Source organism: Streptomyces sp. NBC_00483, assembly GCF_036013745.1.
GTDB lineage: Bacteria > Actinomycetota > Actinomycetes > Streptomycetales > Streptomycetaceae > Streptomyces.
The window spans coordinates 6,083,213-6,197,359 of the sequence record NZ_CP107880.1; the positions used below are offsets into that span (position 1 = coordinate 6,083,213).

The window sequence follows — 114,147 nt, forward strand, 5'->3', positions numbered from 1 at the left end:
CAGGAGGACACCGTCCGCACCAGCTGTTCGTCGGAGAACGGGAGCAGGTCCTCCACGCTGCCGCCGCCGCGCGCCACGATGATCACGTCGACGCCGTCGAGCGCGTCCAATTCCTTGACGGCCTGGACCACTTGCGGCACCGCGTGCACCCCCTGCACCGGTACGTTGCGCACCTCGAAGCGGACGGCGGGCCAGCGGTGCCGCGCGTTCTCCAGCACGTCGCGCTCCGCGGCCGAGGCGCGGCCGCAGACCAGGCCGATGAGCTGCGGCAGGAACGGCAGCGGCTTCTTGCGGTCGTCCGCGAACAGGCCCTCCGCGCCCAGCGCCTTCTTCAACTGCTCCAGGCGCGCGAGCAGTTCACCGACGCCGACCGGGCGGATCTCGGCGGCCCGCAGCGAGAGCTGCCCGCGCGGTGCGTACCACTCCGGCTTCGCGTGCACGACGACGCGGGAACCCTCGCGCACCACGTCCGCCACCGCGTCGAACACCTGCCGGTAGCAGGTCACCGCCACGGAGATCTCGTGCGACGTGTCGCGCAGCGTCAGGAACACGACGCCCGCGCCCGGTCTGCGGGACAGCTGCGTGATCTGTCCCTCGACCCACACGGCGCCGAGCCGGTCGATCCATCCCCCGATGAGCCGCGACACCTGCCCGACGGGCAGCGGGGCGTCCGCGGACGTGTTGACAGCCATGCCGTGAGCGTAGTCGCAGGCACCGACATCGCAGGTGGTCCCGGGTGCCGGTGCCCCGCCCCGCGCGGCCGCCGGCGGGCTCAGCCCGCCGTGTCGCCGTCCGCCGACGGCACGGCAGGCTCCCGGCCCCGCTGCACCGCGAGCACCACGAGCCCGATGACCAGCCAGATCGCGCCCACCACCTGCGCCGTCCTCGACGCCTCCACGATCACCGCGACGGTGATCGCCGCGCCGACGACCGGAATCAGGATGTGGCGCCACCAGCTCACCTCGCCGCCACGGCGACGTACCGCGAAATACCCCACCACGCTCGCGTGCAGCAGCGTGAAGGCCGTCAGGGCGCCGATGTCGACGACCGAGACCAGGTGGTCCATGCCGTCGTCCCGGCTGGCCGCCCAGACCGCCGCGACGAGCGTGATCACCGCGGCGAGCAGCAGCGCCACCCGCGGCACCCCGGCGTACGTCCGCGAGAGCGCCTTCGGCAGCCGCCGGTCGCGGGCCATCGCGAAGAGCAGCCGCCCGGCCGCCGCCTGCCCGGCGAGCGCCGCGAACGCCGCGCCGATCGCCTTGCTCACCGCCACCAGGTCGTGCAGCCACGAGCCCACGGACGCGTCCACGGCGTCGTAGAAGGCGCTGCCCTGCTTACCGGGGTCGGCGGCGAGCTGCGCCGACGTGGTGGGTTCGAGCAGGGCGACCAAGTAGGTCTGCGCGACGAACAGCACACCGGTGAAGACGAGGCAGAACAGCACCGCCCGCGCGACCTTTGCCGAGCCCCCGGTGACCTCCTCCGCGAACGACGCGATGGCGTCGAAGCCCAGGTACGACAGGACCGCCACGGACACCGCCCCGATCACCGCCGACAGCGCGAACGCGCCCTGCGTGCCGTCGCCCGTCAGCGGGGACAGCCAGTCGCGCTGCGGCCCGTCCGTGGCCAGGACCACGACCGCCGAGACCATGAAGACCAGCAGGACCACGATCTCCAGCGCCAGGACCGCGAACCCGACCCGCGCCGCGGCCCGCACACCCCACAGGTTGAGCAGCGTCGTGATCACCACCGCGAGCGCCGTCCACACCCACTGGGAGACCGAGGGGACGAGCGAGTTCATCGCGATGCCGGCGAAGAGATACGCGACCGCGGGGATCAGTACGTAGTCGAGCATCGCCATCCAGCCCGCGATGAACCCGGGGCCCTTTCCGAGACCCGCGCGCGCGTAGGCGAAGACCGAGCCCGCCTGCGGGGCCACCTGCACCATCTGCGCGTAACTGAATGCGGTGAACGCCATCGCGATCGTCGCGACGATGTAGACGAGGGCGACCGCACCGTGCGATTTCGCGTCCAGGGTGCCGAAGACGCCGACGGGCGCCATGGGGGCGATGAAGAGGAGCCCGTAGACCACGAGGTCCCGGAAGCCGAGACTGCGCCGCAGGGCGGTCTCTTCTTGGATGGTGTCGGCGGACATCGTGCCTCCGTAGATCTCGTACACCGCGCAGACACCCAGTCTCCCCACCGGGACGATCTTTGGCCCCCTGGGGTGGCCCTTACGATGGGGGCATGACTGCAACTCCCGGCCCGCCGCCCGCCACCACCCCAAGCGGAGACGCTCCGCGTCGCAGTGACAACCGCCGCGTCCTGCTCGCCGCCCCCCGGGGTTACTGCGCCGGTGTGGACCGTGCCGTGATCGCCGTCGAGAAGGCCCTCGAGCAGTTCGGGGCGCCCATCTATGTCCGCCACGAGATCGTGCACAACAAGTACGTCGTGCAGACCCTGGAGAGGAAGGGCGCCATCTTCGTCGAGCAGACGGAGGAGGTCCCCGAGGGCTCCATCGTGATGTTCTCGGCGCACGGTGTCGCACCGACCGTCCACGAAGAGGCCGAGCGCGGCAAGCTCGCCACCATCGACGCCACCTGCCCCCTGGTGACCAAGGTCCACAAGGAGGCGATCCGCTACGCCAAGGACGACTTCGACATCCTCCTGATCGGACACGAGGGCCACGAAGAGGTCGTCGGCACGTCCGGCGAGGCCCCCGAGCACATCACGCTCGTCGACGGCCCCGAGGACGTCGCCAAGGTCGAGGTCCGCGACCCGGAGAAGGTCGTCTGGCTCTCCCAGACCACGCTCTCCGTCGACGAGACGATGGAGACCGTCGACGCCCTCAAGGGCAAGTTCCCCGGACTGATCTCGCCGCCCAGCGACGACATCTGCTACGCCACCCAGAACCGTCAGCTCGCCGTGAAGCAGATGGGCGCCGAGTCCGACCTCGTCATCGTCGTCGGCTCGCGCAACTCCTCGAACTCCGTGCGTCTCGTCGAGGTCGCCAAGCTGGCCGGCGCCCGCGACGCCCACCTCGTGGACTACGCCTCCGAGATCGACGAGTCCTGGCTGGACGGCGTCACGACCGTCGGCGTCACCTCCGGTGCCTCGGTCCCGGACGTCCTCGTCGAGGAGGTCCTGGAGTACCTGTCGAAGCGCGACTACGCGGACGTGGAGATCGTGAAGGCGGCCGAGGAGTCGATCACGTTCTCGCTGCCCAAGGAGCTCCGCCGCGACCTGCGTGCGGAGGCCCAGTCGCTGGTCGGCGAAGCCGGAGAGTCCGCTTCCAAGGAGTGACTGTCGGTCTCCCGTCGTAACGTGGAGTCATGCAGATCTTCGGTGTGGACATCGGCGGATCCGGGATCAAGGGCGCCCCGGTCGACCTGGAGCGCGGCGATCTCGCCCAGGAGCGCCACAAGGTGCTGACCCCGCACCCGGCCACGCCCGAGGGCGTGGCCGACGGGGTCAAGCAGGTCATCGACCACTTCGCCGACGTGCGGCCCGACCGGGTCGGCATCACGTTCCCCGGCGTCGTCACCGGCGGCGCCACGGTGCGCACGGCGGCGAACGTCGACAAGAGCTGGGTCGACGTGGACGCGCGGGCCCTGCTGAGCAAGAAGCTCGGCGGGCTCCCGGTCACGGTGCTCAACGACGCGGACGCCGCGGGCGTCGCCGAGATGAACTTCGGCGCGGGCCGCGGCCGCAAGGGCACCGTGCTGCTGCTCACCTTCGGTACGGGCATCGGGAGCGCCCTGTTCACCGACGGCGTCCTCGTGCCGAACACGGAACTGGGCCACCTGGAGCTGAACGGGCACGACGCGGAGAAGCACGCCTCCACGAAGGCGCGCGAGGACCACGACCTCAGCTGGGAGCACTGGGCGCACCGCGTGCAGAAGTACCTGGCGCACGTGGAGATGCTCTGCTCGCCCGAGCTGTTCATCATCGGCGGCGGGGTCAGCCGCAAGGCGCACAAGTTCCTGCCGCTGATCAAGGGCATCAAGGCCGAGATCGTCCCGGCCGAGCTGCAGAACAACGCGGGGATCGTGGGAGCGGCGATGACGGCATCGCGCGCGTAGCGCCCGCCTCGCTCTTCGGAAGTCGACTGCGCGCAGTCGAACTACGTGGGGTCGGCTACGCGCAGTCGACTACGCAGTACGGCGCCGCGGTCCCGGCGCCTGGGAAGAGGACTGGGACGAGGGCTGCGCGGCGGACGGCTGCCGGCCACCGGCCCGGCGCACCGCGGCCCGCCGGGCCATGAGCCGCACCTTCCGTACGGTCACGAGCACACCGGTGATGAGCGTCCCGCCGTACAGCCAGATCGCGCTCATGGCGAGCGTCGTCGCGACCCCCATGACCTGCTGCCCGAAGCCGCCCGTGCCCTCGGAGATCGGCACGATGCCGACGGCGAACGCGATCGGCACCACGACCGGCGCCGTCACCAGGTCCGCGCCCCGCACCCACACCGCCGTAAGCCCGCTGACGAGCAGGAACAGCACTCCGTAGACGGCCGGGGAGCCCCCGAACAGCAGCTGGTCGAGGGACCCGAAGACCAGCATCGCGGCGATGCAGAACAGTCCGCTGCCCCGCCCCGTGAGCCGTGGGTTCGGGAAGCGGAGGGGGCGGCGCCCGGGAGCCGGACCCCCACCGGCGGCGCGGTACACGGTGGCGGACTCACCGGACGGCACGGCGCCGTCCTGGCCGCCCTGCGCCTGCGGCGGCAGCGGGGCCGTGCGGCGGGGCCTGGCCTGCGGGGGACGCGTCCTGGGTTGCTCCACAAGCCCAAGATAGATGCGCTTATGTGCCCAATAGGCCAAGGGACACGCACTTTGGCCGAGCTTGACCGCGCTTGGCGGAAGTCGGCCGGGTCGGGCGAGGCCGTAGACTGGTGGATCGCCCTGCCCCACACCACCACATGACGTACGGGAAGTCGCAACGTGTCGCTCACGATCGGAATCGTCGGTCTGCCGAATGTCGGCAAGTCGACCCTGTTCAACGCCCTGACCAAGAACGACGTGCTCGCGGCCAACTACCCGTTCGCCACGATCGAGCCGAACGTCGGCGTGGTCGGTGTCCCCGACGCCCGCCTCACGAAGCTGGCGGAGATCTTCTCCTCCCAGAAGGTGCTCCCGGCCACGGTCGACTTCGTCGACATCGCGGGCATCGTGCGCGGCGCCTCCGAGGGCGAGGGCCTGGGCAACAAGTTCCTGGCGAACATCCGCGAGTCCGACGCGATCTGCCAGGTCATCCGTGCCTTCCAGGACGAGAACGTCGTGCACGTGGACGGCAAGGTCGAGCCGAAGAGCGACATCGAGACGATCAACACCGAGCTGATCCTCGCCGACCTCCAGACCATCGAGAAGGTCCTCCCGCGCCTCCAGAAGGAGTCGCGCATCAAGAAGGACATCGCCCCGAAGGTCAAGGCGGTCGAGGCGGCCAAGGAGATCCTGGAGAAGGGCGAGACGCTGTCCTCCCAGGGCATCGTCCAGGGCTCCGACAACGAGGAGCTCCTCCACGACCTGCACCTCCTCACGACGAAGCCCTTCCTCTACGTCTTCAACGTCGACGAGGACGAGCTGACCGACGAGGCGTTCAAGGACGAGCAGCGCGCGCTCGTCGCCCCGGCCGAGGCGATCTTCCTCAACGCCAAGCTGGAGGCGGACCTCGCCGAGCTCGACGAGGAGGAGGCCCTCGAACTCCTCCAGTCCGTCGGCCAGGAGGAGCCCGGCCTCGCCACGCTCGCCACGGTCGGCTTCAACACCCTCGGCCTCCAGACCTACCTGACGGCAGGCCCCAAGGAGTCCCGCGCCTGGACGATCAAGAAGGGCGCCACGGCCCCCGAGGCGGCCGGTGTCATCCACACCGACTTCCAGAAGGGCTTCATCAAGGCCGAGGTCATCTCCTTCGCCGACCTGGTCGAGACGGGCTCGGTCGCCGACGCCCGCGCGGCCGGCAAGGCGCGCATGGAGGGCAAGGACTACGTGATGCAGGACGGCGACGTGGTGGAATTCCGCTTCAACGTGTAGCGGCTGACGTATCGCCATGTCACTGGTCTGGTAAACAAATCTCGCCGGTCATGGCTCTATGAACTGATACGTCCTCTGGTTACCCTCCGCCGCATGATTCCGACGGTTGTCTGGGGTACCGGAAATGTCGGCCGCGCGGCCATCCGTGCCGTCGCGGCCCACCCGGGGCTGAAGCTCACGGCAGTGCTCGTCCACGCCCCCGACAAGGTCGGCCGCGACGCGGCCGACCTCGCCGGGCTCGAGCAGGATCTGGGGGTCCCGGCGACCGACGACATCGACGCGGTCCTCGGCGCATCGCCGCGGGCCGTGGTGTACGCGGCCTCCGGCGACCTCCGCCCCGACGACGCCCTCGCCGACATCGCCAGGGCGGTCCGGGCCGGCGCCGTGGTCGTCACCCCCGCGCTGTACGCCCTCTACGACCAGCGCAACGCCCCGCCCGAACTGCGGGATCCGGTCCTCGCCGCCATCGCGGACGGCGGCGGCTCGCTGTTCGTGTCCGGTGTCGATCCCGGCTGGGGCAACGACGTACTGCCGCTCCTCGTCAGCGGACTCGGCAGCACCATCGACGCGATCCGCTGCCAGGAGATCTTCGACTACTCCACGTACGACCAGGAGGATTCCGTACGCCACCTGATCGGCATGGGGCACCCCCTGGGCTACGAGCCCCTGATGCTCGCCGAGACCGTACCGACCATGGTGTGGGGCGGTCAGATCCGGCTGATGGCCAGGGCCCTGGGCGTCGAACTCGACGACATCCGCGAGACGTTGGAGCGCCGCGCGCTCGACTCGTCGGTGACCACCCGCACGATGGGCGACTTCGAGGCGGGCACCCAGGGCGCGGTGCGGTTCGAGGTGCAGGGCATCGTCGGCGGCGAACCCCGCATCGTCATCGAGCACGTCACCCGCATCCACCCGTCCTGCGCACCGGACTGGCCGACACCGCCCGACGGCGCGGGTGCCCACCGGGTGATCATCGAGGGCCGCCCGCGCATCGAGGTCACGGTCGAGGCCACCGACGAGGGCGAGAACCGGTCGGCGGGCGGCAACGCCACCGCGGTCGGCCGCCTGGTCGGCGCCATCGACTGGCTCGTGGCCGCGGAACCCGGACTCTACGACGCGCTCGACGTCCCGCTGCGCCCCGCGACCGGAAAGCTCGGAAGGAGCAAGCAATGAGCGCGATGAACATAGACATTCCCGAGGGGCAGGAGCCGATCGGGTACGTGTGGGGTGACATGGTTCCCGGGATCGGCATGGCCGCCGCGAACTTCTCCCTCTCGGTGTACGAGCACACGACCCTGGGCCTGCGGGAGTTCGAGGCCGCGCGGCTGCGCATCGCGCAGATCAACGGGTGCCTCTTCTGCCTCGACTGGCGGACCGAACGCGAGGGACAGAAGGTCGAGGAGGAGTTCGCCGACGCGGTGACCCAGTGGCGCACCACCGACGCCTTCGACGACCGCACACGTCTTGCCGCCGAGTACGCCGAGCGGTACGCCCTGGATCACCACGGCCTCGACGAGGAGTTCTGGACGCGGATGACCGCGCACTACAGCCAGCACGAGATCGTGGAGCTGAGCATGAGCATCGGTTCCTGGCTGGCGTTCGGCCGGCTCAACCATGTGCTCGGCCTCGACGCGGTGTGCGTACTCCCCGGTCATTGAACTCCCCGGTCATTGAGGGGAGTTGCTACAGATCAGTGGCGATGATCTTCTCGATGTTCCGCTCGGCGAGCGCCGTGATGGTGACGAACGGGTTGACGCTCACGTTGCCGGGGATCAGTGAGCCATCGATGACGTACAGGCCCGGATGGCCGTGCAGACGGCCGTAGTTGTCGGTGGCCTTGTTCAGGACGGCGCCGCCGAGCGGGTGGTAGGTGAGGTGGTCGCCCCAGATCTTGTACGTGCCGAACAGATCGGTGCGGTAGATCGTCCCCTCCTTTGAGTTGATCTTGTCGAAGATGGTCTTGGCGGCGTCGATGGACGGCTGCTTCCATGCCGTCTGCCAGTTCAGCTCCACCTTGTTCGCGGCGGCGTTCCAGGTGAACGCGGCACGGTTCGGGTTCTTGGTGATCGAGAGGTAGAACGAGGCGTAGGTCTCGATCCCGGTGGGCAGCGGCGCGACCTCGGCGAACGCTCCACCGGCCGCCCAGTTGTCGATGCCGCCGGTGGGGATGGCCGACTGGACCGAGCCGGTCGCGTCCCACACGTGGTTGGCGCGGCCGCACATGACGTTGCCGTTGTCACCCCAGCCCTTGCCGATCTCCCCGTTCAGCCGGGGCAGTGCGCCGGTGGCCTTCAGCTTGACCAGGAGCTTGCTGGTGCCGACGCTGCCGGCGGCGAAGAACACCCTGTCCGCGGTCACGGTCTTGGTGGCCGTGGTGGTGCCGCCGGTGTCGAGCTGCTCGATGACGACGGTGTAGCCGCCGCCGGACGCGGGGGAGACCGTGGTGACCTTGTGCAGCGGGGAGATGGTGACCCTGCCGGTGGCGGTGGCCTTCGCGATGTAGGTCTTCTGGAGGGACTTCTTGCCGTAGTTGTTGCCGTAGAGGATCTCGCCGGAGACTGCCGACTTGGGGACCGTTCCCGCTGCCTCCTTCTTCATGTAGTCCCAGTCGTAGACGCCGGGCACGAAGACGTACGGGAAGCCGGAGCGCTGGGCGTGTTTACGGCCGACCCGGGAGTACTGGTAGCAGTCGACGCTGTCGAACCAGGCGGGGTCGATGGTGCTGACGCCGAGACCGGCGTTGGCGCGCGGGTAGTACGTCGAGTACATCTCGTCGGCGTCGACCGACGGGAGGACGGCGCCGAAGTTCTCGCGCTTGGGTGTGACCGCCATGCCGCCGTTGACCAGTGAGCCGCCGCCGACGCCTCGGCCCTGGTAGACGATGATCCCGCCCATCTCCTCGGCGTCGAGGATCCCGGTGTAGCGGGGGATGTTCCGGTCGATCGGGAAGCCGAGGAAGTTGCTCAGGGGCTGTTTCGTCTTGGTGCGCAGCCAGTAGGAACGGCCGTCGGGTGAGGTCGTGTGGGCGAAGATCTTGCCGTCGGAGCCGGGGGTGTCCCAGGCCATGCCCATCTCGATCATGTGGACGTCGACGCCCGCCTGCGCGAGGCGCAGGGCGGCGACGGAGCCGCCGTACCCGGTGCCGATCACCAGGACGGGGACACGGGCCCCGTCGCCGATGACGGCGGCCGCCGCGGCTGGGGTGGCGGCCCGCGCCTGGCTCGCGGCGAGCTGACTCGCGAGCGTGGCGACGCCGACGATGGAACCGGTTCCAGCGATGAATCTTCGACGTGTGACGCCCTCCTGGGCGGTAGGGCGCATGGGTGTGCCACTCATATGACGTCCCTCACTCTCGTACGAATGAGAACGAGTTCTACTGCTACTGGCTCATTAAGTCACTGCATACCTAGAAGTAACTTCTGTCCGATCTTGTACCCGTACGGCTCCTGGCTCACGGCCGTCGCTCAGAGCGGCGGGCCGCCGCGAGGCCCGCCGTGCCCACCAGGAGCAGCACCACGATCGTGCCCAGCGTGAACGTTTCGAACGTGGTGCGGGAGACGCCCCAGGTGTCCATGAAGTCGTAGTCGATGCCGAAGACGGACTCCAGGACGCCGGGGAAGAGGGCCGACCAGGAGCCGACGAGGATCCAGGCGTAGACGAGGGCCGCGCAGGCCATGAAGCCCCGGTTGCCGAAGGGGACTTGGTAGGGGCGGGGGACCTCCGGGCGGCGCACGCGCAGGACCACCAGGGCGGGGACGACCAGGAGGTAGGAGAGGAGAAGTGTCGTCACCGCCACCGTCAGGACCACGCCGAAGATCGCGCCCGTGTCGCCCTTCACCAGTTGCATCGCCGCGAGCATGAACACCGTGGCCACCGCTCCGGAGAGCAGGTTCGTGCGGACCGGGGTGCCGAGCTTCGGGTGGAAGGCGCCGAGCGCGCGGCTGAAGAAGCCGCCGTCGGCCGCCGCCATCGCCTGCATGCGGTCGCTGACGATCATCCACGCGCTGCCCTGCGTGAGGAGGGCGAAGACGAACATCACCGCCGTGGTGGTGAGGAGGGGGCCGGCTGCCGGGCCGTAGACGCCGAAGACCAGGCGGACGCCCTCCATGAAGCCGCCGATGCCGGTGACCTTGCTCGCGGGGACGACCGCGAGGAGGGCGAGGACCGGGAGGAGGTAGCAGGCCGCCGCGATCGTCGCCGAGCGGCCCAGCGCCGCGGGGACGTCGTGCTGCGGGTCGTGCATCTCCTCGCCCGCCGCGTTCGGCGCCTCGAACCCCACGTAGGCGAAGAGCAGGATCGGGACGAGGGCGAGGAAGCCGGCTGTCGTCGGGGCGAAGTGGGCGGTCGCCAGGCCCTGGAAGCCGTGTTCCGCCCCGTACAGGATCGCGGTGATCGTGAAGAGTGCGAGCGACAGGACCTTCACCGCCGCGCCCGCCGTCGTGATCCACTTGCCGCGGCTGAGCGAGACGATCGCCGTGAGGATAGCGATCCACACGAAGAGCAGCTTGAACGTGTAGTCGGCGAACGTGCCCGAGCCCAGGTGGAAGACGAAGCCGTCCCAGGTCTCGGCGGCGAGGAAGACCAGCGAACCGCCCAGCCAGATCGGGTTCGTGACCCAGTAGAAGAGTGTGGTGAGGGCCGCTGCCGGGCGGCCGAGGGCCAGCTTCACCCAGACGTACGGGCCGCCCTCCTGCGGGAACGCGGCGCCGGTCTCCGCGAACAGCAGGGCGTAGGGGAGCAGGAAGAACAGGGCGATGACGGCGGTCCAGGTGGCCGCCTCGCCGCCGCCGGTGGCGATCTGGCCGATGGTGTCGAAGGAGATCACCGCGGCCACGGCCATGGCCGTGATGTCGAAGCGCTTCAGACTGCGCTTCAGGTTCGAGTTCGAGTCCGGTGTGGTGTCGTGCGGCTTTTGTGGTGCTGCGGAGGGGCTGTTCGTGGGCACGGGCAGGTCCTAAGGCGGGAGTCGGGGACTGCGAGCTGAGGCGTGCGGGTGTGCGGGGTGCGGGCGTGACCACGTGCGGGCCGGGGCCCGGCGGTACGCACCGCCGGGCCCCGTAGTGTCACGCCTCCCGGATCTCTCCGGAGGCGTCCGTGCGCTCAAGTACGCCGCGCAGGGCCGAAGCCACCTTCTTGGTCTCCGTCTCCGTCATGATCAGCGGCGGGGACAGGACCAGGCTGTGCGCGGAGTCGCGGACGATGACGCCGGTCTCGCGGCGGATCACGTCGTGCGGCATCCGGTCCGGGTTCAAGGGGAGCGGGGCGCGCGTGGCGCGGTCTGCCACCAGTTCCACCGCGAGCATCATGCCCACCGAGCGGATCTCGCCGACGATCGGCAAGTCGCCCAGCTGCGACTGGAGTTCGCCGTGCAGCGTCGCGCCGATCGTCTTCGCCCGCCCCAGCAGGCCCTCCTTCTCGATGACGTCGAGGTTGGCGAGGGCGACGGCGGTCGCGACGGGGTGGCCGTTGTACGTGTAGCCCATCGGGAAACCGTGGTCCCGGAGCAGGACCTCCGCCACCTGGTCCGCGACCATCAGCGCGCCCAGCGGCACGTAGCCGGAGGTGATGCCCTTGGCGGTGACGATGATGTCCGGCGTGACGCCGAAGTACTGGGCGGCGAACCACTCGCCCACGCGTCCGTAGGCCGTCACCACCTCGTCGAAGATGAGCAGGATGCCGTGCCGGTCCAGGACCTCGCGCACGCGCGGCCAGTAGTCGGCCGGCGGGACGAGCATGCCGCCGACGCCCATGATGGGCTCGCCGATCATCGCCGCGATGTTCTTCGCGCCGATCTCCGCGATGCGCTCCTCCAGTTCGCGGATCAGGAAGTCGGTCGGGTCTTCGCCGCCGTACAGGTCGGTGCGGTACGGCCACGGCGGCGTCAGGTGCGAGACGTGCGGCATCATCGGGGCGAAGCCCTCGTGGTACAGCGGGAAGCCGGTGGCCGAGCCGCCGCCGTAGCCGATGCCGTGGTACGCCTTGTCGCGCGCCAGGATCCAGGTGCGGTCGGTGTCGCCGCGGCGGTGGTGGTAGTAGCGGGCCATCTTGATGGCCGCCTCGTTGCCCTCCGAGCCACCGGACGTGAAGTAGACGTGGTTCAGCGGGTCCGGCGCCAACTCGGCGAGTCGCGCGGCGAGTTCGATGGCGCGGTCGTTGGAGAACTCCCAGAAGCTGGTGAAGTACTCGAGCTTCTTCATCTGCTCGTGGGCGACGTCCGCCAGGTCCTCGCGGCCGTGGCCGACCTGGGCCAGCCACAGTCCGCCGGTCGCGTCGAGGTAGCTCCGGCCCTCGGAGTCGGTCAGTCGGCAGCCCGACCCCTCGGTCATCACGACGCGCTCGGTGGCGCTGCCCGGCAGGTAGGGGTGGATGATGTGCGCCCGGTCGAGGGCGGCGAGCTGGTCTGCGGTCTGGTCTGCGGTGCGGCTCATGGTGTGGTCAAGCCCTTTCACTTGTACGCGATCCACGTGGTCTTCAGCCCCGTGTACTTGTCGAAGGAGTGCAGGGAGAGGTCGCGGCCGTGGCCCGACTGCTTGAAGCCGCCGAAGGGGGTGAGCGGGCTGAGCGCGTCGACGGTGTTGACCGAGACGGTGCCCGCGGTCAGGGCGTCGGCGACGCGGTGGGCGCGGCCGATGTCCCGCGTCCACACGGAGGCGGCCAGGCCGTACGCGGAGTCGTTGGCGAGGCGGATCGCCTCCGCCTCGTCGCGGAACGGCAGGACCGCGAGGACAGGGCCGAACAACTCCTCGCGTACGAGCGGGGATTCGGGGGTGAGGCCGGTGACGATGGTCGGGTCCAGGTACGCGCCCTCGCGGTCGGGCCGGGTGCCGCCGCAGGCGAGCGTGCCGCCCGCGGCGCGTACCGCGGCGAGCACCCGCTCCACCTGCGCCTCGTCGACCAGCGGGCCGATCCGCGTCGCGGGGTCGAGCGGGTCGCCGGGAATCCAGGCGCGGGCGTGCTCGGCGACGCGGGCGGTGAACTCCTCGGCGATCGAGGCCTCCACCAGGAGCCGGGTGTTGGAGGAGCAGACCTGCCCGGCGTTGTACGCGAAGCCCCAGGCGGCGCGCTCCGCGGCGGCCTCCAGATCGGCGTCGGCGAAGACCACGTTGGGGCTCTTGCCGCCGGCCTCGGGCCACACCTGCTTCATGTTCGACTCGGCGGAGTAGCCGAGGAACTTCCTGGCCACGGCGGTGGAGCCGGTGAAGACGAGGGTGTCGACGTCGGGGTGCAGGCCGAGCGCGCGGCCCGTCACCTCGCCGGGCCCCGGCACGACGTTCAGGACGCCGTCGGGGAGCCCCGCCTCCGTGGCGAGTTCGGCGAGGCGGAGCGCGGAGAGCGGCGACTGCTCGGCGGGCTTGAGCACGACGCTGTTGCCGGCCGCGAGCGCGGGCGCCAGCTTCCAACTCGCGATGTCCAGCGGGAAGTTCCACGGCACCACCGCGCCGACCACGCCCAGCGGGGCGCGCCGCACCAGGGCGAGATTGCCGGGCGGAGCGGGCGCCACCTCGTCGTACAGCTTGTCGATCGCCTCGGCGTACCAGGCGAAGACGCCGGCGGCGCCGGGCACGTCGGTGCCGTACGACTCGGCGATCGGCTTGCCCATGTCGAGGGTGTCGCAGAGGGCGAGCTCCTCGCCGTTGGCCTCGATCAGGCGGGCCAACTCCAGGAGGACGCGCTTGCGTTCGGCCGGGTCGGCGCGCGACCAGCGGCCGGCCTCGAAGGAGGCGCGGGCGGCGGCCACGGCCCGGTCGACGTCGGCGGCCGAGGCGACCGCCACGTCGGCGACGGGCTTGCCGGTGGCCGGGTTGACGGTGGGGAGCCACTCCCCGTCCGAGGGGTCGGCCCACGCTCCGTCGATGTAGAGGCGGGTGCGGGGTGCGAACTCGGCGGCGCGCTGCCGCCAGTGCGAGTGCGTCGTCATGCGGTGACCTTCGATTGCGTACGGCACGGGGCGTACGGGAGCGGTCTGTGCGAGATCTATGACCTGTGCGGGATCTGCGATCTGTGCGAGATCTGCGACGAGATCTTTGAAGTTGGATTCAAACAATGCGTCAGCGGCCCGTCAATGGGTTCCGCGTGATCGGCTTGATTTCCTTGAACTCGGTAACAGAGAATTAACCGCATGGGTAAACCGGGGAGACCGAAGAACCAGACCGCGCGGCGCGAGGCGCTCGTGGACGCGGCGGGGCGGGCCATCACGGAGCGGGGCCTCGAAGGCCTGCGCATCAAGGACATCGCGGCCGAGGCAGGCATGTCCGCGGGGTCGGTCCTCTACTACTACCCGGAGCTGGACGAGCTGGTCCTGGAGGTGCACCGGGGCGCGGTCGAGCGCTTCCTGGCCGCGCGGCACGAGGTCACCGACGAGGTGGCCGACCCGGTGGCGCGGCTGCGCGCGCTGATCGCCTCCGGTCTGCCGTCCGCCCCCGGCGACGCGACGCACGGGCTCCTCTTCGAGCTGCACCGCAGGGCCGACCGCAGCCCCGGACACGCCGAACTGATGGCGTCACTGTTCGCCAGCGAGGTGGGCCTGTACGTCACGGTGCTCGAAGTGGGCGCCGCGACAGGGGTGTTCACCCTGGCGGGGCCCGTGGGCGACCTGGCCAGGAACCTGGTCGCGCTGGAGGACGGCTACGGTTTGCACATCGTGAGCCGCAACGCCGGTCTGACGCGGGCCGAGGTCCAGCGCCTGATCCGGGTCCACGCGCGGGCGGTCACGGGGTGCGCCGACCTGTGACGCCTTGACGCCTCGACGCCTCACGTGGCGTCGGCGCTGTCCCGCAGTACGTCCATCACCGCGCGGGCCCGCGCGCTCTGCGTCATGCCGCCGAGCGAGGCGATCCTGACCTCCAACGGGCGCCCGGCGTCCCGGAGTTCGAGCTCCGCGATCTCGCCCCCGCCGTAGGTCAGACCGGTGGCGGGGCGCTGGTTGAGCACCGAGTAGCCGAGGCCGCGGGCCACCATGGAGCGCACGGTCTCGTAGCTGCGGGTGCGGTAGCGGACGTCGGGGGCGGTGCCGGTGGCGGCGACGAGGGAGCGGAAGTAGTCGCGGCTGTGCGGGAGGTCGAGGAGGACGAGCGGCTCCGCGGAAAGGTCGGCGAGGGACACGCTGCCCTGGCCGGCGAGGGGGTGGTCGGCCGCGACGATGACGTAGGCGGGGGCGCGGGCGATCGTCTCGCTGCGCAGCTCCGGCTCGGTCGACAGGCCCAGGTCGTACGTGAGGGCGAAGTCGATGCGGCCCGTCGTCAGGGCCTCGACGAGCTCGTCGGCCTCCGCCTCCACGACGTCGATCTCGATGCCCGGGTGGCGGCGCGTGCACTCGCTGAACAGGTGCGGCAAGTAGTACGGCGCGAGCGTCACGAAACAGCCGACCGTCACGGGCCCGGACAGCTCCGCGCCGTCCCCGCGCGCCTCCCGCTCGACCTCGCGTGCGCGGGCGAGGAGGTCACGGCCCTGCGCCCGCAGCCGCTCCCCGGCGGGGGTCAGGGTCAGGCCCCGGCCCCTGCGGCGGATGAACAGCTGCACCTGGAGGTCGCGCTCCAGGTTGTGGATGGCGGCGGACACGGCGGACTGCGCGATGTGCAGCTCCGCGGACGCCTCCGTCATCGAGCCGCGTTCGGCCGCGACCAGGAAGTAGCGCAGCTGAACGAGCGTGAAACCCAACGGAGACGTCATGCGAGACCTCGTGCCAGATGAACCGGGTGCGTGCGCCCGACTCTAAGCCGCGCTCTCCTCCTGTATGGAGGTCGACTCCTGTACGGAGGTCGACTCCCGTACGTCCTCGGGGTGCAGCAGCGCCGACCCGGCCGTCTCCTTCAGGGACACCGCCGCGACGAGCCCGCCCACGGCGAACACCATCAGGTACGGGCCCGGCACCAGCGTGCTCCCGGTCGCCGAGATGAGCAGCGTCATCAGGTACGGCACGGTGCCCGCGAACAGCGCTGCCGTCACGTTGTACGAGATGGAGAGCCCGCTCTGCCGGGTACGCGTGGGGAAGACCTCCGCCGACCACACCGCGTACGTGCCGAGGATCGCCGCCAGGATCGCGCCGAGCGCGAGGCCGCCGATCCAGGTCCCGGCCATCCCGGTCCGCATCAGCCAGAACGCCGGGGTGGAGACGACCAGGAGGGCCGCCGTCGCCCCGATGAACACCGGCTTGCGCCCCACCCGGTCGGACAGCGCGCCGAACAGCGGCACGAGCACCAGGCCGAGCAGGGAGATCACGGTGGACAGCAGGGCCGCGCTGTCGGCGGAGTGGCCGAGGTGGTCGGTCTCGTACGTGACGAGGTAGGTCAGCACCGCGTAGAAGGGGACGTGCATGGCCGTCATCAGGCCTGCCGCTTGCAGCAGTTGGCGCTTGTGGGTGCGCAGCAGCTCGCGGGCCGGGCTGCGCGGGACCGTGTCGTTCTCTTCGAGCGCCCGGTACTCCGGGGTGTCCTCGATCTTGTTGCGGATGACCACGCCGATGATGCCGAGCGGCGCCGCGATCAGGAACGGGATCCGCCAGCCCCAGGAGGTGAGCTGCGCCTCGTCGAGCCCCGAGGACAGCAGCAGGAAGACGAACGAGCCGGCCAGGAAGCCGAGCAGCGAGCCGACCTCCAGCCAGCTCACGCCGAAACCGCGGCGGCGGCGCGGCGCGCTCTCGGCGAGGAAGCTGGCCGCGCTGCCGAACTCGCCGCCCGCCGCGAACCCCTGGATGAGGCGGAGCACCACCAGAAGGATCGGCGCCGCGATGCCGATCGAGTCGTAGCCGGGGAGCAGCCCGATCGCCAGGGTCGCGCCGGACATCATGAAGATGACCAGGGACAGCGTGCGCTTGCGGCCGATCTTGTCGCCGAGCGGCCCGAAGACGAGGGCGCCGATCGGCCGGACGCCGAACGAGACCGCGAAGACGCCGAACACGGCGAGCAGCCCGGTCGTGCTGTCGTCGGCGGGGAAGAACACGGTCGCGACGGTGCCCGCGAGATACGCGTACGCCGCCCAGTCGAACCAGTGCACGAAGACGCCGACGGCCCCGGCCGCGACGCTCCTGCGCAGCGTCGCGACGTCGGTGGGCGCGTCGGCCGCGCTTTCCTGGGGATCGGTGAGGGTCATGTCGTCGCCTCCTCGGATGGTCCGGCGCGGTCCACGCCCGTCCACGCCAGCGCGACCGCGGCGTCGAGCAGCGCCCGCTCGGCGGTGCCACCGACGCAGTACGCGGCGAACTCGTGCTGGTGGTTGATGGCGGGCAGGGAGCCGATGCCGATGTAGGGGTGGATGGCGGGCACCACCTGCGACACGTTGCCCATGTCGGTGGAGGCGCGGTTCATGCGCGCGGCCTGTCCGGGCGGCGCGAACTCCCGCCCGAGGTCGAGGGCGTTGGCGCGGTAGTGCGCGAGCGCGGACTCGTCCGCGCGGAACTCCGCGTACGGCTTGCTCTCCGGTTCGATCTCCAGCTCGCAGCCCGTCGCGAGGGCGCCCGCCTCGAAGGCCCGCATGACGCGCGGCTCCAACTCGGCGAGTTCGGCGAGGGTTTCGGCGCGCACGTACCAGCGGCCCGAGGTGCGCTCCGGGATGGCGTTCGGGGCGTCCCCGGCGTGGGTCACGACGCCGTGCACCCGCGCGGAGGCCGGGAGTTGCTGGCGCAGCAGGCCGATGGCGACCTGGGCCACGGTGAAGGCGTCGGCCGCGTTGATCCCGGCCTCCGGGTAGGCGGCGGCGTGCGCGGACTTCCCGGTGTACGCGACCTTGGAGTGGCTGACCGCGAACGGCTGCGCCTCGGCGACGTCGACCGGCGCCGGGTGCGCCATCATCGCGAGGTCGACCCCGGCGAAGGCGCCCCGGTCGAGCAGCTCGATCTTGCCGCCGCCGCCCTCCTCGGCGGGCGTGCCGTAGACCTCCACGGTGAGCCCCAGGTCGTCGGCGACGGCGGCGAGGCCGAGGGCGGCGCCGACGGACGAGGCCGCGATCAGGTTGTGGCCGCACGCGTGGCCGAGGCCGGGCAGCGCGTCGTACTCGGCGCACAGCGCGATCCGCCGCGGCCCGCTGCCGAAGGAGGCGTGGAACGCGGTGTCCAGGCCCAGATACTTCGACGTGACGTCGAATCCGGCCCGGTCGAGCAGCTCCGGCACGGCGGCGGCCGCCCGGTGTTCCTCCCAGGCGGTCTCCGGGTCGGCGTGCAACTGCTCGGACAGGGCGATCAGTTGGCCTGCGTGCCGGTCGACCTCCTTGCGGGTCGCCTCCTTCAGGGCACTCATCACTGGTCTCCCGGAACGCCGTACGAGGGCGAGCTCGCCGGGTCGAGGCCGCGCGTCACGTAGTCGTCCCGCTGCGGCAGCCATACGTCGAGGAGCTCGCCGAGCCGGTCGATCGGGTCGTCCGCCCAGTCGATCCGCAGGTCGGTGACCCGCCAGCCGACGTCGGCGACGACCGCGAGACCCGCCGAGTGCACGGGCCCCTCCTCGCCGCCCGCGGCGACGGCGGCCTTCATGGCGGCGATCAGCCGCTCCTCCAGCTCGCCGGTGGCTTCCTGGTACGCCTCCAGGAGCACGCCGGGGATGTGCTTGCCGGAGAGCATGTTCCCCGCCGCGACGGCGCCGTCGGCGGTGGCGCTCGCATACGTGCCGAGGGTGTGCGGACCGCTGTACGCGAAGCCGGGCCCTTCCCGCCCGAGGACCGTCAACTGCCGGTAGGCGATGGTCTTTTCGTTGTGTGCGGCGCCGGTGACGTCGGCCAGGGCGCGCTCCGCGTCGCCGTGTTCGGCGAGGGCGTCGAGCAGGCTCGTGCCGAGCGTCGGGTCGGTGATGTTCTGCGAGCTCGCCGCGCCGACGCCGGGCCGCAGATGGGCGATGCGGGCGGCGACCGCGGGGCTCGACGAGCTGCCCGCGATGCCGAACCGCTCACCGTCGCGTACCACCAGGGAGAACGTCATGCCCGCGCCTCCTTCGCGCCCCGAGAGTCCTGCGCGTCCTTCGGGATCACCGCGACCGCGTCGATCTCGCACAGCCACTCAGGGCGGGCGAGCGCGGAGACCACGATGCCGGTGGAGATGGGGTGGACGCCCTTGGTCCAGCGGCCGACCGTGCGGTACACGGCCTCCCGGTAGCGCGGGTCGATCAGGTAGATCGTCAGCTTGACCAGGTGTTCCATCCGGCTGCCCGACTCCTCGAGCAGCATCTTGATGTTGGCCATGGCCTGCTCGGCCTGTGCCTCCGCGTCGCCGACGCCGACGTTCTCACTGGTGTCGAGGTCCTGGCCGATCTGGCCGCGGACGTACACCGTGTCTCCGGCGACGACGGCCTGGCAGAGGTCGTTGTCGAGGTTCTGCTCGGGGTAGGTGTCGCGGGTGTTGAACGGCCGGATCCGGGTGTGCCCGCCGGCCACGATCGGGGCGTTGGCCATGGTGCTCTGCTCCTCAGTCCTGGTGCTGCGGTCGGTGGTACGAGAGGTATCCGCGCCGGGTCGTGATGTGGTCGGCGACGTACTTGGCGTCGTGCCAGACGCCCCAGATGAAGCTGGAGCCGCGCCGGGACAGCCAGGGCAGGCCCAGGAAGTAGACCCCGGGCTCGGTGGAGACCCCGCGGCGCTGGTCGGGGCGGCCGTTCTCGTCGTACGCGTCGACGTCGAGCCAGCTGTAGTCGGCGGCGAAGCCCGTGGCCCAGACGATCGAGGTGACACCGGCTCCGGCCAGGTCGAGCGCGAGGCGCGGGTCCGTCATGCACTCCGGGTCGGGGCCGAGGACGTGGGCCTCGGGCTCCTCGGGGAGGTCGAGCCCGTTGCGCTCGGTGTACGCGTCGGCCGCCCGCAGCAGCTCCAGGTACTTCTCGTCGCCGAGCGCGATGTTCCCGGCGAGGTCGGGCGCGAAGCTCAGTAGCCCGTCCTCGTACGCGGAGGTCATGCCGAGGAGTTCGATGCCGGTGCCGGCCAGCTCGCGGAAGTCCACGGAGCGGCCGCCGCGCGCCCCGCTGACCGCGATGGTCACGTGGGCGGCGCCCTGCGGAGGCGTCGTCAGGTCCCACAGGCCGAGCACCCCGAGCCACCAGCAGAAGTCACGCCCGCGGTACTGCCGCGGCGGACGGTCGTGCGGCCCCACGGACAGGAAGACCTCGCGGCCCGAGCGGCGCAGCTCGTCGGCGATCTGCACGCCCGACGAACCGGCGCCGACCACCAGTACCGCGCCCTCGGGCAGTTGCTCCGGGTTGCGGTAGTCGCTGGAGTGGATCTGCGTACTGACCGCGCCCTCCGGCACGATGGGCGGGATCACGGGCCGCTGGAAGGGCCCGGTCGCGGCCACCACGAATCCCGCGTCGATGGTGCCCTCGGACGTCTCGACCCGGAAGCCGGGGCGCCCCTCGTGCTTGCGCACCTTGGACACCTCGACGCCGCACCGCACCGGGGAGTCGATCTTCTCGGCGTACCGCTCGAAGTACTCCGCGACCTGCTCCTTCGTCGCGAAGGCGTCGGGGCCGACGTCGGGGAACTCCAGGTTCGGGAACCGGTCGTGCCAGGCGGGCCCGTTCGCGACGAGCGAGTCCCAGCGCTGGGTGCGCCATCGCTCGGCGATCCGGTCCCGTTCGAGGACGATGTGCGCGATGCCCAGGTTCCCCAGGTGCTCGCTCATCGCGATACCGGCCTGACCTGCACCTACGACGACAACGTCCGTTTCTTCATTGGGCATTGAAGCCTCCACTCAAGCGGTAATTGGTCCATCGCTGGTTCCGCGGCACCGCACGAGACATCCTTCGCCGCCCCCTCAACCCTGTCCAACAGATGTTTCCGGGGTGAGTGATCTGTTTTTCAGATGTGGGTCAGGGCGGCTCGACTAGGGTCGTTCCGTGACCACCGAGCAGAACCCGACCGCGCGCCCCGCTCCCCTCGACGGGCTCGACCGCCGCATCGTCGCCGCCCTGCAGATCGACGGCCGGGCCTCCTGGCGGCGGATCGCCGATGTGCTGGGGGAGCCGGAGCGGAAGGTGGCGCGGCGCGGGCACCGGCTCGTGGAGAGCGGGGACGTCGCGGTGCGCGGGCTCGTCGTGCGCGGCGAGACCGTGATCCTGCGGATGAACTGCCGGCCGGGATCCGTGCGGGAGGCGGCCCTCGCCACGGCCCGGCGGCCCGACGTCGTCTTCTCGTACGTGCTCGCGGGCGTCGCCGACTGCGTGGCGGAACTGCAGTGCCCGCCAGGGCAGTTGGGCCGTCTGATGCTGGACGAGGTGCCCGCCCTTCCAGGGCTCGTGCAGCAGCAGGTCTCGCCCGTGCTGCGCTACTTCCGCACCGTGCACGAGTGGTCGCCGGGCATCCTCGACGACGCCGAGGTCGAGGCGCTCGGGGGCGCCGAGCGACCGGACGACCGAGTGGGCCTGGACGACGTCGAGCTCGCGCCCGACGAGGAGGCCATCCTGCGGGCCCTCGCCGCGGACGGGCGCTGCACCAACGACGAACTCGCCGCCGTCGCCGGGGTCTCGGTCGCCACGGCCAGGCGCCGGGTCGAGGCGCTGAGCCGAGCCGGGACCGTCAGCATCCGCGCGGTCGTGGAGCCCGCGCTGCTCGGCCTGCCCGTGCAGGCGCTGCTGTGGATCAGGACCCGGCCCGGCGAGGTCGAGGAGGTGGGGCGGCTGCTCGTCGAGTCGCCGCTGGTGCGGTACGCGGCCGTGGTCATGGGAGAGCACCAGCTGCTCGTCGACGTGACGCAGCCGTCGAAGGAGGCGCTGCACGCCTTCCTGACGGAAGCGCCGTGGGTGCGCAGGGCCGAGTCCGTGCAGTCCCACCTCGTGGTCGAGGCGTGGAAGCGCAGCGGGGTGTCCACCGTGCCCACTGTTCGAGGCTCACAGGGCGAGGTTTCAACCGTGTGACCGTAAATGCCAGTTCCGTAAATCTGGCGTCCGAAAAGTTCATCCAGTACGAGCCATTGACTTAAAAGGTCAGATCGCCGCAGTGTGAGGGCGCACACAGTCGCCTCCTGCCCGAGGACGGTCATGTCCGTACGCCCCACCGATTCCGACTCCCTCTGTGGGCTCGACGCCGTCGAGCTCGCCGGCCTTGTCCGCCGCCGCGAACTGTCGGCGCGCGAGCTCGTCTCCGCCCACCTCGACCGCATCGAGCGCGTGAACCCGGCGCTCAACGCCATCGTCACGCTCGATGGGGAAGGCGCACTGGCGGCAGCCGGGCAGGCGGATGAACTGGCGGTATCCGGGGCCGAGTTGGGGCCGCTGCACGGGCTGCCCATCGCCTTCAAGGACACCCACCTCACCCGCGGCATGCGCACCACGCACGGCTCGCCGCTCTTCGCCGAGCACGTGCCCGACGAGGACGAACTCCTCGTCGAGCGCGTCCAGTCGGCCGGAGCGATCCGTATCGGAAAGACCAACGTCCCCGAGTTCGCGGCCGGTTCGCACACCTTCAACCCCGTCTTCGGCGCGACCCGGAACCCGTACGACCGGTCGCGCTCGGCAGGCGGCAGCAGCGGTGGCGCCGCCGCCGCGCTCGCCGCCCGGCTCACCCCGATCGCCGACGGCAGCGACATGGGCGGCTCGCTGCGCAACCCGGCCTCGTTCTGCAACGTCGTCGGCCTGCGCACCACGCCGGGGCGCGTGCCCTCGCTGCCCACGAACGACCTGTGGGAGACGCTCGGCGTCGCAGGACCCATGGGCCGCACCGTCGCCGACGTCGCCCTCCTCCTCTCGGCGATGGCGGGCCCCGACCCGCGCTGCCCGCAGTCCCTGGAGACCCCCGGATCCGTCTTCCGCGCCCCGCTGGAGCGCGACCTGAAGGGGCTGCGTGTCGCGTACGCCCCCGACCTCGGCGGCCGCGTCCACGTCGACCCCGAGGTCCGCGAGCTCGTCGCCCGGCAGGTCAAGGTGTTCGAGGCGGCCGGCGCGCACGTCGTCGAGGACTGCCCGGACCTGGACGGCGCCGAGGACGTCTTCCTCACGCTGCGGGCGCAGGCCTTCCGCACCGGGCTCGGCCTGCTCCTGGAGTCCTCCCGCGAGCAGCTCAAGCCCAGCCTGATCTGGAACATCGAGGAGGGCATCAAGCTCACCTCGGCCGACCTGGCCCGCGCCCGCACCGAGCACACCCGCATCCACCTCGCCGCCGCCGGGTTCTTCGAGCGCTACGACGTGCTGATCGCCCCGGTCAGTCAGGTCCTGCCGTTCGACGTCGACATGGAGTACCCGACCGTCATCGACGGGCAGCCGCAGCACAGCTACCTCGACTGGATGCGCTCGGCGTATCTGCTCACCGTCCTGGGCGCACCCGCCCTCTCCGTGCCCGCCGGCTTCACGGACGCCGGGCTCCCCGTCGGCCTGCAGATCGTGGGCCCGCCGCGCGCCGAACGCGACGTCCTCGAGATCGGCGCCGCCTACGAGGCGGCCACCGGACACGGACGCCGCGCGCCCCACCTCTCATAGCGACTCACAGAGCGTCCTGACGCTCATCTCCCTTCCGCTGGAGCCCCGATGAGATCTCCGCACATGTTGTGGGCCGCCGTGCCCGTTCTGGCTTTTCTCAGCACTCCGTTCCTGCCGTTCGTCAACGGGCCCCACTTGTGGTTCGGCATCCCGTCCGTGCTGGCCTGGTGCCTGCTCTGGACGGTGGGCACCACCGTGGCTCTCGCCGTCGTCGACCGGCTGGTGTTCGCCGGGCGGCCCGAGGAGGAGGACGAGGTGGCGGCCGCATGAACAGCACCATGGTCATCACGGTCCTCGGCATCGTCGCCATCGCGGTGGTCGGCGTCTCCGGCCGCCGCCCGCCCAGCAAGGAGCTGGGCGAGTGGACGGTCGCCAAGCGGGGCTTCTCCACCTTCACCACCTGGTTCCTGCAGGCGGGGGAGGCCTTCACCACCTTCAGTTTCCTGGGCCTCGCCGGCATCGCCTTCGGCGGCGGCGTCGCCGCGTCCTTCGCGGTCTGCTACCTCGCCATCAACTTCGTCCTCCAGTACTTCACCGCACCCCGGATGCGCCAACTCGGGCAGCGCGGCGGGTACTTGACGCAAGCCGACTTCTTCGTCGACCGCTACCGCAGCCCACTGCTCGGCAAGGTCGTCGCCGTCGTCGGCGCCGTGTTCCTGCTGCCGTATCTGCAACTGCAGATCACCGGGCTCGGCATGATCGTGCAGCTGGCGACCGGCAGCCACACCGGCGGCAACCTGAGCATGGTCCTCGCCACCGTCCTGACCGTCGTCTTCGTCCTGTGGTCGGGCATCCGCGGCATCGCGCGGGTCGCCTACCTCAAGGACGCACTGATGATCATCGGGCTCGTGGTGCTCGTCGCGGGCGTCGCCCTGTCGGTCAACGGCGGCATCGGAGGCCTCTTCGACACGATCCGCACCAGCCACCCGCAGCTGCTCACCCTCGACCAGGAGGGCTACGACGGCACGTTCTTCGTCACCGCCGTCATCATCTCCGGCATCGGCGGCGGCCTCGGCACCATGGCCCACCTGTGGCCGCCGGTGCTCGCCGCCCGCAGCGGCCGCGTGCTGCGCTCCAACGCGATCTGGCTGCCCCTCTACCAGGTGGCCCTCGGCATCCCGATCATCATCGGCTTCGCCGGAGTCCTGCTCGCGAAGAAGGGCACCGAGCCCAACGGAGTGGCCCTCACCCTCGCCGGACAGACCCTGCCGGGCTGGCTCGTCGGGCTCGTGGCGGTCGCCGCGGCCTCCGCCGCGATGGTGCCGTCGGCGGCCATCGTCGTCGGCATCTCCAGCCTGCTCTCGCGCAACCTGCTGAGCGCCCGCAACGAGCGCACCCAGCTGCGCACCAACCACCTGTGCGTGGTGGCCGCGGCGGGCCTCGCCCTCGTCCTCGGCCTCACCCGCCCCGGCCTCCTCTCCGACCTGCTGCTGCTCACGTACGGCGGCCTGACCCAGCTCGCCCCGGCGATCGTGATGGGGCTTGCGAAGAAGGTCAGGCTCGGGGCCGTGCCCGCGCTCATCGGCATCCTGACCGGCGTCGCGGTGCTCGCCTGGCTGACGTTCGGCTCCGTCGACGTCGGCACCGTGGACACCGGCCTGATCGCGCTGGCCGTCAACATCGTCGTCACGACCGGTGCCCAACTCGTCGTACGCTCCCGGCCTCAGGAAACCGTCAACTCACCGACGGACTCCGCCGATTCACCGGTCTCGGTGAGCCGCACGTAACGCGCGCTCGCCCCGGCCCCCACCTCGAACGGCGCCCACTCCTTGCCGTCCACCGAGGTCGCCAGCCGGTACGCCTTCGCCCCCTCCACCTTCACCCGGTCCACCGGGCGCACGCCGCCGAGATCCACGGTGAGCGAGGCGCCCGGTGCGGCCGGGTGCCAGGTCGTGGCCGGGTTGCCGTCGACGGCGGCGCCCGCGTACTGGCCCGGGTCCTCCGACGTCGCCTTCGCGGACTTGCAGCGGGCCAGGTCGGTGGTCGGGGTGAGGTCGGGGCGGCGGGTCGGCAGGGTGAGGCCCGCGCCGGTCACGATCCTGCGCCCGTCCGGAGTGTCGACGGCGAACGGCGCGCCGTGCGTGAGCCGGACAGTGGTGGTCCTGGCACCGATCTCGACGTCGTACGTCCGCCCCCGCCACTGAAGTCCCTTGACGTTCACGCCCGTTGAGAGCTGCGGCGGCAGCATCGGATCGAGCCGCACGGCGTCACCGTCCTGCACACGCATGCCCGTCAGGCCATGCGTGAAGACCTGTAGAAAACCGCCCTTCCCGGTCAGGAAGTCCTGCGCCGGCGTGCCCGCGAGCGCGTCCCCCGCGCCCGCCTTCTCGCCCCGCGACTCCGAGAACGTGCCGAACGGCCCCCGGAAGAACGGCCGCGAGGCCCGCTCAAGGAACGTGTACGTCGAGCAGCCCGGCTCACCGATTCCGGCCGCGGCAACGGCGTGCACCGAGTCCGTCATCGCCGGGCCGTCGCGGTCGGTGTGGGCCGCGTAGTAGTCGAGGGTGGCTGCCGCGGCGCCCTTCGGCATCGGCTTCCAGTCCAGCGGATACAGCAGCAGCACGGCGTCCGCCTGCTTGATGTCGGCGCCCTTGTCGATGTCGTAACCGTCGTACTGGAGAAAGACCTTGCGCTTCGCGTCGTACGGGATCCGGAGCCGGTCGGCGATCCGCTTCCAGTCGGCGGGTGCCCGCTCGCCGAGCAGCGCGGCGGCCTTCGTGGCGTCCCGCAGCGAGGTGGCGGCGACGGCGTTCGTGTACACCCCGTCGTCGACACCGTTGCTGTACTCATCGGGCCCGGCGACATCCTTGATGGAGTACGTTCCGTCCTTCTCATTGGGAGTCACCCGTGAACTCCAGTACGTGGCAAGCCCCTTGAGGAGCGGCCAGCCGCGCTCGCGCAGCCAGGTGCGGTCGCCGGTCGCCTGGTAGTACTGCCAGGCCGCGAGCGCGATGTCGCCCTGGAGGTGGTTCTGGGTGACGCAGTGCGGCGGGTTCCAGCTCTGGCACTCCTTCCACAACGACCCCGAACTCGCGCTGGTCCAGGGGTACATGAACCCCTTCTGCGAGGTCTTGAGCGCATTGTCGGCGGCCGCGGCGCGGGTCCTGTACCGGTACTCGAGCACCGGCTTCGCCAGCTCGGGACGGGTGGCGAGCAGCGACGGGTACATCCACGTCTCGGCGTCCCAGAAGACCATGCCCGCGTAGTTGTCGCTGCTCAGACCGGTCGGCCCGATGCTGTTACGGGCGCCGGGGCGCAGCGAGGAGAGCAGCCCGTACTGGGCGGCGCGCAACTGCGACTGGAGCTCGGGGCGGCCGGGCGTCTCGATGTCGGCGGCCCACAACTCCCGCCAGGCGGCGTTGTGCCGGAGGACGAGCGCGTCCCAGCCCGCGGCCGCGGCGCGCTTCGAGGCGCGTACGGCATCGGCCCGTGGACTGCTCGACGTGAGCGCGGTGTCGACGCCCACGTACTTCGTGACGTCGTACGTGGCGCCTTCGGTGGCGTGGAAGTCCGCGGACTGGCTGGTGCCGAGGGAGTTCTTGGCGGGGCGGGCGGTGTGGGTGCGGCCGGGGGAGCGGAGGGTGGTGGCGACGGTTCCGGCGGTCCCGGATCCGTCGGTGCGGAAGCCGACGGCGGCCGTGCGCTTCCCGGCGGGCCCACTGCCGGTGCCGGCGATCCGACGGGCGCCACGCTCATCGATCCGATCGGTGACCTTCACGCTTCCCGACCAGTGAGGTCTCACCCTCAACCGCACCGCGCCGACGTGCGGATCGGCCCGGTCGGCGAGCACTTCGTACGTCAGATCGGTGCGCTTCCCGTCCTTGTGCACCCACGTGACCTCGGTACGGACGACGCCGCAGCGCATGTCGAGGGTCTGCCGGTACCCCGTGGTGCGACTGCCCGGCCCGTACGTCTCGCCGCGCGCCTGGACGTCGAGGGCGGTCCAGGTGGGGAGGGCGGCGATGGCCTCGCGGTGGGCGGTGCTCTTGGGCCCGCGCCCGTACAGCCCGGAGACGAACGCGCCGTCGTACGGGGGCGTGTAGAGCGGCCACCCGGTCTTGTCCCCGTCCTCCCCGGTCCGCGCGTAGCCGGCCCCGACGGGCGGAACCCGCACGCCGAGATACCCGTTGCCCGCGTACGCGTGGTACGGACTCGTGGGCTCGACGGTACGAGTGGCGAGGCTCCAGCCGGGCCCCCCACATCCCGTCACGGACGGCGCGGCCTGCGCGGGCGGAACGAGGGTGGCACCAAGGGTGATGGCGGCAGTGACGACGAAACGTGCTGGCTTCATGGGGAGAGGGTGAGCTGCGAGGAGCGGATGGCCGGGTATGCGCGCCGGGCCGTAGGCGATCTGGGTGGGCAATCAAGCCCCGCTCTTTGGACGAGAGCCCGCGGGGTCCGGGGCGGAGCCCCGAGGCGGGTGGCCCGGAGGCCTAATGTCGCCACATGAGCCCCGCCACCTACTGCCCCGCCGACGGCACCCGCGTCCCCGCCGACTCCCTCACCTGGTGCTGCCCGTCCTGCCAGGGCCCCCTCGACCTGGACTACTCACCCACCCCGAGCCCCCTCAAGTCCCTGACGGGCCGCACCAGTTCGATGTGGCGCTACGCCGAATGCCTCCCGCTCCCACGCCCGGACTGCACCCTCGGCGAAGGGCGGACGCCCCTCGTCCCGCTCACCGCCGACGTGGACGCCAAGCTGGACTTCCTGATGCCCACCCTCTCCTTCAAGGACCGCGGCGCGGTGATGCTCGCCGCACTCGCCACCCGCCTCGGCCCCGAACGCGTCATCGCCGACAGCAGCGGCAACGCCGGAACCGCCATCGCCGCTTACTGCGCCCGCGCCCGCCTCGCCTGCACCGTCTACGTCCCCGAAGGCACGTCCGCCAAGAAGCTGGAGCAGATCCGGGCCCACGGCGCACGCCTGGAAGTGGTCGAGGGGGACCGCGAGGCCACGGCCCGCGCGGCGCGCACGGCCGCCGACGAGGACGGGGTGTTCTACGCCAGCCACGTCTACAACCCGTACTTCCTGCACGGCACCAAGACGTACGTACACGAACTGTGGGAGGACATGGGCGGCCGCCTCCCCGAGGCCCTGGTCCTCCCCGTCGGCAACGGAACGCTGCTGCTCGGCGCCGCCCTCGCCGTCGCCGAACTGCACCACGCCGGGCTGATCGACCGCCGCCCCGCCCTGCACGCCGTGCAGTCCGCCGCGGTCGCCCCGCTGGCGCGCGCATGGCAGGCCGGATCGGACGAGATCGTCGTCGACGAGGCCCCGGCCCCCACCGCCGCCGAGGGCATCGCCATCCCGAACCCGCCGCGCGCCCGCCAGATCCTGCGCGCCGTCCGCGAATCCGGCGGCGCCTTCCACACGGTGACGGAGGACCAGATCCGGCACGCCCAACTCGACCTCGCCTCCCGGGGCCTGTACGTCGAGTCGACCGGCGCGGTCTGCTGGGCCGCGACCCGCGAGGGCGCTCTCGGCAGCCGGAGCGCGGTCGTCCCGCTGTGCGGCGCGGGACTCAAGACGGGGCTCGTCCCCGACCCCGGAAACGTATGAATGCTCGAACCCTGGTCCGATGTGTGAATAATGCACTACCTGGGCAAAGTTGCTGCGTAAAGGCCCCTGACGTCGTCCGACGTCGGAAGTCATCACATCGAGTGATTCTCTGGCCTTTGCTTGCACGCCTCAACCGACGGTTGCCACGCTGTTGCTGTCTGTCAATCTGATGGGGATCTGAGGGGACAACCAGTGACATTCGGTGAGCAGCCGGCGTATCTCCGCGTTGCGGGGGATCTCCGCAAGAAGATCGTCAGTGGCTCGCTGCCGCCGCACACCCGCCTTCCCTCACAGGCCAAGATCCGTGAGGAGTACGGGGTTTCGGACACGGTGGCCCTGGAGGCCCGCAAGGTCCTGATGGCGGAGGGGCTCGTCGAGGGCCGGTCGGGGTCGGGGACCTATGTGCGCGAGCTGCCCGTGCCGCGCCGTGTCTCCCGCTCCGGCTACCGGCCGAGCAGTGGTTCCACACCGTTCCGGCAGGAGCAGGCCGATCCGGACGCGCGGGGGACCTGGGAGTCGCGCAGCGAGCAGATCGAGGCGGTCACCTCCGTCGCGGAGCGGCTCGCGATCCGCGCGGGCGACCGGGTGATGCGCACCAAGTACGTGTACCGGGACGCGGGCGAGGCGATGATGCTCGCGACCTCCTGGGAGCCCCTCGCCGTGACGGGGCGCACGCCCGTGATGCTCCCGGAGGAGGGTCCGCTCGGCGGCTGCGGGGTGGCCGAGCGCATGGCCGCGATCGACGTGATTGTGGACAACGTGACGGAGGAAGTGGCCGCCCGCCCCGGCCTCGCCGAGGAGTTGAGCGCGCTCGGCGGCGTGCCGGGTCATGTCGTGATCGTCATCCACCGGACCTTCTTCGCCTCCGGCCGGCCGGTCGAGACGGCCGATGTCGTCGTCCCCGCGGACCGCTACCGCATCGCGTACCACCTGCCGGTCCGGTAGCCGGCGGCGCCCGATCTCCGGGGTGCCGCGTCCGGGGCGTGTGATCCCGAGTTAACCGTGGCCCAACTCCCGTAACAGGCAGGCAATCGGGCGCTGCCCCGGATTGTCATGTCCGGCTCCTAACTTCCCTCTCCGTACGCAGTTGGTATACCGCTGACGGAGGAACGGGTAGCCGCCATGACCGAGACCGCCGTACCCCACGCAGACCCGGCGTCCGGGTCGCCCGCAGGAGGGCCCGACGGGCGGGCCCCGAAGCGCAGTTACGCCAAGCTGGCCGCCGACGAGTCCCGCGAGGACTACTCGCTGCGCTATGCCCCGCACTCCTACCGGCGCTGGTCCGAGACCACCGTCGCCTCCACCGCGCTCGGCGGCATCGCCTACCTCGCGGACTTCGCGATCGGCGCGTCCATCGTCTTCACGTACGGATTCACCAGCGGGCTCGCCTCGATCCTGTGCGCGGCGACGATCATCTTCACCACCGGCATCCCGATCGCCCGGGCCTGCGCCAAGTACGGCCTGGACATGGATCTGATCACCCGGGGCGCCGGCTTCGGCTACTTCGGCTCGACGCTGACGTCCCTCATCTACGCCTCGTTCACGTTCATCTTCTTCGCGCTCGAAGGCTCGATCATGGCGCAGGCGATGCACGAGGTCTTCGGACTTCCGCTGCCCATCGGGTACTTGCTGACCACGCTGATCGTGATCCCGATCGTGTTCCGCGGGATGGGCGCGCTCGCCAAGGTGCAGGCGTGGACGCAGCCGATCTGGCTGATCGGGCTTGTCCTGCCCTTCGTGATCCTGCTCTTCAACTCGCCGGGTTCCTTCGGTGACTTCACCAGCTTCGGCGGGACCGAGGGCGCGGGCAGCGGCTTCTCCTGGCTCGGCTTTGGGCTCGGCACCGGCGTCGCGCTCTCGCTCATCGCGCAGATCGGCGAGCAGGCCGACTACCTCCGGTTCATGCCGGCCAAGACGGAAGCGAACAAGAAGCGGTGGAATCTGGCCGTTCTGGCGGCGGGACCCGGCTGGGTGATCATCGGCGCCGCCAAGCAGATCGGCGGCGCGCTCCTCGCCTTCGTAGCCCTCGAAGCGGTCGGCAAGACGCACGCGCTCGAACCCATCGCACCGCAGGTCGAGGCGCTCAAGCCGTGGCTCGGCTCGGTCGCGCTGCCCGTCGCCGCGCTCTTCGTGGTGGTCTCCCAGATCAAGATCAACGTCACCAACGCGTACAGCGGTTCGCTGTCCTGGTCGAACTTCTTCTCCCGCGTGACGCACCGGCACCCCGGCCGCGTCTGGTACATCTTCCTCAACCTCGCCATCGCGCTGACGCTGATGGAAATGAACATGTTCGCGGCTCTGAACAAGCTGCTCGGCTTCTACTCGAACGTGGGCATCGCCTGGATCGCGGCCGTCGCCGCCGACCTCGTCATCAACAAGCGGGTGGGCTGGAGCCCCAAGTACATCGAGTTCAAGCGGGCGTACCTGTACGCGGTGAACCCGGCCGGATTCGGCGCCATGGTGATCGCCTCGGTCGTCTCGATCCTGGCGTTCTTCGGACTCTTCGGTGAGTACGCCGAGGCCTTCTCCACCTTCATCGCCGCGGGCCTCGCGCTGATCCTGTGCCCGCTCATCGCCTGGGCCACCAAGGGCAGGTACTACCTGGCGCGGCCGAACCCGGTGAACGGGCCGGACGTCGAGTTCGCAGAGGGCACCGACATCACCGCGACCCACACGTGCACCGTCTGCGAGACCGCGTACGAACTCCCGGACATCGCCGACTGCCCGGCCCACTCGGGCCCGATCTGCTCGCTCTGCTGTTCCCTCGACGCCGACTGCGGCGACCTCTGCACCAAGAAGCCGACGGGCGAACCGGTGCTGATGCCGATGCCGGAGGTACGTACGCGCTGAAGCCGTACCGGAGGTGACTGAGGGGGCGCACCCACGGGGGGTGCGCCCCCTCGGTTCGTCGTCCGTGTGTTCGGCCCGTGGCTTGTTGCGTATCTCTTTGTGCCAATCCGTATCCGGTGCGTGAAGGTCAGGCGTAGGCTCGGGCATATGCGGTTTGCGGTTTCCTCGGGGATGGGAGGCAGGGCGCGATGCGAGTCGAGGCCGGCGTGGCCAGGGAGGGGCGGGGCGCGATGAGCGACAGCACGACCACACTTCCGTGGCAGGTCATCCGCGAGGACGACAACGGGAACCGCTACCGGGTGGGCCGTTACGCCACGAAGGCCGAGGCCCAGCGCATGGCCGACAGTCTCGACGACCGCAGGGGCCACCAGCCGACGTACTGGGTGGAGCGCCTGGGGCAGGGGCGGAACGGTACGGCGCTCTGAGGGAGTCATAGGCTCCGGCGCATGCCCCCTGAATCACCATCACCGACCGTCGTGGTCGCCGCGGCCCTGTACGACACCGATGAGCGGCTGCTCGCCGCGCGGCGCAGTGCGCCCCCGGAACTCGCGGGCCGTTGGGAGCTTCCCGGCGGCAAGGTCGAACCCGGCGAGACGCCGGAGCGGGCGCTCGTCCGCGAGCTGCGCGAGGAACTCGGCATCGACGCCGAACCGCTCGCCCGGGTGCCGGGTGAATGGCCCCTGAAGGCCGGATACGTACTGCGGGTGTGGCGCTGCCACCTGCGCTCCGGCACCCCGAGCCCCCTCCAGGACCACGACGAGCTGCGCTGGCTGACGGCGGACGAGGTGTGGTCCGTGGACTGGCTCGACCAGGACGTCCCCGCGGTGAAAGAGGTCCTGCGGGATCGCCTCTGACGGGGGCTTGTGCCCGCCTCCCACGCGCCTCGCCTACGCCGTCCGTGCCACGGCGCACCCCACTTCGCGATAGCGCGCCGCTCCGTCCGGGTATATCCCGATTAACCCTATGAAACCGGACAGGGTCCTTCGCGGGCCAGGGATGTGATCCGCGTGCTCCACACTGAAGGCGACTGCGTCGAGTGGGCCTTTCCCGCCGACCCGTCGGCCGTCCGAAGGGCGCGCGCCGCGGTGCGCGGACAACTCGTCGAATGGGAGCTCGAAGAGCTCGCCGATATCGCCGCGCTGCTGGTCAGCGAGCTGGTGACCAATTCCCTGCGATATGCGTCCGGGCCCATCGGCGTACGGCTCGCCCGCCCGCCCGAGACCTCCGGAGTCCTCCTGGTGGAGGTCTCCGACCCGCTGCCCGACCCGCCCTGTGCCCGCACCGCGGCCCCCGACGAGGAGGGCGGGCGCGGGCTTCAGCTGGTGACGGAGGTGTCCCGGCGCTGGGGCACACGGCCCGGCGGGGAGCGGTCGGGCGGGAAGACCGGGAAAACGGTGTGGTTCGAGCTGTCGCTGCCGGGTGAGGAGACCCCCGAGGTGAGGAGACGCCCGAGGTGAGGAGGCGCTCAAGGTTAGGAGGCGCCCGAGCGGGACAGACGCGGGTGTGAGGGAGCAGGTGTGAGATGCCGTGTGTGGGCGCACCCGCACCCTGGGTACGGAAACAGACGGTCCCGACGGGCCAAAAAGCGTCGGGACCATGGTGTGATCGTGAACACCGTGTTGCGCGGCTCCGTAGTGCTGGATACTGCGTGCAGCCGCCTCGGTGACCGGTGCCGGACGCGGTGAGCTGGAGGGGACGGTTCGCGTGAGCGAGATACCAGCGAAGGGAAGGGTGTCCGAGGACCCCTCGGGCGCGACCTCGGCGTCGCGCGCGGAGCGGGTGCCTCCGGGCGGTGACGCTCCTGATGCCGCGGGCACGGAGCGCGCGGAACCGATCCCGGAACAGGAAGCGGACGCCTCCTCGGCGCTCCCCGAGGAATCCTTCGGCCGGCCCGACCTCTGGCAGGCGAGCCCGCCGGGTTCGATCTACGACTACATCAAGGTCGCCTCCTTCTCGATCGGCTCCGACGGCGCGATCGACCAGTGGAGCCGGCGGGCCGCCCAGCTCTTCGGGGTCCCGCCCGGGGAGGCCGTGGGCAAGGACCCCATCGAGGCCTTCGTCCCCGCGGACCTGCGTGAGCGCGGCCACCGCAAGATGGCGGAGATCCTGGACGGGCAGGAGTGGACGGGCGTCGTCCCGTTCCGGGTGCCGGCGTCCGGCTCCTCAGAAGCGGCGGAAGCGGAACCGCGAGCGGAGGCGCCGCTCGCGGCCGGCGCGGGAGCGACGGGGCTCGCCGAGATCTATGTGATGCCGACGACCACCGAGTCCGGCGAGCGCGCCGCGGTGTGCATCGTCGTCGACGTACAGACGCTGCGCCACATCGAGACCGACCTCGCGTCCTCGCAGGCCATTTTCGGCCAATCTCCCTTCGGCTTCCTGCTGTTCGGCACCGACCTCAAGGTCCTGCGCACCAACCGCACCCTCACCGCGGTCTTCGGCGGCCACGTCGACGACCACCACGGCCGGACCGTCCACGACTATCTGCCGCGGCACGAGGCCGACCGCGTGCAGGGCGCGCTGCGCCGGGTCCTGGAGACGGGCGACGCGGTCACCGACATGCAACTGGTCGGCCCCGCCCCGGAGTCCACCGAGCGGCGGCACTGGTCGATCAACCTCTACCGCGTGCACAGCGGTACGGGCCGCCCCATCGGCGTCGCCGGCCTCGCCACCGACGTCACCCGCAGGCACGCCGCGGCCCGCGAGGCCGCGCACGCCCGCCGCAACCTGGCGCTCCTGAACGAGGCGGGCTCCCGGATCGGCAACTCGCTCGACCTGGAGACGACCGCCCGCGAGCTCCTCGACGTCGTCGTCCCCGGCTTCTGCGACCTCGCGTCCGTGGACCTGTACCAAGGGCTGCTCGCGGGCGACGAGGCACCGCCGGGCCTCGCCGACGGCAGCGCCGAACTGCGCAGGGTGGCCGCCGCGAGCGCCGTCGCCGACGTGCCGTTCCTCGACCTCGGAGGCGAGGCCCCCGTCAACGTGGGGGCGGTGCACCGCTTCGCGTTCAACTCGCCCTGCGCGCACGCCCTGCGCACCGCGCGTCCGCAGACGCTGCCCACCGAGCAGCGCGGCCTCGTGCAGTCCACGCTCGCCGTGCCGATGGTCGCGCACGACACGGTCGTCGGGCTCGTGCAGTTCTCCCGGACGAAGGGCAGCGAGCCGTTCACCGACCGGGACCGGGCGCTCGCCGTGGAGCTGGCGGCGCGCGCCGCGGTCTGTATCGACAACGCGCGCCTGTACCGCCGCGAGCACGAGCGCGCGCTGATCCTCCAGCGCTCCCTGCTGCCGCCGGACGACCCGGAGGCGGCAGGACTCGACATCGCCTGCCGCTACCGGCCGGGCAACGCCGCGACCGAGGTCGGCGGCGACTGGTTCGACGTCATCGAACTCCCCGGGCACCGCACCGCGTTGGTCGTCGGCGACGTCATGGGGCGCGGACTGCGCGCCGCCGTCGCCATGGGTGAACTGCGCACCGCCGTACGTACGTTGTCCCTGCTCGACCTCGAACCGGCCGAAGTGCTCAGCGCGTTGGACGAGATCGCGCGCGGCCTCGGCGCCCCCGGCGGCGCCCAGCAGGGCACCCGCCCCGCCCGCTCCGCGCGCTCCTTCGGCGGCGAGGACCTCTCCGAGGTGTACCTCGCCACCTGTGTCTACGCGGTGTACGACGCGGTCACCAGGCGCTGCACATTCGCCAACGCGGGACACCTGCCGCCGGTCCTCGTCGAACCCGGCGAGGGCGCGCTCATGCTCGACGTGCCGCCCGGGATGCCGCTCGGCGTCGGCGGCGAGCCGTTCGAGGAGGTGGAGGTGGAGCTGCCGGAGGGCGCGCTGCTCGCCCTCTACACGGACGGCCTGGTGGAATCCCGCGACCATCCGCTCGACGAGGGCCTCTCGGCCTTCCGCAACGCGCTCGACGACCCCTCCCCGGTGCTCGAGGACGCCTGCGACCACGTCCTCAACACCCTCGACACCCATCACGGGGAGGACGACATCGCGCTCCTCATGGCCCGTGTGCAGGGGCTGCCGAGCGGGAACGTCGGCGACTGGACGCTGCCGCGCGAGCCGAAGTCGGTGGGCAGGGCCCGCGAGTACGCGCGGACGCAGCTGTCGAGCTGGGGCATGGAGAGCCTCGTCGACACGTCGGAGCTCTTGGTCAGCGAGCTGGTCACCAACGCGCTGCGGTACGGCGAGGGCGACATCAGGCTCCGTCTCCTCCTCGACCGCACGCTGGTGTGCGAGGTGTGGGACGCGGGTCTCGTGCAGCCGCGCCGCCGCAGGGCGCGGGACACGGACGAGGGCGGCCGCGGGCTTCAGCTCGTCGGACTGCTGAGCGCCGCGTGGGGCTCGCGCCGGACGCCGCGCGGGAAGACGGTCTGGTTCGAGTTGCCGCTGCCGGACGGGGAGACGGGCCTGGCGGACCCGACGGAGGCGCTGCTCAGCCTGTTCTGACGGGAGTGTCCTTCTCCGGCATTCGGTGGTGACGCCGAACACATCCCCACACCCCCCTTTGCATGGTCATGCATCATCATGCATACTCTTCCCATGTCCAAGGTCCTCACATCCCTCCCGGCCGGCGAGCGCGTCGGCATCGCCTTCTCGGGCGGCCTCGACACGTCGGTCGCCGTCGCGTGGATGCGTGACAAGGGCGCCGTCCCGTGCACGTACACCGCCGACATCGGCCAGTACGACGAGCCCGACATCGACGGCGTGCCCAGCCGAGCGAAGGCGTACGGCGCCGAGATCGCGCGTGCCGTCGACTGCAAGGCCGCCCTTGTGGAGGAGGGCCTTGCCGCGCTGACCTGCGGTGCGTTCCACATCCGCTCCGGCGGTCGCGCGTACTTCAACACGACGCCGCTCGGCCGCGCGGTCACCGGCACGCTTCTGGTGCGGGCGATGCTGGAGGACAACGTCCAGATCTGGGGCGACGGCTCGACGTACAAGGGCAACGACATCGAGCGGTTCTACCGCTACGGTCTGCTCGCCAACCCGAACCTGCGGATCTACAAGCCGTGGCTCGACGCGGACTTCGTGACGGAGCTCGGCGGCCGGCAGGAGATGTCGGAGTGGCTGGTCGAGCACGGCCTGCCCTACCGGGACTCGGCGGAGAAGGCGTACTCCACGGACGCCAACATCTGGGGTGCCACGCACGAGGCCAAGACGCTCGAGCACCTGAACGTCTCGCTCGAGACGGTCGAGCCGATCATGGGCGTCAAGTTCTGGGACCCGTCGGTGGAGATCCCCACCGAGGACGTCACGATCGGCTTCGAGATGGGCCGCCCGGTCACGATCAACGGCAAGGAGTTCGCCTCCGCCGTCGACCTGGTGATGGAGGCCAACGCGATCGGCGGCCGCCACGGCCTGGGCATGTCCGACCAGATCGAGAACCGGATCATCGAGGCCAAGAGCCGTGGCATCTACGAGGCGCCGGGCATGGCCCTCCTGTTCGCCGCGTACGAGCGCCTGGTCAACGCGATCCACAACGAGGACACGGTCGCGCAGTACCACGCGGAGGGCCGTCGTCTCGGCCGCCTGATGTACGAGGGCCGCTGGCTCGACCCGCAGGCCCTGATGATCCGGGAGTCGCTGCAGCGCTGGGTCGGCGCCGCGATCACCGGCGAGGTCACGCTGCGCCTTCGCCGCGGCGAGGACTACTCGATCCTCGACACGCAGGGCCCTGCCTTCTCCTACCACCCGGACAAGCTCTCCATGGAGCGCACCGAGGACTCGGCGTTCGGCCCGGTCGACCGGATCGGCCAGCTGACCATGCGCAACCTCGACATCGCCGACTCGCGCGGCAAGCTCGAGCAGTACGCGACGCTCGGCCTCCTCGGCGAGGGCAGCCCGGTCGCCGGCGCGGCCCAGGCGGCCGTGACGGGCCTGATCGGCACGATGCCGCAAGGCGGCGCCCAGGCCATCGCCTCCCGCGGCGAAATCTCCGCGGAGGACGAGGCACTGGACCGCGCGGCCATGGAATCCGGCACGGACTGACTCCGTCGGTTGACCGGTGATCGAAGGGGGCACCCCGGCCACGGGGTGCCCCCTTCATCCCGTGATGGCGGCGGCGTTCGCACACGTCGCGGGGCTCCGCCCCGGGCCCCGCTGCTCAATCGCCGCAGGGGCTCACGAGCGGCGGCGGATTTTGTTGCCCAGCCACACCACCGGATCGTACTTGCGGTCGGCTGCCCTTTCCTTCAAGGGGATCAGGGCGTTGTCGGTGATGTGGATGCCCTCGGGGCAGACCTCCGTGCAGCACTTGGTGATGTTGCAGTAGCCGAGGCCGTGTTCGTCCTGGGCCGTGCGTTTGCGGTCGAGGCCCTCGTCCGAGGCCGAGTCCAGCGGGTGCATGTCGAGTTCCGCGACGCGCATCAGGAAGCGGGGGCCCGCGAAGGCCGTCTTGTTGTCCTCGTGGTCACGGACGACATGGCAGGTGTCCTGGCACAGGAAGCACTCGATGCACTTGCGGAACTCCTGTGGGCGGTCGACGTCCTCCTGCATCATCCGGTACTCGCCGGGACCGACCCCGGCGGGCGGGACGAAGGCCGGGACCTCGCGGGCCTTCCGGTAGTTGAAGCCGACGTCGGTGACGAGATCGCGTACGACGGGGAAGGCGCGCAGCGGCGTGACCGTGATCACCTCGTCACGCGTGAACACCGACATGCGGGTCATGCACAACAGTCGCGGCCGCCCGTTGATCTCCGCCGAGCACGAACCGCACTTGCCCGCCTTGCAGTTCCAGCGGACCGCCAGGTCGGGGGTCTGCGTCGCCTGCAGCCGGTGGATGATGTCGAGGACGACCTCGCCGTCGTTCACCTCGACCTTGAAGTCCTCCAGGCCGCCCCCGCCGACGTCGCCCCGCCACACCCGGAAGGCCGCCTCGTAGCTGCTCACTCGAAAAGCTCCTCTTCGGCCAGGTACTTCACCAGCTCCTCCTTCTCGAACAGGGCGAGCAGGTCGGGGCGGATGGGTTCGGTGGTCTCGCGGGTGAGCGTGATCTGGCCACGCACCGGGTCCGTGGCCGCCAACCCGCCGGAGGGATCGCGGAGTTGGCACAGCAGATTCGCCCGCCGCCACTCCCGGCTCATCGCCGGATGGTCCTCACGGGTGTGCCCGCCCCGCGACTCCGTGCGCTCCAGCGCGGCCCGCGCGATGCACTCGCTGACCAGCAGCATGTTGCGCAGGTCGAGCGCGAGGTGCCAGCCCGGATTGAACTGGCGGTGCCCCTCGACACCGGCCCGCCGCGCCCGCACCCGCAGATCCCCGAGCTTGCGCAGCGCCTGCTCCATCTCGGCCTCCCGCCGGATGATGCCGACCAGGTCGTTCATCGCCTGCTGGAGCTCCTGGTGCAAGGTGTACGGGTTCTCGGGCGCGACGCCCTCCTCCTGGCCCTCCGCCGAGAAGGGCCGCAGTGCCTCTGCCGCCGCCGTGTCGATCTGCTCGTCGTCCACGGCCGGACGGACCGTGTGCGAGGCCGCGTACGTCGCCGCGTGCAGGCCCGCCCGCCGGCCGAACACCAGCAGGTCGGAGAGCGAGTTGCCGCCGAGCCGGTTGGAGCCGTGCATGCCGCCGGCCACCTCACCGGCCGCGTAGAGACCCGGCACGCCGCGCGCCGCCGCCGTGTCCGACTCGACGGCGATGCCGCCCATCACGTAGTGACAGGTCGGCCCGACCTCCATCGCCTCGGCCGTGATGTCGACGTCCGCCAGCTCCTTGAACTGGTGGTACATGGACGGCAGTCGGCGCCGGATCCGCTCGGCGGGCATCCGGGTCGAGACGTCGAGGAAGACGCCGCCGTGCGGAGAGCCGCGCCCCGCCTTGACCTCCGCGTTGATGGCCCGCGCCACCTCGTCGCGCGGCAGCAGCTCGGGGGGCCGGCGGTTGCGGTCCGGGTCCTCGTACCAGCGGTCGCCCTCCTCCTCCGACTGCGCGTACTTCTCCTTGAAGACGTCGGGGATGTAGTCGAACATGAACCGCTTGCCCTCGGAGTTGCGCAGCACCCCGCCGTCGCCGCGCACCGACTCCGTGACGAGGATTCCCTTCACCGAGGGCGGCCAGACCATGCCCGTCGGGTGGAACTGCACGAACTCCATGTTGAGCAGCGGTGCTCCGGAGAGCAGCGCGAGCGCGTGCCCGTCGCCCGTGTACTCCCACGAGTTCGACGTCACCTTGAAGGACTTGCCGATGCCACCGGTCGCAAGCACCACGCTCGGCGCCTCGATGACGAAGAAGCGCCCGCTCTCCCGCTCGTAGCAGAAGGTGCCGGAGACCTGGCCGTCGTCGTCCTTCAGGATCCGGGTGACCGTGCACTCCTGGAAGACCTTCAGGCCGGACTCGTAGTCGCCGGTCTCCTTGAAGTCCTGCTGCTGGAGCTGGACGATCTTCTGCTGGAGCGTGCGGATCAGTTCGAGTCCCGTACGGTCGCCGACGTGCGCGAGCCGCGGGTACTCGTGCCCGCCGAAGTTGCGCTGCGAGATCCGCCCGTCGCCGGTGCGGTCGAACAGGGCGCCCCAGGTCTCCAACTCCCATACGCGGTCGGGGGCTTCCTGTGCGTGCAGCTCCGCCATCCGCCACTGGTTGAGGAATTTGCCGCCGCGCATCGTGTCGCGGAAATGCACCTGCCAGCTGTCACCGGAGTTCACATTGCCCATGGAGGCCGCGATGCCGCCCTCCGCCATCACCGTGTGGGCCTTGCCGAACAGGGACTTGCAGATCACCGCCGTACGGGCACCCCGCTCACGCGCCTCGATCGCGGCCCGAAGCCCCGCGCCACCGGCGCCCACCACGACAACATCCCACTGCTGCCGCTCAACCGAACTCATCGATACGCCCCAACCATTAGAAGAACCGCGGATCGTCGAAGACGCCGGACGCGACCAGATACACGTAGAAGTCGGCGAGCGCCACGCTCACCAACGAGGCCCAGGCGAGCAGCATGTGACGGGCATTCAGCTTTCCGACCCAGCCCCACAGCCGGTAGCGCACCGGGTGTTTCGAGAAGTGCTTGAGCCGCCCGCCGACGATGTGTCGGCACGAGTGGCAGGAGATCGTGTACGCCCAGATCAGCGTGATGTTGGCGAGGAAGACCAGGCTCCCGAGCCCCATGTGGCCCCACTCGTAGTTCTCGTCGCGGAACGAGAGCACGGTGTCGTACGTGAGGATGCAGGCGACGAGGACGGCCGCGTAGAAGAAGTACCGGTGGATGTTCTGCAGGATCAGCGGGAACTTCGTCTCACCGCTGTACTTCTTGTGCGGCTCGGCCACCGCGCAGGCCGGCGGCGACGCCCAGAAGCCGCGGTAGTAGGCCTTGCGGTAGTAGTAGCAGGTCAGCCGGAAGCCGAGCGGGAAGATCAGGATGAGCAGGGCGGGGGAGAGGCCCCACCAGCTCCCGAAGATCTCCCAGTTGGGGCCGTGCCGCATCGGCTCGCAGTTGTCCGCGAGGCAGGGCGAGTAGAACGGCGAGACGTACGGGGCCGCGTAGTAGTCGGCGTTCGCGAAGGCCCGCCACGTCGAGTAGACGATGAAGGCGAAGAGGCCGCCCGCGGTCGCGGCCGGGGCCAGCCACCAGCGGTCCGTGCGCAGATGGGGCGCGGCGATCGCGGCACGCGTCCGGCCCCGGACGCCGGTGCCGCCTTTGATATGGGGGTCTTCGGTACTGGTGGGTTCCGTGCCGGTGGCCAACGAAGCCTCCGCTCGCAGGGACGGGGGATGGGGGTGGACGAGGGCGGGTCAGGGCGCGTGCCGGTCCCGCGCGCCGAGCCCCTCGTCGTCCGAGTCGGTCCACAGGGACCTGTCGTAGGGGGCGTCGGGGATCGTCACGAGGTCGGGGCGGTGCGGCGCGGCCGGGCCCGCGGCCGACTCGCGCAGCAGGGCGACGCTCTCGCGCAGATGCGCGGTGTCGGCTCGCACCCGGCGCAGATCAGGGCCTCCCGCGACGCCTTCGAGCTGGGGCTGTAGACGCCCCACGGCGCGCGCGAGCTCGTCGACGCAGCGCTGAACCGCCGTCAAGTCGTCGTGCAGGGACATGACTTGGCCTCACTTCCGCTGGTGCGGCGGAGTTGCTCATGCGCCTGAGAGTGTCGCGCGTCACATTGCCGTTTGTGAAGGGATCCGTGCGGATTGCCGGTGTACGCCGTGGTGCGCGCCCGCGAATTCGCGCCGCCGGGGCGGGCTGGGGCGGGCGTCCCCGTGGGCTCCTTTGGGCCGCACGGGTGGCTTCCGGGTGGCCTACGGGCGTGTCGGACGGCCCCCCTCCCCGCATCCACTTCAGTTGGCCGATAGATGTGATCAGCTCCATATACCGCCAAACGAGACAAAACCGGCCAGCCCCGGAGGTACCCGTGATGCCCCACGTCCCAAGGCGCCCAGGTGCCGCCGCACGCTCGGCCGCGTTCCTCGTGAGCGGCGCGCTCGCCGTGACCGCGCTCGCCGGGTGCGGTTCCGACGACCAGGCGGGCCGCCCCGCCGCAGGCCCCGACGTCGCCTCGGCCGCCCGCACGCAGGTCAAGGACGGCGGCACGCTGCGGTGGGCGGTCGACGACGTGCCGCAGACCCTCAACACCTTCCAGGCCGACGCGGACGCGGCCACGAGCCGGGTCACCGGGGCCGTGCTGCCCTCGATGTTCCGGCTCGACGCGGAGGGACGCCCGCAGGCCGACCCGGACTACCTGGAGAAGGCCGAGGTCATCAAGACCGAGCCCAAGCAGGTCGTGCTGTACAAGCTGAACCAGCAGGCGGTGTGGAGCGACGGCCGGGAGATCGGCGCCGCGGACTTCGCCGCGCAGTGGCGCGCCCTGTCCGGCAGGAACAGCGCGTACTGGACCGCCCACAACGCCGGCTACAACCGCATCGAGAACGTCGAGCGCGGCAAGAACGACCTGGAGGTGCGGGTCACGTTCGCCAAGCCGTACGCGGACTGGCGCTCGCTGTTCTCGCCGCTGTACCCCAAGGACGTCATGGGGACCCCGGACGCCTTCAACGAGGGCGCGCGCAGCAAGCTCAAGGTGACCGCGGGCCCCTTCGCGCTCGACAAGGTCGACCGGGGCGACAAGCAGGTCACGCTGGAGCGCAACCCCCGCTGGTGGGGCCGCCCCGCCAAGCTCGACAAGCTGGAACTCACCGCTGTGCCGCGCGACAAGCGCCCCGCCGCGCTCGCCGCGGGCAAGCTGGACCTCGCCGATGTCGACCCGGAGGCCGCCGAGCGCATCGCGTACGCCGCCCGCGACAAGGGTGCGTCCGGCCCGCTCGCGCACGGACCCGGCGCAGGGGTCACCTCCGGTGAGGCGCTGCGCTCCTGGGCGCGGGCGCACAACGAGGACTGGGAGGTCGCCGAGGCGGAGCTGGAGGCCCGCGCGAAGACCCGCAAGGCCGTGCGGAAGTACGAGAAGGAGCAGTCGGGGCTGAACGGCTTCGTCGTCCGCAAGTCGCTCGAACCCGCCTACACGCAGCTCGCCCTGAACGGTTCGAGCGGTCCGCTCGCCGACGAGCGGGTGCGCCAGGCCGTGGCCCGCGCCCTCGACCGCGACAAGCTGGCCCAGAGCGTGCTCAAGCCGCTCGGTCTTCCGGCCTCGACCGTCGGCAGCCACCTCGCCCTCTCCGGCCAGGCCGCCTACGCCGACAACAGCGACGCGCTCGGCAAGCAGGACGCCGACAAGGCGCAGGCGCTGCTCGCGGAGGCGGGCTGGGTGCGCGGCGGCCCGCTCGAGGAGAAGCAGCAGAAGCCGAAGACGGCGGGCGGCAAGGCGGAGGGCGCCGCGGCCGAGTCCGACGACGGCACGTACATCATGGGCGAGGACGACCAGAAGGCGGGCGACGACGCGAAGCCCGGCGACGCCGCGCCCCCGCTGCTCGGCCCCGGTCCGCTCGCCGCCGCGCAGCACTCCGCGCTGCTGCACCAGGCCGACGCCGCGAAGGTGCGCTCCGCCGAGCGGGAGGGGAAGCACGCGGGCGACGCCAAGCAGGGCGCGGCCCCCGGCGCGTACGCCCCGAAGGGGACCCCCGCCCCGCAGCAGGCCGCAGCGAAGGATGCCGACGAGGGCAAGGAGGGCGCCAAGGCAGGCGCCGCCTCGGGGCAGCTCGCCAAGGACGGCAAGCCGCTGACCCTGAACTTCGTGCTGCCCTCGGGCCCCGACGCCGAGCAGCTGCAGTCCGTCGCCGACCGGATCTCGACGATGCTGCAGAAGATCGGCGTCCGCACGGACATCACGAAGGTCGACGACGAGACCTACTTCAAGGACCACATCGCGGCGGGCGATTACGACCTGGCGCTGTACTCGTGGCCCGGCTCCGCCTACCCGGCCACCGACGCCCGCCCGATCTACGCCAAGCCGGTCCCGGCCGCCGACGGCGAGCTCACGGTCGAGCAGAACTACACGCGGGTCGGCACCGACCACATCGACCAGCTCTTCGACCAGGCCGTCGGGGAGCTCGACCAGGACAAGGAGCGCTCGCTCGTCCGACAGGCCGACGAGCGCATCTGGGCCGCTGCAGGATCGATTCCGCTCTACCAGCGGCCCGAGCTGGTGGCGACGAAGGCGAACCTGGTGAACGCGGGGGCGTTCGGCTTCCAGGAGCCCTCCTACGAGGACATCGGCTTCCTGAAGCCGGGCGCGAAGGCCGGTGGCTCACCTACGGAGGACGCTGGCTGACCTGCGGTTCTTCCGTGCGGACCGGCGCTTCGGCGCCGGCCCGCACGGCCCGGCTGAGCCGGTGGCCGTCGAGCCACGTACCATGGGGTGAGGCCGTGGCGTGTCCAGCCCGGCAGGGCGCGTGTACCAAAGAAGTACGCGCAGCCGACCTTCACTCCGGGAGTACGCCGCAATATGGCCACGCGCCACGACATCCGTAACGTCGCCATCGTCGCCCACGTCGACCACGGCAAGACGACCATCGTCGACGCCATGCTCAAGCAGGCCGGCTCCTTCGCCGCCCACGCTGCCGAGTCCCTCGACGACCGCATGATGGACTCGAACGACCTGGAGCGTGAGAAGGGCATCACGATCCTCGCCAAGAACACGGCGGTGAAGTATCACCCCAAGGATGGCGGCGAGGTCATCACGATCAACATCATCGACACCCCCGGCCACGCCGACTTCGGTGGTGAGGTCGAGCGCGGTCTGTCGATGGTGGACGCGGTGGTCCTGCTGGTGGACGCCTCCGAGGGGCCGCTCCCGCAGACCCGCTTCGTGCTGCGCAAGGCGCTCCAGCAGCGCCTGCCCGTCATCCTGTGCATCAACAAGACGGACCGCCCCGACTCGCGCATCGACGAGGTCGTGAACGAGGCCTACGACCTCTTCCTCGACCTGGACGCCGACGAGGACCAGATCGAGTTCCCGATCGTCTACGCGTGCGGCCGTGACGGCATCGCGTCGCTGACGAAGCCGGAGGACGGCACGGTCCCGGCCGACTCCACCAACCTGGAGCCGTTCTTCTCCACGATCCTGGAGCACGTCCCGGCCCCGTCGTACGACGAGGAGGCCCCGCTCCAGGCGCACGTCACCAACCTGGACGCCGACAACTTCCTCGGTCGTATCGCGCTCCTGCGTGTCGAGCAGGGCGAGCTGCGCAAGGGCCAGACCGTGGCCTGGATGAAGCGCGACGGCACGGTCCAGAACGTCCGCATCACCGAGCTGATGATGACCGAGGCGCTCACCCGCAAGCCGGCCGAGAAGGCGGGCCCGGGTGACATCTGCGCGGTCGCCGGTATCCCCGACATCATGATCGGCGAGACCCTGGCCGACCCGGAGAACCCGATCGCGCTGCCGCTGATCACGGTGGACCAGCCGGCGATCTCCATGACCATCGGTACGAACACCTCGCCGCTGGTCGGCCGTGGCGGCGGCGGCAAGGGCGCCGACGCCAAGACGAGCGTGAAGGACCGCAAGGTCACCGCCCGTCAGGTCAAGGACCGCCTGGAGCGCGAGCTGATCGGTAACGTCTCGCTGCGCGTCCTCGACACCGAGCGTCCCGACGCCTGGGAGGTGCAGGGCCGCGGTGAGCTGGCGCTGGCCATCCTCGTCGAGCAGATGCGCCGTGAGGGCTTCGAGCTGACGATCGGCAAGCCGCAGGTCGTCACCAAGGAGGTCGACGGCAAGACGCACGAGCCCGTCGAGCGCCTCACGGTGGACGTCCCCGAGGAGTACATGGGCGCCGTCACGCAGCTCATGGGCATCCGCAAGGGCCGCATGGACAACATGTCGAACCACGGCTCCGGCTGGGTCCGCATGGAGTTCGTCGTCCCGTCCCGTGGCCTCATCGGCTTCCGTACGGAGTTTCTGACGAACACCCGCGGCACGGGCATCGCCCACTCCATCCACGAGGGCCACGAGCCGTGGTTCGGCACGCTGACGACCCGTAACAACGGCTCGCTCGTCGCCGACCGCGCCGGTTCGGTGACCCCCTTCGCGATGATGAACCTCCAGGAGCGCGGTGTGCTGTTCACCGAGCCCGGCACCGAGGTGTACGAGGGCATGATCGTCGGTGAGAACTCGCGCGCCGACGACATGGACGTGAACATCACCAAGGAGAAGAAGCTCACCAACATGCGTGCGGCGTCCGCGGACAACACGGAGAACGTGGTCCCGGCCCGCAAGCTCTCCCTGGAGCAGTCCCTGGAGTTCTGCCGCGACGACGAGTGCGTCGAGGTGACCCCGGAGGCCGTGCGTATCCGCAAGGTCGTCCTGGACCAGAAGGAGCGCGGCCGCAGCGCCTCGCGCGCCAAGCACAACTGATTCACCGCTGCCTGAGGGCAGTTGGGCCCGGCATCCCCTCGGGGGGTGCCGGGCCCTTTTTGTGTTGCGAAAGGCACTCTGCGTTACAGCAGGTGGGAGCGCCGATCGCAACTCCATTTCCATGCCCCGGCGTTCGATAGTCGGAGTGACATGACCGTTAGGTATGTAACGCGTCCGTTTCGCGGCCATCTATCTCGGATCGATTTGTCCAGATTTTGGAAGATGTACACACCAGATGTGATCGAACCGAGACCCGAAGAGTGTGGTCGGCAGGTAGCCCATGGCTAATAGTTATCCGCGTAGAGCTCGGGTCAATGGGTCACGCGCAGTGGGAAGCGCCGACTCACGAGCACACTGGGGCACTTGAGACGTCTAGCCGTCAGGGGTGGCGGCAGCGGCCAAGGTATGCCCGCTTCTGCAGTGAACAAGTGGACTCATGAGGAGGAACCCCATGCGTGGTGCCAAGAGCGCCAAGTGGGTTGCGGCGGCCGCAGTCATAGCCCTCGGTGCGACGGCCTGTGGCGGTGGCAGCGGCAGCGGCGACGACAACGCCAATCGGAAGATCGACCCGAACGGCATCGTCACCTACGCCAACGGTGAGCCGCAGAACCCGCTGCAGCCGGCCAACACGATGGAGGCCTACGGCTCCGTCACGATCGAGGCGGTCTTCGCCGGCCTTGTCGACTACAACGACAAGGGCGAGGTCACCATGACCAACGCCAAGTCGGTCACGCCCGACAAGGACAACAAGGTCTGGACGGTCAAGCTCAAGCCGGGCTGGAAGTTCCACAACGGCGAGACGGTCACCTCTAAGTCCTTCGTGGACGCCTGGAACTGGGCCGCCAACGTCAAGAACAACCAGGTCAACTCCTCCTGGTTCGCGGACATCGAGGGTTACGCCGATGTCCACCCCGAAAAGGGCAAGGCCAAGAAGGACACCATGTCCGGCCTGAAGGTCGTGGACGACAACACGTTCACGATCACGCTGAACACGGGCATCCCGTACTTCCACTACAAGCTGGCCTACCCGGTCTTCTCCCCGCTGCCCAGCGGGTTCTTCAAGGACCCGAAGGGCTACGGCGAGAAGCCGGTCGGCAACGGCGCCTACAAGTTCAAGTCGTGGGACCACAAGAAGTCGATCCAGCTCACGCGGAACGACGACTACAAGGGCCCGGACAAGGCCAAGAACGGCGGCCTGAACCTCAAGGCGTACACGTCGGACACGGCCGCGTACAACGACCTGGTGTCGAACAACGTCGACTCCATGCCGATCGTCCCGAACTCCGAGCTCGCCAACTACAAGCAGGACCTCGGCGACCGCGCGATCGTTCAGGACTACTCGGCGATCAACACGATCAACCCCGCCTTCTACACGAAGCAGTGGAAGAACATCGACGTCAAGGTCCTGCAGGGCCTGTCGATGGCGATCGACCGCGACACCATCAACAAGACGGTCTTCTACAACACCCGTGAGTCGGCGACCGGTTGGGTCGCCAAGGGTGTGCTGGGCTACCAGAAGGACGCCTGCGGCGAGTACTGCAAGTACAACCCGAGCAAGGCGAAGGAGCTCATCAAGGAAGGCGGCGGCGTTCCTGGCAACAAGATCTCGATCCAGTACAACGCCGACCAGCCGCACAAGGACTGGGTCGTCGCGGTCTGCAACTCCATCAAGAAGGCGGTCGGTGTCGCGTGCGAAGGCGACGCCAAGACGGACTTCCAGGCCGACACGCAGGTGCGTGACGCCAAGAAGGTCAAGTCCATCTACCGTTCGGGCTGGGTGCTCGACTACCCGTTCAACGGCAACTTCCTCCGTGACCTCTACGGCACCGGTGTCGCCGGCAACAAGGCCGACTTCTCGGACAAGAACTTCGACGCCCTCGTGAAGAAGGCCGACGCCGCCGCGACCGTCGACGAGTCCGCGAAGCTGTACCAGAAAGCCGAGAAGGAGCTGCAGAACAGCTTCCCGGGTATCCCGCTCTGGTACAACCGCACGGTTTCCGGGCACTCCACGAACGTCAAGAACATGACGTTCGGTCAGGACGGCGACCCGAACTTCAACGACGTCGAGGTCTACAAGAAGTAATCCAGCGGGAGCAGTTGACCCGTGGCGTGGGCCGGCGATCCCGGCCCGCGCCACGGGCTGCTCCGCTATGGACGGAGGCACCCATGGGGCGCTATGTCGCGAGGCGACTGCTCCAGATGATCCCGGTCTTTCTCGGGACAACCATTCTGATCTTCCTGATGGTCAACGTGCTGCCGGGTGACCCGGTGGCCGCGCTGTGGGGGGACAAGCCGCCGGACCCGGCGCAGATGGCCAAGATCAAGCACGATCTCGGCCTCGACCTTCCGCTGTGGCAGCAGTATCTGCACTATCTCGGCAATCTGGCGCACGGCGAGTTCGGCGTGACGATCGCGGGCAGCCGACCCGTCATCGACGAGATGGCGGCCGCCTTCCCGGTCACCATCCGGCTCGCGCTGATGGCGTTCACCTTCGAGATGGTCGTCGGCATCTGCCTCGGCGTCATCGCGGGGATCCGCCGCGGCAAGCTGATCGACACCGGCGTCACCATCTTCACGCTCCTGGTGATCTCCGTGCCCGTCTTCGTGCTCGGCCTGCTGGGCCAGCAGATCATCGGTACGCAGCTGGGCTGGGTCACGCCCAACGTCCAGGACTCCATGAACGTGGGGCAGTTGCTGCTGCCGGCCATCGTGCTCGGCTCGCTCTCCCTCGCATACGTCGCGCGGCTCACCCGCACGTCGATCGCAGAGAACGCGCGCGCCGACTACATCCGCACGGCCGTGGCCAAGGGGCTTCCGCAGACCCGCGTGGTCCGCATGCACCTGCTGCGCAACTCCCTTATCCCGGTGGTCACTTACCTGGGCACCGACATCGGCGCGCTGATGGCCGGCGCCGTCGTGACCGAGGGCATCTTCAACGTCCAGGGCGTGGGCAACCTCCTCTACGAGGCGCTCGCCCGCCGCGAGGGCGCCGTCATCGTCGGCATCGTGACGGTCTTCGTCCTGATCTACCTCGTCGCGAACCTGGTCGTCGACCTGCTCTACGCGGTGCTGGACCCGAGGATTCGTTATGCCTGAGAACACCGTGAAGATGAAGAAGAACGACGCCGCCACGGCCGCCGAGGAGCCCACGGCCACCGTGGGCCCGACGGTCGCCGAGGCCGGACCCGCACCGGAGAAGCCGCGTTCGCTCGGCGCCGATGCCTGGGCGGACCTCATCCGTCGTCCGCTGTTCCTCATATCCGCCGTGCTGATCGTGTTCCTGCTGGTGATGGCGGCCTTCCCGTCCCTCTTCAGCGACACGGACCCGACGGCCGGCGACCTGAGCAATCACTTCCTGGACAAGCCGAAGCTCGGCAGCCTCTTCCAGCCCGACTGGTTCGGCTACGACGCCCAGGGCCGCTCGATCTACTCGCGTGTCGTCTACGGCGCACGGGTGTCGATCATGGTCGGCGTCGGCGTGACCCTGCTCACCACCGTCTTCGGTGGCCTGCTCGGCATGCTCGCCGGCTACTTCGGCGGCTTCTGGGACACGACCCTCTCCCGGATCACCGACGTGTTCTTCGGTATCCCGTTCATCCTCGGCGCGATGGTGGTGCTCAACGCCTTCGCCGACCGCACCGTGTGGACCGTGATCGGCGCCCTCGCCTTCCTCGGCTGGACGACCATCGCGCGCGTCATGCGTGGCGCGGTGATCACGGCCAAGCACGCGGACTACGTGGTGGCGGCGAAGGCCCTCGGTGCGGGCACCGGCCGGATCCTGCGCAAGCACGTCCTGCCGAACGCCATCGCACCGGTGATCGTCGTCGCGACCATCCAGCTCGGTGTCGTCATCGTCGCCGAGTCCACCCTCTCGTACCTCGGACTCGGTCTCGGGACCAACGACGTATCGTGGGGCGCGGACATCTCCGACGCGGTCAAGTCCATCCGGAACGCGCCGCACATCCTGTTCTTCCCGGCAGGCATGCTCAGCCTCACGGTGCTGGCGTTCATCATGCTCGGCGACGCTGTGCGCGAAGCCCTCGACCCCAAGCTGCGCTGAGGGAGGCGTACTCGTCATGACTCTTCTCGACAAGACGGACTCGGTACCGTCTCCGCGCGGTGCGGGGGACGACGGCACGCCGCTGCTCGAAGTCCGCGACCTGCACGTGGAGTTCCACACCCGCGACGGTGTGGCCAAGGCGGTCAACGGCGTCAACTACACCGTGGACGCGGGCGAGACGCTCGCCGTGCTCGGCGAGTCCGGCTCCGGCAAGTCCGTGACCGCACAGGCCATCATGGGCATCCTCGACATGCCGCCCGGCAAGATCTCCAAGGGCGAGATCCTCTTCCGGGGCCAGGACATGCTCAAGATGTCCGGCGAGGAGCGCCGCAAGATGCGTGGCGCCAAGATGGCCATGATCTTCCAGGACGCGCTCTCCTCGCTGAACCCGGTGCTCTCCGTCGGCTACCAGCTCGGCGAGATGTTCCGGGTCCACCAGGGCATGTCCAAGAAGCAGGCCAAGGCCAAGGCCATCGAGCTGATGGACCGGGTACGCATCCCGGCCGCGGCGGCCCGGGTCGGGGACTACCCGCACCAGTTCTCCGGCGGTATGCGCCAGCGCATCATGATCGCGATGGCGCTCGCCCTGGAGCCGGACCTGATCATCGCGGACGAGCCCACCACGGCGCTCGACGTGACGGTCCAGGCCCAGGTCATGGACCTGCTCGCGGAGCTGCAGCGCGAGTTCAACATGGGGCTCATACTCATCACGCACGACCTCGGGGTGGTCGCCGACGTCGCCGACAAGATCGCGGTGATGTACGCGGGCCGGATCGTGGAGACGGCGCCGGTGCGCGAGCTCTACAAGCGGCCCGCGCACCCGTACACCAAGGGTCTGCTCGAGTCGATCCCGCGCCTGGACCAGAAGGGCCAGGAGCTGTACGCGATCAAGGGCCTGCCGCCCAACCTCACGCGTATCCCGCCGGGTTGTGCCTTCAACCCGCGCTGCGCCCAGGCGCAGGACGTGTGCCGTACCGACGTTCCGGCGCTGCTTCAGGTGACCGAGCAGGACGGCGGCGAGATCGCGGGGCGCGGCAGCGCGTGCCACTTCTGGAAGGAGACGATCCATGGCTGAGTCCGAGACGGTGGCCGCCATCGAGGCCCCGGTCGACCGCGGCGAGCCGATCCTCCAGGTGCGCAACCTGCAGAAGTACTTCCCGCTGACCCAGGGCGTGCTGTTCAAGCGGCACGTGGGTGACGTGAAGGCCGTCGACGGGATCTCCTTCGACCTGCACCAGGGCGAGACGCTCGGCATCGTGGGCGAGTCCGGCTGCGGCAAGTCCACGGTCGCCAAGCTCCTGATGACGCTGGAGACGGCGACCGCGGGCGAGGTCTTCTTCAAGGGCCAGGACATCACCAAGCTGTCCGGCCGCGCCCTGAAGACCGTCCGCCGCAACATCCAGATGGTCTTCCAGGACCCGTACACCTCGCTCAACCCCCGTATGACGGTCGGCGACATCATCGGGGAGCCCTTCGAGATCCACCCCGAGGTGGCACCGAAGGGGAACCGTCGCCAGAAGGTCCAGGACCTCCTCGACGTCGTCGGACTCAACCCCGAGTACATCAACCGGTACCCGCACCAGTTCTCGGGCGGCCAGCGCCAGCGCATCGGCATCGCGCGCGGCCTGGCACTCAACCCCGAGATCATCATCTGCGACGAACCGGTCTCGGCGCTCGACGTGTCGGTCCAGGCCCAGGTCATCAACCTGATGGAGAAGCTGCAGGACGAGTTCAACCTGTCCTACATCTTCATCGCGCACGACCTGTCGATCGTCCGGCACATCTCCGACCGGGTCGGGGTCATGTACCTCGGCAAGATGGCGGAGATCGGCACGGACGCGCAGATCTACGAGCACCCGACGCACCCCTACACGCAGGCGCTGCTCTCCGCGGTGCCGGTGCCGGACCCCGAGGTGCGCGAGGGCCGCGAGCGGATCATCCTCTCCGGCGACGTGCCCTCGCCGGCCAACCCGCCGTCGGGCTGCCGCTTCCGCACCCGCTGCTGGAAGGCGCAGGACAAGTGCGCCGAGGAGATCCCGCTCCTCGCGATCCCGGAGCGCTTCCGGACCTCCGAGACCCCGGCCGCGCACGAGTCGGCGTGCCACTTCGCGGAGGAGAAGAACGTGGTGCCCGCGGCGTGACCGCTGCACGGTGAGCCGACCGGTCCCTGCTTTCGAGTGGGGGCCGGTCGGCTCTTTCGTACGTCCGTCCATCCGTACGTCGCGACACCTGGGGGCACTCCTTGCACGGCACGCTGCATCATGTCGAACTGTGGGTGCCCGACTTCGGGCGGGCCGAGAGCTCGCTCGGGTGGCTGCTCGGGGAGCTGGGGTACGTCGCCGAGCAGCGCTGGGAGAACGGGTGCAGCCTGCGGCTCGGGCCGACGTATCTCGTCATCGAGCAGTCGCCGGCGCTGAGTTCGGACCGGCACGATCGGCTGGCGCCGGGGCTGAACCATCTGGCGTTCCACGTCGAGGACGCCGCGGCGATGGAGCGGCTCGTGGAGCGGGCCGCCGGGCACGGGTGGCGGCTGATGTTCCCGGAGCGGCATCCGTACGCGGGTGGGGACGGGCACTGTGCGGCGTATCTGGAGGACGGGGACGGGTTCGAGGTCGAGCTTGTCGCGTCCGCGTGAGTCATGAGTCCGTGATCGCCGCGCGTCAACGCTCAGACGGGCGCGGGCAGTTCAGCCCCCAAGTGGGCGGCGACGCGGTCGCGCAACACGAGGTACTCCGCCCAGCGGCGCTTCAGCGGGCCCGGTGGGCGCACCTTGATCCGGGCCGCGCGAATCTCCTCGCCGCGCCGGAACTGCTCGCGCGTCAGGTCGAGTTCGACACCGCTCGGCAGCCGGTTCCACCAGTGGAAGCCCTCCTGCGCGCCGTCCGTCAGATAGACCTCGCCCATGACGAGGTCGCCGCCGAAGACGTCGTTGACGAGCAGCGCGGTGATGTCGCAGTGCCCCCACGCGGGATTGTCCGGCGCCCATCTCTCCGCCCCGTCCGGCGACGTGGTGTCGGCGGCCCAGGCCGCGCGCAGCGCCGCGTCCAGCTCCAGGAGTGACCAGGTCGCGGCAGTCGGGTCAGTTGTGTCGGTCATGGCGGCAGCATGGCAGGCGGCACTGACAACGGGAGTTGGCAAAAGAAGTTCTGCAAAAACTCTTTTGCCAAGTGGCCGGTTGCGGCTACCTTCCGGACATGGCCGACGACGACAACCGCAAGCGCGTACTCGACCCCGAGCAGGACGCTGCAGCGCTGAAGGCGCTGACCCACCCCCTGCGTATCCAACTGCTCGGGCTACTGCGCCAGGACGGCCCCGCCACCGCAACCGAGCTCGCGGTCAAGGCGGGGGAGTCGTCGGCCTCCACCAGCTACCACCTGCGGGTCCTCGCGAAGTACGGGTTCGTGGCCGAGGCCGAGCACCGGGACGGGCGCGAGCGGCGCTGGCGCTCCGTGCACGAGATCACCTCGTGGAACAACGAGGCCATGCACGCGTCGCCCGACGCCCGCCACTTCGTCAGCGAGATGTCCCGGCGGCAGGTCGAGCACCTGCGCCGCTCCCTCGCCCGCCACGAGTCCGACCTCGCCGAGGGACGCCTGGGCCCGGAGTGGGTGGAGCCGTCCGGCATCGCCGACGCCATGCCCCGGCTCACCGCCGGCTCACTGGACGAGTTGAAGGCGGCCTTCGAGGCGAAGCTCGACGAACTGACCCGACGCGACGCCGAGGACCCGGACGCAGAGCAGGTCATCGTGGTCGTGGCGGGCCTGCCGGTCGCTCCGCGGGAGACGGAGACCGGTCAGGCGGGGCCGGGCCGGACGGAGCCCGACGGGGCAGGGCCCGACGAGACAGGGCCCGGCCAGGCGGATACCGACCCGGACGCGCAATGAACCCCCGCATACCCGACCCCCGCACCGCCCGCCGCCGCTACGCCACCGTCTGCGCGCTGTTCTGGCTTCCGGTCGGCGCCGCCATCGCGCCCAAGGTGCTGTTGCTGACCGAGCGGGGGTTCGCGCTCGCCACCATCACCGCCTTCGTCGCCGCGCACTCGCTCACCGCCGCCGCCCTCGAACTGCCCACCGGTGGACTGTCCGACGTCCTCGGCCGCCGCCCCGTCCTCGCCGCGGCCGGTGTGCTGGACCTGGCCGCCCTCGCCCTGATCGGCCTCGGCACCACGGCGCTCCCGGTCGCGCTCGGCAGTGTGCTGCTCGGTGCGGGCCGCGCCCTGTCCACGGGGCCCGCAGAGGCCTGGTACGTAGACACGGTCCAGGCCAAGGAAGGCCCCGGCGCCGAACTGCGCACCGGACTCGCCCGCGGCTCCGCGGCCTCCTCCGCCGCGCTCGCCGTGGGCACCCTGATCGGCGGCGGCCTGCCATGGCTCCTCGGCCTCGGCCCGAACCCGGGTGCGTGGCTCGCGGAGGCGACGGCCGGGTACGTGGTGCCGCTGGCCGTCCCGATGCTGCTGGGCGTGCTGATCGAACTCGGCTTCATCGCCTACGTGTTGCTCGCCCTGCCCGAGCCCCCGCACCCCCGCGCCACCCTCTCCGGCGTCCTCCGCGGCATCCCGGCCACCGTCCTGGACGGCTTGCGCCCGGCGGGCCGTGACGCGACGGTGCGCCGCGTGCTGCTCAGCGCGGGCGCGGCCGGCGCCGCCCTCTTCACCCTCGAACTCCTCACGCCGGGCCGGGCGGCCGCCCTGACCGGCGCCCCCGAGTCCGGCGCCGTCGTGTTCGCGGGGCTGGCCTGCGCCGGATACGTCTGCTCCGGCGTGGGCAGCCACCTCGCCCCGCTCACGGCACGCCGCGCGGGCGGCGGGGAACGGGCGGTCCTGGTGGGCCTGGCCGCGGGCGCCCTCGGCCTGCTGCTGCTCGGCGCCACCGCGGCATTCACCGGCCCGGCCGCCACCCTCCTCGCGGTCGCCGGCTACGGACTCGTCTACCTGGGACTCGGCGCGGCGGGCCCGAACGAGAACGAGCTGCTGCACCGCAGGGTGGGCCGCGAGGGCCGGGCAACGGCCCTGTCGGTCCAGTCACTCGCACTACAACTCACGGGCGCAGCCGCCGGTTTGACCATCGGCGCGCTACCGGCGGGCCCGCTGCCGTGGCTGGTGGGCGGCATCACGCTGCTGGCCGGCGCACTGCTGTGGACCGGAAGCATGGGCGGCCGGTCCCAAAAAGAGCCGGCCGGTCCCCGAAATGAGCCCGCCGGCTCCCAGAAGGAGCCCGCCCCACACCCCGGCAGCGCGAAGGCCCGCGCCGAATGATCGGCGCGGGCCTCTCCCCGGAGTACCGGCAGCGTTCGTGAGGATCACGTCGGCATGAACTGCCACCGTGGTTCGGTCGGTCCGCCAGACTTGCTCTTGATTCCCAAGGGAGAGGGGGCGGCAAGGATGGCGAACAGCGCACTTCTGGTCATGGACGTCCAACGGGACGTCGTGGCCATCGCCGACGACGGTTCCGGATATCTGCCGCGCTTGCGCAGGGCGATCGACGGTGCCAGGGCTGCCGGCATCCCCGTGATCTACGTGGTGATGGGGTTGCGGCCGGGTGATCCGGAAGTCAGCCCTCGCAACAGGGTGATGGCGAACGTCGTGCGGGCCGGCCTGTTCACCGAGGGTGCCCCTGGCACCGAGATCCATCACGATGTTGCACCCCAGCAGGGCGACGTGGTGGTCACCAAGAGGCGTGGGAGCGCGTTCTCGGGCAGCGACCTCGACCTGGTACTCAGGGCTCGCGACATCGACAGCCTTGTTCTCACCGGCATCGCCACCAGCGCCGTAGTGCTGTCCACTCTGTGGCACGCCATCGACCTGGACTTCGGCCTCACCGTCCTGGCGGATGCCTGCCTCGACACCGACCCCGAGGTGCACCGGATGCTCACCGAAAAGCTGTTCCCGCAGTGGGCGGATGTCGTCGACGTCGAGGACTGGCTCAAGGCCGTCGCACCGCGATAGCGGGAGGTGGGTCGGACCCTCGCGTGCGGGCGTCCCGGTGTCGGCCGCGGTGAGTCGAGTCGGTCAGGGGTACAGGCGCCGAGTGCACGCGATGAAGGCCCGCGCCGAATGATCGGCGCGGGCCTTCTCCCCGGAGAACCGGCAGCGTCCATGGCTCGGGTCAATGGGCCGACGTTCCGGTTCCTGATGTACGCCGCCGGGGCGAAGTTGGGGTGGTGCCACGGCGGCGTACCGGGGGGTCTAGAGGGCCTTGCGGGCCGCCGGGACGGTCGCTGTGGCCGGTTCCTCGGGGTGGTGGCAGGCGGTGAGGTGGCCCTCGCGGTTGCCCTCGATGCGGACCAGCGGGGGCGCCTCGGTCGCGCAGATCTCCGTGGCCTTCCAGCAGCGGGTGCGGAAGCGGCAACCGGAGGGCGGGTTGACGGGCGAGGGCACGTCACCGGTGAGGCGGATGCGCTCCACGGCCGGGGCGGAGTCGTCGGCGCTCGGCTCCGGGACCGCCGAGAGCAGCGCCTTGGTGTACGGGTGGCGGGGCCCGCCGTACAGGTCGGCACGGTCCGCGATCTCGACGATGCGGCCGAGGTACATCACGGCCACGCGCTGCGAGAAGTGCCGTACGACGGCCAGGTCGTGGGCGATGAAGACGAAGGCGATGTCCAGCTCGCGCTGGAGCTCCTGGAGGAGGTTGACCACCTGCGCCTGGATGGAGACGTCCAGGGCCGAGACCGGTTCGTCCGCGACGATCAGCTTCGGTTCCAGAGCCAATGCCCTTGCCACACCGATGCGTTGGCGCTGTCCGCCCGAGAACTCGTGCGGGAAGCGGTTGTAGTGCTCAGGGTTGAGGCCGACCGTTTCGAGCAGCTCGCGTACGCGCTTCTCCCGGCCGCCCGTCGGCTCGATGCCGTTGATCTCCATCGGAGCCGAGACGATCTTGCCGACGGTGTGCCGCGGGTTCAGGGACGCGTACGGGTCCTGGAAGATCATCTGGATCTCCGAGCGGACCGGCGCGAGCTTCTTGCGGTCGGCGTGCGTGATGTCCTGGCCGCGGTAGCTGATCTTCCCGGCGGTCGGCTCCAGGAGGCGCGTGATCAGGCGTCCCGTCGTCGACTTGCCGCAGCCCGACTCGCCGACCAGGCCGAGGCTCTCGCCCTGGGCGACCTGGAAGTCCAGGCCGTCCACGGCCTGCACGGCCCCGATGGTGCGGCGGATCGGGAACCCGCCCTTGATCGGGAAGTGCTTGGTGAGCCCCGAGACGTCCAGCAGGGGAGTGGTGTCGCTCATGGTGAATCCCTGAAATCCCTCTGTGTGTCCGTCAGTTGGTCCGGGCCGCGCCGCTGACCGAGGCCAGCTCCGCGAAGAACTCCGTGCGCTGCCGCGCCGTGAGGTGACACGCGGGCGCCCGCTCGCCGGTCGCGTCGAGCCGCGGCTCCTCGGTGACGCAGCGCCCGCCGGCCACCTGCTCGACGAAGGTGCAGCGCGGGTGGAAGCGGCAGCCGGTCGGCGGGTTGAGCATGCTCGGCGGGGTACCGGGGATCGGCGACAGCGGCACGTCGACCGGCGCGGACAGGCTCGGCATCGAACCCAACAGGCCCCAGGTGTACGGGTGCTGGGGCCTGCGAAGCACTTCCTCCTTGGTGCCGCGCTCCACGCACCGGCCGCCGTACATCACCAGCACGTCGTCCGCGATGTCGGCGATGACGCCGAGGTCGTGCGTGATGAAGACGATCGACGTGCCGAACTCCTGCTGCAGGTCCTTGAGCAGATCGAGGATCTGGGCCTGCACCGTCACGTCGAGGGCCGTCGTCGGCTCGTCCGCGATGAGCAGCGCCGGGTCGCAGACCAGGGCCATCGCGATCATCGCGCGCTGCCGCATACCGCCGGAGAACTGGTGCGGGTAGTCGTCGACGCGCAGATCGGGCTGCGGGATGCCGACCTTCGTGAGCATCTCGATCGCCCGCGCCCGCGCCTCCTTCTTGGAGGCCCCGGTGTGCTTGCGATACGTCTCCGCGATCTGCCGGCCGATGGTGTGGTACGGCGAAAGGGAGGCCAGTGCGTCCTGGAAGATCATGGCCATCTTGTTGCCGCGCAGCCGCTCCAACTCCCGCTCGGAGGCGGTGAGAAGCTCCTGCCCGTCGAGGACGATCTCGCCTTCCAGATGGGTGTGGTCCCGGTCGTGCAGGCCCAGGATCGCCATGTTGGTCACGGACTTGCCGGAGCCGGACTCGCCGACGATGCCGAGGGTGCGGCCGCGTTCGAGGGTGAAGCCGAGCCCGTCGACGGCCTTGACGATGCCGTCCTCCGTGGGGAAGTGGACGTGCAGGTCGTTGACGGCGAGGAAGGGTGCGCTCATGGGTGTTGCTCCTAGGCCAGCCGCACGCGCGGGTCGATGAGGGCGTAGACGGCGTCGACCACGATGTTGAAGACGACGATGGCCGCGGCGGCCACGAGGACGACGCCCAGCAGCGTCGGCAGGTCATTGGTGGAGACGGCCTTCACGGACAGCAGGCCGATGCCCTGCAGGCTGAACGTGGACTCGGTGATGATCGCGCCGCCGAGCAGCAGGCCGAGGTCCATGCCGAAGATGGTGACGATCGGCCCCATCGCGCCGCGCCAGGCGAACCGGAAGAAGACCGCGCGCCGCGAGAGACCCTTGGCACGGGCCGTACGTACGTAGTCCTCGGTCAGCTTCTCGACCATCTGGGAGCGGGTCATGCGCGTGTAGTTGGCGGTCCAGATCAGGGAGAGCACGATCCACGGCAGCAGCAGCCCCTTGGCCCAGGCGCCCGGGTTCTGCGTGAACGGCGTGTAGGCCGCGCGGTCGAGCAGGTGCCACTGGTCGACGAGGTAGTACGTGGCGATGATGCCGACGACGTAGATCTGCATCGAAGAGGCGACGAGGGAGGCCGAACTGGCCACCTTGTCCAGGGCCTTGCCCTGCTTGACGGCGGCCAGCATGCCGGTGCCGACACCGAAGATAACGAAGACCACGGCGGAGCCGATGGACAGCGAGATGGTGGTCGGGAACCGGTCGAGGATCGTGCCGAGGACCGGCTCCCGGTTCTGGAAGGAGAAGCCGAGGCACGGCGCCGGGCAGTGCCCGAACGAGGAGTAGTCGCGGCCCACGAACACGCCCTGGAGCCAGTGCCAGTACTGCACCGGTATCGGATCGGCGATCCCCAGGTTCTTCTTCACCAGCGCCAGCGTCTCGGGCGTGCAGACCTTCCCGCAGGCGATGCGGGCCGGGTCGCGCGGGGCGGCGTAGAACAGGACGAACACGATGGCGCTGATGATCAGAAGGATCACCAGGGCGCCGATGGCGCGTCGAAGGATGAAGCGGAGCATGGCAGTTGGGTTTCCTGACGGATGCCGATGGGCCTCGGTGCGGCCTTGAGGAGACTCGAAGAGACCTGAGGAGGGCTCGGGGAGGAGGAGCGGCGGGGGCGCCCCGGGGGTGCGACGCCCCCGCCGGAAGGGGTGCTCGTCAGGCCTTCACAAAGGTCTTGTAGAGCAGCGTGGCGGAGAAGTTCGGGTCGAACATCGCGCCGCCGACCTTGGAGCCGCTGATGTACCAGCGGCGCTGGAAGGTCTCGGGGATGATCGGCGCGACCTCCTTCATGATCCGCCGGTCGAGCGCGGACCAGGCCTTGCCGGCCTTCTCCTGGTCGCTGATCAACTCGTTCTTCTTGATGGTCTCGTCGATCCAGTCCACCTTGACCTGCGAGACGTTGTTCATGCCGTTGCCGATGGAGGCACTGTCGAACAGCGGCTGCATCATGGTGAAGGCGGTCGGCCAGTCCGGGGACCAGCCGAACCACATCACGTCGTAGTTGTTGTCGACCTGCTGGACCTGGTCGTAGTACGTCGTGGAGTCGATCGGCTTCATGACGGGCTTGAAGCCGGCCTCGGTCAGCGCGTTCTCGATGACGACCTTGGTCTTGTCGTAGACCGGGTCCTGCTCGTACGCGTAGACGATCTTCGTGCCGAGCTTGCCGGCCTTCTTCAGCAGCTCCTTGGCGCGCTTCGGGTCGCCCGCGGGCTTCTTGAGCTTGCCGTAGAGGTCGTACTTCTCGTACCCGATGATGTCCGGGCTGAGGATGCTGCTCGCGTAGTCGCCGGCCGAGGCGCCGCCGTAGATCTTGCGGATCTGCTCCAGCGGCCAGGCGATGTTGAGGGCCTGGCGCACCGCGAGGTCGGTGACGCGCTTGCAGTTGATGGCGTAGTAGTAGCTGCCGGTCAGCAGGCCGTTGAAGGTGCGCTGCTTGAGCTCGGGCGTGGTGAGGATCTTCTGCATCCGCTCGGCCGGGATGCCCTTGTAGATCGAGACGGCGTACTTGTCGTTGCCCTGGTCCGCGATGAGGCGGTCCGTGGAGTCCAGGCCCTCGACGCCGAAGGTGAACTCGAAGCCGTCCGGGTAGCCGTTGCGGATCGAGTCCGTCGCCGGGTCCCAGTGCTTGTTGCGCACGAGGGTCATCGACTTGTCGGTGGTGTGCGCCTTGATCTTGTAAGGGCCGCAGGAGACCGGGTTCTTGTCGTACTTCTCCTTGGTGTCCAGCTTCACCGGCGTCGCGGCGTAGGTGTGCATCGCAAGGGTGAAGTTGAAGTCCGGACGCGCTTCCTTGAGGTGGAAGGTGATCGTCTTCTGCTTCTTGTCCGTGACGATCGCGTCCAGGTGCTTGCCCTTGTACGGACCCTCGTACTGGTCACGCCACTTGGCGTCCTCGCCGGTCAGGGCTATCTGCGCGAAGGTGGCGCCCTCGGTGATGAACGGGGCCCAGCCGCGCTCGAAGCCGTGCCGCACGTCGTCGACGGTCAGCTCGCTGCCGTCGTCCCACTTGAGGCCGTCCTTGAGCGTGAACGTCCACGTCTTGTTGCCGTCGGAGGCGGTGCCCGCGTCGGTGGCGAGGTCGCCGACGAGCTTCTGGTGCCCGGCCGAGTCGACCTTGTAGCCCGTCAGGCACCGCGCGTAGAGCAGCGCGAGCGTCGAGTTGAACGCGTAGTAGATGCGCTGCGGGTCCAGGTGCGAGAAGTCGTCGGGGGAGTACCCGTAGATCGTGCCGCCCTTGCGCGCGCCCTTGACCTCGGGCGCCGGGCCCTTGGAGTCGTCGGCCGTGCCGACCTCCACCTTGGCGCCCGTGTACTGGGTGGCGCCGCCCGCGCCGCCCTTGCCGCCACCGCCGGCGTTGCCACTGCTGCATGCCGTCAGGAGCGAGCCGGCGCCGATGGCGACGGACGTGCCGATGACGAAGTTTCTCCGCGAAAGGGACATGGCTTCCTGCCCTGGTGCTGGTTGGGGAGTGAGCTTGCCGGCCGGGCCCCGTCGCCCTGACCCGCATGAAGTGGGGTGGAACCTGAGTGGGGGGAGCCTCAGCGTTTGGTCTTGGGGTCCATCGCGTCCCGGACCGAGTCGCCGAGCAGATTGAACGCGAGGACGAAGATGACCATCGTCAGGCCCGGGACGAGCATGAAGGTGATGTCGGCCTGGTACGTCTTGGCGCCGTTCTGGAGCATCACGCCCCAGTCGGGCGTGGGGTTGGTGAGGCCGACGCCCATGAAGGCGAGACCGGCCTCGGTGGTGACGTACATCGGGAGCGCGAGGGTCGCCTGGATCAGGATCGGCGTCCACAGGTTGGGCAGCAGTTCCTTGAAGATGATCCGCGCGGGGGAGGCGCCGGTGACCTTCGCCGCCTCGACGAACTCCCGCTCGCGCAGGGCGAATACCTCGCCTCTGAGCAGTCGCGCGACCGACGACCAGCCGAAGGCGGTCATCACCAGGATCAGGCTCAGGACGGTGAGCCAGACCGGAGTGCTGTCGGTCGGCGACACGAAGATCGACAGGACGACGGGCCAGAAGGCGATGAAGAACAGGGTCTGCGGGAAGGCGAGCAGGATGTCGATGACCCAGCCGACGAAGTAGTCGGTCTTGCCGCCGAGATAGCCCGCGCTCACGCCGACGACGATGCCGAGCACGGTGGTCAGGATCGTCGCGATGCCCGCGATGAACAGCGAGTTGCGGATGCCGTAGAGCAGGAACGTGAAGACGTCCCGGCCGAGCTGCGGCTCGACGCCGAGCCAGAAGTCGCTGCTGATCCCGCCGTTGGCCTTGACCGGGTACCCGAAGTCGTTGAGCAGGCCGCCCTGGTTCATTCCGTACGTGGTGTACGGGTCCTTGCCGTAGAGCTTGGCTATGAGGGGCGCCAGGATCGCGATCAGGACGAAGAAGGCGACGATGTAGGCCGACACCACGCCGGTGCGGTCCCGCCTGAAGCGCCGCCAGGCGAGCTTGCCGGGGGAGAGGCTCTCGTCGCCGCGCGTGGGCGGCGGCTTCGGCGCCTGCGGCGCGTCGTCCTCCACGACCTCAAGGGAGGCGGTGGCGTGAGGAGTTGGGGTCGTCATGGTGCTCCAGGCCCTGAGGGGTCCACATGGGCACGGGCGACCCGTGCGCTCAGCGGGACCTTTTCAAGGCCCGGATGTACGGTCAACGAATTCTTGAGGTCTTGATCCCGTCTTTGAATCTTTGGTCCGGACTTTGCTCCGAGTAGGCATGCCGGTGGCGGGACCTTGACAGTACCCGGGGGCCAAAAGGGCGCTTATGGGTGCCACCTGGGGCGACAGGTTCGATATCCGGACGTGAGTGTCTCGCTATGTGTACACAGTGCCGCGCTCAGCACTCGTCCCGATCCCCCGCCTTCCCGTAGCGGCGGAAGTCCGCGGTGTCCACGGTCCAGGGGCCGAAGGGGACCGTGTCGCCGTAGATGTACGGCTCCTTCGAGAGGTAGCGGCTGTTCGCGGGGTCGGAGTGGACCTCGATGGTGCCCGTGCGCGGGTCGACGATCAGGTAGTGCTCGATGCCCATCGCCGGGTAGTCGGCGAGCTTGTCGCGGTAGTCGTTGTCGGGGTTGGACGGGGAGACGATCTCGATGGCCGCCAGCACCTGCGAGGCGTCGACCGCGAGGCCTTCCTCGTCAAGTGAGCCTTCGGGGAGCACGACCGCGTCGGGGCGCCGCATTCTGCCGAGGGCCGGGTGTTCGATCTCCGGGCCGTTCTCGCAGACGTAGCCGGGGTGGGTGGCCGGAAGCTGTGTGTTGAGCTGGTTGCGGATGCGCCGGATCGTCCCCTCATGGCGCTTCGAGGGGCTCATCATCGCCAGTATCGGACCGGAGGAGCTGATCTCGACGCTCCAGGAACCCTCAAGGTGCTCCGCGTACTCGGCCAGCTCCTCGGCGATCGCGCGCATCTTGGCGTAGTCCATGTGTCCACGGTAGCCGCGCCACCCGCTCCGTCGCCCCCGCGCCCGCGACTCACCTCGTTCGGGTGACCCAGCGAGCGGCCCCCGGTCACCGCAGGTCCAATGGCCCCAAGGCCCGCCCCCGCACCGCCCCCTGGAGGACCCTGATGCGCCTCGGCCTGCGTACCGGCGCCCTGGCCGCCGCCCTGGTGCTGGCCGTGCCCTGGCTGGCGTCCTGCGGGGCCACGGCCACCGAGTCGGGTGTCGTGCGGGCCAAGTGGGGTGACCCGCAGAACCCGCTCGAGCCCGCGAACACCAACGAGGTCAACGGCGGCAAGGTCCTCGACATGATCTTCCGGGGACTCAAGATCTACAACCCCGACACCGCCGAGCCCGAGTACGCCGTCGCCAAGTCGATCAGCAGCGACGACGCGCAGAACTTCAAGGTCACCCTGAAGGACGGCTGGAAGTTCGCGGACGGCACGAAGGTCACCTCGCAGTCCTTCGTGGACGCCTGGAACTACGCCGCCTACCTGCCGAACGCGCAGATCGGCGCCGACTTCTTCGGCTACATCGACGGGTACGACAAGCTCCACCCGGTCAAGGGCAAGCCCAGCGCCAAGAAGCTCTCCGGGCTCAAGGTCGTCGACGATCTGCACTTCACCATCAAGCTCAACCAGAAGTTCTCGCTCTTCCCCGACATGCTCGGCTACGCCGCCTTCTCCCCGCTGCCGAAGAAGTTCTTCACCGACCACGACGAGTGGCTGGAGAAGCCGTTCGGCAACGGCCCGTACGCGGTGACGGACTACGAGCGCGGCGGCCGCATGAAGCTGCGGCTCAATGATCAGTACAACGGCACCAAGCCGCGCAACAAGGGCGTCGACCTGCTCGTCTACACCGACGACAACACCGCGTACACCGATGTCGTGGCCGGCCAGCTCGACGTGACCGACGCCGTGCCCGCCGAGCAGCTCAGCAATCTCCACAAGGACATCGACAACCGGTACATCAACACCCCGGCCGGCATCATCCAGACGCTGATGTTCCCCATGTACGACAAGGAGTGGGACACCGCCGACGCCCTCAAGGTCCGCCGTGGCATCTCGCTCGCCATCAACCGCGAGCAGATCACCGACAAGATCTTCCAGAAGACCCGGATCCCGGCCAAGGACTGGACGTCCCCGGTGCTCCGCGACGAGGGCGGCTACAACCCCGACATCTGCGGCGACCGCTGCGAGTACAACCCCAAGAAGGCCAAGCAGCTGATCGACGAGGGCGGCGGCTTCCCCGGCGGCAAGCTCGTCCTCAGCTACAACGCCGACACCGGCAACCACAAGCAGTGGATCGACGCCATCTGCAACAGCGTCAACCGGGTCATGGGCAACTCGAAGGCCTGCGTCGGCAACCCGGTGGGCACCTTCGCCGACTTCCGTACGCAGATCCAGAGCGGGAAGTTCAGTGGCCCGTTCAGGAGCGGGTGGCAGATGGATTACCCGCTGATCCAGAACTTCCTGCAGCCCGTCTACACCACAGGCGCTCCCAGCAACGACGGCAAGTGGAGCGACAAGGAGTTCGACGCGCTGATCAACAAGGCCAACGCGGACCCGGACCCGAAGAGCGCGATCAAGGACTTCCAGGACTCCGAGCGGATCCTCGCCGAGCAGCTGCCCGCGATCCCGCTCTGGTACCAGAACGGCACCGCCGTCTACGGCACCCGCGTGCACGACGTGAAGCTCAACCCCTTCAGCGTGCCGGTCTTCGAGGAGATGACCGTCGATGACTGAGTCCGTAAGCCGATCCGTGGACCCGAGGGAGGTGCCGTGGGGCGCTATGTGATCCGTCGGCTGCTGCAGATGATCCCGGTGTTCATCGGCACCACGCTGCTGATCTTCCTCATGGTCAACGTCATGGGCGACCCGACCGCGGCGCTCTGCGGCGACAAGGCCTGCGACCCGGCCACCCAGGCGGCGCTGCGCGAGCAGTTCAACCTCGACAAGCCGCTGGTGCAGCAGTACCTGATCTACCTCGGCAACATCTTCCAGGGCGACTTCGGCACCGCCTTCAACGGGGACTCCGTAGCCGACCTGATGCTGCGCGCCTACCCCGTGACCATCAAGCTGACGTTCGTGGCGATCGTCTTCGAGATCGTCATCGGCATCGGCCTCGGCGTCATCACGGGTCTGCGCCGCGGCAAGCCCATCGACACGGGCGTCCTCGTCCTGACCCTGGTCGTGATCTCCGTGCCGACGTTCGTGACCGGGCTCGTCGCCCAGCTCCTGTTCGGCATGCAGTGGGGGATCGTCAAGCCCTCGGTGGCGTACGAGGCTCCGCTGGCCGAGCTGATCCTGCCGGGCCTCGTCCTCGCCTCGGTGTCGCTGGCGTACGTCACCCGCCTGACCCGCACGTCCGTCGCCGAGAACGCCCGCTCCGACTACGTCCGCACCGCCGTCGCCAAGGGCCTGCCCCGGCGCCGCATCATCTGGCGGCACCTGCTGCGCAACTCGCTGATCCCGGTGGTCACCTTCATCGGTACGGACATCGGCGCGCTGATGGGCGGCGCCATCGTGACCGAGCGGATCTTCAACATCCGCGGCGTCGGCTACCAGCTCTACCAGGGCATCCTGCACCAGTCCTCGCCGACCGTGGTCGGCTTCGTGACCGTCCTGGTGATCGTCTTCCTGCTCGCCAACCTCATCGTCGACCTGCTCTACGCCGTCCTTGACCCGAGGATCCGCTATGCCTGAGCCCGTCACCCCGGTCACCGTCGAGGCCCAGCTCACGCCCGGCACGCCCGAGGGCGGCGGCGCCGAGGGGCCCGCGCGCTCACTGTGGTCGGACGCCTGGCGCTCGCTGCGCCGCAACCCCGTCTTCATCGTCTCGGCGCTGATCATCCTGTTCCTGGTGATCGTCGCGATCTGGCCGCAGCTCCTCGCGGGCGGCGACCCCAACGACTGCGACCTCGCCCACGGCCAGGACACCGCCACCTCGGGACACCCCTTCGGCTACGACGCCCAGGGCTGCGACGTCTATACGCGCACGGTCCACGGGGCGCGGGCCTCGATCACTGTCGGCGTGTGCGCCACGGCGGGCGTCGCGCTGCTCGGCGGGATCCTGGGCGCGCTCGCCGGCTTCTTCGGACGGTGGGCGGACGCCCTGCTGTCCCGCGTCGCCGACGTCTTCTTCGGCATCCCGGTCATCCTCGGCGGCCTCGTCCTGCTGTCGGTCGTGACATCGACGACGGTGTGGCCGGTGGTCGGCTTCATCGTGCTGCTCGGCTGGCCGCAGATCTCCCGCATCGCGCGCGGCTCCGTCATCACGGTCAAGGAGAACGACTACGTGCACGCCGCTCGCACGCTCGGCGCCTCCAACTCCCGCATCCTGCTGCGCCACATCCTGCCGAATGCCATCGCCCCGGTGATCGTCGTCGCGACCATCGCGCTCGGCACGTACATCGCCCTTGAGGCGACGCTCTCGTTCCTCGGCGTCGGCCTCAAGCCACCGGCGGTCTCCTGGGGCATCGACATCTCCAACGCCGCCCCGTACATCCGCAACGCCCCGCACATGCTGCTGTACCCGGCGGGAGCGCTGGCCCTCACGGTGCTCGCGTTCATCATGCTCGGCGACGCGGTGCGCGACGCCCTCGACCCCAAGCTGAGGTAGCGCCCATGCCCTTGCTCGAAGTACGCGATCTGCACGTCGAGTTCCGTACGCGCGACGGAGTCGCCAAGGCGGTCAACGGCGTCAACTACACCGTCGACGAGGGTGAGACGCTCGCCGTGCTCGGGGAGTCCGGCTCCGGCAAGTCCGTCACCGCGCAGGCCGTCATGGGCATCCTCGACATGCCGCCGGGCCGGATCGCCGGCGGCGAGATCCTCTTCAAGGGCAAGGATCTGCTGAACCTCAAAGAAGAGGAGCGGCGGAAGATCCGTGGCGCCGAGATGGCGATGATCTTCCAGGACGCGCTCTCCTCGCTGAACCCCGTGCTCACGGTGGGGGAGCAGCTCGGCGAGATGTTCATCGTCCACAAGGGGATGTCGAAGAAGGACGCGCGGGCCAGGGCCGTCGAGCTGATGGACCGGGTGCGCATCCCGGCGGCGAAGGAGCGGGTGAGCCAGTACCCGCACCAGTTCTCCGGCGGCATGCGACAACGCATCATGATCGCGATGGCGCTCGCCCTCGAACCCTCCCTGATCATCGCGGACGAGCCGACGACCGCCCTCGATGTCACCGTGCAGGCCCAGGTCATGGACCTCCTCGCCGAGCTTCAGCGCGAGCTCAACATGGGGCTCATCCTCATCACCCACGACCTCGGGGTCGTCGCCGACGTCGCCGACAAGATCGCCGTGATGTACGCGGGCCGGATCGTCGAGCAGGCGCCGGTGCACGAGATCTACAAGGCGCCCGCCCACCCGTACACCAAGGGCCTCCTCGAGTCGATCCCGCGCCTCGACCAGAAGGGCCAGGAGCTCTTCGCCATCAAGGGGCTCCCGCCGAACCTGATGAACATCCCGCCCGGCTGCGCCTTCAACCCCCGCTGCCCGATGGCCCGGGACGTGTGCCGCACGGACGTACCGCCGCTCGCCCAGGTCTCCGAAGAACGCCGCAGCGCCTGCCACTTCTGGAAGGAGACCCTCGATGCCGCAACACGGTAAACACGTGAGCAAGGACGACCTGAAGCGCGAGGGCAGGATCGCCGAGCACCTCCTCCACAAGGCGCAGGCCGAGAACGACTACGCGGAGAACGGCTCGGTCTCGGGGCACGAACCGCTCCTCCAGGTGCGCGGCCTGACCAAGCACTACCCGCTCACCCGGGGCGTCCTCGTCCAGAAGCAGGTCGGCTCGGTGAAGGCCGTCGACGGGGTGGACTTCGACCTCGGGCAGGGCGAGACGCTCGGCATCGTGGGGGAGTCCGGCTGCGGCAAGTCGACGGTCGCGAAGATGCTGGTGAACCTGGAACGGCCGACCGCCGGCGTCATCACGTACAAGGGCGAGGACATCACCACGCTGTCCGGCCGCGCCCTGAAGGCGGTCCGCCGCAACATCCAGATGGTCTTCCAGGACCCGTACACGTCGCTCAACCCCCGTATGACGGTCGGCGACATTATCGGGGAGCCGTACGAGATCCATCCCGAGGTGGCCCCGAAGGGCGACCGCAGGAAGAAGGTCCAGGACCTCCTCGACGTCGTCGGGCTCAACCCGGAGTACATCAACCGGTACCCGCACCAGTTCTCCGGCGGCCAGCGTCAGCGCATCGGCATCGCGCGCGGTCTCGCGCTGCGACCCGAGATCATCGTCGCGGACGAGCCGGTGTCCGCGCTCGACGTGTCGGTCCAGGCGCAGGTCATCAACCTGATGGACCGGCTCCAGAACGAGTTCGACCTGAGCTATGTGTTCATCGCGCACGACCTGTCGATCGTCCGGCACATCTCCGACCGGGTGGGCGTGATGTACCTCGGCCGCATCGTCGAGATCGGTTCGGACGCCGAGATCTACGACCACCCGACGCACCCCTATACGCAGGCGCTGCTCTCCGCGGTGCCGGTGCCCGACCCGGAGGCGCGCGAGGGCCGGGAGCGGATCATCCTCTCCGGTGACGTGCCCTCTCCGGCCAACCCGCCGTCCGGCTGCCGGTTCCGTACGCGCTGCTGGAAGGCGCAGCAGAAGTGCACGGACGAGGTGCCGCTGCTCGCCGTGCCGGAGGTCTTCCGGGGCGGCGACACCCCGGCGAGCCACCCGTCGGCCTGCCACTTCGCCGAAGAGAAGCAGGTCGTGCCGACGGAGTAGTCGTGCCCACCGATGAGCTGACCGACGGGTCTTTACACGCAGGCAATCCGGTCGACGCGGTGCCGATATGTGACCGGGCCAGAGTGTCTCTTGTACGGCCGTGCGGGTGCCGTGAGCCGGGCCGGAGCGCATTGCGCTCCGGCCCGGTTGCCGTGCGCTACAGCCCCAACGACCGCTTCAGGAAGTCGACCTGGAGCAGCAGCAGATTCTCGGCGACCTGCTCCTGGGGCGTCATGTGGGTCACGCCGGACAGCGGGAGCACCTCGTGCGGGCGGCCGTCCGCGAGCAGCGCGGAGGACAGCCGCAGGGCGTGCGCCACGACCACGTTGTCGTCCGCGAGCCCGTGCACGATGAGCATCGGACGGTGCTGCTCGGCGGCCTCCGTGAGCCCGTCGTCGGTCACCAGGGAGCTCTTCGCGTACGTCTCCGGGGAGGTGGCCGGGTCGCCCAGGTAGCGCTCCGTGTAGTGCGTGTCGTACAGCCGCCAGTCCGTGACCGGGGCGCCCGCGATGCCCGCGTGGAAGACGTCGGGGCGGCGCAGCACGGCGAGCGCCGCCAGGTAGCCGCCGTAACTCCAGCCGCGCATCGCGACCTTGGAGAGGTCGAGCGGGAACCGGTCTGCCAGCGCGTACAGCGCAGTGACCTGGTCGTCGAGGGTGAGCGTGAAGTCGCCGTGGATCGACTTCTCGCGGCCCGGCGAGACACCGGGCGTGCCCCGGCCGTCCGCGACGATCACCGCGAAGCCCTGGTCGGCGAACCACTGCGAGGTCAGATGCGGGTTGTGGGCGGCCACGACGCGCTGCCCGTGCGGGCCGCCGTACGGATCCATGAGGACCGGCAGCGGACCGTCCCCCTCCTCGTAAGAGGAGGGCAGGAGAACGGCGCACGGGATGCCCGCGGCCTCCGTGAGTGTCACGCGCGGGGTGAGCAGCGGGCGGTCGGCGTGCGAGGTGATGTCGGTGACGTGCTTCCCCTCGCGCTCCACGCGCGCCCGTGCGCCGGGTGAGTCCGGTGTCGACGAGACGAGGACGGTGACGGCGCCGTCCCCGGAGCGGACCGCGGAGTGCGCGCCGGGCTCCATGGAGACGCGCTGCATCCCGAGCTCGTTGACCCGGTAGACGTGCACCTCGCCGGTCTCGGGCGACTCGGCGTCGACCCCGGCGGATGCGGAGACGAGCACGTCGTTCTCGCCCACGTCGAGCACCGCGCGGACGTGCAGCTGGGGCCCGGTCAGCGGTCGCTCGCCCACCGCGAGGACCCGCGCGCCGCCCTCGTCGGCGATCCGCACGAGCTGCCCGCTCGGCGACCAGCACGGCACACCGGGCAGCAGCTCGAGCCACGCGTCGTCCTCGTCGGCGTGCACCATCCGCGTCGATCCGTCGTCCGTGTTCACCGCGAGGTAGAGCGCGCTGCGCTGGTCGCGGGCCTGGACCAGGAGCAGCGGGGCGCCGTCCGCCGACCAGTGCACACGGGCCAGGTACGGGTACGCCTTGCGGTCCCACGTCACCTCGGTGCGGTTGCCTTCGAGGTCGTACGCGAAGAGGCGCACGTCGGCGTTGGGCGTCCCGGCGCGGGGGTAGGCGACGCGGGCCGGCTCCCGGTCCGGGTGCGCGGGGTCGGCGATCCACCAGCGCCGTACGTCCGCGTCGTCGGCGCGGGCCACGAGCAGGCGGTCCGAATCGGGCGACCACCAGTGGCCGCGGTACCGGGACATCTCCTCGGCAGCGGCGAACTCCGCGAGCCCGTACGTCACGGTCCCCGACTCCGGCTCCGCGAGCGCCCGGTCGTCCTCGCCCTCCGCGCCGACGACGCGCAGCGCGCCCCGGGCGACGTACGCGATGTGCCGCCCGTCGGGGGAGGGTCGCGGGTCCAACACCGGCCCCGGTACGCGCAGTTCCCGCGCGGTGCCGACCCGCAGCTCGGCCGTGAACAGGCGCCCCGACAGGGCGAACGCGGCCAACTCGGCGGTGGCGTCCGTCGCGTAGCCCACGATGCCCGCGCCACCCTCGCGGCTGCGCTCGCGCCGGGCCCGCTCCTCGGCCGACAGGTTCTCCGCCGCCCCGCCGAGCAGGGCCACAGGGTCGGCGACCACCCGTTCCTGACCACTCACCACGTCAAGCACCCACAGCGCGTTCGCCCGATCGGTACCCGAGGAGGAACGCAGAAAGGCGACGCGCTCGCCGTCCGGCGCCACGGTGAAGGCGCGCGGCGCCCCCAACGTGAAGCGCTGAGTACGCGCGTGCTGACGGGGGAAGGTCTCGATGGTCATCCAGGCAGCCTAGGGCCCTCCTGGCGGATCCGGCTGGGTTCGGGTGGCCGTGAAGATTCGGTGCTGACAAGCGGGGTCTGGTGCGTGCAGCTGCAAGGCGGAGGAGGGCGTCAACGCGGAGCGTTGGCAACCGACGACAACGCCGCAGATGTGCGTGCCAGGGCCCGCGACTCCAGCAGGATCCGCCAGGAGGGCCCTGGGGAGAGATGACGTCCGCGCGCCCCCGTGCGCTCCCGGTCGCATCGGGTGCTCCCCGATCGCGACTCGTGCGCGGGTACGGATAGTTATGATCGTTAGCACTGTGTGGGTACGAGTCCGTCGGCGACCGGATCACTTTGGAGGAGGACCGCTGTGGCACTCTCGATCTCGGCCGTGGTGCTGTTCGCGATCATTGTCTTCATCCTGATCAAGAAGTCGGGATTGAAAGCGGGGCACGCGGTGGTGTGTGTGCTCCTGGGTTTCTACCTGGCGAGTTCGTCCATCGCTCCGACGATCAGCGAGCTGACGACGAACGTGGCGGACATGGTCGGCGGCATCAAGTTCTAAGGGTCGGCGGCATCAAGTTCCAGCCGTGTCGGTGGGGCGTTCTAGGCTGTGGGCATGACGGAAATGCCAGGTAGGCGCCTGCTCCTCGTGCATGCGCACCCCGACGACGAGTCGATCAACAATGGCGCCACCATGGCCAAGTACGCCGCCGAAGGCGCCCAGGTCACGCTGGTGACCTGCACCCTCGGCGAAGAGGGCGAGGTCATTCCGGACGAACTGGCGCATCTCGCGCCGGACCGGGAGGACATTCTCGGCCCGCACCGGATCGGCGAGTTGGCCGCCGCCATGAAGGAGCTCGGCGTCACCGACCACCGCTTCCTCGGCGGCCCCGGGCGGTTCCGCGACTCCGGAATGATGGGCGCCCCGCAGAACGAGCGGGAGGGTGCCTTCTGGTCCACGGATCTCGACGAGGCCGCGGCCCACCTCGTCGCCGTGATCCGCGAGACCCGCCCGCAGGTCCTGATCACGTACGACCCCGACGGGGGCTACGGGCACCCCGACCACATCCAGGCCCACCGCGTCGCGATGCGCGCCGCGGAGCTCGCCGCCGAGACCGCCTTCCGGCGCGACCTCGGGGAGCCGCACGCGATCGCGAAGGTCTACTGGAACCGCGTGCCGCGCACGGTCGTCGAGGAGCGGTTCCGGTGGCTCGCGGACGTGCTCGACGCCACACCCTTCGACGTCGCCGCCGTGGTGGACGACGTGCCCGGAGTCGTCGACGACGAGCGGATCGCCGCGGCGATCGACGGCCGGCCGTACGCGGAGCGGAAGGCGGCCGCGATGCGCGCGCACGCCACCCAGGTCGACGTGCCGGAGGCGGGCGCCGTCTTCGCGCTGTCCAACGGGCTCGCGCAGCCGCTGTTCGACATCGAGTACTACGAGTTGGTGCGGGGCGAGCCCGGATCGCCGTACGAGAAGGACCTGTTCGAGGGTCTTGAGGGAGTGACCGAACGATGAGCGGCGACAAGAGCGGGCGGGCCGCGGCGTCCAGCGGCAAGGCGGCTCCCGGCAAGGTGGCTCCCGGCGGGGCGACTCCCGGCGGGGCGGCGGCGCAGAGCGTCGACCTGCCCTTCGGCTTCGGCGGGTTCGGGGCCGGGCGGACGGCCGCCCTGCTTGTCCTTTTCGTCCTCGGCGCGGTCGTCGCGGTCGGCGGGGCGCTCGTCCAAGGGGGCTGGTTCCCGGGCGGGTTGCTGCTCGCGCTCGTCGGGGCGGCCGGCCTGTTCCTCGGAGGGGCGCGCCTCGCGGGAGGTCGCGCGGGGGCGGTCGCGCCCGCAGCCGGCTGGGTGCTTGCGGTGATCCTGCTCACCGCGAGCCGCCCCGAGGGCGACTTTTTGTTCGGCGCAGGACTCGGCTCGTACCTCTTCCTCCTCGGAGGGATGGCAGTCGCTGTGATGTGCGCCACCTTCTGGCTGCCCGGGCAACCACCCGCGCCCGCCGCCCGACTTGGGAAGTGACGTAGCACTTTGGGTCGTCGTGCGGCGCGTGCCGTTCCGGATTCGTCATCCGTCGCACAGTGACTTCCGGCGGCGGCCAGTATGGTGGTGCGCGCCGCCGAGCAGCCCGCGAGAGGTCGAGACGGGCGGCGGAGCCAACCGGGAGAACCTGCCTTGAGTCGTGAAACTGACAGTTCGTCCTCCGGGCCCCAGGGGCGCGGCGCTGCCGCCTACCCGTCGGGAACGCCTCCGTACGGATCGCCCGCGCAGGGCACGGCGTCAGGTGACGCCGGTCCGACGCCGCCGGGCGACCAGGGCGCCCCGGAGTCACCCAAGACCGAGACGACGCTGACGACCCGGATCCGGATCAACATCCCCGGCTCCCGGCCGATCCCGCCGGTCGTCATGCGGACGCCGATGAGCGATGTCGACGCCAATCCGGAGAGCGGCGCCGGCAAGAGAGCCGACACAGGCCCCGCGGCCCCCGCGGCCCCCGCGCCGGACGCGACGCAGGGCGGCCGCCCCGCGGCGCCCGCCTCGTACGGCGGCCCGGCGGACACGGGCTCCGCGCCCGCCGCCCCCGAGGCCTCCGCGCCCGCCGCTCCCGCGCCGCAGCGCGAGGAGAAGACGAGCGACTGGTTCGCGCCGCGCAAGCCGCGCGGCGGTGCGGGCGGCCCGGCGACCGGCGCGGTCCCGACGGTCGGCACGGGTGGCCCGGGTGCCCCCACGCCGCCCGCCCCGGGCTCCAACGGCGGCGGCCCGTCCGGCACTTCGGGCGGCCCGATGGGCGGGCCCACCGGCGGCCCCTCGGGCGGTCCGTCCGGCGGTTCCTCGGGCGGTTCCTCCGGCGGGTTCGACGTGTCCGGCGCCGTGGCGGCAGGCCCGCTCGGCGCAGGCGGCGCCCCCGGCCCCCGCGACGACCTGCCGTACTTCGCCGCCCACCAGAACCCGGGCGCACCCGACCGTGGCGACGGGCCCACCGGACCCTCGGGCCCCACCTCGGGCCCGACCCCGGGCGACGGCCCGATGGTGCCGCCCGGCGCCCCCAACCCGCCGGTCCCCGGCGCCGGTCAGTCGCCGCCGCGGATGAGCGACGACACCGCGATCCTCACGCCGCAGAAGCCTGCCCCGGAGCCGCCCGGGGGTGGCAACACCTCCAGTGGCAACGTCTCGGGTGACACGCTCACCAGCGGCATGCGGGTCGTCCCCTCGGCCGGTGGCGGCCCCAAGGCCCCCGGCGCCTCCGACCCGTTCCAGCAGGGCCCCGACGGCCCCGCGGTGCACACCCCGCCGAAGCTGCCCGACCCGGTGCCGTCCACCCCCGCGCCCAAGAAGAAGGGCCGCAACAAGCTGGTGCTGCTCGGCGCGGGCGTCGTCGGCCTGGCCGGAGTCGCGTACGGCGCGGGCCTGTTGATGAACCACTCCGATGTCCCGAAGGGCACCACCGTCGCGGGCGTCGACATCGGCGGCGGCACTCGCGACGAGGCGACCACCAAGCTGGAGAACGCCCTCGGCAAGCGCACGGAACAGGCGCTGAAGCTTCAGGTCGGCGGCAAGACCGTGGCGATGCAGCCGGCCCAGGCGGGCCTCTCCTTCGACACCGCGTCGACCGTGGCCGCGGCCGCGGGCAGCGACTACAACCCGGTCTCGGTGATCGGCTCGCTGTTCGGCAACGAGCGGGTCGTGGCCCCGGTCATGCCCGTCGACGAGGAGAAGCTCGCCGCGTCCCTGCAGCGGGCCGCAGGCGGCGCCGCGGCCTCCGGCGAGGGCACGATCAAGTTCGCGCCGGGCAAGGCCGTCCCCGTCTACGGCAAGACCGGCAAGGGGCTCGACCTCGCCCAGTCGGCCGCCGCGGTCAAGGACGCGTACAACGCGCAGATCGAGACCGGCGCGTCCGGAGCGGTCCCGCTGGCGACGTCGACGCAGAAGCCGACGATCTCGGACGCCGAGGTCGACCGGAAGATGCAGCAGTTCGCCGAGCCCGCGATGTCCGGACTGATCACGGTCAAGGCGGGCGGCGCCTCGATCCAGTTCGGCCCCGACAAGTCGCTGCCGAAGATCCTGAGCGTGCAGCCGGTCAACGGGAAGCTGGTCGAGAAGTACAACCTCCCGGAGCTCAAGAAGCTGTACGGCACGACCTTCGACGGCGTCCTCGTCACCCGCGGCACCGGCAAGAAGACGCCGGTCCAGCCCACGGACGTGGCCGCAGCCATCGGCAAGGCGCTGCTCGGCAAGACCTCCGCCGAGCGCACCGCGGAGATCCAGACGAACGCCTCGTAGCTCCGCCCGCGTCACGAGTCCCGCATGACATCCGTCATGCGGGACTCACGCTTTGCGACACTGCCGCGCACCCCCGCCCACCGGCGACGCTTACTGCCATGACGACACACGCAGCGGTCACCTTCAGCGGGGTGACGAAGACGTACGGCACCGTACGGGCGGTCGACGGCCTGGGCCTCGAACTGCACGCGGGCGAGACGGTCGCCTTGCTCGGCCCGAACGGCGCGGGCAAGTCCACCACCCTCGACCTGCTCCTCGGCCTGCGCCCCGCCGACACCGGCGAGGTCCGGGTCTTCGGCACGAGCCCCCGCGAGGCGATCACGGCGGGCCGGGTCGGCGCCATGCTGCAGAGCGGCGGCCTGATGGACGAGGTGACCGTGCGCGAACTCGTCCGGCTCGGCTGCGCCCTGCACCCGAAGCCGTACCCGGCCGACGAGGTCCTGGCCCGCGCGGGACTCACGCAGATCGCCGACCGCAAGGTCAACAAGCTCTCGGGTGGCCAGGAGCAGCGCGTCCGCTTCGCCCTCGCCACGGCCGGCGACAGCGACCTCATCGTCCTCGACGAGCCGACGACCGGCATGGACGTGAGCGCCCGGCAGGCGTTCTGGGCGACCATGCGCGAGCAGGCAGAGCAGGGCCGCACGGTGCTGTTCGCCACGCACTACCTGGAGGAGGCGGACGCGATCGCCGACCGCGTCCTCGTGCTGCACCGCGGCCGCCTCCTCGCCGACGGCACGGCCGCCGAGATCAAGGCGAAGGCCGGCGCCCGCAGGGTTTCCTTCGACCTGGAGGGCGAGATCGACGAGGCCGCGATCAAGGGCCTGCCGTTCCTCACCGGAGTGGCCGTCAGCGGACAGACCGTCCGCATCCAGTCCACCGACGCCGACGCGACCGTGCACGCGCTGTACGGGCTCGGCGTCTACCCGCGCAATCTCGAAGTCGCCGGACTCGGCCTGGAACAGGCCTTCGTGGCGATCACCGAGGCCGAGGAGGCCAAGTCGCTGTGAACAGTCTGATCAAGCTCGAACTCACCCGGGCCTTCCGCAACCGGAAGTTCCTGTTCTTCTCGGTGATCTACCCGTCCGTGCTGTTCCTGCTGATCGCGGGCCAGGCCGACACCACCACCATGGTCGACGGCACGGGCCTGAGCCTCCCCGCGTTCATGATGGTCTCGATGGCCTCCTTCGGCGCGCTCACCGCCGTCCTCATGGGCAACAGCGAGCGCATCGCGAAGGAGCGGGAGAACGGCTGGGTACGGCAGTTGAGGCTCACCACGCTGCCCGGACGCGGCTATGTCCTCGCCAAGACCGCGAGCGCCGCCGTCGTCTCGCTCCCGTCCATCGTGATCGTCTTCGTCGTGGCCGCGGCCTTCAAGGACGTACGCCTCGACGCCTGGCAGTGGCTCGCGCTCACCGGCTCGATCTGGGCCGGCAGCCTCGTCTTCGCCGCGCTCGGCGTGGCCATCGGCTATCTCGCCTCCGGCGACGCCGTCCGGCCGATCACGATGATCACGTACTTCGGCCTGTCGATCCTGGGCGGCCTGTGGATCCCGATGAGCGGATTCCCGCAATGGCTGCAGAACATCGCGGAATGGCTGCCCACGCACGCGTACGCTGCCCTCGGCCAGGCCATCGAGCTGGGTGGCGCCCCCGACGCCAAGGACGTCGCGCTGCTTGTCGCGTACTTCCTGATCTTCGCGGGCGGCGCGGCCTGGCTGTACCGGAAGGACACGTTGAAGGCGTGAGCGAGCCAGGGGAGTGGGCGGAGGCCGGCCGGGCGCCGGAGAACCGCCGCGAGTTGTTCGTGAAGCTGCTGTGGATCGGCATGTGGCTGGTCTTCCTCGGCGACCCGGTCGGCGACCTGGTGGCGGGCCACCACGGCACGGTGGGCACCGTGTTCGGCTGGTTGGGGCTCGGGGCGTTCACGCTCACGTACCTGGTCCTCGTGTTCCGGCACACGAGCCGCCCGCTCGCCCGCGCCGTCGTGCTCTCGGTGCTCGGCGTCCTGCCCGTGATCGCCGTCGTGCTCTGCCTGACGCTCGGCGAGCCCTGGCTGGTGCTCTTCGTGTACGTCTCCGTCGGCTGCGGGGCCGTGCTGCCCATGCGGCAGGCGCAGATCATGATCCTCGTGATGACCGGCGTGATGGTGGCGCTGGCCCTGCACCTCGGCGCGGGACCCGACATCGGCCTGATCGTCCCCGCGCTGCTCGGCGGCTTCTCCATGACGGGCGTACGCCGACTGGTGCGCACGACACGGGAGTTGCGCCAGGCCCGCGCCCAGGTCGCCCAGCTCGCCGCCAACGAGGAGCGCCTGCGCCTCGCCCGCGACCTGCACGACCTGCTCGGCCACTCCCTCTCGCTCATCACGCTCAAGAGCGAACTGGCCGGGCGGATGCTGCCCGACAACCCCGACAAGGCGGCCGACCAGGTCGCCGACATCGAGAAGGTCAGCCGGCAGGCCCTGGTCGACGTCCGCGAGGCCGTCAGCGGCTACCGGCGCGCCCGCCTCGCCACCGAACTCGCGGGCGCCCAGGCCGCGCTGACCGCGGCGGGCGTCGCCGCGGACGTGCCCTCCGAGGTCCCGGAGCTGCCCGAGGCGCAGGAGTCGGCGCTCGCCTGGACGCTGCGCGAGGCCGTCACCAACGTCGTACGGCACAGTGGCGCGCAGCGCTGCGTCGTCGGCGTCACCCGGCGCGAGACCCTCGAAGGGCCCCGCGTCGAACTGACCGTGGAGGACGACGGCTCGGGCCCCTCAGGGGCGCCCCGGGGCAACGGCCTCACCGGCCTCGGCGAACGCCTCACGGCGGTAGGCGGCACCCTGGAGACGGACGCGGCACGCGGCGGCGGCTTCCGCCTGGTGGCCCGGGTCCCGGCCGCCTCCGTAGGATCCGGCGCATGAGCACGATCAAGGTGTTGTTGGCCGAGGACCAGTCGATGGTGCGCGAGGCGCTGGCCGCGCTGCTCGGCCTGGAGGCGGACATCGAGGTCGTCGCGCAGGTGGCGCGCGGTGACGAGGTGGTGGCGGCCGCCCGCGCGCACGCGGTGGACGTGGCGCTCCTCGACATCGAGATGCCGGGCTGTACGGGCATCGAGGCGGCGGCCCAACTCCGCGAGGTCCTGCCGGAGTTGAAGGTCGTCGTGCTCACCACGTTCGGCCGGCCCGGCTATCTGCGCAGCGCCATGGAGGCGGGCGCGGCCGCGTTCCTGGTCAAGGACGCCCCGGCCGCGCAGCTCGCCGAGGCCGTACGGAAGGTGCTCGCGGGCGAACGCGTCATCGACCCCACGCTCGCGGCGGCGGCCCTCGCGGAGGGCGCGAATCCGCTCACCGACCGCGAACGCGAGGTGCTGCGCGCGGCGGCTGACGGCGCCACCAACGCGGAACTGGCGGCCGCCCTCCACCTGTCCCAGGGCACGGTCCGCAACTACCTGTCGGTGGCGATCCAGAAGCTGGCGGTGCGCAATCGGGCGGAGGCGGTGGCCGCCGCGCGGGAGAAGGGCTGGTTGTAGGGCTTTCTGGGGGAGGCTGTAGGGCTTCCTGAGAGAGGGCTCAGTTCAGCATCGCGCGGGCCGCCCGCGACTGCTCCCGCACCGACTCCGCCGCCGTCTCGTCGACGGCCCCGACCACGTCCGCGTACGCCTCCAGCTCCACCGCCCCGTTCACGAAGTCCCCACGGCGTACGAGGAGCTGGGCCCGCTCGTAGCGCAGTCGCGCCGGGTGCGCGGGCAGCAGCAGCGACAGCTCCACGGCCCACAGCGACACGTCGGAGCGCTCGGGCCGCGTCGCCGCCCAGGCCCGGATGTTGTTGAGGATCCGCAGGACCACGTCCAGCGGATCGGCGGGCACCAGCATCGACGGATCCAGCGGGCCGCCCGTCGCCCCCGCCACCAGCGTCTGCGCGTCGGCCCCCGTGAGCACCCGGCCCCCGTCGAACGGATCGGCCAGCACCTGCCCGTCGGTGGGACCGAAGCCGACCACGAAGTGCCCCGGCAGAGCCACCCCGCACACCGGCGCCCCGGCCCGCCGGGCCACCTCCAGCCACACCACCGACAACAGGATCGGCAGCCCTCTGCGACGCCGTACGACCTCGTGCAGGAGGGACGACTCGAGCCGCTGATAGTCGTTCGGCGTGCCGTGGAAACCGGTGCGCGCGCCGAGCAGCTCGGCGCACGCGGTGGCCCAGCCGTGCGGCGAGGCGGGCCGGTACGGCAGCCGCCCGGCGAGCTCGTCCAGCTCGATCTGAACGGCGTCCATGCCGGCCTCGTCGAGCGACGCGTCGCCCTGCGCGGCGAGCAGCAGACACAGCTGCGCGAGGTCGGGCCGCTCGGCCCGCGCCTCTTCGGCGAACCGCCGCCGCAGCTCCGTGGAACGGGGGGAAAGGTGGGGGGACATACGTGCCTCGTGCCCTTTCAGGCCGATCGATACGGCATTCGTCGACAAGGCATCAGCCGGCGTGCCGTTCCGGAGCACGGTAGTGGTGGTACGCGTGATGCGTGGCGAAACCCATGCGGTCGTAGAGGGCGCGCGCCCCCTCGTTGTCCGCCTCGACCTGGAGCCAGGCCGCCGACGCGCCCTCGTCGAGCGCCTGTCGGGCGAGCGCCGTCATCACGTCCGTGGCGAGCCCTCGACGCCGCTGCGCAGGGTCGACCTCGACGGCGGCGAACCCGGCCCACCGCCCGTCGACCACGCACCGCCCGATCGCGGCGGGCACGTCACCCTCGCCCGGCACGGTCGCGAACCACACCGAGGGCCCGGCGCACAGCACCTTCAACGCGACCTCGCTCGCTCCCTTGCGCTGGTAGCGCGCGAGCCACGCCTCGTCCGGCTCGCGGCTCAGCAGCACGTGCGGCGCGTCGGGCGCGTCCCCGATGGGCGCGAGCGCGGCGATCCGCAGCTCGGCGCTCACCTCGCGCACCCACCCGCGCTCCTCAAGACCGGCGCACAGGAGCTCCTGCGCCCCCTCGGCCCCGGTCGCCGTCTGCGCGTACGCCGGAAGGCCACGGGCCGCGTACCACTCCTGTACGTGGCTCAACGCGTCGTCGAGCGGACGCCCCGGGTCCCCCAGAGGGAGTACCGAGTTGGCCCGCCGAGTGAACCCGTCGGCGGCTCTCAGCTCCCAATCGCCGAGCCGTTCGCTCTCGATCGGCTGCCAGGCGCGCGCGGCGGCGCGAGCGAGCTCCGGATACGTGGCCGAGGGGCCGCGGCGACGGGCGGGTGCGGCGGGCACGACCTTCCCCGCGACCAGCGAGGACTCCTCGACCCGCACACCTTCACCGTTTCTCCGTGTGATGAGGAGCACACCGTCGTTCCACGATGTGAGAACACCGACCGTGTCGGTGAACTTTCGACCCGCGGAACCCTCCCCGCTCACCCGTCGTACAGAGACGCGTTTCCCCACGTCATCGCACGAAATGCGGACTTCCAGGCGTCCGCCCGCAGTGAATTCCACAGCTCGCCCCACCCCTCCTGTTCGGATCATGCCCAGGAACGGAGATACTAGAGGTGGGCATCGACGACGCCGCGCTCCCGCGCGCCAGGCGGCGGAGCCTGCGGAGGCCCGCCAGCGCCCTATCGAGGAGGAACGACAGCGTGACCTACGTCATCGCGCAGCCTTGTGTCGACGTCAAGGACAAGGCGTGCATCGAGGAGTGCCCGGTCGACTGCATCTACGAGGGCAAGCGGTCCTTGTACATCCACCCGGATGAATGCGTCGACTGTGGCGCCTGTGAGCCGGTCTGCCCGGTCGAGGCGATCTTCTACGAGGACGACACTCCTGAGGAGTGGAAGGACTACTACAAGGCGAACGTCGAGTTCTTCGACGATCTCGGTTCGCCCGGTGGTGCCTCGAAGATGGGCCTGATCGACAAGGACTACCCGTTCATCGCCGCGCTGCCGCCGCAGAACCAGTAACCGAACCCAGTAGCTTCTGAGTTCAGTACGTTCTGAGTTCAGCGGTACGCACAGGCGCTGCCCCGGTCCCGTACGGCTCTGACTGCCGTACGGGACCGAGGCATTTGTCCACCACGTCGCGAAGAGAGCCGCGTCGCGAAGAGAGCATCACGAGGAAAGCGAGCCACCCAGGTGTCCACCGTCCCGGCCCCCATCGACCGCATCCCCGCCTTCCCCTGGGACAAGCTGGAGCCGTACAAGAAGACGGCCGCGGCGCACCCGGACGGCATCGTCGACCTCTCCGTCGGCACGCCCGTCGACCCGGTGCCCGAGCTGATCCAGAAGGCGCTGGTCGACGCCGCGAACTCGCCGGGCTACCCGACGGTCTGGGGCACTCCCGAGCTGCGTGACGCGCTCGTCGGCTGGTGCGAACGCCGCCTCGGTGCCCGCGGCTTCGACCACACGAACGTCCTGCCGGTCGTCGGCTCCAAGGAACTGGTCGCCTGGCTCCCCACCCAGCTGGGTCTCGGCCCCGGCGACAAGGTCGCCTACCCGCGTCTCGCGTACCCGACGTACGAGGTGGGCGCCCGCCTGGCCCGCGCGGACTACGTCGTCTACGACGACCCGACCGAGCTGGACCCGACCGACCTGAAGCTCCTGTGGCTCAACTCCCCGTCGAACCCCACGGGTCGGGTGCTGGCCAAGGACGAGCTGAAGCGCATCGTGGACTGGGCGCGGTCGCACGGCATCCTGATCTTCTCCGACGAGTGCTACCTGGAGCTGGGCTGGGAGGCCGACCCGGTCTCGGTCCTGCACCCGGATGTCAACGGCGGTTCGCACGAGGGCCTGGTCGCGGTCCACTCGCTCTCGAAGCGCTCGAACCTGGCGGGTTACCGTGCGGCGTTCATCGCGGGCGACGCCTCGGTGCTCGGCCCGCTCCTCCAGATCCGCAAGCACGGCGGCATGATGACCTCCGCGCCGACGCAGGCGGCGGTCGTCGCGGCGCTCGGCGACGACGAGCACGTGCGGGTGCAGCGGGAGCGCTACGCGGCCCGCCGCGAGGCGCTGCGCGCGGCTCTGCTGGCCCACGGTTTCCGCATCGAGCACAGCGAGGCGAGCCTGTACCTCTGGGCCACCCGCGACGAGTCCTGCTGGGACACGGTGTCCGCCCTGGCCGACCTCGGCATCCTGGTGGCCCCCGGCGACTTCTACGGCGAGGCGGGCGCCACCTTCGTCCGCGTAGCCCTGACGGCTTCGGACGCCCGCGTAGCGGCCGCGGTGAGCCGCCTGACGTGACGGGGGCGGGGACGCCCTCCGGGCCGCCGCGGCGGTAAACCGTCTGACGTGACGGGGTACGGGGCCCGCTGCGCCGCCCTCCGGGCCGCCGCAGCGGCAACCCGCCCGACCTGACGGGGGCGGGGAGCGCGGCGTCGTTTTCTGGGATGCCGCAGCGGCAACTCGTCCGACCTGACGGGGGTGGGGGAGCGCGGCGTCGTCTTCCGGGCCGCCGCAGCGGCAACTCGTCCGACCTGACGGGAGAACGGGGCCCGCGGCGACGCCCTCCGGGACGCGGTACTTCCCCCTCGCGGCGACTCCCGCCTTTCCCGCCTTCCCGCCGCCTTTCCACTCGCCTATCTCCCACCCGCCCGCCCCCTCCGGGGGCGTCGGCCTCACGGGGTGCCGCGCAGATCCACGGGGCGCCGCCCCCGCCTTGGGCCACCGTGTCGCGCAGGCCTACGGGCGCCCGCCCCCGCCCGCTTTCCCGCCGCCTATCTCCCACCCGCCCGCCCCCTCCAGGGGCGTCGGCCCCACGGGGTGCCGCCCCCGCCTAGGGCACCCTGCCGCGCAGTCCCACGGTCGGCCGCACCCGCCTTGGGCAATCTGCCGCCTTGGGCGGCAGGGTGGGCAAGGCGGCACCCCGGTGCCGCGCAACGATGGCGATGGGCGCCGACCCCGGCAAAGCGCCGAACCCCGGTGCTGCGCAACGGAGACGACGGGACCGGCCCCGGCGAGGTGACGAACCCCGGTGCCGCGCAACGATGACGACGGGCGCCGACCCCGGCAATGCGCCAAACCCCGGTGCCGCGCACCAGTCACGCAGGCCCCGCCCACGACACGGCACAAAAACGGGGTACCGGGAGCAGAACGCTCCCGGCACCCCGTTCAGGTAAACCGGCGGTCAGCCGATCGGCAGGCCACCCAGCGAATCGGTCGGCAGACCGCCACCACCCACCGGCAGCCCACCATCGGTCGCGGTCCCGGCCGTCTCACCGAGCACGTCACCCGCGCTGCCGGCCGCGCCACCCGCGGCCTCCTGCGCGGCCGGAACGGCGGTCTTCGCGCCCGAACCCACGACCTTGCCCGCCGCCGGAACGGCCTTCTTGACGGCCTTGCCACCGGTGGAACCGGCGACACCGGTGACGTTCTGCGCCGCACCGTCGACGGTGCTGCCCACGTTCGCACCGTCCAGGGCGGTCACACCGCCCAGGTTCGACGTGGCCGGAAGGTCGACGGCGCTCGCGGAGCCGGCCGCACCGACCACGGGCGCCGCTCCTGCCGCTACGAGCAGCGCGGCACGGGCGATCCGGCGGGTCAGGGGGAGGGACATGATGCTCCTTAGACGGGAGAGAACGTTTGATGCCCGGTTGCCGTGCGGCGATCGGACGCCGTGACAACCGCCCCAGGCCCCAGGAAGGTTGCGGGTCGGAAACGTAAAGGGTTCGTAATGTGTCGCATTATCAGTTGTGGGCAGAAACGGGCAAAGTGCACGCATCGCCTACCGCTGCAGAACCCTTACAGCGCCCTGCTCGCAAGGGTCTTGGGGTCGAGCCCCCACCTCACTCGAAGGTGCCCCGCCGACGTCCACGCGGCATGATCCGCATTACCCGTTCGGGTGAGCCCGGATTACTGCCCGGTGACGATCCGAACCTCGCCGACGGACATCGAGGCCGCCGGACCCGACCGTCCGCCCCGCTGCGCGGACGACGCCTTGCGCCATTTGTCCCCGGACTCCCCGGACTCCCCGGACTCCCCGGACTCCTCGGCGGTCCACTCGCGGCCCGCGTAGGAGACGCGCTCGATGCGCAGCGCCGAGGAGTTGGCCACCGCCCACTGCGCCAGCTCCCAGCCGCGCTGCCGCTCCCCGCCCTCGGCCGAGTCGACAGTGGCGGGCACGGGAACGCGGACGGAGCTCGCGCCCGGCCCCTTCGCGGGCGCCACGTCCCGCCCGAAGTCACGGGCGAGCGCGGCCCGCACGCGCGCGGGGTCGCCGGACCGCGCGCCGTCACCACCGACCGCCCGCCCGTCGCAGGTGAGCGACGCCGCGGCGCGACCGGTCAGCGAGGCGGCCAGCAACGTGGCGTCCGGCTCGTGCTTCGCGTACGCCTGCGGATAGCCGCTGAGCTGCACGCGCTGCGCGGCCGCGGTCAGCGGGAGCCGCGAGTAGCCGGGGATCTTCGCCAGGTGCGCGTAGAACCGCTCGGACGCGTACGCCGGATCCATGATCTGGTCCGCGGTGCCCCAGCCCTTCGTGGGGCGCTGCTGGAACAGGCCGAGCGAGTCCCGGTCGCCGTGCTCGATATTGCGCAGCCCCGACTCCTGCAGCGCCGTCGCGAGGGCGATCGTGACGGCGCGCTCGGGCATCCCGCGCGAGGTGCCGACGGCGGCGATCGTCGCCGCGTTCACCGCCTGCTCGGAGGTGAATGTGTACGACGCCCCGTCCCCGTTCGCCGAAATGACCGTGCATCTCGGTTTGGAGCGGCCCCCGGTGGCGTACTGCACGGCCACGTACGTGGCCACGGCGAGCAGCACGACGACGGCCGCGCCGATACGAAGGAGGCGGCCGCGCCGGACGAGAGTGGGGGGCTCAGGCACGCGTCCAAGGTACTGGAGTCCACTGACACTCCAGCCGCCGTACGGAAACCGCACCCGTATTAGGCTCGACGTCATGGACCGCACCCCCCTTGACCTCACGCAGGACGCCGCACGCCTCACGGCGCAGTTGGTCGACTTCGCCTCGCCCAGTGGCAGCGAGAAGGAGCTCGCCGACGCGATCGACCAGGCCCTGCGGGAGCTGCCGCACCTCACGGTCGACCGGTACGGCAACAACATCGTGGCCCGGACGAACCTGGGGCACGACGAGCGGATCATCCTCGCGGGACACATCGACACGGTCCCGATCGCCGACAACGTGCCCTCGCGGCTCGACGAGAACGGCGTCCTGTGGGGCTGCGGCACCAGCGACATGAAGGCGGGCGTCGCGGTCCAGCTGCGGATCGCGCAGACGGTCCGTGAGCCCAACCGCGACCTCACGTTCGTCTTCTACGACAACGAAGAGGTCGCCGCACACCTCAACGGTCTCGGGCATGTGGCCGACGCCCACCCCGACTGGCTGGAGGGCGACTTCGCGATCCTCCTGGAGGGCACGAACGGCGACGTCGAGGGCGGCTGCCAGGGCACCCTGCGCGTCATCCTGAAGACCAAGGGCGAGCGGGCCCACTCCGCGCGCGCGTGGATGGGAAACAACGCGATCCACGCCGCGTCCCCCATCCTGGAGCGCCTCGCCTCCTACGTGCCGCGCAAGCCGGTCGTCGACGGCCTGGAGTTCCACGAGGGCCTCAACGCGGTCCGCATCGAGGGCGGCGTCGCCACCAACGTCATCCCGGACGAGTGCGCCGTCACCGTCAACTTCCGCTACGCGCCCGACCGGTCGATGGAGGAGGCCGAGCAGTTCGTCCGCGACTTCTTCGCCGGCTGCCCCATCGAGGAGATCGTCGTCGACGACCACACGGGCGGCGCGCGCCCCGGCCTCAACCACCCTGCTGCCGCCGCTTTCGTGGCCGCGGTGGGCGGCGAGGTGCGCCCCAAGTTCGGCTGGACCGACGTCTCCCGGTTCAGTGCCCTCGGCGTCCCCGCGGTGAACTACGGCCCCGGCAACCCGATCTTCGCGCACAAGATCGACGAGCGGGTCGACACCTCGCTCATCCTGGAGGGCGAGAGGCGCCTGGCCGCCTGGCTCACGGCTTCCTGACACCTGGCTTCCTGATACTCGGCTTCCCGATACGCCGAGGTCCCGCGCCCGTAACCCGCGTAGACCTACCCTTGCTCTACGTAAGTGCGTGATACCTGCGCAGGAAGGGAGCAGACGATGAGCAACCCGGAGGGCAAGCGACGTCCTGTGGAGCAGCGGACGGGGCCGGTGGTCCGGCGCCGTGATCAGGTGCAGCCAGGGACGAGCGACCAACGTCTGCTCGACACCGAAGGCCCCTCGGGGTGGGTGCACACCGACCCGTGGCGGGTCCTGCGCATCCAGTCCGAGTTCATCGAGGGCTTCGGCACACTCGCCGAACTGCCGCCCGCGATCAGCGTGTTCGGCTCGGCGCGCACCCCGGAGGACTCCCCGGAGTACGCGGCGGGCGTCGCCATCGGCAAGGCCCTGGTGGAGGCCGGCTTCGCGGTGATCACCGGCGGTGGCCCCGGCGCCATGCAGGCGGCCAACCAGGGCGCCGTGGAGGCCAAGGGCACCTCGGTCGGTCTCGGCATCGAGCTGCCCTTCGAGCAGGGCCTCAACCCGTACGTCGACCTGGGCCTGAACTTCCGCTACTTCTTCGTACGGAAGACGATGTTCGTGAAGTACGCCCAGGGCTTCGTGGTGCTCCCCGGCGGCCTCGGCACGCTGGACGAGCTCTTCGAGGCGCTCACCCTCGTGCAGACCACGAAGGTGACGCGCTTCCCGATCGTCCTGTTCGGTTCGCAGTACTGGAGCGGCCTGGTCGACTGGCTGAAGAACACGGTGATCGCCCAGGGCAAGGCCTCGGAGGCGGACCTGCTGCTGTTCCACATCACGGACGACGTGGAGGAGGCGATCACACTGGTCACCAAGGAGACCGGTAAGTAGTCGCCCTCAATAAGGCTGCTACGCGAGTCCCCGGCGGGCGACCGCCGGGGGCCGGTGGCCCGCGATGGACGCCACCATGTCCAACACCTGCCGCGTCTCGGCGACTTCGTGCACCCGGTAGACCTGCGCCCCGAGCCACGCCGATACCGCGGTCGTGGCCAGCGTCCCGATGACGCGCTCCTTGACCGGCTTGTCGAGGGTCTCGCCGACGAAGTCCTTGTTGGACAGCGAGACGAGCACCGGCCACCCGGTGTCGACCATCTCCGGAAGCCGCCGCGTCGCCTCCAGGGAGTGCCGCGTGTTCTTCCCGAAGTCGTGTCCGGGGTCGATCAGCACGGACTCGCGCGGCACCCCGAGGGCGACGGCCCGCTCGGCGTATCCGACCGTCACGTCCAGGATGTCCGCCATCACGTCCTCGTACGTCACCCGGTGCGGACGCGTGCGGGGCTCGGCGCCGCCCGCGTGCGTGCACACGAGGCCCACCTTGTGGCGCGCCGCGACCTCCGCGAGCTTCGGGTCGACACCGCCCCACGCGTCGTTGAGCAGATCCGCGCCCACTTCGCACACGGCGTCGCCGACCTCGTGCCGCCAGGTGTCGACGCTGATGATCACGTCGGGGAAGCGGCGTCGCACTTCGGCGACGAAGCCGACGGTCCGCCGCGCCTCCTCCTCGGCGGTGACCTCCTCGCCGGGGCCGGCCTTCACCCCGCCGATGTCCACGATCATGGCGCCCTCGGACACCGCCTGCTCGACGCGGGCGAGCGCGGGCTCGTCGCGGAACGTGGCGCCCTGGTCGTAGAAGGAGTCCGGGGTCCGGTTCACGATTGCCATGATCACCGGCTCGTGCTCACCGAATTCGTGCTGGCCCAGCCTGAGCATCCCCTGTGACTCTCCTTCTCCTGACCGGTTGAACGTCGTCTGTGACCTTAACTGTCAGTGCGGCATGGCACGATCGAAGCCTGACGGTTGAGGGCCGCACGGCCCGGTCGAACCCAGGGGACGGCAGACATGGTCATGTTCTTGTTTCTGGTCGCCGCGCTGGTCGTGGTGATCGCGGCGGTGACGTTCGCGGTCATCGGCGGCGGCGACAGCGGCACGCTGCGCGACGAGCCGTCCCAGTTCTACGCGGACCCGCTGCCGCCCGACCGCCCCCTGGACCCCGCCGACCTGGAGGCGCTCCGGCTGCCCACGGCGGTGCGCGGCTACCGCATGGCGGAGGTGGACGACGCGCTGAACCGCCTGGGGGCCGAACTGGCCGAGCGGGACGCGCGCATCACGGAGCTGGAGGCCGCCCTCACCTCGGCCCACACCCGGGCAGGACCGCAGCCGACCGAGCGGGGCCCGGACACGGGCTACGCGCCACCTGGTGAGTACGGGTTCGGATACGAGACGGGGGAGGGGTTCCGGTGAGCGAGCCGACAGGAGGCGCCGTCCCAGGACCGGACGGAAAGCCGCGCTGCCCCTGGGGCCTTTCGACCGAGGACTACATCGCGTACCACGACGAGGAGTGGGGCCGCCCGGTCCACGGCGACGACGCGCTGTTCGAGCGCCTCTCCCTGGAGGCGTTCCAGTCGGGCCTGTCCTGGATCACGATCCTCAGGCGCCGCGAGGGCTTCCGCGCGGCGTTCTCCGGATTCAAGATCGCGGACGTGGCGGCCTTCACGGACGCCGACCGCGAGCGCCTGCTCGCCGACGTCGGCATCATCCGCAACCGGGCCAAGATCGACGCGACGCTGGCCAACGCGCGCGTGCTCGTGGACTGGTCGCCCGGCGACCTGGACAAGCTGATCTGGTCGTTCGCGCCGGACGCCGTCACCCGCCCGGCCCCGAAGGTGCTCGGCGACGTGGCGGCGATCACCGACGAGTCGAAGGCGCTCTCCAAGGAGCTGAAGAAGCGCGGCCTGCGCTTCGTCGGCCCGACGACGGCGTACGCGCTGATGCAGGCCTGCGGCCTGGTCGACGACCACTTGGTGGACTGCGTGTCCCGCGCGCGTACGGCGGCGTGAGGACGGTGTGAACCGGGTCAGCGCCCCAGGTACTTCGGCCGCTCCTTCGCGATGAAGGCCTGCACCGCGATGGTGTGGTCCTCGGAGGCGCCGGCCCGGGTCTGCAGCTCGTCCTCCTTGTCGAGCGCCTCGTCGAGGGAGTGGTCCCCGGCGAAGGCGAGGGACTCCTTCAGCGCCGCGTAGGCGACGGTCGGCCCCTCGGCGAGCGTGCGCGCCAGCTTCCGGGCCTCTTCGGCGAGTTCGGCGCCGGGCACGAGCCGGTTCGCGATCCCCAGCTCGTACGCCTCCTGCGCCTTCAGGGAGCGCGGGAAGAGCAGCAGGTCGGCCGCGCGGCCGGGACCGATCAGGCGCGGCAGCGTCCAGGAGACCCCGGAATCGGCGGTGAGCGCCACGCCCGCGAACGAGGTGTTGAACGACGCGCTGTCCGCCACGATCCGGTAGTCCGCACAGAGCGCGAACCCGAATCCGGCGCCGGCCGCCACGCCGTTCACCGCGGCCACTACGGGCTTCGGCATCTGGGTCAGGGCCCGCACGATCGGGTTGTAGTGCTCGCGCACCGTGTTCATGGTGCGGCCCTCGCCGGACTCCCGGTCTGCCAGCAGCGAGCCGACGTGTTCCTTGAGGTCCTGACCCACGCAAAACGCCCGGTCGCCGGCCGCCGTCAGCAGCACCGCCCGGACCGTTTCGTCGGCGGCGGCCGACTGCACCGCGTCGCGGAGGGCGACCTTGGCCTCGGTGTTCATCGCGTTCATCGCCTCGGGGCGGTTCAGCGTGATCGTCGCGAGCCCGTCGCTCACCTCGTAGAGCACGGTGTCGGCCATGGGACTCCTCCTATGCGGTCGCTCAGTCGTCCGTGCTCAGCATGACGTAGATCACGACCCATGGAACGCCCTCGGCATGTGACCTGCGTCTAACGAATTCGCGTCGGCTTGGGTCCGAAGATGGCGCAGTATCGCAGTCGGATCCCCGAATTGAGTGGTTTTGGTCAAGCGCGTTGCGCAAGCGATGCCGACCGATGTTGGTCATCGGGTCCCGCGATGCGGGATAATGGCCTGGAAGCAATGTGTTCGATGCCGGTGACGTGTGCCCACCCAGAGGGCCGTCGGCTGACGATGAGCTGGTTTCAGGAAGGGGAACGAGCATGGCGGCCATGAAGCCGCGGACGGGTGACGGCCCGCTCGAGGTGACAAAGGAGGGGCGGGGCATCGTCATGCGCGTTCCGCTCGAAGGCGGCGGTCGGCTCGTGGTTGAGCTGACGCCGGACGAGGCCAGTGCCCTCGGTGACGAACTGAAGAAGGTAGTGGGCTGACACCTTCTGCGTCCGCGTCCATTCCCCAGAGGTGGGGCTGGACCGGCCGTCAGCTGACGCGCGAGCGACCATACCTTTTCGACTGCCCCGGCACACATTTGATGCCGGGGCAGTCGTGTGTGTAGTGGCAGGTGGGACCGGGTGCCGCCGCCTTGCCCGCCTCAGCGTTTGACGGCGCAGAGCAGCCCGTCGCCGACCGGCAGCACCGAAGCCACCAGCTCGGGGCTCTCCCGCACGGCCCGCAGCAACTCGCGCTGGCGCAGCACTTCCACCGGCTGCGGCCCCGCGTCGACGGTCCGCCCCTCGGCGAGGACCCCCTGGAAGACGACCAGGCCACCGGGCCGGAGCAGGCGCAACGATTCAGCGAGGTAGTCGAGGCACTCCAGCCGGTCACCATCGCAGAACACCAGGTCGTACCCGCTGTCGGCCAGCCGCGGCAGCACCTCCAGGGCGCGGCCGGGGATGAACCGGGCCCGGTTGGTGGCGAAGCCGGACGCGCGAAACGCCTGACGTGCGAACTGCTGCCGCTCCGGTTCGGGATCGACCGTCGTGAGGACGCCGTCGGGCCGCATCCCGTGCAGCAAGTGGATCCCTGACACGCCCGTGCCCGTACCGATCTCGGCGACGGCCTTCGCCCCTACCGTGGCAGCGAGCATCCCCAACGTCGCGCCCGCGCCGGGGGACACCGGGTACAGCCCTGCCTCGCGGGCCCGGTCACGAGCCCAGTGAGTCGCGTCGTCCTCGGCGACAAAGGCGTCGGCGAACGCCCAACTCGTCTGCCGGTTGCCGGTAATGGCCCTCTCCCGTCCCCGTGGATGCCTGCGCGTGACTTTATCCGTTGGCGGCGGGAACTCGCAGATGGGACCGCGCGTTTGAAGTGGCAGGGGGAAAGAGCAGGCTGGACAAGGGGAACTGCGGGGGAGAACGCGATGGCGGCAGCCGTGCGGGCGGCGGTCGAGAACCGACCGGCAAATCTGAGTAAAAACGCTTATCCGGAGCTAACGGACGGAGTGGTTATGGTAGGTGCTCCACTGGACACCACCAGAGCCGACAGGGGAGGTGCGGCTGCGCCTGTGGATCGGAGGGGACGGCTTCGACGTCTTCTCAGGTCGGCGGGTGAGCCGAAATCCGTGACCAACACCGCTGACCGAATCCGCACCGTTGACTCCGCGCAGACCGCGACCTTTGCCGCCGATGCGGAATCGCAGGCGTGGACTCCCCCCTCGTGGGAGGAGATCGTCAGCACGCACAGTGGCCGCGTCTACCGTCTCGCGTACCGCCTGACGGGGAACCAGCACGACGCAGAGGACCTCACGCAGGAGGTCTTCGTCCGTGTCTTCCGTTCGCTCTCGACGTACACGCCCGGCACCTTCGAGGGCTGGCTGCACCGCATCACCACGAACCTTTTCCTCGACATGGTCCGTCGCAAGCAGCGCATCCGCTTCGACGCTCTGGGTGACGACGCCGCCGAGCGGCTGCCCAGCAGAGAACCGTCACCGCAGCAGGTGTTCAACGACGCGCACTTCGACGCCGATGTCCAGCAGGCGCTGGACACCCTCGCGCCTGAGTTCCGCGCCGCCGTCGTCCTGTGCGACATCGAGGGCCTCTCCTACGAGGAGATCGCCGCGACCCTCGGCGTGAAGCTGGGTACGGTCCGCAGCCGTATCCACCGCGGCCGCTCGCAGCTGCGCAAGGCGCTGCAGCACCGCTCGCCCGAGGCCCGCAAGGAGCGCCGCACGCTCGCGTCCACGGGGGCCTTCCCCGTCCTCGGAGGAGGGGGCGCGACCGCGTGAGTGGATCACGTCTCAATCCTGCCGAACGCCAACAGACCGCGGCCGACGAACACCTGGGGGACAGGCTGGCCGCCCTGGTCGACGGCGAGTTGGACCACGATGCCCGTGAGCGCGTCCTCGCGCACCTGGCGACCTGTACCAAATGCAAGGCCGAGGCCGACGCCCAGCGCCGCCTCAAGAGCGCCTTCGCGCAGGCGGCCCCGCCGCCGCCCTCCGAGAGCTTCCTCGCCCGCCTCCAGGGGCTGCCCGCGGGAGGTGATGCCGACGGTGGCTCACCACCGTTCGGGGGAGGAGGATTCGGCAGCGGCCGACCCCTCGGCGGGATCCGGGGCTTCGGCCAAGGAGTCTTCGACGTAGACGCGGAGCCCTTCGGCTACGCGCCGTCCGGCGCGCACGCCGCCGTCCTCCCCAGCGACCAGCGCGGCTTCCGTATTCACGAAGTGACCCGTCCCGACCGGCACGAGAGCGACCGGGGCTCGCGGTCCCGCCGCTTCGCGTTCGCCGCGGCCGGCGCGGTGTCGCTCGCCGCGATCGCGCTCGGCGGGGTCACGACCGCGTCCCCGATCGACAGCACCGACGCGCGCGGTGGCGGCTCCGGCAGCAATGTCACGCCGCAGCGCAGCCAGTCGGCCGGTGCCGCCTCGGCATCGGACACGCAGCGCCGCCGGACGAACCCCTCGCCGCTCGGCCAGCGCGGGGGCGCCCTCGCGGCGCCCGTCTCGCCGACCGAGGCGGGTGCGCCGCTGCTGCCCGGCGGGGGCCACGCGGAGAGTGCGGGCTATCCGTTCTCGACGCCGCTGCTGGCCGGTGCGGCCCGTATGTCGCCTCTCATACGTCCCGCCGCCCCCGCCCCCGCTGTCGCGGTCTCGTACGCGCCGCGGCCCACCGTCGCGCCCTCGTTCTCGTCCGACGGCACCTCCTTCGGGGCGGCAGGGTCCGGCCTCACCGCCGCTTCGGCGTCGTCGCCGACCGCGTCGTCCCGTCCTTCGTCGCTGCGCTGACACTCTCTGCGCCCGCGCCGTCGAACCTGGTTGAATCCAGGTGAGGCGGTGCGTCGGGTGCTGATCCGGGTCGCGCGCGTAGGAGTCGGCGGTGCGGTGCCGTGGGCCAGGCTTGGGGAGAGCGGCGGACATGGGCGAGGGTGACGTGGCCTCCGGCGGTGGGGTGGATTCGGGGTCGGCCGGTGCCGCTGGTTTGGGCGGGGTCGATCCCACGTCGCGGGGCTCTGCCCCGGACCCCGCTGCTCAATCGCCGCAGGGGCTAGATTTTTCCCACCCGCCGCAGGAGCTTGATGCGGCTGGCGCGGCTCATGTTCCGGTGCAGATGCCGGCACCTGCCCACCACAGCCCCTGGCAGCAGGCGGATCCCCGACCCGGGGAGGGCGTTGTGCGGGTGCCGCGGAGGCGGAGGCTCGTGGTGGGGGGTGTGGTGATCGCCTTGGTCGCCGGAGGCATCGGTGGGGCGATCGGGTCGTACATGGAGCGGACCGGTGTCGGGGCGAGCATTCAACTGCCGCAGGCCGACGCCGAGTCCAAGCACCGGGACCCCGACAGCGTGGCCGGTATCGCGGCGCGCACCCTGCCCGGCGTCGTCACCATCCACACCGCGGGTTCGTCGGAGGAGGGCACCGGCACCGGCCTCGTACTCGACGGCCAGGGGCACATCCTCACGAACAACCACGTCGTGTCGTCGGCCGACTCCGACGGTGAGATATCGGTCACGTTCTCCAGCGGCGAGAGCGCCCGGGCCAAGTTGGTCGGGCACGACAGCGGCTACGACCTCGCCGTGATCAAGGTGTCCGGGGTGCGCGGGCTCAAGCCGCTGCCGCTCGGCAACTCCGAGAACGTGCAGGTGGGCGACCCCGTCGTAGCCGTCGGCGCCCCCTTCGACCTGGCGAACACGGTCACCTCCGGCATCATCAGCGCCAAGGGCCGGCCGATCACGGCGGGCGGCGAGAAGGGCGACGGGAGCGACGTCAGCTACGTGGACGCGCTGCAGACCGACGCGCCCATCAACCCCGGCAACTCGGGCGGCCCGCTGGTCGACGCGAAGGCCCGCGTCATCGGCATCAACAGCGCGATCCGGTCCGCCGACACCGGCGGTTCGGAGCTGCCCGAGGGGCAGTCGGGCTCCATCGGCCTCGGCTTCGCGATCCCGGTCAACCAGGCGAAACGCGTGGCGGAGGAGCTGATCAACGCCGGGCGGGCGACGCATCCGGTGATCGGGGTCACCCTCGACATGGACTACTCGGGCGACGGCGCCCGCGTCGGCTCGAAGGGCAACAGCGGCGGCTCGGCCGTCAGTCCGGACGGCCCGGGTGCCAAGGCGGGGATCGAGCCGGGCGATGTGATCACCGAGGTCGACGGCGTCCGCGTGCACTCCGGCGAGGAGTTGATCGTCAAGATCCGCACCCACCGCCCCAAGGACAAACTGGTCCTCACGGTCGAACGGGGCGGAAAGGAACGGGAGATGTCGCTCGTTCTCGGTTCCGCCGGCGGCGGCTGAGCGGATTCCGGCCGATCCCTGACCGTCCCCTGACCGGCGGCTGACCGACTCTTGACCGGTCATGGCGCGGGATGCGCGATCCTGGAGGTTCCCCGGTGGCTACCGAATGGACAGGTGGGCCGGGTACCGTGGACCGGGTCCGCTGCCGGACCCTGCCAAAGACCTGCTGCTTGTTCGACCGCGGGCCGAGGACACGCTAGGAGTGCAAGGTGTTCAACGATATTGGCCCGCTGGAGGTCGTGACGATCGTCGTGCTGGCCGTTCTCGTATTCGGCCCCGACAAACTCCCGAAGGTCATTCAGGACGTTTCACGCACCATCCGTAAGATCCGAGAGTTCTCGGACAGTGCGAAGCAGGACATTCGCGACGAACTCGGCCCGGAGTTCAAGGACTTCGAATTCGAGGACCTGAATCCCAAGACGTTCATCCGCAAGCAGTTGGACAGTGACGAGCTGGGGCTCAAGGAGATTCGCAACGGCTTCGACCTGAAGAAGGAGATGGCCGACGTCTCCGACGCGGTGCACACCGTCGGTGAGCTGGAGGATTCCGGTTCGTCGAGCGGGTCGGGCAGCGCCGGCCGCGTGGACATGGAGAAGCGTCCCGAGGCGGTCGACATGCAGAAGCGCCCCGAGAAGCCGGCCGCCATCGAGCCGCCGCCGTTCGACGCGGACGCGACCTGAACCACCGCGATCCGAACCCCCTCGAACCACCCCGAACACGGCTGAACCACGCCTGACGAAACCGGGCCCCGCGGACCCGGTGTGGCATCCTGCCTTCTTGTTGCGCGGACCGGACGTGAGAACGCCCGAGGGGGGCGGGCCGCGCCGGTCCGTAACTGAGCGAGGAGGCGGCCGGGTACATGGAGACGACGAGTCGGGTAGGCGCGCAGGCGCCGGCCACCGAGGGGGCCGGCGAGGCTCTCACGGCCCGGCGCACGGTCGACGGCTACCTGCTGGCGCCCTTCCCGTGGTACGGCCTCGACGAGGCCTTCACGGGACCGCGCTGGCTGATGCAGGTCGGCACCACGGCGGACGGTTCCGTCGAGCACGGTTCGATCGGGCACGGTGACGAGCCCTCCGTACGCAGCGAGCTCACGGAAGACAGCGAGCGGTTCGCGGCGGTGGTGACCATCGCCGCCAATCCGGTACGGCGCACCGCCGACGGCACCGGCGTCCTGGAGGCCACGTCGGTCTCCTCGGCGGCCTGGCTCGCCGGCGTCGGACTGCTCTCGTACACCTGGCCGGTGCAGATGGACCACACGCTGCGCGACGACTGGCTGGAGCAGCAGACCGAGACGGCGTGGGTGCTCGCGGACGATCTCGCGTCCGATGACTGGGCGACGCTGACGCTGCCGGTGGACGGGGTGCCGACCCCGTTCCACTACCGGGAGTCCGAGTACGGCTGGGTGCTCGCGGGCTCCACGCAGGCCGGGGTGCACCTGGGGGCGTACGGGCGAGGCATGAGTGCGTACGGGCTCGGTTTCTCGGTCGTGAAGGACATCACGGCGCTGGAGCCGGATCCGGAACCGGACGCGTGACGGAGAACGGCGGGCCGCCCGGAATGGGCGGCCCGCCGTTCTCTCAAGGCGTCGGACAGGACGTCAGAACTTATTGCGCGGCGTGATCCCCAGGGACATCCCCGACAGGCCGCGCTGGCGCCCGCCGAGCTTGTCCGCGATCTCACGCAGCGCCGAGCCCGCGGGGGACTCCGGGTCGGTCAGCACGATCGGCTTGCCCTCGTCGCCGCCCTCGCGCAGGCGTACGTCGATGGGGATGGAGCCGAGCACCGGCACCTCCGCACCCGTGGTCCTGGTCAGGCCCTCGGCGACGATCTTCCCGCCGCCCGTGCCGAACACGTCGACCATCTCGTCGCAGTGCGGGCAGGGCAGCCCGGACATGTTCTCGACGACGCCGACGATCTTCTGGTGGGTCTGCACGGCGATCGAGCCGGCCCGCTCGGCGACCTCGGCGGCGGCCTGCTGCGGCGTGGTGACGACCAGGATCTCGGCGTTCGGGACCAGCTGGGCGATCGAGATGGCGATGTCGCCGGTGCCCGGCGGCAGGTCGAGAAGCAGCACGTCCAGGTCGCCCCAGTAGACGTCCGCGAGGAACTGCTGGAGCGCGCGGTGCAGCATCGGTCCGCGCCACACGACCGGCGCGTTGCCCGGCGTGAACATGCCGATCGAGATGACCTTCACGCCGTTCGCCGACGGCGGCATGATCATGTCTTCGACCTGGGTGGGCTTGCCCTCGGCGCCCAGCATGCGCGGGACGCTGTGCCCGTAGATGTCCGCGTCGACGACGCCGACCTTCAGTCCGTCGGCGGCCATCGCGGCCGCCAGGTTCACGGTCACCGAGGACTTGCCGACGCCGCCCTTGCCGGAGGCCACCGCGTACACGCGGGTCAGCGAGCCCGGCTTGGCGAACGGGACCTCGCGCTCGGCGGTGCCGCCGCGCAGCGCGGTCGCCAGCTCCTTGCGCTGCTCGTCGCTCATCACGTCGAGGGTGACCTGCACATCGGTCACGCCCTCGACGCGGGCGACGGCCTCGCGCACGTTGTTCTCGATCGTCGAGCGCATCGGGCAGCCAGAGACGGTCAGATACACGGTGACCGCGACGACTCCGTCCGCACCGATGTCCACCGATTTGACCATCCCCAACTCGGTGATGGGACGGTGGATCTCGGGGTCGTTCACTGTCGCGAGCGCCTCGCGCACCGCGTCTTCCGTAGCCATGCACCCGAGTCTACGGCGGGGTAACCCGCACCCGGAAAGCCCTGTCAGCGGTCGTCTACGTCACGTCCCCGCTCGCGCTCCGCGGGGAATACCCCGGACCCGGGAGCGGACTGCCGCTGTTCCTCCAGTTCCTTGATGAGGTCTTGCAGCTCGGAGCGGATCCAGTCGCGCGTCGCGACCTCGCCGAGCCCGATCCGCAGGGCCGCCATCTCGCGGCTCAGATACTCGGTGTCGGCGATGGAGCGCTCGTTCTGCTTGCGGTCCTGTTCGAGATTGACCCGGTCGCGGTCGTCCTGCCGGTTCTGCGCGAGCAGGATCAGCGGAGCGGCGTACGAGGCCTGCAGCGACAGCATCAGCGTCAGGAAGATGAACGGGTACTCGTCGAAGCGCAGATCGGGCGGCGCGACGATGTTCCACACCACCCACACGATGATGAGCACCGTCATCCAGACGATGAACCGGCCCGTCCCCAAGAAGCGTGCAATCCGCTCCGAGAGCCTGCCGAAGGCCTCCGGGTCGTAATCGGGGATCAGCTTCCGCTTCGGCGCGCGCGGCTGGTCGAGCCGGATGCGCGGCCTGCGCGGGGCGTCGCGTTCACGTTCCTCAGTCGGCATGGTCCACCTCCCCTGGCAGGTGGAATTCCTGTTCGCGCCAGTCGTCGGGAAGCATGTGGTCCAGTACGTCGTCCACGGTCACGGCGCCGAGCAGCGAGCCGCTGTCGTCGACGACGGGCGCGGCCACCATGTCGTACGTCGCGAAGAACCCGGCGATCTCCTGCAGTTGCGCCGCCGGGGTCAGGGCCTGCAAGTCCTCGTCGAGGATCGAGCTGACCATCGTGTACGGCGGATCGCGCAGCAGCCGCTGGAAGTGGATCGTGCCCAGGTACTTGCCGGTCGGTGTCTCGTCCGGCGGCCGGCACACGTACACCTGGGCGGCGAGCGCGGGGGACAGGTCGGGATTGCGGATGCGGGCGAGGGCCTCCGCGACCGTCGAGTCGGGGCGCAGCACGATCGGCTCGGTCGTCATCAGGCCGCCCGCGGTCCGGTCCTCGTACGCCATCAGGCGCCGCACGTCCGCCGCCTCGCTGGGCTTCATCAGGTCGAGGAGGCGTTCCTTGTCGTCCTCGGGGAGTTCGCCGAGGAGGTCGGCGGCGTCGTCCGGGTCCATCTCCTCCAGGACGTCGGCGGCGCGCTCCTCCTTCAGCTTGCCGAGCACCTCGATCTGGTCGTCCTCGGGGAGCTCCTCCAGGACATCGGCCAGGCGCTCGTTGCTGAGCGCCGCGGCGACCTCCGCGCGGCGCTTGGGGGAGAGGTGGTGCAGCACGTTGGCGAGGTCGGCGGGGCGCAGCTGCTCGAACGTGGCGAGCAGGCTCTCCGCGCCCTGTCCGTGCTCCTCCAGGTTGAAGCCGTCGACGCCCGACCAGTCGACGGTGATCGCCTCTCCCTTGGCGCGCCGGAAGGCGCCGCGCTTCGACGAGTTCTTCCGTACGAAGACCCGGTCGATCTCCCAGTCGCGGCGCGCGGGCAGCTGCTGGATGGAGACATCGAGGACGGTGACCTCCTCGCCGGTCTCCACGAGCCGTACGCGACGGTCGAGCATCTCGCCGAGGACGAGGCGTTCGGTGGGCCGCTGTTCGAAGCGCCGGACGTTGAGCACCCCCGTGGTGATGACCTGGCCCGACTCGATCCCGGTGACCCGGGTCATCGGCAGGAAGATCCGCCGCCGGGTCGACAGCTCGACGACGAGGCCGAGCAGCCGCGGCGGTCTGCGGCTCACGCGCAACATCGCCACCAGGTCGCGCACCCGGCCCACCTGATCACCGTTCGGATCGAAGACGGCGATGCCGGAGAGGTGCGACACGAAGATCCGGGGAGCGCCTCCAGCCATACCGTCGCGCGCCTCCTTCCGTTTTCCTTCGCATTCGTCCGGATATACGGGCAATTTCTCGCCCAGGCTAGCCGCTACCCGCCCCCCGCGCCTTTGCGCATCGGCCACCCGACCCGGGCGGGTAACCGCAGATCGCGGGGGTACGCTGCCGTACCTGCCCAAACCCAGCTGCCGTACGAGAGGTAGTCCGCCCGTGACCCTGCGCCCCCTCACCCGCCGTACCCGCAGGACACTCATGGTGGGCGTGTTGTGCACGGGGCTCGCGGTGGGCCTCGCGGCGTGCAGCGAGGATGACCCGGACGCGGGGACGAACGGGGTCGGCAAGCTGACCCCGGCCAAGATCCAGTCCCGTACGGTCAAGGCGGCCCGCGGCGCGAACGCGGTGCACGTCGCCGGCACGGTGGTCGTCAACAAGAAGACGTACAAGCTGGACATGCGGCTGAAGGACAACGGCGGCACGGGGTCGGTGAGCACCGGCGGCGGCACGTTCGGGCTGCTGCGCGTCGGTGACCACCTGTACCTCAAGGCGGGCGCCGGTTTCTGGACGCACTCCGAGGACGGCAAGGACGGGCACGGTTCGGGCAACGCCGCGGAGAAGCTCGACGGCAAGTACGTGAGGGTGCCGAAGGACGACTCGTCCTACCAGCGGCTGAGCACGTTCACCGACAAGGGCGTGCTGCTCGACGGCCTGCTCGCGCTGCACGGCACGCTCGCGAAGGGCGAGCGCGGCCAGGCGGGCGGCGTCCGCACGGTCGAGCTGACCGGCGACAAGGGCGCGGGCGGCACCCTCGACGTGTCCCTGGAGGGCGGGGCGTACCCGATGCGCCTGGAGCGTGCCGGGGGCGCCGGCACGATCCAACTCAGCGACTGGGGCACCGACTTCACCCTCCGGGAACCCAAGTCCACAGAAACGGTCGACTACGGGCAGGCGCTGCCGGGTTAATCAAGCCCCGCCGGCGTTTGAGGCGCGGGGTCCGGGGCGGAGCCCCGTGGCGTCAACGCCGCTTCCGCCGCGCGAGGAGCTTCGGCAGCCCCGCAGGAACCGGGTTCCGGGTCGTGGCCGGCGACCCCACAGGAGGCGCGGCCAGCGACCCGTCGCCCACCGGCTCCGTAGCCCCACCCACCGGCTCGAGCCGCAGCACACGGCACTCCCGCGCCCACCGGTCCAACATGGTCTCCGCGTCAGGCGCGTTGAGGCGCTTGCCCTTCAGCTCACCCACGACGGAGTCGTACGCCTCCGTACCCGCCGCCAGCTCGACCACCGTCGCCCGCCAGCCCACGAGCCGCCCGCCCTTGTCCTTGCTGCGCACGGTGACAACGGCCGAGCCGCCGTCGACGAGGTCGGGCAGCGGCTGCTCGCCGGGCCCGTCGCCGACCAGGCACGCCGCACCCTCGTGCCACACGTGCCACAGGGCCCGCTCCACGCCCCGGTCCCCACGCACCCAGATCAGCCCGGACTTCTTCGTGGCCTCCTCGACGAGGGCGGCATCGAGCAGTTCAGCAGTCGTCATACGGCCAGCGTAGCCGCGAGGCTCACAGCCACCCGTTGCGCTTCAGCGTCCGGTGGATCGTGAAGCAGACGCCGCCGATGAGCGCGAGCACCATCGGATAGCCGAACCGCCAGTGCAGCTCGGGCATGTACGTGAAGTTCATGCCGTACACCCCGCACACCATCGTCGGTACGGCGATGATCGCGGCCCACGAGGTGATCTTGCGCATGTCCTCGTTCTGGGCGACGGAGGCCTGCGCCAGATTGGCCTGGAGGATCGAGTTCAGCAGCTCGTCGAAGCCGATGACCTGCTCCTGCACGCGCTCCAAGTGGTCGGCGACGTCCCGGAAGTACTTCTGGATGTCCGGGTCGATCAGCCGCATCGGCCGCTCGCTGAGCAGCTGCAGCGGACGCCGCAGCGGGGCGACGGCCCGCTTGAACTCCAGTACCTCGCGCTTGAGTTGGTAGATCCGGCCCGCGTCGGAGCCGCGCGGGGAGCCCTTGCCGGGCTGCGAGAAGACCTCGGTCTCGACCTCGTCGATGTCGTCCTGCATCGCGTCGGCCACGGCCAGGTATCCGTCGACGACGTGGTCGGCGATCGTGTGCAGCACGGCGCTCGGGCCCTTGGCGAGCAGCTCGGGGTCGTCCTGAAGGCGGTGCCGCAGCGCGCGCAGCGAGCCCTGGCCGCCGTGCCGGACCGTGATGAAGAAGTCCCGGCCGGTGAAGCACATGACCTCGCCGGTCTCCACGATCTCGCTGGTGGCGGTGAGTTCGGCGTGCTCGACATAGTGGATGGTCTTGAAGACGGTGAACAGCGTGTCGTCGTAACGCTCCAGCTTGGGCCGCTGGTGGGCGTGGACGGCGTCCTCGACGGCGAGCGGGTGCAGCCCGAACTCGGCGGCGATACCGGCGAATTCCTCCTCGGTCGGCTCGTGCAGACCGATCCAGGCGAAGCCGCCGTCGCGCCGCACCTGGCGCTTGGCACCACCGGGCGTGAGGCACTCGGAGGACGGGACGCGGACCCCGTCGCGGTACACGGCGCAGTCCACGACGGCCGAGCAGGCCGCCGCGTCCCGCGTGAAGTCGTACGAGGTGCGGGCCTCGTTGGCGTACGGGGCGACGCTCTTGCGCAGCGAGGGACGGACGGCGGCTCGCAGGTCGCGCATCATCGACATGGGCAGGCTCCTTCGCGGGCGGGAGTCGCCGCGCGTCGGGTGGAACCACCCGGAATGAGGACGTCCTGGTCAACCGGGAACCGGGACATGCTGCACGTCCACAAAGCGGGAAGCACCGCACCGACGCTGGGCGGCTTCGCTGACTGATTCAGATCGCGACATCCGAGGGGACGTCGATGAGATCAGGGGAACGAAGTGCTCTTCCGGCAGGCGCGGCCAGCACGGTGTACAGCTGACTGCGGGTGAGATGAGGCCCTGGGCCCTACAGGCCGGAAGAACGGGTAGTACTGCACGGTCGACTTCGATCCATGACAGCCCCACCTCCTCCGGCCGGTCCCCCGTGGGGGACGTGAAACGGGTCGGTTTCTCGACGGGCCCGCGGGGGCCCTCGGCGGACACGCACTGCGTGTTGTCCCGACCAGCGGCCAAGACTATCAGCCGACCGGCGAAAGCGGGCCCCGTCCTTACCCGTTGAGCGCGAGATCTATGCTCGCGGGATGGCAGAAGTTCTTGCGCTGGTGGAGGCGCGACTCCGGACAACCCTGGGTGAACCGGACGCGCGGGCGGCGGTCACCTTTCTCGGTACCGACCGCATCGAGGTGTTGCGCTTCACAGATGGCGACGTGGTGCGCTACGCCACCCTCGGCATGTCCGCGTCCCCGATGGCCGATCCCACGGCGGCCCTCGCCGACCCCGTCAAGGGCCCTCGCGCGGAGCTGGTCCTCACCGTCCGCGCCGGCCTCGCCGACACCGACAAGGTGCTGCGCCCGCTCGCGGTCCTCGCGGCGTCCCCGCAGGTCGAGGGCATCGTCGTGGCGCCGGGCGCCTCGCTCGACGTGGGTGAACCGCTGTGGCCCGCAGCACCGTTCACCTCGGCCCTCGTCGCGGAGCCGGGCGGCCTGGTCGAGGACCTGGACCTGGACGATCCGCTGGACCCCGTACGGTTCCTGCCGCTGCTGCCCATGACGCCGAACGAGGCGGCGTGGAAGCGGGTGCACGGCGCGGCCGCGCTCCAGGAGAAGTGGCTGGACAGCGGAACGGACCTGCGCGATCCGCTGCGCAAGTCCGTTCCGCTGGACTGATCCGGGCCTGGATCGGTCCGGGCTGAGAACCGGTCAGTTCGCGTAGACCGAGACGCTGTCCTCGGTGGCGTGCTTCGGCTCCAACTCCTCGGCCTCGTGGGTGAGTGCGCTCCTGCGCACCCACACCACGACCGCACCGAGCACCGCCGTGATCGCGGCGACCACGAACGGGATGTGGATGTTGCTCCACTCCTCGATCTTCGGCGCGAAGAACGGGGCGGCCGCGGCGGCGAACCACCGGACGAAGTTGTAGCCGGCGCTCGCCACCGGCCGCGGCGCGTCCGAGACGCCGAGCGCGAGCTCGGTGTAGACGGTGTTGTTCACGCCGATGAAGGCGCCGGACAGGATCGTGCAGACGACGGCCGCGGTGTGGTTGCCGTACCCGAGGGCGAGCACGTCCAGGGCGAGCAGCACGAGCGAACCGCCGAGCACCTTGAGCGAGCCGAACCTGGCCTGCATGCGCGGCGCGACGATCACCGAGAACAGTGCGAGCAGCACACCCCACGCGAAGAACACCGCGCCCGACTTGTACGGGGTCATGTTCAGCACGAACGGCGTGAAGGCCAGCACCGTGAAGAACGTGTAGTTGTAGAAGAAGGCCGAGATCGCCGCGGACGCGAGGCCGCCGTGGCCGAGCGCCTTGATCGGATCGAGGATCGAGGTCTTCTGCGCGGGCTTCGGCTGTTCCTTCAGGAACACGGTGATGCAGACGAACCCGATGGCCATCAGCGCGGCGGTGCCGAAGAACGGGTAGCGCCAGCTGGCGTTGCCGAGCAGCGCGCCGACGAGTGGCCCACAGGCCATGCCGAGCCCGAGCGCGGACTCGTAGAGGAGGATCGCGGCCGCGCTGCCACCGGCGGCGGCGCCGACGATGACCGCCAGCGCGGTCGACACGAAGAGCGCGTTGCCGAGGCCCCAGCCCGCGCGGAAGCCGACCAGCTCCCCGACGGAACCGGACGTGCCCGCGAGCGCCGCGAAGATCACCACGAGGGCGAGGCCGACGAGGAGGGTCTTCTTGCCGCCGATGCGGCTGGAGACGAACCCGGTCACCAGCATGGCGATGGCGGTGATCAGGAAGTACGAGGTGAAGAGCAGGGAGACCTGGCTCGGTGTCGCTTCGAGGCCCTTGGCGATCGACGGCAGGATCGGGTCGACCAGGCCGATGCCCATGAAGGCGACGACGGATGCCCCGGCGGTCGCCCAGACCGCCTTCGGTTGACGCAGGAGACTGCCCGCACCTGCGTCGAACGTGTCCCCTTCGGCGGGACCCCCTGTACTGCTGTGGCTCATGCCTGCTGCTCCTTTGAGTCCCTCGAGTCCTTTGAGTCCCTCGAATCCTTCGAGTGACTTCCTCTGGTCCTTCGAGTAGTCCTTCGAGGGCTGGATCGTTGGCGTATACACATAATAAGTTAGAGCAGCTAATTAATGCAAGCTACATCTATCTCTCCTGGTCGGGACGCCACGGCGCTGCCCTCCGGACGGGTGATCGTCCTTGACGCGGCGCGGGACGGGGAGGACCGTGGGGCTCTATGAGGGGCGAACCCAGTTGCCCGAAGTGTGGTGGCCGGGTCAGGGCTCCCGGACTCTTTGCCGACTCCTGGCAGTGCGATGTGCACGGGACCGTGCATCCGATGCAGCCCGTGATCCCGCCCAGTGTCGAGGCGCTCAGCGTCGTGGTGCGGCGCGCACGGGTGCCGGTCTGGATGCCCTGGCCGCTGCCCGTCGGCTGGCTGTTCACGGGCGTGGCCAACGCGGGGGACGAGCGCCACGGCGGCCGTGCCACCGCCGTCGCCTGCTCGGGCCCGGGACCGCTCGGCGGCCCCGGTGAGCTGGTGCTCGTCGCCGAGGAGCTGGGCGTCGGACTCGGCGCGCGCTACGCGGGGATCGACGGCCCCGACCCCGGCCCGTACATGGAGGTCTCGGGGCCCCCGCAGGCCAAGGTGCTCGCCGCGGGCCGGCCCACCCCGATGTGGCACGTCTCCGGCGTCCCGGACGACCGGGCGGTCTTCGCCGGTGAGGCGCGCGGCCTGTGGCTGTGGGCGGTCGTGTGGCCGGAGCAGACGGGGATGCTGATGTACGACGAGCTGGTGCTCACGGATCTGCGGGACGCGGGGGCCGAGGTGGACCTGCTGCCGTGCGGGGCGCTGTCGCCGCGCATCATGGCGTGAGTCCCAGAGCGCGGGAGAGGTAAGGGTTCCGTGCCCGGTTCGGTGGTGACGGGGGTGCTGGAAATCCCCGTTATCCTTGAGCGGTCCCCGTCAGCCCGTCGAGCCTGGAGTACGCAGCCGTGCGCATCGATCTGCACACCCACTCCACCGCTTCCGACGGCACGGACAGCCCGGCCGAACTCGTGCGGAACGCCGCCGCGTCCGGCCTGGACGTCGTCGCGCTCACCGATCACGACACCACCCGCGGGCACGCCGAGGCGATCGCCGCGCTCAACGGCCTGTCGGCCGACGGCCCTTCGACGGGGCTGACCCTCGTCACCGGTGCCGAGCTCTCCTGCCGCCTCGACGGCGTGAGCATGCACATGCTGGCGTACCTCTTCGACCCCGAGGAGCCGGCCCTGCTCGCCGAGCGCGAGCTGGTCCGCGACGACCGGGTGCCGCGCGCCAAGGGCATGATCGCCAAGCTGAACGGGCTGGGCGTCCCGGTCACCTGGGAGCAGGTCGCCCGGATCGCCGGAGACGGTTCGGTCGGCCGCCCGCACATCGCCACGGCGCTGGTCGAGCTCGGTCTCGTACCGACGGTCTCCGACGCGTTCACCGAGAACTGGCTGGCCAACGACGGGCGCGCGTACGTCGACAAGCACGAGACCGATCCCTTCGAGGCGATCCGTCTGGTCAAGGCCGCGGGCGGGGTCACCGTCTTCGCGCACCCGGGCGCCGCCAAGCGGGGTCACACCGTTCCCGAGGCGTCGATCGCGAAGCTGGCGGAGGCCGGGCTCGACGGCATAGAGGTCGATCACATGGACCACGACGCCGCGACCCGCGACCGCCTCCGCGGCCTTGCCGCCGACGTCGGTCTGCTGGTCACCGGGTCCTCGGACTATCACGGCAGCCGCAAGACGTGCGTGCTCGGCGAGTACACCACCGACCCCGAGGTCTACGGGGAGATCACGCGGCGCGCGACGGGCGCCTTCCCGGTGCCGGGCGCCGGCGGACGCGGCGCCTGACGCGCCCCGTACGCACCTCGACCCACCCTTCCGCACCACTCTCGCAAGGCACCCCACCGTGTTCGACGCTGCCGTCTTCGGATCCCTTTTTCTCACGCTTTTTGTGATTATGGATCCCCCCGGAATCACCCCGATCTTCCTCGCCCTCACCGCGGGCCGCCCCGCCAAGGTCCAGAAGCGCATGGCCTTCCAGGCGGTCTGCGTCGCCTTCGGCGTCATCGCCGTGTTCGGCGTTCTGGGCAACCAGATCCTGGCCTATCTGCACGTCTCCGTCCCGGCCCTGATGATCGCGGGCGGTCTGCTGCTGCTCCTGATCGCGCTCGATCTGCTGACCGGCAAGACGGACGAGCCCAAGCAGACCAAGGACGTGAACGTCGCCCTCGTGCCGCTCGGCATGCCGCTGCTCGCCGGGCCCGGCGCGATCGTCTCCGTGATCCTCGCCGTGCAGGACGCGGACTCGGTGGGCGACCAGGTCTCCGTCTGGTCCGCGATCATCGCGATCCACGTGGTGCTGTGGCTGGTGATGCGCTATTCGCTGGTCATCATCCGTGTCATCAAGGACGGCGGCGTGGTCCTGGTGACCCGGCTCGCGGGCATGATGCTCTCCGCGATCGCGGTGCAGCAGATCATCAACGGCGTGACACAGGTGATCCAGGGCTCCTGACCGCCCTGAGTTCCTGACCGCCCCGGGCTCCTGAGAGCGCCGGACCGCAGCGAAGCCCCCGTACGCATCGTGCGTACGGGGGCTTCGAAGTGTGCGAGTCGCTTACGCCGTTACGAGGCGGACGACTCTGCCGGGCGGATGTAGAGGCGCTGCCCGATGGCGGCGGCCTGCTGAACGATCCGGTTGACGGAGGCGGCGTCCACGACGGTGCTGTCCACGGCGTTGCCGTCGACATCGTCGAGTCGCATGATTTCGAAGCGCATGGGCTTCTCCCTTCGTCTGGTGATCCTCCTGAAGGAGAACTACTGGTGCGGGGCTTCTCAGCTTGGTCCCGCAGTACGGCCGGGCGGTTGCCCGGCCGTTAAGAGTGAATTGCGCAGCAGGGGTGCCGCGCGTTCCTGATGGGTACAACGAGTTGCCCGCTGCAAACATTCCCTACGCTAAGGAAATTTTTCGATCGGCTAATTACTCGTGCGTCATCAGTGCCCGCGAGGGGCCCGTGAGCTGCTGTTTTATGCCGCCGGGTGGCGGTCCCAGAAGGCGGCGAGGGCGGCGGCCGTGGCCCGCGGCCGGTCGGTATTGGGGGAGTGCTCGGCCCCGGCGACGACGGTGCGCTCCGCGCCGAGGCGCGCCGCCATGTCGTCGAGGAGCGGCACGGGCCAGGTGTCGTCCCGCTCGCCCGACAGCACATGTATCGCGAGGCCGAGCGCCGCGAGCTCGTCGACCCGGTCCGGCTCCGTACGCAGCTGCCCCGCCGTGGCGATGAGCTGGGCCGGGCTGTTCCGCATCCAGCGGCGGCGCAGATCCTCGCCGTCACCGCGGAGGTCGGCGGCGTCCTCGGGGGCGTCCAGGCCCTGGATCGCCTCCCACACTTGCGCCATGTCCAGCGCGGCGAGGGCGTCCTGGAGCAGCTTGGCGCGCTCCTGCTGGGGCTGTGCGACGGCGGCGGGGCCCGAGGACATCAGCGTGAGCGAGGCGAACGGGGCGGGGTCCTCGATGACCGCCGCGCGCGCGACGAGCCCGCCGAGCGAGTGGCCCAGCAGATGCACCCGGCCGGTTCCTTCGTCTTGGAGCGCCGCCGCCTGCGCGAGCACGTCGCGCGCCAACTCCCGCTGCTGGTACGGCCGTTCGTCGTCCTTCGGGCCTTCCGACTCGTACTGCCCGCGGCCGTCCACGGCGACGGTCCGGTAACCGGCCGCGCTCAACGGGGCATGCAGCTCGATGAAGTCCTCCTTGCTGCCCGTGAATCCGGGCAGCAGCAGGGCGGTGCCCCGGACCGGGCCCTCGGCCGGCTCGCCGGTGAGCGCGGCGAAGTCGCCCCGGGCGGTGCGGAGGCGGTGCGCACGGGTGCCGGGCGGCGGGGTGAAGGTCGCGGGCCTGCTCATGTGCCGAGATTACGCGCAGCCACCGACAACGAAGGCCCGGACCCCGCAGCAGCGGGATCCGGGCCTTTCGCCGTGGACTGATCAGGCCTCGGGGGCCGCGACCTTCTTGCGCGTACGACGCGGCTTCGCCTCGGCGGGCTCGGCAGCGGGCTCGGCCTTCTTCCGGGTCCGCGCGGGCTTCGCCTCGGCGGTCTCGGCGGCGGGCTCGGCCTTCTTGCGGGTGCGGGTCCGCGTGGCGGGCTTGGCCTCGGCGGCCTCCGCGGTGTCGACGGCGGCTTCGGCCTTCTTGCGCGTACGACGCGGCTTCGCCTCGGTCACCTCGGCCGCTTCGGCGGTCTCGACGACGGGCTCGGCCTTCTTACGCGTACGGGTCCGCGCGGCGGGCTTGGCCTCGGCGGCCTCCGCGGTGTCGACCGCGACCTCCGCCTTCTTCCGCGTCCGCGTGCGGGCCGGCTTCGCCTCGTTCGCGTCCGCCGCCTCGGCGACGGGCTCGGCCTTCTTGCGCGTACGACGCGGCTTCGCCTCGGTCACCTCGACCGCCTCGGCGGTGTCGACGACGGCCTCGGCCTTCTTGCGCGTACGACGCGGCTTCGCCTCGGTCACCTCGACCGCCTCGGCGGTCTCGACGACGGGCTCGGCCTTCTTCCGGGTGCGGGTCCGCGCGGCGGGCTTGGCCTCGGCGGCCTCCGCGGTGTCGACCGCGACCTCCGCCTTCTTCCGCGTACGGGTCCGGGCCGGCTTGGCCTCGGCGACCTCTGCGACCTCAGGGGCCTCGACCGTGTCGACCGCGGCTTCCGCCTTCTTGCGGGTGCGCGCGGGCTTCGCCTTCGGCTCGGCCTGCTCCGGCTCCGCGGCCGCCGGCACGGCTTCCACCGTCTCGACGACGGCCTCGGCCTTCTTGCGCGTACGACGACGCGGCTGGGCGGGGATCTCCGCCTCGACCGTCTCCACGACCGCCTCGGCGGCGGCCACCGGAGCGACCGACGGGGCGCCTGCGCCACCGCGCGTACGACGGCGACGACGCGGCGTCCGCGGCTCGGTGGACTCCTCCGCGGGAGCGGGAACGGACGTCGGAGCGGACGCGGGTGCGGCCGTGGCCTCCCCGGCGCCGACCGGCTCGCCACCGCGCATACGGCGACGGCGGCGCGGCGTGCGCGCCGGGCGCTCACGCTGTTCGCGCTGCTCACGGTCCCGATCGCGGTCACGGTCGCGGTCGCCGCGACCACCACGGCCGCCGCGCGAGGACGAAGCCCCGCGGCCACCGGTCTCGCCCAGGTCCTCGACCTCCTCGGCCCCGAGCCCGGCGCGCGTGCGCTCCGAGCGCGGCAGGACACCCTTGGTGCCGGCCGGGATGCTGAGCTCCTCGTACAGGTGCGGCGAGGACGAGTACGTCTCGACCGGGTCGTTGAAGTCCAGCTCGAGCGCCTTGTTGATCAGCTGCCAGCGCGGGATGTCGTCCCAGTCGACCAGCGTGATCGCGATCCCCTTCTTGCCCGCGCGGCCGGTGCGGCCGATGCGGTGGAGGTACGTCTTCTCGTCCTCCGGGGACTGGTAGTTGATGACGTGCGTGACGCCCTCGACGTCGATACCGCGTGCGGCGACGTCGGTGCAGACGAGCACGTCGACCTTGCCGTTGCGGAACGCGCGCAGCGCCTGCTCGCGCGCGCCCTGGCCGAGGTCACCGTGCACGGCGCCGGACGCGAAGCCGCGCTTCTGCAGCTGCTCGGCGATGTCCGCGGCGGTCCGCTTCGTACGGCAGAAGATCATCGCGAGCCCGCGGCCGTCGGCCTGCAGGATGCGCGAGACCATCTCGGGCTTGTCCATGTTGTGCGCGCGGAAGACGTGCTGCTTGGTGTTCGCGACCGTCTTGCCCTCGTCGTCCGGCGCCGCAGCGCGGATGTGCGTGGGCTGCGACATGTAGCGGCGGGCCAGGCCGATGACGGCGCCCGGCATGGTCGCCGAGAACAGCATCGTCTGACGCTTCGCCGGAAGCATGTTGATGATCCTCTCGACGTCGGGCAGGAAGCCCAGGTCGAGCATCTCGTCGGCCTCGTCGAGGACGAGCGCCTTGACGTGCGAGAGGTTCAGCTTCTTCTGGCCGGCCAGGTCGAGCAGTCGGCCGGGCGTACCGACGACGACGTCGATGCCCTTCTTGAGGGCCTCGACCTGGGGCTCGTACGCACGCCCGCCGTATATGGCGAGGACGCGCACATTGCGCACCTTGCCGGCGGTCAGGAGGTCATTGGTCACCTGCTGGCACAGCTCGCGCGTCGGAACGACGACGAGGGCCTGCGGGGCGTCGGTGAGCTGCTCGGGCGTGGCCCGGCCCGCCTCGACGTCCGCGGGAACGGTGACGCGCTCCAGGAGCGGAAGGCCGAAACCGAGGGTCTTGCCCGTGCCGGTCTTGGCCTGGCCGATGACGTCCGAGCCCGAGAGGGCTACGGGGAGGGTCATCTCCTGGATGGGAAAGGGACTGGTGATGCCGACGGCCTCAAGGGCCTCCGCGGTCTCGGAAAGAATGCCGAGCTGACGGAAAGTCGAAGTCTGCGTAGTCAGGGTGTTGCCTCTTCTGTGAGGTGCGGCGCGAGGCGAACGCGGGGGTCGTGACCGTGCCGGTCTGGTACACCGGACTCGAGCCGCGGTCTGCGGGGATCGGGTGGACCGGATGGCGCGGGACCACTGCCGACGCTCGAGCGCTCGTGCCGCTGAGGGCCCCTCCTCAGATTCGTACGCCTTGTGACGTACGACCCGGAGGGCTGTCGGGTCGGAGCCGATCGGGCCTCCGACCGGGCATCCTCATTCATGAGGCCCGTCCGATGTGCGCGCAAGCGTCTTCACGGCGCCTTGCACTCGGCGGGCTCTTTACCACTGTACCCCGGAAACGCGCATGCGCGATGGCCGAATGGGTCACGTAGCCGTCGTCACACTCCTTGACCAGGGACTTCCGCGACGCGGTGAGCGGGCTATTGTGCGCTTCATGGAGACGCCTGACAACGCCACGCCGACCGCCGAAGCATCCCAAGCAAACCAGGGCCTCACCGGTATCGCCGCCCAGGACTGGGCCACCGCGTCCGCGGACGAGAACTATCGCGCCGCCGTCGTCGACCTGCTGGGCGCGCTCGCGTACGGAGAGCTGGCGGCGTTCGAGCGGCTCGCCGAGGACGCGAAGCTGGCGCCCACGCTGGCCGACAAGGCGGAGCTGGCCAAGATGGCCTCCGCCGAGTTCCACCACTTCGAGCAGCTGAACGACCGGCTCTCGGCGATCGGTGTGGAGCCGACCGAGGCGATGGACCCGTTCGTCGACGCCCTCGACGGCTTCCACCGCCAGACCGCCCCGTCCGACTGGCTCGAGGGCCTGGTCAAGGCGTACGTCGGCGACTCGATCGCGTCCGACTTCTACCGTGAGGTCGCGGCCCGCCTCGACTCCGACAGCCGCTCCCTCGTCCTCGCCGTGCTCGACGACACCGGCCACGCGTCGTTCGCCGTCGAGAAGGTGCGCGCCGCGATCGAGGCCGACCCGCGCGTGGGCGGCCGGCTCGCCCTGTGGGCCCGGCGGCTCATGGGCGAGGCGCTCTCGCAGTCGCAGCGGGTGGTCGCGGACCGGGACGCGCTGTCGACGATGCTGGTCGGAGGCGTGGCCGACGGCTTCGACCTGGCCGAGGTCGGCAAGATGTTCTCGCGGATCACCGAGGCGCACACCAAGCGGATGGCAGCACTCGGCCTCGCCGCTTAGCGACGCCTTCAGGTTCCAGCGGTTCTTGCCGGTTCTTCCAGTTCTTGAGGTTTTCCCGCTCTTGCGGTTCTGCTGCTTCCGCTTCGTCTACGCGTACGGAGTCAGCTGCTGCCGCGCTCTGCCCCGGGTGGGGCGCAGCAGCAGCGAGAGCAGGGCCACGGACATCGCGACCGCGCCCACGAGCGTGGCGATCGCATGGCCTGGTCCCAGCGCGCTGTGCGTGACGAACGCCCCGAACAGGGCGCCCGCGATACCGGTCGGCATCACGAGCGTGCGTGACGGCAGTCGGTGCGGCAGTCGATGGCCCGCCCCGATGGCGAGGGCCATGCCGAGCAGTACGGAGCCGATTGCTTCGAGAAGCATGGTGCGGTTACCTCCCGCGCGGCTGGTGGGTGCACTTCGGACGTAGCCGGTCTACCCCTGGCCTCGCGGCCGCAATCCTCCCCGCCGGGATCGGCTGTGCGCTCGCTGTGAACATGCAAAAGGCCTGATGGCAGCTGTGCCATCAGGCCTTTCACGGTCTGTCCGCGCGTCCCTTCCGGGAGGCTCTACAGCGGGCCGAAGCCCACCTTCCGCGACGACGGTTCACCGAGCTCGACATAGGCGAGGCGCTCGGCGGGGACCAGGACCTTGCGGCCCTTCTCGTCCTTCAGGGAGAGGAGCTGGGACTTGCCGGACAGCGCCGCGGACACTGCGCTCTCGACCTCCTCGGCGGACTGGTCGCTCTCCAGAACGATCTCGCGAGGCGTGTGCAGCACGCCGATCTTGACCTCCACGGCCTTGTCCCTCCGACGATCCGTGATGTGCGCGGAAGACCGCGCCGTACCCAGCAAACATTAGCCCGGCCAGGCGAGACTCCCGGCGCCCCGGCTGCACGCCAAGAGCGAACAGCCGGACGGGAACAAAGTGAGCCGTGTGGTCGGGCCGTGCGCCCAGGCGCGTGCTCAGCGTGCGCGCGGGCGCGTGCTCAGTCGCGGGCGCGTGCTCAGTGCTGCTCTGAGCCGTGCAGCGGGAAGCCCGCGATGCCGCGCCAGGCGAGCGACGTCAGCAGTTGCACCGCCGTGTCGCGCTCGACCGGGCTCGAGCTGGACAGCCAGTAGCGCGCGACGACCTGCGAGACGCCGCCGAGGCCCGTCGCGAGAAGCATCGACTCGTCCTTGGACAGGCCCGTGTCCTCCGCGATCACGTCCGAGATCGCTTCGGCGCACTGCAGGCTGACCCGGTCGACGCGCTCGCGCACCGCCGGCTCGTTCGTCAGGTCGGACTCGAAGACGAGCCGGAACGCGCCGCCCTCGTCCTCCACGTACGCGAAGTAGGCGTCCATGGTCGCCGCGACGCGCTGCTTGTT

105 protein-coding genes (2 of these 105 only partly in view) are annotated in these 114,147 nt (G+C 70.3%); 60 read left to right on the forward strand and 45 right to left on the reverse strand.

The features are described 5' to 3' along the window. Together xseA and OHA73_RS27430 are read right to left on the reverse strand one after the other, a co-directional pair. Positions 1-692: the 5' portion of an exodeoxyribonuclease VII large subunit gene (xseA, locus tag OHA73_RS27425; RefSeq protein WP_327656382.1), read on the reverse strand. 520 nt of this gene lie to the left of the window's left edge; the window shows 692 of its 1,212 coding nt (coding positions 1-692); its start codon is at positions 690-692; the stop codon falls past the left edge of the window. 80 nt (positions 693-772) lie between these two features. Beyond that, positions 773-2,152 (reverse strand): APC family permease, encoded by a 1,380-nt coding sequence (locus tag OHA73_RS27430; RefSeq protein WP_327658535.1) that lies wholly within the window; start codon positions 2,150-2,152, stop codon positions 773-775. Between the two features lie 92 nt (positions 2,153-2,244). Between OHA73_RS27430 and OHA73_RS27435 the strand changes: the two genes are divergently transcribed. Continuing rightward, on the forward strand, positions 2,245-3,300 hold the full coding sequence (locus OHA73_RS27435; RefSeq protein ID WP_266713619.1) for a 4-hydroxy-3-methylbut-2-enyl diphosphate reductase: 1,056 nt from the start codon (positions 2,245-2,247) through the stop codon (positions 3,298-3,300). Between the two features lie 29 nt (positions 3,301-3,329). Next, a complete protein-coding gene (gene ppgK / locus OHA73_RS27440; RefSeq protein WP_266713621.1) occupies positions 3,330-4,079 on the forward strand; it encodes a polyphosphate--glucose phosphotransferase in 750 nt (249 codons plus the stop codon). Between the two features lie 69 nt (positions 4,080-4,148). Here ppgK and OHA73_RS27445 read toward each other — a convergent pair whose 3' ends face one another. Beyond that, entirely contained in the window at positions 4,149-4,778 is a 630-nt protein-coding gene (locus OHA73_RS27445; protein WP_266713623.1) for a DUF6542 domain-containing protein, read from the reverse strand. Positions 4,779-4,937: 159 nt separating this feature from the next. Between OHA73_RS27445 and ychF the strand changes: the two genes are divergently transcribed. The 3 genes from ychF to OHA73_RS27460 all read left to right on the forward strand — a co-directional run bounded on the left by ychF (position 4,938) and on the right by OHA73_RS27460 (position 7,684). Then, on the forward strand, positions 4,938-6,026 hold the full coding sequence (ychF, locus tag OHA73_RS27450; RefSeq protein WP_266713625.1) for a redox-regulated ATPase YchF: 1,089 nt from the start codon (positions 4,938-4,940) through the stop codon (positions 6,024-6,026). Between the two features lie 93 nt (positions 6,027-6,119). After that, on the forward strand, positions 6,120-7,199 hold the full coding sequence (locus OHA73_RS27455; RefSeq protein WP_327656383.1) for an NAD(P)H-dependent amine dehydrogenase family protein: 1,080 nt from the start codon (positions 6,120-6,122) through the stop codon (positions 7,197-7,199). 5 nt (positions 7,200-7,204) lie between these two features. After that, entirely contained in the window at positions 7,205-7,684 is a 480-nt protein-coding gene (locus OHA73_RS27460; RefSeq protein WP_267072799.1) for a carboxymuconolactone decarboxylase family protein, read from the forward strand. A gap of 25 nt (positions 7,685-7,709) precedes the next feature. Here OHA73_RS27460 and OHA73_RS27465 read toward each other — a convergent pair whose 3' ends face one another. From OHA73_RS27465 to OHA73_RS27480, 4 genes are all read right to left on the reverse strand, one after another. Beyond that, on the reverse strand, positions 7,710-9,362 hold the full coding sequence (locus OHA73_RS27465; RefSeq protein ID WP_327656384.1) for a GMC oxidoreductase: 1,653 nt from the start codon (positions 9,360-9,362) through the stop codon (positions 7,710-7,712). Positions 9,363-9,477: 115 nt separating this feature from the next. Then, on the reverse strand, positions 9,478-10,971 hold the full coding sequence (locus OHA73_RS27470) for an APC family permease (protein WP_327656385.1): 1,494 nt from the start codon (positions 10,969-10,971) through the stop codon (positions 9,478-9,480). Between the two features lie 118 nt (positions 10,972-11,089). Then, a complete protein-coding gene (locus OHA73_RS27475) occupies positions 11,090-12,454 on the reverse strand; it encodes an aminotransferase family protein (protein ID WP_327656386.1) in 1,365 nt (454 codons plus the stop codon). A gap of 17 nt (positions 12,455-12,471) precedes the next feature. Next, a complete protein-coding gene (locus OHA73_RS27480) occupies positions 12,472-13,944 on the reverse strand; it encodes an aldehyde dehydrogenase (protein WP_327656387.1) in 1,473 nt (490 codons plus the stop codon). Positions 13,945-14,145: 201 nt separating this feature from the next. Between OHA73_RS27480 and OHA73_RS27485 the strand changes: the two genes are divergently transcribed. Further along, a complete protein-coding gene (locus OHA73_RS27485) occupies positions 14,146-14,757 on the forward strand; it encodes a TetR/AcrR family transcriptional regulator (protein WP_327656388.1) in 612 nt (203 codons plus the stop codon). Positions 14,758-14,777: 20 nt separating this feature from the next. Here OHA73_RS27485 and OHA73_RS27490 read toward each other — a convergent pair whose 3' ends face one another. The 6 genes from OHA73_RS27490 to OHA73_RS27515 are packed head-to-tail and all read right to left on the reverse strand — an operon-like array spanning position 14,778 to position 20,676. Then, positions 14,778-15,695, reverse strand: a complete 918-nt coding sequence (locus OHA73_RS27490) for a LysR substrate-binding domain-containing protein (RefSeq protein ID WP_327656389.1) — start codon at positions 15,693-15,695, stop codon at positions 14,778-14,780. Positions 15,696-15,737: 42 nt separating this feature from the next. Then, entirely contained in the window at positions 15,738-17,114 is a 1,377-nt protein-coding gene (locus tag OHA73_RS27495; protein ID WP_327656390.1) for an MFS transporter, read from the reverse strand. Continuing rightward, the gene (locus OHA73_RS27500) at positions 17,111-18,256 is read right to left on the reverse strand and encodes a M20 family metallopeptidase (RefSeq protein WP_327656391.1); all 1,146 of its coding nucleotides are present in this window, start codon (positions 18,254-18,256) and stop codon (positions 17,111-17,113) included. The genes OHA73_RS27495 and OHA73_RS27500 overlap by 4 nt, the downstream gene beginning before the upstream one ends. Next, entirely contained in the window at positions 18,256-18,930 is a 675-nt protein-coding gene (locus tag OHA73_RS27505) for a DUF1028 domain-containing protein (protein ID WP_327656392.1), read from the reverse strand. The genes OHA73_RS27500 and OHA73_RS27505 overlap by 1 nt, the downstream gene beginning before the upstream one ends. Continuing rightward, positions 18,927-19,400, reverse strand: a complete 474-nt coding sequence (locus OHA73_RS27510) for a RidA family protein (RefSeq protein ID WP_327656393.1) — start codon at positions 19,398-19,400, stop codon at positions 18,927-18,929. The genes OHA73_RS27505 and OHA73_RS27510 overlap by 4 nt, the downstream gene beginning before the upstream one ends. A 13-nt stretch (positions 19,401-19,413) precedes the next feature. Then, positions 19,414-20,676, reverse strand: a complete 1,263-nt coding sequence (locus tag OHA73_RS27515) for a flavin-containing monooxygenase (protein ID WP_327656394.1) — start codon at positions 20,674-20,676, stop codon at positions 19,414-19,416. 157 nt (positions 20,677-20,833) lie between these two features. Here OHA73_RS27515 and OHA73_RS27520 point away from each other — a divergent pair, with 157 nt between their 5' ends. From OHA73_RS27520 to OHA73_RS27535, 4 genes are all read left to right on the forward strand, one after another. Beyond that, complete coding sequence (locus tag OHA73_RS27520; protein WP_267069363.1) at positions 20,834-21,850, forward strand: Lrp/AsnC family transcriptional regulator; 1,017 nt, start codon at positions 20,834-20,836, stop codon at positions 21,848-21,850. Between the two features lie 123 nt (positions 21,851-21,973). Further along, complete coding sequence (locus OHA73_RS27525; protein ID WP_267069362.1) at positions 21,974-23,407, forward strand: amidase; 1,434 nt, start codon at positions 21,974-21,976, stop codon at positions 23,405-23,407. 48 nt (positions 23,408-23,455) lie between these two features. After that, positions 23,456-23,677, forward strand: a complete 222-nt coding sequence (locus OHA73_RS27530; protein ID WP_266713655.1) for a hypothetical protein — start codon at positions 23,456-23,458, stop codon at positions 23,675-23,677. Then, positions 23,674-25,134: a sodium:solute symporter family protein gene (locus OHA73_RS27535; RefSeq protein ID WP_266713657.1), complete on the forward strand. Its 1,461-nt coding sequence runs from the start codon at positions 23,674-23,676 to the stop codon at positions 25,132-25,134. Before OHA73_RS27530 ends, OHA73_RS27535 begins: the two co-directional genes overlap by 4 nt. On the opposite strand, the gene OHA73_RS27540 is transcribed toward OHA73_RS27535, so the two are convergent. Beyond that, positions 25,071-27,698, reverse strand: a complete 2,628-nt coding sequence (locus tag OHA73_RS27540; protein WP_267069361.1) for a discoidin domain-containing protein — start codon at positions 27,696-27,698, stop codon at positions 25,071-25,073. The genes OHA73_RS27535 and OHA73_RS27540 overlap by 64 nt on opposite strands. Before the next feature lie 155 nt (positions 27,699-27,853). Here OHA73_RS27540 and OHA73_RS27545 point away from each other — a divergent pair, with 155 nt between their 5' ends. The 8 genes from OHA73_RS27545 (at position 27,854) to argG (ending at position 37,804) form a co-directional block, all read left to right on the forward strand. After that, entirely contained in the window at positions 27,854-28,966 is a 1,113-nt protein-coding gene (locus OHA73_RS27545; RefSeq protein WP_267069360.1) for a threonine synthase, read from the forward strand. 192 nt (positions 28,967-29,158) lie between these two features. Next, positions 29,159-29,911, forward strand: coding sequence for a GntR family transcriptional regulator (locus OHA73_RS27550; RefSeq protein WP_266713663.1), 753 nt, complete (start codon positions 29,159-29,161; stop codon positions 29,909-29,911). A gap of 177 nt (positions 29,912-30,088) precedes the next feature. Beyond that, entirely contained in the window at positions 30,089-31,816 is a 1,728-nt protein-coding gene (locus OHA73_RS27555; protein ID WP_267069359.1) for a purine-cytosine permease family protein, read from the forward strand. A gap of 230 nt (positions 31,817-32,046) precedes the next feature. Then, positions 32,047-32,241 carry an SPOR domain-containing protein gene (locus OHA73_RS27560; protein WP_266713667.1) on the forward strand — a complete coding sequence of 65 codons (195 nt, stop codon included), beginning with the start codon at positions 32,047-32,049 and terminating at the stop codon, positions 32,239-32,241. A gap of 21 nt (positions 32,242-32,262) precedes the next feature. After that, positions 32,263-32,670, forward strand: coding sequence for a (deoxy)nucleoside triphosphate pyrophosphohydrolase (locus OHA73_RS27565; RefSeq protein WP_266713670.1), 408 nt, complete (start codon positions 32,263-32,265; stop codon positions 32,668-32,670). 144 nt (positions 32,671-32,814) lie between these two features. Further along, positions 32,815-33,273 (forward strand): ATP-binding protein, encoded by a 459-nt coding sequence (locus OHA73_RS27570; RefSeq protein ID WP_266713672.1) that lies wholly within the window; start codon positions 32,815-32,817, stop codon positions 33,271-33,273. A gap of 247 nt (positions 33,274-33,520) precedes the next feature. Beyond that, a complete protein-coding gene (locus OHA73_RS27575; protein ID WP_353962547.1) occupies positions 33,521-36,265 on the forward strand; it encodes a SpoIIE family protein phosphatase in 2,745 nt (914 codons plus the stop codon). A 93-nt stretch (positions 36,266-36,358) separates the two neighbouring features. Next, a complete protein-coding gene (gene argG / locus OHA73_RS27580; RefSeq protein WP_266713676.1) occupies positions 36,359-37,804 on the forward strand; it encodes an argininosuccinate synthase in 1,446 nt (481 codons plus the stop codon). Between the two features lie 132 nt (positions 37,805-37,936). On the opposite strand, the gene OHA73_RS27585 is transcribed toward argG, so the two are convergent. From OHA73_RS27585 to OHA73_RS27600, 4 genes are read right to left on the reverse strand one after another with little or no spacing between them, the layout of a single operon-like run. Continuing rightward, entirely contained in the window at positions 37,937-38,704 is a 768-nt protein-coding gene (locus OHA73_RS27585; RefSeq protein WP_267069356.1) for a succinate dehydrogenase/fumarate reductase iron-sulfur subunit, read from the reverse strand. Next, positions 38,701-40,632, reverse strand: a complete 1,932-nt coding sequence (locus OHA73_RS27590; protein ID WP_267069355.1) for a fumarate reductase/succinate dehydrogenase flavoprotein subunit — start codon at positions 40,630-40,632, stop codon at positions 38,701-38,703. The genes OHA73_RS27585 and OHA73_RS27590 overlap by 4 nt, the downstream gene beginning before the upstream one ends. 16 nt (positions 40,633-40,648) lie before the next feature. Continuing rightward, positions 40,649-41,491, reverse strand: coding sequence for a hypothetical protein (locus OHA73_RS27595; RefSeq protein WP_267069354.1), 843 nt, complete (start codon positions 41,489-41,491; stop codon positions 40,649-40,651). 48 nt (positions 41,492-41,539) lie between these two features. Continuing rightward, complete coding sequence (locus tag OHA73_RS27600) at positions 41,540-41,836, reverse strand: hypothetical protein (RefSeq protein ID WP_266713684.1); 297 nt, start codon at positions 41,834-41,836, stop codon at positions 41,540-41,542. Between the two features lie 317 nt (positions 41,837-42,153). Between OHA73_RS27600 and OHA73_RS27605 the strand changes: the two genes are divergently transcribed. From OHA73_RS27605 to OHA73_RS27640, 8 genes are all read left to right on the forward strand, one after another. Further along, a complete protein-coding gene (locus tag OHA73_RS27605) occupies positions 42,154-44,457 on the forward strand; it encodes an ABC transporter substrate-binding protein (protein WP_267069353.1) in 2,304 nt (767 codons plus the stop codon). A gap of 174 nt (positions 44,458-44,631) precedes the next feature. Next, positions 44,632-46,539 carry a translational GTPase TypA gene (gene typA, locus OHA73_RS27610; RefSeq protein WP_327656395.1) on the forward strand — a complete coding sequence of 636 codons (1,908 nt, stop codon included), beginning with the start codon at positions 44,632-44,634 and terminating at the stop codon, positions 46,537-46,539. A gap of 451 nt (positions 46,540-46,990) precedes the next feature. After that, entirely contained in the window at positions 46,991-48,622 is a 1,632-nt protein-coding gene (locus OHA73_RS27615; protein ID WP_267069352.1) for a peptide ABC transporter substrate-binding protein, read from the forward strand. Positions 48,623-48,705: 83 nt separating this feature from the next. Next, a complete protein-coding gene (locus OHA73_RS27620; RefSeq protein ID WP_266713692.1) occupies positions 48,706-49,635 on the forward strand; it encodes an ABC transporter permease in 930 nt (309 codons plus the stop codon). Continuing rightward, positions 49,628-50,599, forward strand: coding sequence for an ABC transporter permease (locus tag OHA73_RS27625; protein ID WP_266713694.1), 972 nt, complete (start codon positions 49,628-49,630; stop codon positions 50,597-50,599). The genes OHA73_RS27620 and OHA73_RS27625 overlap by 8 nt, the downstream gene beginning before the upstream one ends. A gap of 16 nt (positions 50,600-50,615) precedes the next feature. After that, positions 50,616-51,674 carry an ABC transporter ATP-binding protein gene (locus tag OHA73_RS27630; protein WP_266713696.1) on the forward strand — a complete coding sequence of 353 codons (1,059 nt, stop codon included), beginning with the start codon at positions 50,616-50,618 and terminating at the stop codon, positions 51,672-51,674. Next, positions 51,667-52,740 (forward strand): ABC transporter ATP-binding protein, encoded by a 1,074-nt coding sequence (locus OHA73_RS27635; RefSeq protein ID WP_267069351.1) that lies wholly within the window; start codon positions 51,667-51,669, stop codon positions 52,738-52,740. Before OHA73_RS27630 ends, OHA73_RS27635 begins: the two co-directional genes overlap by 8 nt. Before the next feature lie 101 nt (positions 52,741-52,841). After that, positions 52,842-53,234 (forward strand): VOC family protein, encoded by a 393-nt coding sequence (locus tag OHA73_RS27640; RefSeq protein WP_266713700.1) that lies wholly within the window; start codon positions 52,842-52,844, stop codon positions 53,232-53,234. Between the two features lie 32 nt (positions 53,235-53,266). Here OHA73_RS27640 and OHA73_RS27645 read toward each other — a convergent pair whose 3' ends face one another. Continuing rightward, positions 53,267-53,695, reverse strand: a complete 429-nt coding sequence (locus tag OHA73_RS27645) for a YunG family protein (RefSeq protein ID WP_327656396.1) — start codon at positions 53,693-53,695, stop codon at positions 53,267-53,269. 98 nt (positions 53,696-53,793) lie between these two features. Here OHA73_RS27645 and OHA73_RS27650 point away from each other — a divergent pair, with 98 nt between their 5' ends. The 3 genes from OHA73_RS27650 to OHA73_RS27660 all read left to right on the forward strand — a co-directional run bounded on the left by OHA73_RS27650 (position 53,794) and on the right by OHA73_RS27660 (position 56,546). Next, the gene (locus tag OHA73_RS27650) at positions 53,794-54,483 is read left to right on the forward strand and encodes an ArsR/SmtB family transcription factor (protein ID WP_327656397.1); all 690 of its coding nucleotides are present in this window, start codon (positions 53,794-53,796) and stop codon (positions 54,481-54,483) included. Then, positions 54,480-55,856 carry an MFS transporter gene (locus tag OHA73_RS27655; protein ID WP_327656398.1) on the forward strand — a complete coding sequence of 459 codons (1,377 nt, stop codon included), beginning with the start codon at positions 54,480-54,482 and terminating at the stop codon, positions 55,854-55,856. The genes OHA73_RS27650 and OHA73_RS27655 overlap by 4 nt, the downstream gene beginning before the upstream one ends. Before the next feature lie 126 nt (positions 55,857-55,982). Then, on the forward strand, positions 55,983-56,546 hold the full coding sequence (locus OHA73_RS27660; RefSeq protein WP_327656399.1) for a cysteine hydrolase family protein: 564 nt from the start codon (positions 55,983-55,985) through the stop codon (positions 56,544-56,546). 240 nt (positions 56,547-56,786) lie between these two features. On the opposite strand, the gene OHA73_RS27665 is transcribed toward OHA73_RS27660, so the two are convergent. From OHA73_RS27665 to OHA73_RS27690, 6 genes are all read right to left on the reverse strand, one after another. Beyond that, complete coding sequence (locus tag OHA73_RS27665; RefSeq protein WP_267069346.1) at positions 56,787-57,824, reverse strand: ABC transporter ATP-binding protein; 1,038 nt, start codon at positions 57,822-57,824, stop codon at positions 56,787-56,789. Between the two features lie 31 nt (positions 57,825-57,855). After that, positions 57,856-58,893 (reverse strand): ABC transporter ATP-binding protein, encoded by a 1,038-nt coding sequence (locus OHA73_RS27670; RefSeq protein WP_327656400.1) that lies wholly within the window; start codon positions 58,891-58,893, stop codon positions 57,856-57,858. A gap of 11 nt (positions 58,894-58,904) precedes the next feature. Further along, positions 58,905-59,885, reverse strand: a complete 981-nt coding sequence (locus OHA73_RS27675; RefSeq protein ID WP_266713714.1) for an ABC transporter permease — start codon at positions 59,883-59,885, stop codon at positions 58,905-58,907. Between the two features lie 139 nt (positions 59,886-60,024). Beyond that, positions 60,025-61,809, reverse strand: coding sequence for an ABC transporter substrate-binding protein (locus OHA73_RS27680; protein WP_266713716.1), 1,785 nt, complete (start codon positions 61,807-61,809; stop codon positions 60,025-60,027). A gap of 98 nt (positions 61,810-61,907) precedes the next feature. Then, on the reverse strand, positions 61,908-62,936 hold the full coding sequence (locus OHA73_RS27685; RefSeq protein ID WP_266713718.1) for an ABC transporter permease: 1,029 nt from the start codon (positions 62,934-62,936) through the stop codon (positions 61,908-61,910). A 268-nt stretch (positions 62,937-63,204) separates the two neighbouring features. Then, positions 63,205-63,792 carry a Uma2 family endonuclease gene (locus OHA73_RS27690; protein WP_327656401.1) on the reverse strand — a complete coding sequence of 196 codons (588 nt, stop codon included), beginning with the start codon at positions 63,790-63,792 and terminating at the stop codon, positions 63,205-63,207. Positions 63,793-63,935: 143 nt separating this feature from the next. On the opposite strand from OHA73_RS27690, the gene OHA73_RS27695 reads away from it, so the two are divergent. Genes OHA73_RS27695 through OHA73_RS27715 form a run of 5 tightly spaced genes read left to right on the forward strand, consistent with a single transcriptional unit; the run spans position 63,936 to position 69,552 of the window. Continuing rightward, positions 63,936-65,552: a peptide ABC transporter substrate-binding protein gene (locus tag OHA73_RS27695; protein ID WP_267069345.1), complete on the forward strand. Its 1,617-nt coding sequence runs from the start codon at positions 63,936-63,938 to the stop codon at positions 65,550-65,552. Positions 65,553-65,588: 36 nt separating this feature from the next. Next, entirely contained in the window at positions 65,589-66,512 is a 924-nt protein-coding gene (locus OHA73_RS27700) for an ABC transporter permease (RefSeq protein ID WP_266713724.1), read from the forward strand. After that, on the forward strand, positions 66,505-67,428 hold the full coding sequence (locus OHA73_RS27705; protein ID WP_327656402.1) for an ABC transporter permease: 924 nt from the start codon (positions 66,505-66,507) through the stop codon (positions 67,426-67,428). Before OHA73_RS27700 ends, OHA73_RS27705 begins: the two co-directional genes overlap by 8 nt. Positions 67,429-67,433: 5 nt before the next feature. After that, positions 67,434-68,420 carry an ABC transporter ATP-binding protein gene (locus tag OHA73_RS27710; protein WP_327656403.1) on the forward strand — a complete coding sequence of 329 codons (987 nt, stop codon included), beginning with the start codon at positions 67,434-67,436 and terminating at the stop codon, positions 68,418-68,420. Then, positions 68,404-69,552, forward strand: coding sequence for an ABC transporter ATP-binding protein (locus OHA73_RS27715; protein ID WP_327656404.1), 1,149 nt, complete (start codon positions 68,404-68,406; stop codon positions 69,550-69,552). Before OHA73_RS27710 ends, OHA73_RS27715 begins: the two co-directional genes overlap by 17 nt. A 157-nt stretch (positions 69,553-69,709) precedes the next feature. On the opposite strand, the gene OHA73_RS27720 is transcribed toward OHA73_RS27715, so the two are convergent. Further along, a complete protein-coding gene (locus OHA73_RS27720) occupies positions 69,710-71,821 on the reverse strand; it encodes a S9 family peptidase (RefSeq protein WP_327656405.1) in 2,112 nt (703 codons plus the stop codon). A gap of 351 nt (positions 71,822-72,172) precedes the next feature. Between OHA73_RS27720 and OHA73_RS27725 the strand changes: the two genes are divergently transcribed. The 8 genes from OHA73_RS27725 (at position 72,173) to OHA73_RS27760 (ending at position 79,586) form a co-directional block, all read left to right on the forward strand. After that, positions 72,173-72,367: a hypothetical protein gene (locus tag OHA73_RS27725; RefSeq protein WP_266713734.1), complete on the forward strand. Its 195-nt coding sequence runs from the start codon at positions 72,173-72,175 to the stop codon at positions 72,365-72,367. A 54-nt stretch (positions 72,368-72,421) separates the two neighbouring features. Continuing rightward, positions 72,422-73,324, forward strand: coding sequence for an N-acetyl-1-D-myo-inositol-2-amino-2-deoxy-alpha-D-glucopyranoside deacetylase (gene mshB / locus OHA73_RS27730; protein ID WP_327656406.1), 903 nt, complete (start codon positions 72,422-72,424; stop codon positions 73,322-73,324). Next, complete coding sequence (locus tag OHA73_RS27735; RefSeq protein ID WP_327656407.1) at positions 73,321-73,821, forward strand: DUF6113 family protein; 501 nt, start codon at positions 73,321-73,323, stop codon at positions 73,819-73,821. Before mshB ends, OHA73_RS27735 begins: the two co-directional genes overlap by 4 nt. A 153-nt stretch (positions 73,822-73,974) precedes the next feature. Continuing rightward, the gene (locus tag OHA73_RS27740; RefSeq protein WP_327656408.1) at positions 73,975-76,080 is read left to right on the forward strand and encodes a hypothetical protein; all 2,106 of its coding nucleotides are present in this window, start codon (positions 73,975-73,977) and stop codon (positions 76,078-76,080) included. A gap of 98 nt (positions 76,081-76,178) precedes the next feature. Next, positions 76,179-77,087 (forward strand): ABC transporter ATP-binding protein, encoded by a 909-nt coding sequence (locus tag OHA73_RS27745; RefSeq protein ID WP_327656409.1) that lies wholly within the window; start codon positions 76,179-76,181, stop codon positions 77,085-77,087. Next, positions 77,084-77,824 carry an ABC transporter permease gene (locus OHA73_RS27750; RefSeq protein WP_266713744.1) on the forward strand — a complete coding sequence of 247 codons (741 nt, stop codon included), beginning with the start codon at positions 77,084-77,086 and terminating at the stop codon, positions 77,822-77,824. Before OHA73_RS27745 ends, OHA73_RS27750 begins: the two co-directional genes overlap by 4 nt. Before the next feature lie 80 nt (positions 77,825-77,904). Continuing rightward, positions 77,905-78,978, forward strand: coding sequence for a sensor histidine kinase (locus OHA73_RS27755; RefSeq protein WP_267072798.1), 1,074 nt, complete (start codon positions 77,905-77,907; stop codon positions 78,976-78,978). After that, positions 78,975-79,586: a response regulator transcription factor gene (locus OHA73_RS27760; RefSeq protein WP_266713746.1), complete on the forward strand. Its 612-nt coding sequence runs from the start codon at positions 78,975-78,977 to the stop codon at positions 79,584-79,586. The genes OHA73_RS27755 and OHA73_RS27760 overlap by 4 nt, the downstream gene beginning before the upstream one ends. A 40-nt stretch (positions 79,587-79,626) precedes the next feature. Here OHA73_RS27760 and OHA73_RS27765 read toward each other — a convergent pair whose 3' ends face one another. Both OHA73_RS27765 and OHA73_RS27770 read right to left on the reverse strand, forming a co-directional pair. Beyond that, the gene (locus OHA73_RS27765) at positions 79,627-80,469 is read right to left on the reverse strand and encodes a transglutaminase-like domain-containing protein (RefSeq protein WP_266713748.1); all 843 of its coding nucleotides are present in this window, start codon (positions 80,467-80,469) and stop codon (positions 79,627-79,629) included. A 52-nt stretch (positions 80,470-80,521) separates the two neighbouring features. Continuing rightward, positions 80,522-81,526: a GNAT family N-acetyltransferase gene (locus OHA73_RS27770; RefSeq protein WP_267069335.1), complete on the reverse strand. Its 1,005-nt coding sequence runs from the start codon at positions 81,524-81,526 to the stop codon at positions 80,522-80,524. Positions 81,527-81,666: 140 nt separating this feature from the next. Here OHA73_RS27770 and fdxA point away from each other — a divergent pair, with 140 nt between their 5' ends. Together fdxA and OHA73_RS27780 are read left to right on the forward strand one after the other, a co-directional pair. Beyond that, positions 81,667-81,987, forward strand: a complete 321-nt coding sequence (gene fdxA / locus OHA73_RS27775) for a ferredoxin (RefSeq protein ID WP_266713752.1) — start codon at positions 81,667-81,669, stop codon at positions 81,985-81,987. Between the two features lie 171 nt (positions 81,988-82,158). Continuing rightward, entirely contained in the window at positions 82,159-83,262 is a 1,104-nt protein-coding gene (locus tag OHA73_RS27780) for a bifunctional succinyldiaminopimelate transaminase/glutamate-prephenate aminotransferase (RefSeq protein WP_327656410.1), read from the forward strand. Between the two features lie 883 nt (positions 83,263-84,145). Here OHA73_RS27780 and OHA73_RS27785 read toward each other — a convergent pair. Beyond that, the gene (locus tag OHA73_RS27785) at positions 84,146-84,574 is read right to left on the reverse strand and encodes an ATP-binding protein (RefSeq protein WP_266713754.1); all 429 of its coding nucleotides are present in this window, start codon (positions 84,572-84,574) and stop codon (positions 84,146-84,148) included. A 296-nt stretch (positions 84,575-84,870) separates the two neighbouring features. Next, the gene (locus tag OHA73_RS27790; RefSeq protein WP_267069334.1) at positions 84,871-85,839 is read right to left on the reverse strand and encodes a heavy metal transporter; all 969 of its coding nucleotides are present in this window, start codon (positions 85,837-85,839) and stop codon (positions 84,871-84,873) included. A 73-nt stretch (positions 85,840-85,912) separates the two neighbouring features. Here OHA73_RS27790 and dapE point away from each other — a divergent pair, with 73 nt between their 5' ends. Together dapE and OHA73_RS27800 are read left to right on the forward strand one after the other, a co-directional pair. Further along, entirely contained in the window at positions 85,913-86,995 is a 1,083-nt protein-coding gene (gene dapE / locus OHA73_RS27795) for a succinyl-diaminopimelate desuccinylase (protein WP_327656411.1), read from the forward strand. 117 nt (positions 86,996-87,112) lie between these two features. Further along, entirely contained in the window at positions 87,113-87,862 is a 750-nt protein-coding gene (locus OHA73_RS27800; RefSeq protein WP_266713760.1) for a TIGR00730 family Rossman fold protein, read from the forward strand. 18 nt (positions 87,863-87,880) lie between these two features. Here the strand turns inward: OHA73_RS27800 and folP are convergent, their stop codons facing one another. Then, positions 87,881-88,741 carry a dihydropteroate synthase gene (folP, locus tag OHA73_RS27805; protein WP_267069332.1) on the reverse strand — a complete coding sequence of 287 codons (861 nt, stop codon included), beginning with the start codon at positions 88,739-88,741 and terminating at the stop codon, positions 87,881-87,883. Positions 88,742-88,870: 129 nt separating this feature from the next. Between folP and OHA73_RS27810 the strand changes: the two genes are divergently transcribed. After that, complete coding sequence (locus OHA73_RS27810; RefSeq protein WP_266713764.1) at positions 88,871-89,272, forward strand: DivIVA domain-containing protein; 402 nt, start codon at positions 88,871-88,873, stop codon at positions 89,270-89,272. Further along, entirely contained in the window at positions 89,269-89,868 is a 600-nt protein-coding gene (locus OHA73_RS27815) for a DNA-3-methyladenine glycosylase I (protein WP_327656412.1), read from the forward strand. The genes OHA73_RS27810 and OHA73_RS27815 overlap by 4 nt, the downstream gene beginning before the upstream one ends. Positions 89,869-89,885: 17 nt before the next feature. Here the strand turns inward: OHA73_RS27815 and OHA73_RS27820 are convergent, their stop codons facing one another. Next, entirely contained in the window at positions 89,886-90,689 is an 804-nt protein-coding gene (locus OHA73_RS27820; RefSeq protein ID WP_327656413.1) for an enoyl-CoA hydratase/isomerase family protein, read from the reverse strand. Between the two features lie 320 nt (positions 90,690-91,009). Here OHA73_RS27820 and OHA73_RS27825 point away from each other — a divergent pair, with 320 nt between their 5' ends. After that, a complete protein-coding gene (locus OHA73_RS27825; RefSeq protein WP_266713770.1) occupies positions 91,010-91,177 on the forward strand; it encodes a DUF3117 domain-containing protein in 168 nt (55 codons plus the stop codon). Positions 91,178-91,338: 161 nt separating this feature from the next. Here OHA73_RS27825 and OHA73_RS27830 read toward each other — a convergent pair whose 3' ends face one another. Further along, positions 91,339-92,037 carry an O-methyltransferase gene (locus tag OHA73_RS27830; RefSeq protein ID WP_266718838.1) on the reverse strand — a complete coding sequence of 233 codons (699 nt, stop codon included), beginning with the start codon at positions 92,035-92,037 and terminating at the stop codon, positions 91,339-91,341. 156 nt (positions 92,038-92,193) lie between these two features. Here OHA73_RS27830 and sigE point away from each other — a divergent pair, with 156 nt between their 5' ends. The 5 genes from sigE to OHA73_RS27855 all read left to right on the forward strand — a co-directional run bounded on the left by sigE (position 92,194) and on the right by OHA73_RS27855 (position 97,012). Further along, complete coding sequence (sigE, locus tag OHA73_RS27835) at positions 92,194-92,970, forward strand: RNA polymerase sigma factor SigE (RefSeq protein ID WP_266713772.1); 777 nt, start codon at positions 92,194-92,196, stop codon at positions 92,968-92,970. Then, positions 92,967-93,971, forward strand: coding sequence for an anti-sigma factor family protein (locus OHA73_RS27840; protein ID WP_267069330.1), 1,005 nt, complete (start codon positions 92,967-92,969; stop codon positions 93,969-93,971). The genes sigE and OHA73_RS27840 overlap by 4 nt, the downstream gene beginning before the upstream one ends. Before the next feature lie 130 nt (positions 93,972-94,101). Beyond that, positions 94,102-95,475, forward strand: coding sequence for a S1C family serine protease (locus OHA73_RS27845; protein ID WP_443063133.1), 1,374 nt, complete (start codon positions 94,102-94,104; stop codon positions 95,473-95,475). A gap of 209 nt (positions 95,476-95,684) precedes the next feature. Continuing rightward, positions 95,685-96,155 (forward strand): sec-independent translocase, encoded by a 471-nt coding sequence (locus OHA73_RS27850; RefSeq protein WP_266713776.1) that lies wholly within the window; start codon positions 95,685-95,687, stop codon positions 96,153-96,155. Positions 96,156-96,334: 179 nt separating this feature from the next. After that, positions 96,335-97,012, forward strand: coding sequence for a hypothetical protein (locus tag OHA73_RS27855; protein WP_266713778.1), 678 nt, complete (start codon positions 96,335-96,337; stop codon positions 97,010-97,012). 63 nt (positions 97,013-97,075) lie between these two features. Here OHA73_RS27855 and OHA73_RS27860 read toward each other — a convergent pair whose 3' ends face one another. Genes OHA73_RS27860 through OHA73_RS27870 form a run of 3 tightly spaced genes read right to left on the reverse strand, consistent with a single transcriptional unit; the run spans position 97,076 to position 100,096 of the window. Further along, complete coding sequence (locus OHA73_RS27860; RefSeq protein WP_327656414.1) at positions 97,076-98,209, reverse strand: Mrp/NBP35 family ATP-binding protein; 1,134 nt, start codon at positions 98,207-98,209, stop codon at positions 97,076-97,078. A 44-nt stretch (positions 98,210-98,253) separates the two neighbouring features. Further along, positions 98,254-98,823 carry a DUF1003 domain-containing protein gene (locus tag OHA73_RS27865; RefSeq protein WP_266713782.1) on the reverse strand — a complete coding sequence of 190 codons (570 nt, stop codon included), beginning with the start codon at positions 98,821-98,823 and terminating at the stop codon, positions 98,254-98,256. Next, a complete protein-coding gene (locus OHA73_RS27870; RefSeq protein ID WP_267069326.1) occupies positions 98,813-100,096 on the reverse strand; it encodes a magnesium transporter MgtE N-terminal domain-containing protein in 1,284 nt (427 codons plus the stop codon). The genes OHA73_RS27865 and OHA73_RS27870 overlap by 11 nt, the downstream gene beginning before the upstream one ends. 235 nt (positions 100,097-100,331) lie before the next feature. Here OHA73_RS27870 and OHA73_RS27875 point away from each other — a divergent pair, with 235 nt between their 5' ends. Then, the gene (locus OHA73_RS27875; RefSeq protein ID WP_327658536.1) at positions 100,332-101,039 is read left to right on the forward strand and encodes a hypothetical protein; all 708 of its coding nucleotides are present in this window, start codon (positions 100,332-100,334) and stop codon (positions 101,037-101,039) included. A 52-nt stretch (positions 101,040-101,091) separates the two neighbouring features. Here the strand turns inward: OHA73_RS27875 and OHA73_RS27880 are convergent, their stop codons facing one another. Further along, positions 101,092-101,607 (reverse strand): hypothetical protein, encoded by a 516-nt coding sequence (locus OHA73_RS27880; protein WP_327656415.1) that lies wholly within the window; start codon positions 101,605-101,607, stop codon positions 101,092-101,094. 22 nt (positions 101,608-101,629) lie between these two features. Continuing rightward, positions 101,630-102,760, reverse strand: a complete 1,131-nt coding sequence (locus tag OHA73_RS27885) for a magnesium and cobalt transport protein CorA (RefSeq protein ID WP_266713788.1) — start codon at positions 102,758-102,760, stop codon at positions 101,630-101,632. A 497-nt stretch (positions 102,761-103,257) separates the two neighbouring features. Here OHA73_RS27885 and OHA73_RS27890 point away from each other — a divergent pair, with 497 nt between their 5' ends. Next, a complete protein-coding gene (locus OHA73_RS27890) occupies positions 103,258-103,842 on the forward strand; it encodes a suppressor of fused domain protein (protein WP_327656416.1) in 585 nt (194 codons plus the stop codon). A gap of 33 nt (positions 103,843-103,875) precedes the next feature. Here OHA73_RS27890 and OHA73_RS27895 read toward each other — a convergent pair whose 3' ends face one another. Further along, the gene (locus OHA73_RS27895; protein WP_266713792.1) at positions 103,876-105,132 is read right to left on the reverse strand and encodes an MFS transporter; all 1,257 of its coding nucleotides are present in this window, start codon (positions 105,130-105,132) and stop codon (positions 103,876-103,878) included. Between the two features lie 239 nt (positions 105,133-105,371). Here OHA73_RS27895 and OHA73_RS27900 point away from each other — a divergent pair, with 239 nt between their 5' ends. The 3 genes from OHA73_RS27900 (at position 105,372) to OHA73_RS27910 (ending at position 107,681) form a co-directional block, all read left to right on the forward strand. Beyond that, positions 105,372-106,010 carry a DUF6758 family protein gene (locus OHA73_RS27900; protein WP_327656417.1) on the forward strand — a complete coding sequence of 213 codons (639 nt, stop codon included), beginning with the start codon at positions 105,372-105,374 and terminating at the stop codon, positions 106,008-106,010. Between the two features lie 119 nt (positions 106,011-106,129). Continuing rightward, positions 106,130-107,017: a PHP domain-containing protein gene (locus OHA73_RS27905; RefSeq protein WP_327656418.1), complete on the forward strand. Its 888-nt coding sequence runs from the start codon at positions 106,130-106,132 to the stop codon at positions 107,015-107,017. A 58-nt stretch (positions 107,018-107,075) separates the two neighbouring features. Next, positions 107,076-107,681 carry a MarC family protein gene (locus OHA73_RS27910; RefSeq protein ID WP_266713798.1) on the forward strand — a complete coding sequence of 202 codons (606 nt, stop codon included), beginning with the start codon at positions 107,076-107,078 and terminating at the stop codon, positions 107,679-107,681. Between the two features lie 110 nt (positions 107,682-107,791). Here OHA73_RS27910 and OHA73_RS27915 read toward each other — a convergent pair whose 3' ends face one another. From OHA73_RS27915 to OHA73_RS27925, 3 genes are all read right to left on the reverse strand, one after another. Further along, complete coding sequence (locus OHA73_RS27915; RefSeq protein WP_266713800.1) at positions 107,792-107,944, reverse strand: hypothetical protein; 153 nt, start codon at positions 107,942-107,944, stop codon at positions 107,792-107,794. Between the two features lie 249 nt (positions 107,945-108,193). Beyond that, complete coding sequence (locus OHA73_RS27920) at positions 108,194-109,066, reverse strand: alpha/beta fold hydrolase (RefSeq protein ID WP_327656419.1); 873 nt, start codon at positions 109,064-109,066, stop codon at positions 108,194-108,196. Positions 109,067-109,147: 81 nt separating this feature from the next. Next, entirely contained in the window at positions 109,148-111,520 is a 2,373-nt protein-coding gene (locus OHA73_RS27925; RefSeq protein ID WP_327656420.1) for a DEAD/DEAH box helicase, read from the reverse strand. A 514-nt stretch (positions 111,521-112,034) separates the two neighbouring features. On the opposite strand from OHA73_RS27925, the gene OHA73_RS27930 reads away from it, so the two are divergent. Continuing rightward, positions 112,035-112,799 (forward strand): ferritin-like fold-containing protein, encoded by a 765-nt coding sequence (locus tag OHA73_RS27930; protein ID WP_266718842.1) that lies wholly within the window; start codon positions 112,035-112,037, stop codon positions 112,797-112,799. Positions 112,800-112,886: 87 nt separating this feature from the next. Here OHA73_RS27930 and OHA73_RS27935 read toward each other — a convergent pair whose 3' ends face one another. The 3 genes from OHA73_RS27935 to OHA73_RS27945 form a co-directional block, all read right to left on the reverse strand. Continuing rightward, positions 112,887-113,162: a hypothetical protein gene (locus OHA73_RS27935; RefSeq protein WP_266713806.1), complete on the reverse strand. Its 276-nt coding sequence runs from the start codon at positions 113,160-113,162 to the stop codon at positions 112,887-112,889. Between the two features lie 185 nt (positions 113,163-113,347). Next, complete coding sequence (locus OHA73_RS27940; protein ID WP_266713808.1) at positions 113,348-113,575, reverse strand: DUF3107 domain-containing protein; 228 nt, start codon at positions 113,573-113,575, stop codon at positions 113,348-113,350. 209 nt (positions 113,576-113,784) lie between these two features. After that, positions 113,785-114,147: the 3' portion of a TetR/AcrR family transcriptional regulator gene (locus tag OHA73_RS27945; protein WP_266713810.1), read on the reverse strand. 279 nt of this gene lie beyond the right edge of the window; only the last 363 of its 642 coding nucleotides appear in the window; its start codon lies off the right edge, out of view — the gene reads right to left on this strand; its stop codon occupies positions 113,785-113,787.

Coding starts and splice junctions, on each gene's coding strand:
- OHA73_RS27895 (WP_266713792.1), bottom strand. CDS start 105,132: ATGAGCCACAGCAGTACAGGGGGTCCCGCCGAAGGGGACACGTTCGAC.
- OHA73_RS27650 (WP_327656397.1), top strand. CDS start 53,794: ATGGCCGACGACGACAACCGCAAGCGCGTACTCGACCCCGAGCAGGAC.
- OHA73_RS27925 (WP_327656420.1), bottom strand. CDS start 111,520: ATGACCCTCCCCGTAGCCCTCTCGGGCTCGGACGTCATCGGCCAGGCC.
- OHA73_RS27690 (WP_327656401.1), bottom strand. CDS start 63,792: ATGGACTACGCCAAGATGCGCGCGATCGCCGAGGAGCTGGCCGAGTAC.
- OHA73_RS27765 (WP_266713748.1), bottom strand. CDS start 80,469: ATGTCCCCCCACCTTTCCCCCCGTTCCACGGAGCTGCGGCGGCGGTTC.
- OHA73_RS27435 (WP_266713619.1), top strand. CDS start 2,245: ATGACTGCAACTCCCGGCCCGCCGCCCGCCACCACCCCAAGCGGAGAC.
- OHA73_RS27670 (WP_327656400.1), bottom strand. CDS start 58,893: ATGAGCGCACCCTTCCTCGCCGTCAACGACCTGCACGTCCACTTCCCC.
- OHA73_RS27820 (WP_327656413.1), bottom strand. CDS start 90,689: ATGGCCGACACCGTGCTCTACGAGGTGAGCGACGGGCTCGCGACGATC.
- OHA73_RS27555 (WP_267069359.1), top strand. CDS start 30,089: ATGACCGAGACCGCCGTACCCCACGCAGACCCGGCGTCCGGGTCGCCC.
- OHA73_RS27865 (WP_266713782.1), bottom strand. CDS start 98,823: ATGCCGACTGAGGAACGTGAACGCGACGCCCCGCGCAGGCCGCGCATC.
- OHA73_RS27680 (WP_266713716.1), bottom strand. CDS start 61,809: ATGTCCCTTTCGCGGAGAAACTTCGTCATCGGCACGTCCGTCGCCATC.
- OHA73_RS27900 (WP_327656417.1), top strand. CDS start 105,372: ATGAGGGGCGAACCCAGTTGCCCGAAGTGTGGTGGCCGGGTCAGGGCT.
- OHA73_RS27710 (WP_327656403.1), top strand. CDS start 67,434: ATGCCCTTGCTCGAAGTACGCGATCTGCACGTCGAGTTCCGTACGCGC.
- argG (WP_266713676.1), top strand. CDS start 36,359: ATGTCCAAGGTCCTCACATCCCTCCCGGCCGGCGAGCGCGTCGGCATC.
- dapE (WP_327656411.1), top strand. CDS start 85,913: ATGGACCGCACCCCCCTTGACCTCACGCAGGACGCCGCACGCCTCACG.
- OHA73_RS27590 (WP_267069355.1), bottom strand. CDS start 40,632: ATGAGTTCGGTTGAGCGGCAGCAGTGGGATGTTGTCGTGGTGGGCGCC.
- OHA73_RS27920 (WP_327656419.1), bottom strand. CDS start 109,066: ATGAGCAGGCCCGCGACCTTCACCCCGCCGCCCGGCACCCGTGCGCAC.
- OHA73_RS27715 (WP_327656404.1), top strand. CDS start 68,404: ATGCCGCAACACGGTAAACACGTGAGCAAGGACGACCTGAAGCGCGAG.
- OHA73_RS27875 (WP_327658536.1), top strand. CDS start 100,332: ATGGTGGGCGTGTTGTGCACGGGGCTCGCGGTGGGCCTCGCGGCGTGC.
- OHA73_RS27605 (WP_267069353.1), top strand. CDS start 42,154: ATGCCCCACGTCCCAAGGCGCCCAGGTGCCGCCGCACGCTCGGCCGCG.
- OHA73_RS27695 (WP_267069345.1), top strand. CDS start 63,936: ATGCGCCTCGGCCTGCGTACCGGCGCCCTGGCCGCCGCCCTGGTGCTG.
- OHA73_RS27720 (WP_327656405.1), bottom strand. CDS start 71,821: ATGACCATCGAGACCTTCCCCCGTCAGCACGCGCGTACTCAGCGCTTC.
- OHA73_RS27685 (WP_266713718.1), bottom strand. CDS start 62,936: ATGACGACCCCAACTCCTCACGCCACCGCCTCCCTTGAGGTCGTGGAG.
- OHA73_RS27660 (WP_327656399.1), top strand. CDS start 55,983: ATGGCGAACAGCGCACTTCTGGTCATGGACGTCCAACGGGACGTCGTG.
- OHA73_RS27760 (WP_266713746.1), top strand. CDS start 78,975: ATGAGCACGATCAAGGTGTTGTTGGCCGAGGACCAGTCGATGGTGCGC.
- OHA73_RS27615 (WP_267069352.1), top strand. CDS start 46,991: ATGCGTGGTGCCAAGAGCGCCAAGTGGGTTGCGGCGGCCGCAGTCATA.
- OHA73_RS27430 (WP_327658535.1), bottom strand. CDS start 2,152: ATGTCCGCCGACACCATCCAAGAAGAGACCGCCCTGCGGCGCAGTCTC.
- OHA73_RS27535 (WP_266713657.1), top strand. CDS start 23,674: ATGAACAGCACCATGGTCATCACGGTCCTCGGCATCGTCGCCATCGCG.
- OHA73_RS27810 (WP_266713764.1), top strand. CDS start 88,871: ATGGTCATGTTCTTGTTTCTGGTCGCCGCGCTGGTCGTGGTGATCGCG.
- OHA73_RS27860 (WP_327656414.1), bottom strand. CDS start 98,209: ATGGCTACGGAAGACGCGGTGCGCGAGGCGCTCGCGACAGTGAACGAC.
- OHA73_RS27490 (WP_327656389.1), bottom strand. CDS start 15,695: ATGACGTCTCCGTTGGGTTTCACGCTCGTTCAGCTGCGCTACTTCCTG.
- OHA73_RS27460 (WP_267072799.1), top strand. CDS start 7,205: ATGAACATAGACATTCCCGAGGGGCAGGAGCCGATCGGGTACGTGTGG.
- folP (WP_267069332.1), bottom strand. CDS start 88,741: ATGCTCAGGCTGGGCCAGCACGAATTCGGTGAGCACGAGCCGGTGATC.
- OHA73_RS27530 (WP_266713655.1), top strand. CDS start 23,456: ATGAGATCTCCGCACATGTTGTGGGCCGCCGTGCCCGTTCTGGCTTTT.
- OHA73_RS27745 (WP_327656409.1), top strand. CDS start 76,179: ATGACGACACACGCAGCGGTCACCTTCAGCGGGGTGACGAAGACGTAC.
- OHA73_RS27500 (WP_327656391.1), bottom strand. CDS start 18,256: ATGAGTGCCCTGAAGGAGGCGACCCGCAAGGAGGTCGACCGGCACGCA.
- OHA73_RS27465 (WP_327656384.1), bottom strand. CDS start 9,362: ATGAGTGGCACACCCATGCGCCCTACCGCCCAGGAGGGCGTCACACGT.
- typA (WP_327656395.1), top strand. CDS start 44,632: ATGGCCACGCGCCACGACATCCGTAACGTCGCCATCGTCGCCCACGTC.
- OHA73_RS27825 (WP_266713770.1), top strand. CDS start 91,010: ATGGCGGCCATGAAGCCGCGGACGGGTGACGGCCCGCTCGAGGTGACA.
- OHA73_RS27485 (WP_327656388.1), top strand. CDS start 14,146: ATGGGTAAACCGGGGAGACCGAAGAACCAGACCGCGCGGCGCGAGGCG.
- OHA73_RS27655 (WP_327656398.1), top strand. CDS start 54,480: ATGAACCCCCGCATACCCGACCCCCGCACCGCCCGCCGCCGCTACGCC.
- OHA73_RS27620 (WP_266713692.1), top strand. CDS start 48,706: ATGGGGCGCTATGTCGCGAGGCGACTGCTCCAGATGATCCCGGTCTTT.
- OHA73_RS27665 (WP_267069346.1), bottom strand. CDS start 57,824: ATGAGCGACACCACTCCCCTGCTGGACGTCTCGGGGCTCACCAAGCAC.
- OHA73_RS27885 (WP_266713788.1), bottom strand. CDS start 102,760: ATGTCGATGATGCGCGACCTGCGAGCCGCCGTCCGTCCCTCGCTGCGC.
- OHA73_RS27560 (WP_266713667.1), top strand. CDS start 32,047: ATGAGCGACAGCACGACCACACTTCCGTGGCAGGTCATCCGCGAGGAC.
- OHA73_RS27545 (WP_267069360.1), top strand. CDS start 27,854: ATGAGCCCCGCCACCTACTGCCCCGCCGACGGCACCCGCGTCCCCGCC.
- OHA73_RS27675 (WP_266713714.1), bottom strand. CDS start 59,885: ATGCTCCGCTTCATCCTTCGACGCGCCATCGGCGCCCTGGTGATCCTT.
- OHA73_RS27705 (WP_327656402.1), top strand. CDS start 66,505: ATGCCTGAGCCCGTCACCCCGGTCACCGTCGAGGCCCAGCTCACGCCC.
- OHA73_RS27505 (WP_327656392.1), bottom strand. CDS start 18,930: ATGACGTTCTCCCTGGTGGTACGCGACGGTGAGCGGTTCGGCATCGCG.
- OHA73_RS27755 (WP_267072798.1), top strand. CDS start 77,905: ATGTGGCTGGTCTTCCTCGGCGACCCGGTCGGCGACCTGGTGGCGGGC.
- OHA73_RS27565 (WP_266713670.1), top strand. CDS start 32,263: ATGCCCCCTGAATCACCATCACCGACCGTCGTGGTCGCCGCGGCCCTG.
- OHA73_RS27540 (WP_267069361.1), bottom strand. CDS start 27,698: ATGAAGCCAGCACGTTTCGTCGTCACTGCCGCCATCACCCTTGGTGCC.
- OHA73_RS27635 (WP_267069351.1), top strand. CDS start 51,667: ATGGCTGAGTCCGAGACGGTGGCCGCCATCGAGGCCCCGGTCGACCGC.
- OHA73_RS27510 (WP_327656393.1), bottom strand. CDS start 19,400: ATGGCCAACGCCCCGATCGTGGCCGGCGGGCACACCCGGATCCGGCCG.
- OHA73_RS27735 (WP_327656407.1), top strand. CDS start 73,321: ATGAGCGGCGACAAGAGCGGGCGGGCCGCGGCGTCCAGCGGCAAGGCG.
- OHA73_RS27855 (WP_266713778.1), top strand. CDS start 96,335: ATGGAGACGACGAGTCGGGTAGGCGCGCAGGCGCCGGCCACCGAGGGG.
- OHA73_RS27525 (WP_267069362.1), top strand. CDS start 21,974: ATGTCCGTACGCCCCACCGATTCCGACTCCCTCTGTGGGCTCGACGCC.
- OHA73_RS27630 (WP_266713696.1), top strand. CDS start 50,616: ATGACTCTTCTCGACAAGACGGACTCGGTACCGTCTCCGCGCGGTGCG.
- OHA73_RS27600 (WP_266713684.1), bottom strand. CDS start 41,836: ATGTCCCTGCACGACGACTTGACGGCGGTTCAGCGCTGCGTCGACGAG.
- OHA73_RS27480 (WP_327656387.1), bottom strand. CDS start 13,944: ATGACGACGCACTCGCACTGGCGGCAGCGCGCCGCCGAGTTCGCACCC.
- OHA73_RS27645 (WP_327656396.1), bottom strand. CDS start 53,695: ATGACCGACACAACTGACCCGACTGCCGCGACCTGGTCACTCCTGGAG.
- OHA73_RS27515 (WP_327656394.1), bottom strand. CDS start 20,676: ATGCCCAATGAAGAAACGGACGTTGTCGTCGTAGGTGCAGGTCAGGCC.
- OHA73_RS27455 (WP_327656383.1), top strand. CDS start 6,120: ATGATTCCGACGGTTGTCTGGGGTACCGGAAATGTCGGCCGCGCGGCC.
- OHA73_RS27800 (WP_266713760.1), top strand. CDS start 87,113: ATGAGCAACCCGGAGGGCAAGCGACGTCCTGTGGAGCAGCGGACGGGG.
- ppgK (WP_266713621.1), top strand. CDS start 3,330: ATGCAGATCTTCGGTGTGGACATCGGCGGATCCGGGATCAAGGGCGCC.
- sigE (WP_266713772.1), top strand. CDS start 92,194: ATGGTAGGTGCTCCACTGGACACCACCAGAGCCGACAGGGGAGGTGCG.
- OHA73_RS27880 (WP_327656415.1), bottom strand. CDS start 101,607: ATGACGACTGCTGAACTGCTCGATGCCGCCCTCGTCGAGGAGGCCACG.
- OHA73_RS27785 (WP_266713754.1), bottom strand. CDS start 84,574: ATGTCCCTCCCCCTGACCCGCCGGATCGCCCGTGCCGCGCTGCTCGTA.
- OHA73_RS27495 (WP_327656390.1), bottom strand. CDS start 17,114: ATGACCCTCACCGATCCCCAGGAAAGCGCGGCCGACGCGCCCACCGAC.
- mshB (WP_327656406.1), top strand. CDS start 72,422: ATGACGGAAATGCCAGGTAGGCGCCTGCTCCTCGTGCATGCGCACCCC.
- OHA73_RS27915 (WP_266713800.1), bottom strand. CDS start 107,944: ATGCGCTTCGAAATCATGCGACTCGACGATGTCGACGGCAACGCCGTG.
- OHA73_RS27890 (WP_327656416.1), top strand. CDS start 103,258: ATGGCAGAAGTTCTTGCGCTGGTGGAGGCGCGACTCCGGACAACCCTG.
- OHA73_RS27475 (WP_327656386.1), bottom strand. CDS start 12,454: ATGAGCCGCACCGCAGACCAGACCGCAGACCAGCTCGCCGCCCTCGAC.
- OHA73_RS27870 (WP_267069326.1), bottom strand. CDS start 100,096: ATGGCTGGAGGCGCTCCCCGGATCTTCGTGTCGCACCTCTCCGGCATC.
- OHA73_RS27625 (WP_266713694.1), top strand. CDS start 49,628: ATGCCTGAGAACACCGTGAAGATGAAGAAGAACGACGCCGCCACGGCC.
- OHA73_RS27935 (WP_266713806.1), bottom strand. CDS start 113,162: ATGCTTCTCGAAGCAATCGGCTCCGTACTGCTCGGCATGGCCCTCGCC.
- OHA73_RS27845 (WP_443063133.1), top strand. CDS start 94,102: ATGGGCGAGGGTGACGTGGCCTCCGGCGGTGGGGTGGATTCGGGGTCG.